This is a genomic window from Haloarcula sp. S1AR25-4 (genome assembly GCF_031624555.1).
GTDB lineage: Archaea > Halobacteriota > Halobacteria > Halobacteriales > Haloarculaceae > Haloarcula > Haloarcula pellucida.
In genome coordinates this window covers 551866-661973 of sequence record NZ_JAMQOR010000003.1, presented here as the reverse complement: position 1 = coordinate 661973, position 110108 = coordinate 551866, and the positions used below count along the sequence as shown (strand labels likewise).

The 110108-nt window shown below is 62.9% G+C and carries 121 protein-coding genes, 5 tRNA genes and 1 pseudogene (2 of these 127 only partly in view); 68 read left to right on the top strand and 59 right to left on the bottom strand.

The window, feature by feature from the left end; all coding sequences use genetic code 11:
- The 3 genes from NDI85_RS16830 to NDI85_RS16820 form a co-directional block, all read left to right on the top strand.
- On the top strand, positions 1–591 hold the end of the coding sequence (locus tag NDI85_RS16830; protein WP_396275539.1) for a DUF3488 and DUF4129 domain-containing transglutaminase family protein. 1632 nt of this gene lie to the left of the window's left edge; 591 of the gene's 2223 nt are visible here — the last part of the coding sequence; the start codon falls outside the window, past its left edge; it ends in the stop codon at positions 589–591.
- Between the two features lie 54 nt (positions 592–645).
- Entirely contained in the window at positions 646–939 is a 294-nt protein-coding gene (gene yciH, locus NDI85_RS16825) for a stress response translation initiation inhibitor YciH (protein ID WP_004516073.1), read from the top strand.
- 137 nt (positions 940–1076) lie between these two features.
- Positions 1077–2429 carry an ATP-binding protein gene (locus NDI85_RS16820; RefSeq protein WP_310916409.1) on the top strand — a complete coding sequence of 451 codons (1353 nt, stop codon included), beginning with the start codon at positions 1077–1079 and terminating at the stop codon, positions 2427–2429.
- 154 nt (positions 2430–2583) lie between these two features.
- Here NDI85_RS16820 and engB read toward each other — a convergent pair whose 3' ends face one another.
- Positions 2584–3201 (bottom strand): GTP-binding protein EngB, encoded by a 618-nt coding sequence (gene engB / locus NDI85_RS16815; protein WP_188999307.1) that lies wholly within the window; start codon positions 3199–3201, stop codon positions 2584–2586.
- Positions 3202–3316: 115 nt separating this feature from the next.
- Here engB and NDI85_RS16810 point away from each other — a divergent pair, with 115 nt between their 5' ends.
- The 3 genes from NDI85_RS16810 to NDI85_RS16800 all read left to right on the top strand — a co-directional run bounded on the left by NDI85_RS16810 (position 3317) and on the right by NDI85_RS16800 (position 6433).
- Complete coding sequence (locus NDI85_RS16810) at positions 3317–4597, top strand: TIGR00341 family protein (RefSeq protein WP_188999311.1); 1281 nt, start codon at positions 3317–3319, stop codon at positions 4595–4597.
- Between the two features lie 61 nt (positions 4598–4658).
- Positions 4659–5372: an SIMPL domain-containing protein gene (locus tag NDI85_RS16805; RefSeq protein ID WP_188999314.1), complete on the top strand. Its 714-nt coding sequence runs from the start codon at positions 4659–4661 to the stop codon at positions 5370–5372.
- 77 nt (positions 5373–5449) lie between these two features.
- Complete coding sequence (locus NDI85_RS16800; protein WP_188999317.1) at positions 5450–6433, top strand: calcium/sodium antiporter; 984 nt, start codon at positions 5450–5452, stop codon at positions 6431–6433.
- Positions 6434–6439: 6 nt separating this feature from the next.
- Here NDI85_RS16800 and NDI85_RS16795 read toward each other — a convergent pair whose 3' ends face one another.
- Complete coding sequence (locus NDI85_RS16795) at positions 6440–7438, bottom strand: GTPase (protein WP_188999322.1); 999 nt, start codon at positions 7436–7438, stop codon at positions 6440–6442.
- Positions 7439–7564: 126 nt separating this feature from the next.
- Here NDI85_RS16795 and NDI85_RS16790 point away from each other — a divergent pair, with 126 nt between their 5' ends.
- Entirely contained in the window at positions 7565–7882 is a 318-nt protein-coding gene (locus NDI85_RS16790; protein ID WP_166968153.1) for an ASCH domain-containing protein, read from the top strand.
- Between the two features lie 65 nt (positions 7883–7947).
- Here NDI85_RS16790 and NDI85_RS16785 read toward each other — a convergent pair whose 3' ends face one another.
- The 4 genes from NDI85_RS16785 to pdxT form a co-directional block, all read right to left on the bottom strand.
- On the bottom strand, positions 7948–8664 hold the full coding sequence (locus tag NDI85_RS16785; RefSeq protein WP_189000405.1) for a hypothetical protein: 717 nt from the start codon (positions 8662–8664) through the stop codon (positions 7948–7950).
- Positions 8665–8787: 123 nt separating this feature from the next.
- Positions 8788–10710, bottom strand: a complete 1923-nt coding sequence (locus NDI85_RS16780; protein ID WP_310916408.1) for an ATP-binding protein — start codon at positions 10708–10710, stop codon at positions 8788–8790.
- A gap of 131 nt (positions 10711–10841) precedes the next feature.
- Positions 10842–11135 carry a phosphoribosyl-ATP diphosphatase gene (hisE, locus tag NDI85_RS16775; protein ID WP_188999330.1) on the bottom strand — a complete coding sequence of 98 codons (294 nt, stop codon included), beginning with the start codon at positions 11133–11135 and terminating at the stop codon, positions 10842–10844.
- A 42-nt stretch (positions 11136–11177) separates the two neighbouring features.
- Positions 11178–11771, bottom strand: a complete 594-nt coding sequence (gene pdxT, locus NDI85_RS16770; protein ID WP_188999335.1) for a pyridoxal 5'-phosphate synthase glutaminase subunit PdxT — start codon at positions 11769–11771, stop codon at positions 11178–11180.
- 128 nt (positions 11772–11899) lie between these two features.
- Between pdxT and NDI85_RS16765 the strand changes: the two genes are divergently transcribed.
- Positions 11900–12934, top strand: a complete 1035-nt coding sequence (locus tag NDI85_RS16765) for a PrsW family intramembrane metalloprotease (protein ID WP_188999339.1) — start codon at positions 11900–11902, stop codon at positions 12932–12934.
- Here the strand turns inward: NDI85_RS16765 and NDI85_RS16760 are convergent.
- On the bottom strand, positions 12931–13509 hold the full coding sequence (locus NDI85_RS16760; RefSeq protein ID WP_188999342.1) for a riboflavin synthase: 579 nt from the start codon (positions 13507–13509) through the stop codon (positions 12931–12933). The genes NDI85_RS16765 and NDI85_RS16760 overlap by 4 nt on opposite strands.
- A 154-nt stretch (positions 13510–13663) precedes the next feature.
- On the opposite strand from NDI85_RS16760, the gene NDI85_RS16755 reads away from it, so the two are divergent.
- Entirely contained in the window at positions 13664–13807 is a 144-nt protein-coding gene (locus NDI85_RS16755) for a hypothetical protein (protein ID WP_189000450.1), read from the top strand.
- On the opposite strand, the gene NDI85_RS16750 is transcribed toward NDI85_RS16755, so the two are convergent.
- Positions 13804–15006 (bottom strand): phosphoglycerate kinase, encoded by a 1203-nt coding sequence (locus NDI85_RS16750; protein WP_188999345.1) that lies wholly within the window; start codon positions 15004–15006, stop codon positions 13804–13806. The two genes, NDI85_RS16755 and NDI85_RS16750, sit on opposite strands and share 4 nt — an antisense overlap.
- Positions 15007–15167: 161 nt before the next feature.
- Positions 15168–16175, bottom strand: coding sequence for a type I glyceraldehyde-3-phosphate dehydrogenase (gene gap / locus NDI85_RS16745; RefSeq protein WP_188999350.1), 1008 nt, complete (start codon positions 16173–16175; stop codon positions 15168–15170).
- 198 nt (positions 16176–16373) lie between these two features.
- On the opposite strand from gap, the gene NDI85_RS16740 reads away from it, so the two are divergent.
- Complete coding sequence (locus tag NDI85_RS16740; protein WP_188999354.1) at positions 16374–16760, top strand: Hsp20/alpha crystallin family protein; 387 nt, start codon at positions 16374–16376, stop codon at positions 16758–16760.
- 63 nt (positions 16761–16823) lie between these two features.
- Here the strand turns inward: NDI85_RS16740 and NDI85_RS16735 are convergent, their stop codons facing one another.
- Entirely contained in the window at positions 16824–17687 is an 864-nt protein-coding gene (locus NDI85_RS16735) for a RimK family alpha-L-glutamate ligase (RefSeq protein WP_310916407.1), read from the bottom strand.
- Between the two features lie 120 nt (positions 17688–17807).
- On the opposite strand from NDI85_RS16735, the gene NDI85_RS16730 reads away from it, so the two are divergent.
- From NDI85_RS16730 to NDI85_RS16720, 3 genes are all read left to right on the top strand, one after another.
- On the top strand, positions 17808–19076 hold the full coding sequence (locus tag NDI85_RS16730; RefSeq protein ID WP_188999360.1) for a hypothetical protein: 1269 nt from the start codon (positions 17808–17810) through the stop codon (positions 19074–19076).
- A gap of 106 nt (positions 19077–19182) precedes the next feature.
- A complete protein-coding gene (locus tag NDI85_RS16725) occupies positions 19183–19542 on the top strand; it encodes a helix-turn-helix domain-containing protein (protein WP_188999363.1) in 360 nt (119 codons plus the stop codon).
- A gap of 1 nt (position 19543) precedes the next feature.
- Entirely contained in the window at positions 19544–19876 is a 333-nt protein-coding gene (locus NDI85_RS16720; RefSeq protein ID WP_188999367.1) for a hypothetical protein, read from the top strand.
- A 68-nt stretch (positions 19877–19944) separates the two neighbouring features.
- Here NDI85_RS16720 and NDI85_RS16715 read toward each other — a convergent pair whose 3' ends face one another.
- A complete protein-coding gene (locus NDI85_RS16715) occupies positions 19945–20166 on the bottom strand; it encodes a hypothetical protein (protein ID WP_188999370.1) in 222 nt (73 codons plus the stop codon).
- Between the two features lie 162 nt (positions 20167–20328).
- Positions 20329–20862: a 50S ribosomal protein L16 gene (locus NDI85_RS16710; RefSeq protein ID WP_166968141.1), complete on the bottom strand. Its 534-nt coding sequence runs from the start codon at positions 20860–20862 to the stop codon at positions 20329–20331.
- 172 nt (positions 20863–21034) lie between these two features.
- Between NDI85_RS16710 and NDI85_RS16705 the strand changes: the two genes are divergently transcribed.
- Both NDI85_RS16705 and NDI85_RS16700 read left to right on the top strand, forming a co-directional pair.
- On the top strand, positions 21035–22033 hold the full coding sequence (locus tag NDI85_RS16705; RefSeq protein WP_310916406.1) for a glutathione S-transferase family protein: 999 nt from the start codon (positions 21035–21037) through the stop codon (positions 22031–22033).
- A 78-nt stretch (positions 22034–22111) separates the two neighbouring features.
- Complete coding sequence (locus NDI85_RS16700; protein ID WP_310916405.1) at positions 22112–22612, top strand: type IV pilin; 501 nt, start codon at positions 22112–22114, stop codon at positions 22610–22612.
- On the opposite strand, the gene NDI85_RS16695 is transcribed toward NDI85_RS16700, so the two are convergent.
- Complete coding sequence (locus NDI85_RS16695) at positions 22609–23658, bottom strand: TrmB family transcriptional regulator (RefSeq protein WP_188999380.1); 1050 nt, start codon at positions 23656–23658, stop codon at positions 22609–22611. The two genes, NDI85_RS16700 and NDI85_RS16695, sit on opposite strands and share 4 nt — an antisense overlap.
- A gap of 135 nt (positions 23659–23793) precedes the next feature.
- On the opposite strand from NDI85_RS16695, the gene NDI85_RS16690 reads away from it, so the two are divergent.
- On the top strand, positions 23794–26193 hold the full coding sequence (locus NDI85_RS16690; protein WP_188999382.1) for a glycoside hydrolase family 15 protein: 2400 nt from the start codon (positions 23794–23796) through the stop codon (positions 26191–26193).
- A gap of 79 nt (positions 26194–26272) precedes the next feature.
- Positions 26273–28282, top strand: coding sequence for a glycoside hydrolase family 15 protein (locus tag NDI85_RS16685; protein WP_310916404.1), 2010 nt, complete (start codon positions 26273–26275; stop codon positions 28280–28282).
- Between the two features lie 221 nt (positions 28283–28503).
- On the opposite strand, the gene NDI85_RS16680 is transcribed toward NDI85_RS16685, so the two are convergent.
- Positions 28504–29670, bottom strand: coding sequence for an ABC transporter ATP-binding protein (locus NDI85_RS16680; RefSeq protein WP_310916403.1), 1167 nt, complete (start codon positions 29668–29670; stop codon positions 28504–28506).
- A gap of 171 nt (positions 29671–29841) precedes the next feature.
- On the bottom strand, positions 29842–31911 hold the full coding sequence (locus tag NDI85_RS16675; RefSeq protein ID WP_310916402.1) for an alpha-amylase family glycosyl hydrolase: 2070 nt from the start codon (positions 31909–31911) through the stop codon (positions 29842–29844).
- 294 nt (positions 31912–32205) lie between these two features.
- Between NDI85_RS16675 and NDI85_RS16670 the strand changes: the two genes are divergently transcribed.
- The 3 genes from NDI85_RS16670 to NDI85_RS16660 are packed head-to-tail and all read left to right on the top strand — an operon-like array spanning position 32206 to position 35528.
- Positions 32206–33471: an extracellular solute-binding protein gene (locus NDI85_RS16670; RefSeq protein ID WP_310916401.1), complete on the top strand. Its 1266-nt coding sequence runs from the start codon at positions 32206–32208 to the stop codon at positions 33469–33471.
- Between the two features lie 12 nt (positions 33472–33483).
- Complete coding sequence (locus tag NDI85_RS16665) at positions 33484–34446, top strand: carbohydrate ABC transporter permease (protein WP_188999397.1); 963 nt, start codon at positions 33484–33486, stop codon at positions 34444–34446.
- Positions 34446–35528 (top strand): sugar ABC transporter permease, encoded by a 1083-nt coding sequence (locus NDI85_RS16660; protein ID WP_188999399.1) that lies wholly within the window; start codon positions 34446–34448, stop codon positions 35526–35528. The genes NDI85_RS16665 and NDI85_RS16660 overlap by 1 nt, the downstream gene beginning before the upstream one ends.
- Positions 35529–35575: 47 nt before the next feature.
- On the opposite strand, the gene NDI85_RS16655 is transcribed toward NDI85_RS16660, so the two are convergent.
- Positions 35576–36283, bottom strand: coding sequence for a nucleotidyltransferase family protein (locus NDI85_RS16655; RefSeq protein ID WP_188999402.1), 708 nt, complete (start codon positions 36281–36283; stop codon positions 35576–35578).
- 75 nt (positions 36284–36358) lie between these two features.
- Between NDI85_RS16655 and NDI85_RS16650 the strand changes: the two genes are divergently transcribed.
- Entirely contained in the window at positions 36359–36520 is a 162-nt protein-coding gene (locus tag NDI85_RS16650) for a hypothetical protein (protein ID WP_310916400.1), read from the top strand.
- 54 nt (positions 36521–36574) lie between these two features.
- A complete protein-coding gene (locus tag NDI85_RS16645) occupies positions 36575–37318 on the top strand; it encodes a DUF429 domain-containing protein (RefSeq protein ID WP_310916399.1) in 744 nt (247 codons plus the stop codon).
- A 70-nt stretch (positions 37319–37388) separates the two neighbouring features.
- Here NDI85_RS16645 and NDI85_RS16640 read toward each other — a convergent pair whose 3' ends face one another.
- Genes NDI85_RS16640 through NDI85_RS16630 form a run of 3 tightly spaced genes read right to left on the bottom strand, consistent with a single transcriptional unit; the run spans position 37389 to position 37977 of the window.
- Positions 37389–37583 carry a cold-shock protein gene (locus NDI85_RS16640; RefSeq protein WP_166968126.1) on the bottom strand — a complete coding sequence of 65 codons (195 nt, stop codon included), beginning with the start codon at positions 37581–37583 and terminating at the stop codon, positions 37389–37391.
- Positions 37584–37585: 2 nt separating this feature from the next.
- Positions 37586–37780, bottom strand: a complete 195-nt coding sequence (locus NDI85_RS16635; protein ID WP_166968124.1) for a cold-shock protein — start codon at positions 37778–37780, stop codon at positions 37586–37588.
- Between the two features lie 2 nt (positions 37781–37782).
- Positions 37783–37977, bottom strand: coding sequence for a cold-shock protein (locus tag NDI85_RS16630; RefSeq protein ID WP_166968122.1), 195 nt, complete (start codon positions 37975–37977; stop codon positions 37783–37785).
- A 155-nt stretch (positions 37978–38132) separates the two neighbouring features.
- Here NDI85_RS16630 and NDI85_RS16625 point away from each other — a divergent pair, with 155 nt between their 5' ends.
- Both NDI85_RS16625 and NDI85_RS16620 read left to right on the top strand, forming a co-directional pair.
- Entirely contained in the window at positions 38133–39191 is a 1059-nt protein-coding gene (locus tag NDI85_RS16625; protein ID WP_310916398.1) for an ATP-binding protein, read from the top strand.
- A 37-nt stretch (positions 39192–39228) separates the two neighbouring features.
- Positions 39229–39738 (top strand): hypothetical protein, encoded by a 510-nt coding sequence (locus tag NDI85_RS16620; protein WP_188999413.1) that lies wholly within the window; start codon positions 39229–39231, stop codon positions 39736–39738.
- On the opposite strand, the gene NDI85_RS16615 is transcribed toward NDI85_RS16620, so the two are convergent.
- Positions 39732–40757 (bottom strand): NADP-dependent oxidoreductase, encoded by a 1026-nt coding sequence (locus tag NDI85_RS16615; protein ID WP_310916397.1) that lies wholly within the window; start codon positions 40755–40757, stop codon positions 39732–39734. The genes NDI85_RS16620 and NDI85_RS16615 overlap by 7 nt on opposite strands.
- A 117-nt stretch (positions 40758–40874) precedes the next feature.
- Between NDI85_RS16615 and NDI85_RS16610 the strand changes: the two genes are divergently transcribed.
- A complete protein-coding gene (locus NDI85_RS16610; protein WP_166968114.1) occupies positions 40875–41216 on the top strand; it encodes a hypothetical protein in 342 nt (113 codons plus the stop codon).
- A 242-nt stretch (positions 41217–41458) separates the two neighbouring features.
- On the opposite strand, the gene NDI85_RS16605 is transcribed toward NDI85_RS16610, so the two are convergent.
- Together NDI85_RS16605 and NDI85_RS16600 are read right to left on the bottom strand one after the other, a co-directional pair.
- Positions 41459–41938: a hypothetical protein gene (locus NDI85_RS16605; protein ID WP_188999418.1), complete on the bottom strand. Its 480-nt coding sequence runs from the start codon at positions 41936–41938 to the stop codon at positions 41459–41461.
- Positions 41939–42184: 246 nt separating this feature from the next.
- Positions 42185–42988 carry an aldolase/citrate lyase family protein gene (locus NDI85_RS16600; RefSeq protein WP_310916396.1) on the bottom strand — a complete coding sequence of 268 codons (804 nt, stop codon included), beginning with the start codon at positions 42986–42988 and terminating at the stop codon, positions 42185–42187.
- A 298-nt stretch (positions 42989–43286) separates the two neighbouring features.
- Between NDI85_RS16600 and NDI85_RS16595 the strand changes: the two genes are divergently transcribed.
- Positions 43287–44300: a tyrosine-type recombinase/integrase gene (locus NDI85_RS16595; protein ID WP_310916395.1), complete on the top strand. Its 1014-nt coding sequence runs from the start codon at positions 43287–43289 to the stop codon at positions 44298–44300.
- A 160-nt stretch (positions 44301–44460) separates the two neighbouring features.
- On the opposite strand, the gene NDI85_RS16590 is transcribed toward NDI85_RS16595, so the two are convergent.
- Together NDI85_RS16590 and NDI85_RS16585 are read right to left on the bottom strand one after the other, a co-directional pair.
- Positions 44461–47019 carry a phage/plasmid primase, P4 family gene (locus NDI85_RS16590; RefSeq protein ID WP_310916394.1) on the bottom strand — a complete coding sequence of 853 codons (2559 nt, stop codon included), beginning with the start codon at positions 47017–47019 and terminating at the stop codon, positions 44461–44463.
- A gap of 254 nt (positions 47020–47273) precedes the next feature.
- Entirely contained in the window at positions 47274–47501 is a 228-nt protein-coding gene (locus tag NDI85_RS16585) for a hypothetical protein (RefSeq protein ID WP_310916393.1), read from the bottom strand.
- 494 nt (positions 47502–47995) lie between these two features.
- On the opposite strand from NDI85_RS16585, the gene NDI85_RS16580 reads away from it, so the two are divergent.
- Entirely contained in the window at positions 47996–51100 is a 3105-nt protein-coding gene (locus NDI85_RS16580; protein ID WP_310916392.1) for an SIR2 family protein, read from the top strand.
- Between the two features lie 623 nt (positions 51101–51723).
- Here the strand turns inward: NDI85_RS16580 and NDI85_RS16575 are convergent.
- Together NDI85_RS16575 and NDI85_RS16570 are read right to left on the bottom strand one after the other, a co-directional pair.
- Positions 51724–51797, bottom strand: a tRNA-Phe gene (locus NDI85_RS16575).
- A 447-nt stretch (positions 51798–52244) separates the two neighbouring features.
- A tRNA-Val gene (locus tag NDI85_RS16570) sits at positions 52245–52318 on the bottom strand.
- Between the two features lie 85 nt (positions 52319–52403).
- Between NDI85_RS16570 and NDI85_RS16565 the strand changes: the two genes are divergently transcribed.
- The 5 genes from NDI85_RS16565 to NDI85_RS16545 all read left to right on the top strand — a co-directional run bounded on the left by NDI85_RS16565 (position 52404) and on the right by NDI85_RS16545 (position 57700).
- Positions 52404–52988 (top strand): DUF192 domain-containing protein, encoded by a 585-nt coding sequence (locus tag NDI85_RS16565; RefSeq protein WP_310916391.1) that lies wholly within the window; start codon positions 52404–52406, stop codon positions 52986–52988.
- Positions 52989–53028: 40 nt separating this feature from the next.
- On the top strand, positions 53029–54945 hold the full coding sequence (locus NDI85_RS16560) for an ABC transporter ATP-binding protein (protein WP_310916390.1): 1917 nt from the start codon (positions 53029–53031) through the stop codon (positions 54943–54945).
- A 136-nt stretch (positions 54946–55081) separates the two neighbouring features.
- The gene (locus NDI85_RS16555) at positions 55082–55990 is read left to right on the top strand and encodes an NAD(P)H-binding protein (protein WP_188999481.1); all 909 of its coding nucleotides are present in this window, start codon (positions 55082–55084) and stop codon (positions 55988–55990) included.
- Positions 55991–56315: 325 nt separating this feature from the next.
- Complete coding sequence (locus NDI85_RS16550) at positions 56316–56759, top strand: hypothetical protein (protein WP_229783156.1); 444 nt, start codon at positions 56316–56318, stop codon at positions 56757–56759.
- Positions 56760–56830: 71 nt separating this feature from the next.
- Positions 56831–57700 carry a hypothetical protein gene (locus NDI85_RS16545; protein WP_310916389.1) on the top strand — a complete coding sequence of 290 codons (870 nt, stop codon included), beginning with the start codon at positions 56831–56833 and terminating at the stop codon, positions 57698–57700.
- 26 nt (positions 57701–57726) lie between these two features.
- On the opposite strand, the gene NDI85_RS16540 is transcribed toward NDI85_RS16545, so the two are convergent.
- From NDI85_RS16540 to coxB, 3 genes are read right to left on the bottom strand one after another with little or no spacing between them, the layout of a single operon-like run.
- On the bottom strand, positions 57727–57993 hold the full coding sequence (locus NDI85_RS16540) for a cytochrome C oxidase subunit IV family protein (protein ID WP_166968061.1): 267 nt from the start codon (positions 57991–57993) through the stop codon (positions 57727–57729).
- A gap of 9 nt (positions 57994–58002) precedes the next feature.
- Complete coding sequence (locus NDI85_RS16535; RefSeq protein ID WP_310916388.1) at positions 58003–60561, bottom strand: cbb3-type cytochrome c oxidase subunit I; 2559 nt, start codon at positions 60559–60561, stop codon at positions 58003–58005.
- On the bottom strand, positions 60558–61304 hold the full coding sequence (gene coxB, locus NDI85_RS16530) for a cytochrome c oxidase subunit II (protein ID WP_310916387.1): 747 nt from the start codon (positions 61302–61304) through the stop codon (positions 60558–60560). Before coxB ends, NDI85_RS16535 begins: the two co-directional genes overlap by 4 nt.
- Positions 61305–61433: 129 nt before the next feature.
- Here coxB and NDI85_RS16525 point away from each other — a divergent pair, with 129 nt between their 5' ends.
- The gene (locus tag NDI85_RS16525) at positions 61434–61955 is read left to right on the top strand and encodes a DUF6789 family protein (protein ID WP_188999494.1); all 522 of its coding nucleotides are present in this window, start codon (positions 61434–61436) and stop codon (positions 61953–61955) included.
- Between the two features lie 167 nt (positions 61956–62122).
- Here NDI85_RS16525 and NDI85_RS16520 read toward each other — a convergent pair whose 3' ends face one another.
- The 3 genes from NDI85_RS16520 to NDI85_RS16510 form a co-directional block, all read right to left on the bottom strand.
- The gene (locus NDI85_RS16520; protein WP_310916386.1) at positions 62123–62587 is read right to left on the bottom strand and encodes a DUF5790 family protein; all 465 of its coding nucleotides are present in this window, start codon (positions 62585–62587) and stop codon (positions 62123–62125) included.
- Positions 62588–62770: 183 nt separating this feature from the next.
- The gene (locus tag NDI85_RS16515) at positions 62771–63880 is read right to left on the bottom strand and encodes a hypothetical protein (protein ID WP_310916385.1); all 1110 of its coding nucleotides are present in this window, start codon (positions 63878–63880) and stop codon (positions 62771–62773) included.
- Between the two features lie 73 nt (positions 63881–63953).
- The gene (locus NDI85_RS16510) at positions 63954–64301 is read right to left on the bottom strand and encodes a dihydroneopterin aldolase family protein (RefSeq protein ID WP_188999503.1); all 348 of its coding nucleotides are present in this window, start codon (positions 64299–64301) and stop codon (positions 63954–63956) included.
- A 75-nt stretch (positions 64302–64376) separates the two neighbouring features.
- On the opposite strand from NDI85_RS16510, the gene azf reads away from it, so the two are divergent.
- Positions 64377–65150 (top strand): NAD-dependent glucose-6-phosphate dehydrogenase Azf, encoded by a 774-nt coding sequence (gene azf / locus NDI85_RS16505; RefSeq protein ID WP_310916384.1) that lies wholly within the window; start codon positions 64377–64379, stop codon positions 65148–65150.
- Positions 65151–65214: 64 nt separating this feature from the next.
- Here the strand turns inward: azf and NDI85_RS16500 are convergent, their stop codons facing one another.
- Together NDI85_RS16500 and NDI85_RS16495 are read right to left on the bottom strand one after the other, a co-directional pair.
- Positions 65215–65838, bottom strand: coding sequence for a DUF309 domain-containing protein (locus tag NDI85_RS16500; RefSeq protein ID WP_188999509.1), 624 nt, complete (start codon positions 65836–65838; stop codon positions 65215–65217).
- Between the two features lie 222 nt (positions 65839–66060).
- Positions 66061–66133, bottom strand: a tRNA-Arg gene (locus NDI85_RS16495).
- Between the two features lie 134 nt (positions 66134–66267).
- Between NDI85_RS16495 and NDI85_RS16490 the strand changes: the two genes are divergently transcribed.
- A complete protein-coding gene (locus NDI85_RS16490; protein WP_188999512.1) occupies positions 66268–66750 on the top strand; it encodes a hypothetical protein in 483 nt (160 codons plus the stop codon).
- A 113-nt stretch (positions 66751–66863) separates the two neighbouring features.
- On the opposite strand, the gene NDI85_RS16485 is transcribed toward NDI85_RS16490, so the two are convergent.
- Positions 66864–67937, bottom strand: a complete 1074-nt coding sequence (locus tag NDI85_RS16485) for a site-specific integrase (protein WP_310916383.1) — start codon at positions 67935–67937, stop codon at positions 66864–66866.
- Positions 67938–68228: 291 nt separating this feature from the next.
- Between NDI85_RS16485 and NDI85_RS16480 the strand changes: the two genes are divergently transcribed.
- The 3 genes from NDI85_RS16480 to NDI85_RS16470 are packed head-to-tail and all read left to right on the top strand — an operon-like array spanning position 68229 to position 71157.
- On the top strand, positions 68229–69656 hold the full coding sequence (locus tag NDI85_RS16480; protein WP_310916382.1) for a single-stranded DNA binding protein: 1428 nt from the start codon (positions 68229–68231) through the stop codon (positions 69654–69656).
- A 55-nt stretch (positions 69657–69711) separates the two neighbouring features.
- Positions 69712–70149, top strand: coding sequence for a histone family protein (locus NDI85_RS16475; protein ID WP_166968042.1), 438 nt, complete (start codon positions 69712–69714; stop codon positions 70147–70149).
- Positions 70150–71157 carry a histone deacetylase gene (locus NDI85_RS16470; protein WP_220639410.1) on the top strand — a complete coding sequence of 336 codons (1008 nt, stop codon included), beginning with the start codon at positions 70150–70152 and terminating at the stop codon, positions 71155–71157.
- Here the strand turns inward: NDI85_RS16470 and cca are convergent.
- Positions 71136–72539 (bottom strand): CCA tRNA nucleotidyltransferase, encoded by a 1404-nt coding sequence (gene cca / locus NDI85_RS16465; protein WP_310916381.1) that lies wholly within the window; start codon positions 72537–72539, stop codon positions 71136–71138. The two genes, NDI85_RS16470 and cca, sit on opposite strands and share 22 nt — an antisense overlap.
- A gap of 96 nt (positions 72540–72635) precedes the next feature.
- Between cca and NDI85_RS16460 the strand changes: the two genes are divergently transcribed.
- The 7 genes from NDI85_RS16460 (at position 72636) to NDI85_RS16430 (ending at position 76462) form a co-directional block, all read left to right on the top strand.
- Positions 72636–72708 (top strand) — tRNA-Asn (locus NDI85_RS16460).
- A gap of 129 nt (positions 72709–72837) precedes the next feature.
- Positions 72838–72912 (top strand) — tRNA-Ile (locus tag NDI85_RS16455).
- 172 nt (positions 72913–73084) lie between these two features.
- Positions 73085–73336 (top strand): hypothetical protein, encoded by a 252-nt coding sequence (locus tag NDI85_RS16450; protein WP_310916380.1) that lies wholly within the window; start codon positions 73085–73087, stop codon positions 73334–73336.
- A complete protein-coding gene (locus NDI85_RS16445; RefSeq protein WP_310916379.1) occupies positions 73333–74184 on the top strand; it encodes a DNA adenine methylase in 852 nt (283 codons plus the stop codon). The genes NDI85_RS16450 and NDI85_RS16445 overlap by 4 nt, the downstream gene beginning before the upstream one ends.
- Complete coding sequence (locus tag NDI85_RS16440; RefSeq protein ID WP_310916378.1) at positions 74181–74378, top strand: sigma factor-like helix-turn-helix DNA-binding protein; 198 nt, start codon at positions 74181–74183, stop codon at positions 74376–74378. The genes NDI85_RS16445 and NDI85_RS16440 overlap by 4 nt, the downstream gene beginning before the upstream one ends.
- Positions 74379–74552: 174 nt before the next feature.
- Positions 74553–74696: a hypothetical protein gene (locus tag NDI85_RS16435; RefSeq protein ID WP_310916377.1), complete on the top strand. Its 144-nt coding sequence runs from the start codon at positions 74553–74555 to the stop codon at positions 74694–74696.
- Between the two features lie 2 nt (positions 74697–74698).
- The gene (locus NDI85_RS16430) at positions 74699–76462 is read left to right on the top strand and encodes a MarR family transcriptional regulator (protein WP_310916376.1); all 1764 of its coding nucleotides are present in this window, start codon (positions 74699–74701) and stop codon (positions 76460–76462) included.
- Positions 76463–76679: 217 nt separating this feature from the next.
- Here the strand turns inward: NDI85_RS16430 and NDI85_RS16425 are convergent, their stop codons facing one another.
- The 8 genes from NDI85_RS16425 to NDI85_RS16390 all read right to left on the bottom strand — a co-directional run bounded on the left by NDI85_RS16425 (position 76680) and on the right by NDI85_RS16390 (position 82911).
- The gene (locus NDI85_RS16425) at positions 76680–77348 is read right to left on the bottom strand and encodes a hypothetical protein (RefSeq protein ID WP_310916375.1); all 669 of its coding nucleotides are present in this window, start codon (positions 77346–77348) and stop codon (positions 76680–76682) included.
- A gap of 43 nt (positions 77349–77391) precedes the next feature.
- Positions 77392–77772: a hypothetical protein gene (locus NDI85_RS16420; protein ID WP_310916374.1), complete on the bottom strand. Its 381-nt coding sequence runs from the start codon at positions 77770–77772 to the stop codon at positions 77392–77394.
- A gap of 160 nt (positions 77773–77932) precedes the next feature.
- Positions 77933–79108 (bottom strand): hypothetical protein, encoded by a 1176-nt coding sequence (locus tag NDI85_RS16415; RefSeq protein ID WP_310916373.1) that lies wholly within the window; start codon positions 79106–79108, stop codon positions 77933–77935.
- Complete coding sequence (locus tag NDI85_RS16410) at positions 79101–79895, bottom strand: hypothetical protein (protein WP_310916372.1); 795 nt, start codon at positions 79893–79895, stop codon at positions 79101–79103. Before NDI85_RS16410 ends, NDI85_RS16415 begins: the two co-directional genes overlap by 8 nt.
- Positions 79895–80455 (bottom strand): hypothetical protein, encoded by a 561-nt coding sequence (locus NDI85_RS16405; protein WP_310916371.1) that lies wholly within the window; start codon positions 80453–80455, stop codon positions 79895–79897. Before NDI85_RS16405 ends, NDI85_RS16410 begins: the two co-directional genes overlap by 1 nt.
- 6 nt (positions 80456–80461) lie before the next feature.
- Positions 80462–82276, bottom strand: coding sequence for a hypothetical protein (locus tag NDI85_RS16400; RefSeq protein ID WP_310916370.1), 1815 nt, complete (start codon positions 82274–82276; stop codon positions 80462–80464).
- Positions 82273–82473 carry a hypothetical protein gene (locus tag NDI85_RS16395; protein ID WP_188996499.1) on the bottom strand — a complete coding sequence of 67 codons (201 nt, stop codon included), beginning with the start codon at positions 82471–82473 and terminating at the stop codon, positions 82273–82275. Before NDI85_RS16395 ends, NDI85_RS16400 begins: the two co-directional genes overlap by 4 nt.
- Before the next feature lie 6 nt (positions 82474–82479).
- Positions 82480–82911: a hypothetical protein gene (locus NDI85_RS16390; RefSeq protein WP_188996501.1), complete on the bottom strand. Its 432-nt coding sequence runs from the start codon at positions 82909–82911 to the stop codon at positions 82480–82482.
- Between the two features lie 125 nt (positions 82912–83036).
- Between NDI85_RS16390 and NDI85_RS16385 the strand changes: the two genes are divergently transcribed.
- Both NDI85_RS16385 and NDI85_RS16380 read left to right on the top strand, forming a co-directional pair.
- Entirely contained in the window at positions 83037–83219 is a 183-nt protein-coding gene (locus NDI85_RS16385) for a hypothetical protein (protein ID WP_188996503.1), read from the top strand.
- A 223-nt stretch (positions 83220–83442) separates the two neighbouring features.
- Entirely contained in the window at positions 83443–83700 is a 258-nt protein-coding gene (locus NDI85_RS16380) for a hypothetical protein (protein ID WP_310916369.1), read from the top strand.
- A 48-nt stretch (positions 83701–83748) separates the two neighbouring features.
- On the opposite strand, the gene NDI85_RS16375 is transcribed toward NDI85_RS16380, so the two are convergent.
- The 3 genes from NDI85_RS16375 to NDI85_RS16365 all read right to left on the bottom strand — a co-directional run bounded on the left by NDI85_RS16375 (position 83749) and on the right by NDI85_RS16365 (position 86189).
- On the bottom strand, positions 83749–84381 hold the full coding sequence (locus NDI85_RS16375) for a hypothetical protein (RefSeq protein ID WP_310916368.1): 633 nt from the start codon (positions 84379–84381) through the stop codon (positions 83749–83751).
- A gap of 6 nt (positions 84382–84387) precedes the next feature.
- On the bottom strand, positions 84388–85053 hold the full coding sequence (locus tag NDI85_RS16370) for a hypothetical protein (protein ID WP_310916367.1): 666 nt from the start codon (positions 85051–85053) through the stop codon (positions 84388–84390).
- 98 nt (positions 85054–85151) lie between these two features.
- Positions 85152–86189, bottom strand: coding sequence for a hypothetical protein (locus NDI85_RS16365; protein WP_310916366.1), 1038 nt, complete (start codon positions 86187–86189; stop codon positions 85152–85154).
- A 125-nt stretch (positions 86190–86314) separates the two neighbouring features.
- Here NDI85_RS16365 and NDI85_RS16360 point away from each other — a divergent pair, with 125 nt between their 5' ends.
- Positions 86315–87385, top strand: coding sequence for an AAA family ATPase (locus tag NDI85_RS16360; protein ID WP_310916365.1), 1071 nt, complete (start codon positions 86315–86317; stop codon positions 87383–87385).
- Positions 87386–87426: 41 nt separating this feature from the next.
- On the opposite strand, the gene NDI85_RS16355 is transcribed toward NDI85_RS16360, so the two are convergent.
- Positions 87427–88374 carry a hypothetical protein gene (locus NDI85_RS16355; protein ID WP_310916364.1) on the bottom strand — a complete coding sequence of 316 codons (948 nt, stop codon included), beginning with the start codon at positions 88372–88374 and terminating at the stop codon, positions 87427–87429.
- Positions 88375–88741: 367 nt separating this feature from the next.
- Here NDI85_RS16355 and NDI85_RS16350 point away from each other — a divergent pair, with 367 nt between their 5' ends.
- Positions 88742–88978 carry a hypothetical protein gene (locus tag NDI85_RS16350; protein ID WP_310916363.1) on the top strand — a complete coding sequence of 79 codons (237 nt, stop codon included), beginning with the start codon at positions 88742–88744 and terminating at the stop codon, positions 88976–88978.
- 8 nt (positions 88979–88986) lie between these two features.
- On the opposite strand, the gene NDI85_RS16345 is transcribed toward NDI85_RS16350, so the two are convergent.
- Positions 88987–89235 carry a type IV toxin-antitoxin system AbiEi family antitoxin domain-containing protein gene (locus NDI85_RS16345; RefSeq protein ID WP_310916430.1) on the bottom strand — a complete coding sequence of 83 codons (249 nt, stop codon included), beginning with the start codon at positions 89233–89235 and terminating at the stop codon, positions 88987–88989.
- A gap of 347 nt (positions 89236–89582) precedes the next feature.
- Here NDI85_RS16345 and NDI85_RS16340 point away from each other — a divergent pair, with 347 nt between their 5' ends.
- The gene (locus tag NDI85_RS16340) at positions 89583–89843 is read left to right on the top strand and encodes a hypothetical protein (protein ID WP_310916362.1); all 261 of its coding nucleotides are present in this window, start codon (positions 89583–89585) and stop codon (positions 89841–89843) included.
- Positions 89844–89851: 8 nt separating this feature from the next.
- Here the strand turns inward: NDI85_RS16340 and NDI85_RS16335 are convergent, their stop codons facing one another.
- Positions 89852–90133: a hypothetical protein gene (locus tag NDI85_RS16335; protein WP_310916361.1), complete on the bottom strand. Its 282-nt coding sequence runs from the start codon at positions 90131–90133 to the stop codon at positions 89852–89854.
- 65 nt (positions 90134–90198) lie between these two features.
- Between NDI85_RS16335 and NDI85_RS16330 the strand changes: the two genes are divergently transcribed.
- The 3 genes from NDI85_RS16330 (at position 90199) to NDI85_RS16320 (ending at position 92796) form a co-directional block, all read left to right on the top strand.
- Positions 90199–90321, top strand: coding sequence for a hypothetical protein (locus NDI85_RS16330; RefSeq protein ID WP_310916360.1), 123 nt, complete (start codon positions 90199–90201; stop codon positions 90319–90321).
- Positions 90318–91370: a site-specific integrase gene (locus tag NDI85_RS16325; RefSeq protein ID WP_310916359.1), complete on the top strand. Its 1053-nt coding sequence runs from the start codon at positions 90318–90320 to the stop codon at positions 91368–91370. Before NDI85_RS16330 ends, NDI85_RS16325 begins: the two co-directional genes overlap by 4 nt.
- Positions 91371–91851: 481 nt before the next feature.
- Positions 91852–92796: a hypothetical protein gene (locus NDI85_RS16320; RefSeq protein ID WP_188999526.1), complete on the top strand. Its 945-nt coding sequence runs from the start codon at positions 91852–91854 to the stop codon at positions 92794–92796.
- A 3-nt stretch (positions 92797–92799) separates the two neighbouring features.
- Here NDI85_RS16320 and NDI85_RS22320 read toward each other — a convergent pair whose 3' ends face one another.
- Positions 92800–92931 carry a hypothetical protein gene (locus NDI85_RS22320; RefSeq protein WP_396275537.1) on the bottom strand — a complete coding sequence of 44 codons (132 nt, stop codon included), beginning with the start codon at positions 92929–92931 and terminating at the stop codon, positions 92800–92802.
- A gap of 24 nt (positions 92932–92955) precedes the next feature.
- On the opposite strand from NDI85_RS22320, the gene NDI85_RS22315 reads away from it, so the two are divergent.
- On the top strand, positions 92956–93249 hold the full coding sequence (locus NDI85_RS22315; protein WP_396275536.1) for an SAVED domain-containing protein: 294 nt from the start codon (positions 92956–92958) through the stop codon (positions 93247–93249).
- Between the two features lie 88 nt (positions 93250–93337).
- Here NDI85_RS22315 and NDI85_RS16310 read toward each other — a convergent pair.
- Positions 93338–94341, bottom strand: a pseudogene (locus tag NDI85_RS16310) (tyrosine-type recombinase/integrase).
- A gap of 655 nt (positions 94342–94996) precedes the next feature.
- Between NDI85_RS16310 and NDI85_RS16305 the strand changes: the two are divergent.
- Complete coding sequence (locus tag NDI85_RS16305) at positions 94997–95176, top strand: HVO_0416 family zinc finger protein (protein WP_166968036.1); 180 nt, start codon at positions 94997–94999, stop codon at positions 95174–95176.
- A gap of 212 nt (positions 95177–95388) precedes the next feature.
- Here the strand turns inward: NDI85_RS16305 and NDI85_RS16300 are convergent, their stop codons facing one another.
- Positions 95389–95886, bottom strand: coding sequence for a PadR family transcriptional regulator (locus NDI85_RS16300; RefSeq protein ID WP_188999529.1), 498 nt, complete (start codon positions 95884–95886; stop codon positions 95389–95391).
- A 132-nt stretch (positions 95887–96018) separates the two neighbouring features.
- Here NDI85_RS16300 and NDI85_RS16295 point away from each other — a divergent pair, with 132 nt between their 5' ends.
- The 4 genes from NDI85_RS16295 to NDI85_RS16280 all read left to right on the top strand — a co-directional run bounded on the left by NDI85_RS16295 (position 96019) and on the right by NDI85_RS16280 (position 99218).
- Positions 96019–96369, top strand: a complete 351-nt coding sequence (locus NDI85_RS16295; protein ID WP_166968032.1) for a helix-turn-helix domain-containing protein — start codon at positions 96019–96021, stop codon at positions 96367–96369.
- A 26-nt stretch (positions 96370–96395) separates the two neighbouring features.
- Positions 96396–96695, top strand: coding sequence for a hypothetical protein (locus NDI85_RS16290; protein ID WP_166968030.1), 300 nt, complete (start codon positions 96396–96398; stop codon positions 96693–96695).
- 72 nt (positions 96696–96767) lie between these two features.
- Positions 96768–98609: a UvrD-helicase domain-containing protein gene (locus tag NDI85_RS16285; protein WP_188999532.1), complete on the top strand. Its 1842-nt coding sequence runs from the start codon at positions 96768–96770 to the stop codon at positions 98607–98609.
- Positions 98610–98741: 132 nt separating this feature from the next.
- Positions 98742–99218 (top strand): hypothetical protein, encoded by a 477-nt coding sequence (locus NDI85_RS16280; protein WP_310916358.1) that lies wholly within the window; start codon positions 98742–98744, stop codon positions 99216–99218.
- A gap of 10 nt (positions 99219–99228) precedes the next feature.
- Here the strand turns inward: NDI85_RS16280 and NDI85_RS16275 are convergent, their stop codons facing one another.
- A complete protein-coding gene (locus NDI85_RS16275) occupies positions 99229–100344 on the bottom strand; it encodes an RNA ligase (protein WP_188999538.1) in 1116 nt (371 codons plus the stop codon).
- 89 nt (positions 100345–100433) lie between these two features.
- Here NDI85_RS16275 and NDI85_RS16270 point away from each other — a divergent pair, with 89 nt between their 5' ends.
- On the top strand, positions 100434–101108 hold the full coding sequence (locus NDI85_RS16270; protein ID WP_310916357.1) for an RNA ligase partner protein: 675 nt from the start codon (positions 100434–100436) through the stop codon (positions 101106–101108).
- Here the strand turns inward: NDI85_RS16270 and NDI85_RS16265 are convergent.
- Positions 101105–101353: a hypothetical protein gene (locus NDI85_RS16265; protein ID WP_310916356.1), complete on the bottom strand. Its 249-nt coding sequence runs from the start codon at positions 101351–101353 to the stop codon at positions 101105–101107. The two genes, NDI85_RS16270 and NDI85_RS16265, sit on opposite strands and share 4 nt — an antisense overlap.
- An 82-nt stretch (positions 101354–101435) precedes the next feature.
- Here NDI85_RS16265 and NDI85_RS16260 point away from each other — a divergent pair, with 82 nt between their 5' ends.
- Positions 101436–101927, top strand: a complete 492-nt coding sequence (locus NDI85_RS16260; protein ID WP_310916355.1) for a metallophosphoesterase — start codon at positions 101436–101438, stop codon at positions 101925–101927.
- A gap of 15 nt (positions 101928–101942) precedes the next feature.
- Here the strand turns inward: NDI85_RS16260 and NDI85_RS16255 are convergent, their stop codons facing one another.
- A complete protein-coding gene (locus NDI85_RS16255; RefSeq protein WP_188999551.1) occupies positions 101943–103007 on the bottom strand; it encodes a type II glyceraldehyde-3-phosphate dehydrogenase in 1065 nt (354 codons plus the stop codon).
- Positions 103008–103178: 171 nt separating this feature from the next.
- Here NDI85_RS16255 and NDI85_RS16250 point away from each other — a divergent pair, with 171 nt between their 5' ends.
- The 4 genes from NDI85_RS16250 to NDI85_RS16235 all read left to right on the top strand — a co-directional run bounded on the left by NDI85_RS16250 (position 103179) and on the right by NDI85_RS16235 (position 106420).
- Positions 103179–104135, top strand: a complete 957-nt coding sequence (locus NDI85_RS16250) for an aminopeptidase (RefSeq protein WP_310916354.1) — start codon at positions 103179–103181, stop codon at positions 104133–104135.
- A 206-nt stretch (positions 104136–104341) separates the two neighbouring features.
- Positions 104342–104995, top strand: a complete 654-nt coding sequence (locus NDI85_RS16245) for an HVO_0476 family zinc finger protein (protein WP_310916353.1) — start codon at positions 104342–104344, stop codon at positions 104993–104995.
- 1 nt (position 104996) lies between these two features.
- Positions 104997–105626, top strand: coding sequence for a protein-L-isoaspartate(D-aspartate) O-methyltransferase (locus tag NDI85_RS16240; protein ID WP_310916352.1), 630 nt, complete (start codon positions 104997–104999; stop codon positions 105624–105626).
- Positions 105627–105691: 65 nt separating this feature from the next.
- Positions 105692–106420 (top strand): protein-L-isoaspartate O-methyltransferase, encoded by a 729-nt coding sequence (locus NDI85_RS16235; protein WP_188999566.1) that lies wholly within the window; start codon positions 105692–105694, stop codon positions 106418–106420.
- Here the strand turns inward: NDI85_RS16235 and NDI85_RS16230 are convergent.
- On the bottom strand, positions 106417–106860 hold the full coding sequence (locus NDI85_RS16230; RefSeq protein ID WP_188999569.1) for a carboxypeptidase-like regulatory domain-containing protein: 444 nt from the start codon (positions 106858–106860) through the stop codon (positions 106417–106419). The two genes, NDI85_RS16235 and NDI85_RS16230, sit on opposite strands and share 4 nt — an antisense overlap.
- Positions 106861–106935: 75 nt before the next feature.
- Here NDI85_RS16230 and NDI85_RS16225 point away from each other — a divergent pair, with 75 nt between their 5' ends.
- From NDI85_RS16225 to NDI85_RS16215, 3 genes are read left to right on the top strand one after another with little or no spacing between them, the layout of a single operon-like run.
- Complete coding sequence (locus tag NDI85_RS16225; protein WP_310916351.1) at positions 106936–107994, top strand: helicase HerA domain-containing protein; 1059 nt, start codon at positions 106936–106938, stop codon at positions 107992–107994.
- A gap of 28 nt (positions 107995–108022) precedes the next feature.
- Positions 108023–108418, top strand: a complete 396-nt coding sequence (locus NDI85_RS16220; protein WP_310916350.1) for a CrcB family protein — start codon at positions 108023–108025, stop codon at positions 108416–108418.
- Complete coding sequence (locus NDI85_RS16215; RefSeq protein WP_229783159.1) at positions 108415–108762, top strand: CrcB family protein; 348 nt, start codon at positions 108415–108417, stop codon at positions 108760–108762. Before NDI85_RS16220 ends, NDI85_RS16215 begins: the two co-directional genes overlap by 4 nt.
- Positions 108763–108789: 27 nt before the next feature.
- Here the strand turns inward: NDI85_RS16215 and NDI85_RS16210 are convergent, their stop codons facing one another.
- Both NDI85_RS16210 and NDI85_RS16205 read right to left on the bottom strand, forming a co-directional pair.
- Positions 108790–109797 carry a metal ABC transporter permease gene (locus NDI85_RS16210; protein ID WP_188999582.1) on the bottom strand — a complete coding sequence of 336 codons (1008 nt, stop codon included), beginning with the start codon at positions 109795–109797 and terminating at the stop codon, positions 108790–108792.
- Positions 109797–110108, bottom strand: partial view of a metal ABC transporter ATP-binding protein gene (locus tag NDI85_RS16205; protein ID WP_166967993.1) — the final stretch only. The gene runs 432 nt beyond the window's last position; 312 of the gene's 744 nt are visible here — the last part of the coding sequence; its start codon lies off the right edge, out of view — the gene reads right to left on this strand; its stop codon occupies positions 109797–109799. The genes NDI85_RS16210 and NDI85_RS16205 overlap by 1 nt, the downstream gene beginning before the upstream one ends.

Sequence of the window (110108 nt, the reverse complement as noted above, 5' to 3'; positions counted from 1 at the left end):
ATCGAGGAGGCCCGCTCCGAGGGAGACGGTGCGGTCGACACGGGTGAGACGGGCAACGACTCCAATTTCACCGAGACTGAGACGCCGACTCCGCCGCCGCTGACCGAGACGAACGAGACGACGGAGACGTCGACGCCAGCCAACACCAGCAACGAGACGGCGACCCCGTTCGACGAGGGTAGCGAGAACAGCAGTACCGAGGGGCCGGCGGGCCCGACCCTCCCGGACCTGCCGTCCCGCGAGGAGACGGCGCTGGGACTGGTCGCGCTGCTGGGGACGGCCGCCGGCCTCCGTCGGTCGGGCGTCACGAAGCGCGTCTCACGGGCCATCTGGCTCCGATACCAGCGCCGCGAGGACCCCGAGGCGGACGTCGAGCAGGCGTTCCAACGGGCGATGTACGTCCTCGACGACGAGTACCGGCCTCGCGAGAGCGGCGAGACGGTCCGGGACTATCTGGACGACGTCGACGCTGGCGAGGACGTCCGTCGCCTCGCAATCCTCCGCGAGCGACTCCGGTACGGTGGGACTGTCTCGGAAGAAGCAGCCGATGAGGCCGTCGAAATCGCCGATAGCATCGTCTCGAATCGGTAAGTTCCGCTTTCCCCCGACAGTGTTTAATACGAAGGTTTCGTACGCCCCGATGTAATGTCGGAAGTCTGCTCGACGTGCGGGCTGCCTGAGGAGCTCTGCGTCTGCGAGGACGTCGCCAAAGAGTCCCAGGAGATTAACATCCGCATCGACGAGCGCCGCTACGGTAAGGAGGTAACGATCATCGAGGGGTTCGACCCGAAAGACGTCGACATGGACTCGCTGTCCTCGGACTTGAAGAGCAAGTTCGCCTGCGGCGGGACCGTCGAAGACGGGCAAATCGAGCTCCAGGGCAACCACACTGGTCGCGTCGAGGACTTCCTCCGCGACAAAGGCTTCAACGTCGCCTGACCTCCTGACCGTCAGAACGGTTCTGTGGTAGCTACGATACGAGTGCCGACAGTCGCGCGGGTGGCCCGACTCCGAGCAACCATCGGAACGACCAGCCGAAACAGTAACGTTCGAACATATCTTTGTACTGGCCATAGATGGGGGGAGACCCGAAGTCGGTACTCGTCGTCGCCGACGACGAGGCAGCCGAACTCGAGTCGGGATTCGACGAGGAGGCCGTTGCAGTCACCGTACTGACCGACCGTCGGAACGTCTTCGACGAACTGACACACGGCGTCTATCAGTGTCTCGTCCTCACGGCGACCGTCGGTGGCCAGTCAGGGACAGACATCGCCTACGGCGTCACGAAACTGTTTCCCGACCTCCCCGTCGTCGTCGTGGGCGTCGACCCGGCGGTAGTGCCGGACGACCTCGACGTCCGCGCCGTCGCGTCGCCGGACCTCGGTTCGCAGGCCGTCGTTGACGCGATAGGGACCAGCCTCGACGGTGACGCGCCGTCCGTCGCCGGGCGGTCGCCCTCGCCCATGGAGACGCTGTTGCTCTCGCTGTTCAACGAGATGCCGGACCACCTGTACGCGAAAGACGACCAGGCGCGACACGTCCTGATGGGACGTGGGTTCAACGAGCCGACCGACCGAGTGGGACTCACAGACCGAGAGGTATCGGAGCTGGCGGACGAACACGGCGAGGCGGCCTACCGCGACGAGATGGACATCCTCGAAGGGGAGGTGGACCGAATCGACGTCGAGGAGTTTCTCGACCTCGCGGCGCCGTACGTGCGAACCCGCAAGGTCCCGTGGTACGACGCCGACGGCGAGATTCAGGGACTCGTCGGGCTCACACAGGACATCACCGCGCGCAAGACCCGCGAACACGACCTGCGCCGCCAACACGAGCGGATGGTGAAAGTGGCGCTCGTATCGGCCCACGAGTTGCGGAACGAACTGCAAATCGCACACGGACGCCTCGAACGACTGGACGACGACACACAGACCGCACCCATCGAGGAGTCGCTGTCGCGCATCTCCTCGCTGGTCGATACGGTCGTGCAACTCTCGACGAGAGAGTCGGATCGACAGGAACAGACGCCGGTGTGGCTCTCGCGACTCAGTCGGGAGGTGTGGGAGACGGTCGCCGACGCGCACGCGGCCCTCGAAATCGACGGCGACGCTCGCTTCCTCGCGGACCAGGAGTCCGCGAGCCTGCTCCTGCAGTTCCTGTTTCAGAACGCGCTGGAACACGGGGCGTCGACCGTCACCGTCGGCACGACGTCCACCGGGTTCTACGTCGCGAACGACGGCCCCGAAATCGAGGTCAGTCCGCCCGAGCGAGTGTTCGACGCCGGGTACACGACGGTCGAAGGCAACACCGGGTTCGGCCTCTACATCGCGAAATCGGTCGCGGAGGACCAGGGCTGGACGCTCTCGCTCACCGACGCCACCGCCGGGTCGGTCAGATTCGACGTCGAGAACGTCGATCTCCACGGGTAGGTGCAGCGTCCAGTCGAAGCGTACGGCGCGAGCGACGCGAGCGCCGTTTCACGCGAAGCGCCGCTGGCGCTTCGCGCCTTTTTCATCGACGTTTTTGGCCCGGGGTTGAGCGCTCGCCGTCAGCGAGCGCGATGCCCCGGGTGAAAAAGGTCGTTCAGAAGAACTGGAACAGGTCGTCGCGCTTGGCCTCGTGGAGGTGGTGTCGGACCGCCTCGTTCAGCGCCGAGACGTTGCCCCGTTTCGCCGAGATGGGGGCGATGGTCTCCTGCCACTGCTTCCACGGGGGATAGAGACCGAGGCGGTCACACAGGTCGTTCAGGCGTTCGTCCTCGTCGTCGACCTTGTCCATCTTGTTGACGGCGACGACGGGTTCGACGCCGACCTCCCGGAGGAAGTGGAACATCTCGACGTCGTGAGGGATCTCGTCGGGGCCGGAGTGGCGGTCGATGATGTCGACGACGGACTTCCCGTCGACGACGAGGATGCCGACCAGAATCTTCTCGGCGTTTTCCTCGACGTAGCGGACGACGTCGGTCTTTATCTCCTCGCGGACTTCCTCGGGGACGCCCTTCATGAACCCGAACCCGGGGAGGTCGGTGATCATGAAGTCTGGACCGGTCCAGTCGTAGTGGTTTGGGCTCCGGGTGACACCGGGTCGCTGTCCGGTGTCGAAGGTGTGGCCGGTCACCTCCCGCATCAGCGTCGACTTGCCGACGTTCGACCGGCCGACGAGCACCACTTCGGCGTCGCGGTCCGGGCGTGACTCGAACATATCCCCGATACAGCGCCGACGGGGAAAAGCGCGTCAGTTTCCGGCGGCGGAGCAGGGCGGGTCGCGGGACCGGCCATCACCCGGGTTTTTGTCCGCCGCCGTCGCACGGATAGCCGTGCGGTTGGTACATCTCTCGGTCCCGACGGGCAAGCGCGAGGCGGCGCTCGGCGTGCTGGACGACGAGGGCATCGACTACGTCGTCAGCGACGAGACGAGCAACCGCGACATCGCCGCCGTCGTCTCCTTTCCGCTGCCGACGAACGCCTTAGAACCCGTCCTCGAAGCGCTGCGCGAGGTGGGTATCGACGACGACGCATACACCGTCGTCGTGGACGCTAACACGGTCATCTCACGGCAGTTCGAGGCACTCGAAGACCGCTTCGCCGAGGAGGAAGACGAGGACCGCATCGCCCGCGAGGAACTGACCTCGAAGGCCAACGACCTCGCCCCGTCGCTCCCGACGTATGCCATCATGACCGTCATCAGCGCGGTCATCGCCACCGCCGGCCTCCTGCTCGACTCGCCGGCCGTCGTCGTCGGGTCGATGGTCATCGCGCCGCTCATCGGCCCGGCGATGACCGCCAACGTCGGCACCGTCGTCGACGACCAAGAACTGTTCGTCCGCGGGGTCAAGTTGCAGGCGGTCGGGTTGCTACTGGCTATCGTCAGCGCCACCGTCTTCGCCGTGTTCGTCCGGACGGCCAACGTCATCCCGCCGCTCGCAGAGGTGACGTCCGTCGGGCAGATACGCGAGCGAGTCGCGCCCGACTTCCTCTCGCTGGTGGTGGCACTGGGCGCGGGCGCGGCCGGCGTCATCAGCCTCACGTCGGGCGTCTCGACGGCGCTCGTGGGGGTGATGATAGCCGTCGCGCTCATCCCCCCGGCGGCGACGGTGGGTATCGGCATCGCGTGGGGCGAACCGCTGGTCAGCCTCGGGTCGGGCGTCCTCCTCCTCGTGAACGTCCTCTCTATCAACCTCGCCGTCCTCGTCGGCCTCTGGTATCAGGGCTACCGCCCGGAACACTGGTTTCGGGAGGGGAACGCCCGGTCGGCGACGGTCAAGCGAATCGGCGTCCTCGTGGCGTCCATCCTCGTGTTGTCGGCGTTTCTGGGCGGCGTCACGCTGGACTCGTTCCAGCGAGCGACGACCGAGGCGGCGATACAGGACCAGATCGAAGGGGCCGTCGACGCGCCCGCCCGCGTCCTCTCCGTCGAAGTCGAGCGGACGAACACGGTCATCTTCCAGGAACCGCGCCGCGTCGTAATCACGGTGGGCATCCCGCCGGGCACCGACCCGCCCGGACTGGCCGCGGAACTGGACGAGGTCGCCGACGCGGCCGCCGGCCGAGACGTCGAGACGTCGGTCCACTACGTCGTCGTCGAGACGGCCGCCTGACGGTCAAATTCGGGTTTGAGCGTCCGACGGGCTAAATACGTCGGCAGGCGTTCGCGTGGGTATGGTCTCCAAACCACTCGCGATCGCAGGCGTCGTGGCGGTCCTCCTGGCCGGCGGTGCCGGCTTCGCACTCGCAGACAGCGGCGGGACGCCGACGGCAGAGAACGCGACAGTCAGCGTCAGCGCGGACGCGACGGTCGAGCGCGCACCCGACAGGGCGACGGTCACCGTCGCCGCCGTCGGTCGGGGTGAGACGGCCGCGGCCGCCCGGGACAACCTGACCGGTGACGCCGGCGCCGTCCAGCAAGCCCTCGAAGACGAGGGGGCAAACGTCACGTCTTCACGGTTCAGCATCCATCCCGAGTACGAACGCACCGAGACGGGCCGTGAACAGGTCGGCTACGTCGCGGTCCACACCGTCGAAGCCGAGACGAGCGACGTGGACTCAGTCGGGACACTCATCGATACCGCCGTCGACGCGGGCGCGGACCGCGTGGAGGGCATCCGCTACGAACTGAGCGAGGCGACCCGGCAGGACGCGCGTGAGGACGCCCTGACGACGGCGATGGAGCGGGCCCGTGCCGACGCCGAGACGGTCGCCGCCGCCGAAGGTCGGAACGTCGACGGCGTCGCCACCATCCAGACGAGCGACAGCGGCCGATACGTCGTTCGGACGGAAGCCGCGTTCGCCGCCGACTCCGGCGGGAGTACGACCATCTCGCCCGGCCCGGTCACCGTCGACGCTGCGGTGCAGGTGACCTACGAACTCGAATAGCGAACGGAGCGCAGTCGTCCCCGGACTAAGTGAGGACGAACTTTCATTTCCCCGCCGCCGGTGATACCACCCACAGTATGGTCAGCGGAGGCCCCCTCGTTCAAGTCGGCGTCGTCGTCCTGTCTGTCCTCGGATTGTGGGTCGGGGCCCGGTTCCTCGTCGACGCCGTCGTGCGACTCGCCCGACGGTTCGGCCTCTCTGACCTCACGATTGGACTGACTATCGTGGCGATGGGAACGTCGACGCCGGAGTTGGCCGTCTCCGTCGACGCCGCGTTGAAGGGCTTGGGCGACATCGCCATCGCGAACGTCCTCGGGTCGAACGTCTACAACCTCGCGTTCATCCTCGGCGTCGTCTCGCTGATTCGAGTGCTCCCGATCACCGAGGCGCTGGTCCACCGAGACGGACTGGCGCTGCTCGCGAGCACGCTCCTCGCCGGCCTCGTCCTACTCGACGGGACGGTGACGCGGACAGAAGGGGCCATCTTGGTCGGGGTGTTCGTCGCCTACACCGCGTACCTGCTCCGCGCGGAACAGTCCACGACCGAGACGGCTCCGGAGTCGCCACCGGAAGGCGCTGTGACGCGAGCAGTCACCGAACGAGTGGCCTTTCGTGGCCGGGACGCTCTGCTGTTGGTCGGTGGCCTGGCGCTCGTCCTCGTGAGCGGGGACTTCATGGTGCTCGCGGCGTCGGCACTGGCCCGAGGCGCAGGCATCTCAGAGTGGGTCGTCGGCGGGACCATCGTCGCCGCCGGCACGTCGACGCCGGAGTTCGCCGTCTCGCTCGTGGCGATTCGCCGCGGGAGCCTCGGCGTCTCCGTCGGCAACGTCGTCGGGAGCAACGTCTACAACGTCACGGGGATCGTGGGCGTCGCGGCGCTCGTCCGGCCGCTCACGGTGGCCGGGGCGGCGATGGAGACGGTACTGTGGCTGGCGGGTATCTCGCTCCTGATGGTCGCGGCGCTGTGGACCGGCCGAGTGTTGTCGCGCGTCGAAGGGGCGCTGTTCGCGGCCTCGGAGATGGTCCGGTGGGCGCTCGGACTGCTCGGCGTCCTCGGCTGAGGTTCCCTACTCGTCGTCGAACGGCAACTCTATCTCGTAGCCGACGGCGTCGATGGCCGCCTGCAACACGGCGTCGACGTTGTCGTTCTCGGTGACGCTCATGTAGTGGTCGGCCTCGACGTCGGTCGAGCGGTCGCTCTTGTTGGCGATGGTCAGCACCGGCGCGTCGAAGCGGGACTCGATGTCGTCTCGCAGTTCGAGTTGCTGGTCGAGGGGGTAGCCACACTCCTCGCTCGGGTCGACGAGGACGAGGACGGCGTCGGCGACGTGTTCCAACGCACTCACCGCTTGTGACTCGATTTCGTTGCGCTCCTCCGGCGGGCGGTCGAGCAGACCCGGCGTGTCGACGAGTTGGTAGCGGATGCGGCCGTCCTCGAAGTGACCGACGCGAATCTGGGTCGTCGTGAAAGGGTAGGAGGCAATCTTGTTGTCGGCCCGAGTGACGCGGTTGACGAACGAGGACTTCCCGACGTTCGGGTAGCCGGCGACGACGACGGTCGGTTCGTCCGGACGGATGTCCGGGATGCCTTTCAACGCGTCACGGGCCTTCGAGACGGCCGCGAGGTCGTCTTCGACCTCCTCGACGACGTCGGCCATGCGGGCGAACGCCTGCTTGCGGAGTTTCCGGGCGGTGTCCTTGTCCCCGCGGACGAGACGGCCCTCGTACTCTTGGCGAATCTCCTTTGCTTTTCGGCCAGCCCACGACACCTCCGAGAGGTGCTGTTTCAGGGCGTCGATGCCCGGGTCGTCGTCGGCGGGGTAGGCGTCGCCGACGATGGCGTCGGCCAGTTCCACGTAGAAAGGGTCCAAATCGTCGATAGTCGGCCACGACTGGGCGACGTTCTGGAGGTTGTCCGAGACGATGTTCGAGGCCGTCATCAGCATCGACTGCTGGGCCTCGATACCGTCCTTGCTGCCGCCGGCCCGCGTCGCACGCGAGAAGGCCTTATCGATGACCTCCTCGCCGGTCGGCGTCGTCGGTAGATTCTCGAAAGGATTGCTCATTACGGCGTCGTAGACGGTCGGCGCGTAAAAGCGCGTCCAATCGGTGACAGCCGTGTGAGACGTATGCGTGGGCGGACCCAAACAACTGCGACCCACGCTTTTCACCGTCGGCCTCGTACCGCCGCTATGGCACACATCGACGCCGGTGAGATTCTGCCCAACGAGCACGTCCAGCAGATGGCCGCCGCGGGCGAGGTGACACAGATGCACCGCGGCCACCAGTACGCCGAGGAGGGCGACACCTTCGACATCGACGGCCGGCGGTTCGAGGTGACGGACGTGACCCACCGGACGCTGGGCGACCTGTCCGACGAGGACGCACAACGCGAGGGGTCCGAAGACCTAGCGGCGTACCGCGAACGACTGAACCGGGTCCACGACGAGTTCGAGTGGGACGACGACAGCGAGGTCGTCCGGCACCGGTTCGAAGTCGTAAGCGAGTAGCGAACGACTTCGAGCCCTCGCAGACGAAGTCTGGTTCTGGTTCGACCCGGTCGAGGAGTCGCAATTCAGAACCCGCCGTACCGGAGGTACACCATGTCCGCGATGAGCAGGAGTTGGACGAGTCCCTGCACGCCGCCGAGCATGGCGTTCTGCTGCCCGATAGCCGAGATGACGCTGGCGTCGGGCGCAGGTGAGGTCATCTCCTTGTAGATGCGGATTTCCCCCGGCATCAGGAAGCCAAAGCCCTGCACCGATAGAACCGTGACGAGAGCGAGGGCGACGACGATAGCCGGTTCGGTCATCTGGAACTGGCCGATGGTCGTCGCGACCCACGCAAGCGACCCGAGGGTGGCGACGGCGAAGGGGAGTTGCCACCGCCAGTCCGACCACGCGTTCAGCCGCCACCCCAGCAGGAGGAACACCGGAATCAGGTTCGCCGCCGTGAACAGCGCGAGCCACGGGCCCGGGTTCGTGAAGAGGTCCAGTCGGAGCGCTAGAGCGAGGCCCGACGCGATGGTGAGAAACGCCATCGACGGCAGGAAAAAGGACGTCTTCGGCGTCAGCTTCTCGAAGACGGCTGCGCTCTGTTCCTCGCCGAGACTCCCGATGACGGGGCCGAGGATGGCGCCGATAAAGATGTCCGTCCCCGTCCAGAGGACCCCCGCCATGACGTGGACGTAGGTGTGGTGCTGGATCGACGCCCCCGTCGTCGCGTAGGCCAGTGCCGCGACTGCGACGACGACCACGCCGGCGGCGAACGCCGGATTTGCCCGTTCCCCCATCCCCGCGACCGTCCCGCGAACTGTCGACGTACTCATACGGCATGTCGGTGCTTTGGGGACGGGATAAATGTCACGCACGTTTCGGGCGTCGAAACGGCCGCTCGGTAGCCGAGGCCGACCGCCTCACGTCTCGGGAGTGTCCACGCCGGTTATCTCGAATCTGGCCCCACCGTCGGTACTCTCGGTGACCCGCACGTCCCAGCCGTGGGCCTCGGCTATCTGTCTGACGATGGCTAGCCCGAACCCGGTGCCGTCGGTCCGCGTCGAGTAGCCGCTCTCGAACACTTTCTCTCGGTCGGTCTCGGGGATGCCGGGGCCGTCGTCGGCGACGTAGAACCCGCCGGGACAGTCGCCGACGGTGACGGTCACACCCTCGCTACCGTCTCCGACGGCGTCGTCGGACTGGACCGGACTAGACGCAGCGCTGTGCTCTACGGCGTTCCGGACGAGGTTCTCCAGTAGCTGTTTGAGCCGCGTCACGTCGGTCAGAATCCGCGTGTCCGTCTCCACCACCAGCGTCGCCGCGCCCGTCTCCACGGTCGCCCAGCACGCCTCGACGACGGCGCCGACGTCGACCGGTTCGAGGTCGGACACCGCCTCGCCCGTTTTCGCGATCAGCAGCAGGTCTTCGATGAGCGCCTCCATCCGGTGAAACATCCGGTCGATAGCGTTGATGTGTTCGCTCTCACACTCCTCACGGACCAATTCGAGGCGCCCGGACGCGACGTTCAGCGGGTTCCGAAGGTCGTGGCACACCGCGCTGGCGAACCGCTCCAGATGGGCGTTCTGGGCCGCCAATTCCCGTTCGCGCTCGCGCAACTCGTTGTCGCGGACCACCGCGTCGAGCGCCGCTTCCATGTTGGCGGCGAGCACCTGTCCGAGCGCCACGTCCTGTTCGTCGAACGCGTCGGCGACGGGGGACGCGGCGATGAGAATGCCGTGCTCACCCAGTGGCAGGTATAGTTCGCTCCGAATCGGCGTGTCGGGGTTGTGAACGTCGGGGTCGTCCCGAACGTCCGAGAGCGCCGCCACCTCGTCGCTCTCGTAGACGCGCCACGCGATGCTGTCGCTCCCGGTGAACGAGGGGAGGTCGCCGACGAGGTCGCACAGTGCGTCGGTCGCGACGACCGGTTCGAGGTGGCCGTCGTCGTCGACCAGATGGACCGAGTTCGCGTCGAGACCGAGTATCTCGGAGGCCGCCGTGACGCCGATGCCGGCCACCGCTTCCCGCTGTTTACAGCCCATGAGGTTCCGCGTCGCCTCGTGGAGGGCTTCGAGACGGCGTTCGCGGGTGTCCGCTTCGGTCGCGTGCTGGAAGATACCGACGACGGCCGCCGCCCCGTCCCACGTGACGGTACAGGCGGTCACCGTCGCGAGGACCGTCGACCCGTCGCCACGCCGGACCGTCGTCTCGACGGTGTGGGCCGTCTGTCCGGTCGCTTGCGCCACCTCGAACACTCCGCTCCCGCCAGCGAGGATGTCGTCGACCGACCGTCCGACGAGGGCGTCACGCCCCCTGACCTCGAAGAAGTCACCTGCGGCGGGGTTGGCGTACACGACCCTCCCGTCGACGGCGGCGAGAATCACGTCGGGCGCGACGTCTAAGATCGTCTCGGCACTGGCCCTGTCCTCGGCGGCCGTCCGCATCGCTCGGTGTCGTTCGACGATGGTACGCACGCGTCGTGCGAGCAACCGATACTGACCGTCGTCGCCGTCCCGCGGTATGTACTCGGAGACGCCGGCGGCGATGGCGTCGCTCGCAAGCGACCAGTCGCCCTGTGCGGTAAAGAGGACGAACGGGAACTCCGGGTTCTCGGCTCGAACCGCTTGCAGGAAGGCGAGGCCGTCGATGTCGGCCATGGCGGCCTCGCTGACGATACAGTCGAACGCCGCGTGGTCGAACGCGTTCAGTGCGTCCGCCGCTCCCGTCGCCGTCGTGACCGCGAAGTCGCCGTCGACGCGTTCCAGCCCCGCGGCGAGGGCGTCGAGCGCCTCCGTGTCGTCGTCGACACAGAGTAGTTCGACGGGGGGGCCGGCGGCGTCCATACGTCGTGTCGATGGGAGATCATGTTAAATAGTTTACCCCACGCAGTCTCGGCGAGGGACTTCGCTACCGCTCACGGGTCACTCCGTTCCTCGTTCGCGCTTCGAGACCCCTCGCTTCGTTCGGGCGCTCGCTACCGCCGCTCAGCCAACTCCGCGCGCAAGTCATCGACGTCCATGTCCTTCATCGCCAGCAAGACGAGCAGGTGGTAGACGATGTCGGCCGACTCGTGGGCCAACTCCTCGTGGTCGTCGTCTTTCGCGGCCAGAATCAGTTCGGTCGTCTCCTCGCCGAGTTTCTCTAACACGGCGTTTTCGCCTTTCTCGTGGGTGAACAGCGAAGCGGTGTAAGAGCCCTCCGGGAGGGTCTCCTTGCGGTTCTCGATGACCGCAAACAGGTCGTCGATGACGTCGTCGGCGTCGTCCATACGCCGAGAATCGGCGGGGTGTGCCTTCAGGCCGTCGAACCCCTACGACTCCACGCTGTCGAAGAACGCGAGGTCGTGGATGCGGGGGTCCTCGGTCAGTTCGGGGTGGAAGGAGGTCCCGACGACGGGGCCGTCACGCACCGCGACGGGGTGGCCGTCCCACGAGGCCAGCACCTCCGCGCCGTCGCCGACGTAGTCGATGACCGGCGCGCGGATGAACACGGCCGGGAACGGGTCGTCGAGACCCGCGACGTCGAGTGGTGCCTCGAAGCTATCCTTCTGCCGGCCGAAGGCGTTTCGCTCGACGGTGACGTCCAGCACGTTCAGCGTGTCCACCCGGTCGTCGTGGGCGTCGGTGGCAGCGACGATAAGTCCTGCACACGTCGCCAGTACCGGTTTACCGGCCTCGACGTGGGCCGTGATTTCGCTGTCGATGCCCTCGCGCTGGACGAGTCGGGAGATGGTCGTCGACTCGCCACCCGGCAACAGGAGGACATCACAGTCGGGGATCAGCCCCGCTTCGCGTATCTCGACGACCTCCGCCGTCTCGCCGTGGGCCGCCGCGGCACGCTCGATGGCGTCAGCGTGCTCGGAAACGTCGCCTTGAACGGCGAGGACGCCTGCCCGTAGAGTCATAGCAGACGATAAGCCGGGCACCGTCAAAACACTCTCGTCTCGATGGAGACCTGTCACGGCCAGCGGTCGGGGTCCGACGCCCTACCGCGAGCCAAACCGTTACGTGGCGCGCTGCCGACCGTTCGTGCATGGGAAAGCGACGGCGAGACCCGGTCGCGTCGAACGCCGACCGGTCGACGGACCTCTACGAGATAGCCGACTGGGAGGTCCGCTCACGGTTGGACCGGTTCGCACACTGGCTCTATCACACCGGTCTGTGGGCGCTCCGAGGGCTCGTCATCCTCGCCGCCGTCGGGATTCTGGTGTTACAGGTCGCCTTCGGCAGTCTGGGCGCGCTGGGCGTCCAGCCACTGTTCGCCGGACTCGCCGCGCTCTCGGCCGTGCCGGCGCTGTTGCTCGCGGCCTACATCTGGTACGCCGACGTGACCACCGCCGAACCGCTGACGCTACTGGTCGGAACGTTCCTGCTCGGCGTGTTGTTTGCCGGGTTCGCTGGGTTGCTGAACGTCGTCCTCGGCGGCCCAGTACAGGCCATCGGCTCCGGGTTCGGCCTGTTTCAGCCGGCCGGGACGTTCTTCTTTTTCTTCCTCGTCGTCGGCCCCGTCGAGGAGAGCGTGAAACTGCTCGCCGTTCGGCTGTACGCCTACCGCGACGACCGGTTCGACGCGGTCATCGACGGTGCGGTGTACGGCGCGGCGGCGGGACTGGGCTTCGCCACTATCGAGAACGCGTTGTACATCGTCCAGAACACCGACGTCGTCACCGGGACGCTGGCGGCGTTCGACGCGGGGAGCGACATCGCGGCGGTGCGGGCGCTGGCCGGCCCCGGCCACGTCATCTACTCCGCGTTCGCGGGCTACTACCTCGGACTGGCGAAGTTCAACCCGGAGGACGCCGGCCCCATCGTTCTGAAGGGGTTACTCATCGCGACGGTCATCCACGCCACCTACAACTCCCTCTCGGGCGTGGCGACCGGCGTCCTCTCGCTGGTGTTCGGCGTCGACCAGTTGGTCGCTTTCTTCGCGTTCGTGCTGGTGTACGACGGCGTCTTCGGCCTGCTCCTCCTGCGGAAACTGGACGCCTATCGGCAGGCCTACCAGACGGCCAACGCGGCGCCGGGCGAAACGACGGACGACCCCGAACGGACCGACTTCGAGCCCTAACAGAGCTGTTCGACGTACTTCGCGACGACGTCGACTTCCAGATGTACGGGGTCGCCGACCGACTTCTCGGAGAGGGTCGTCTCCGCGTACGTCGTCGGGATGATGGCCACGTCGAAGGACTCCGCGCGCCGGTCGGCGACGGTCAGGCTGATGCCGTCGACCGTGATAGAGCCTTTCTCGACGAGGTAGTCTCGCTGGCTCTCCGGAAGCGAGAAGGTGAACGTCCAGTCATCCCCCTCCCGTTCGATGCCGACGATCTCGGCGGTGGCGTCGACGTGACCCTGCACGATGTGGCCGTCGAACCGGCCGTCGGCCGGCATCGCCCGTTCGAGGTTGACCGCGTCACCACCCGATAGGTCGTCGAAGTAGGTCCGAGCCAGCGTCTCGCGGGCGAGGAACACCTCGAACCACTCGCCGTCGGAAACGTTCTCGACAGTGAGGCACGTGCCGCTGACGCTTATCGACTGGCCGTGGTCGAGGCCCTCGAAGGGTGCGCCGATGCGAACCCGCCGCCCCCCTTCGTCGTCTACGACTGCCTGTACCGCACCCGTCGTCTCGACGATACCGGTGAACATACCGAACCGTGGGGCGCTGCCATCGAAAACACTTCGGCTCGGCGGCCCCCGAGGGGCGTCTTCGGCGACCGTCACCGCGACTTACTCGGGACCGAGTTGTATTTATACATTATTAATCACAAGGAATTTACTGCAGAGGGTCGTATCGGTTCGTATGCCTGCGATGGCTCCCCGAAAGCGCGACGACGGCGACTGGACGGCCAGACACGCGCGAACGCGCCCCCGAGAGAAGCGGCCAGTGGCGGTCTACGACCCCAAAGACGGCTGGAAGCGGCGACACGCCGAGACGGACCGCTAGCGCTTGAGCACTTCGACGCCCACCAGTTCTGCACCGGTCAGCGCGCGGATGTAGGCCCCGCCCGCGATAGAGACGTGACCGAACTCGTCCTCTGACATCCCGTACATCTCGATGGCCCGAGAGGTGTCGCCGCCGCCGACGACGGAGAAGCAGTCGGTGTCCGCGATGGCTTCGAGGACGCCGGCGGTGCCGACAGAGAAGCGCTCGTCCTCGAACATCCCGAGCGCACCCTTCACGAAGACGGCCTCGGAGTCGCGGATGACGGGCGAATACTCCATGACCGTCTCGCTGCCCACGTCGAGGTAGGAGACGGTCTTCTCGTCGATGTCGTCGACCGATTGCTCGGCGCGGGACCCGTCGTCCTCGTATGCCAGATCGACCGCGAGGGAAATCTGGTCGCGGTGCGCGTCGAGCATCGACTCTATCTTCTCGCTGTTTTTCTCCCACTGGTGGTCGTAGAGGTCGGCGTCGTCGATGTCGTAGCCGACGGGGTAGCCCGCCGCGCGCAGGAACAGTTCGCCGGCGATACCGCCAAGCAGGAAGTCGTCGACTTTCTCGTCTAAGTGGGTCATCACGTCGATGACGTCGGTGGCCTTGGTGCCGCCGACGACCATCGTGACGTTGCCCTCGAACTCCTTCTCGGCGATGGCGGTGTTGGCCTCGTACTCGGTCTCCATGACGCGACCCGCGTAGGCGTCCATCACCAACGGGAATCCGACGAGCGAAGCGTGCGAGCGGTGTGCCGCCGAGTAGGCGTCGTTGACGTAGGCGTCGAACTCGCCTTTCAGCGTCTGGACGAACTCCGTCTGGGCCTTGACCTCGGGGTCCTCCTCGGGGAGTTCCTCGTCGCACATCCGGGTGTTCTCCAGTACGAGGACGTCGCCGGCCTCCAGCCCCGCTATCTCGTGGATGGCGTCGGGCCCGAACGTGTCGGCGACGAACTCGACGTCGCTGTCGATGTGGTCCGCGAGGATGTCGGCGTGCTGTTCGAGCGAGACGAAGTCGTCCCGGCCGGGGCGGCCCTGATGGGCCATCACCGCGACTTCGAAGTCGCGGTCGACGAGTTCGCGAATCGTCTCGGCGTGGCGGTCGAACCGGCGGTTGTCCTGTACGTCGCCGTCCTCTACGGGCGAGTTGAGGTCGAGTCGGACGAGGACGCGCTGGCCGTCCTCGATGTCGTCGAGCGTCTGGAAAGTCATCACGCGAGACAACGCCGGCCCCGTGTATAGGCGTTTCCGAGTCGAGCGGTCGGCGTCGGCGCTCCGGGCGTCCAGCGGGGTCGAGACGGCCACGAACAGGCGGCGAGACCAGTCGGTCGAGGGACGACGGCGAAAGAAACACCGCGGGCGGAGACCGACGCTTACTGCTCGGTGATGTACTGAGCGACGTCCAGCATCCGGTTCGAGAAGCCGTACTCGTTGTCGTACCACGTCAGAATCTTCGTCATCCCGCTGACGACGTTCGTCGACTGGAGGTCGACCTGCGTGGAGTAGGGGTCGCCGAGGATGTCAGAGGAGACGACGTCCTCGCTCGTGACGCCCAGCACGCCTTCGAGTTCGCCGGCGGCGGCCTCCTCGAAGGCGGCGTTGACGTCGGCTTCGGTGACGTCGTCGTCGAGGTCGACGACGAACTCCGTGATGGAGCCGTTCGGGACCGGGACGCGGATTGCCATCCCGTCGAGTTTGCCTTCGAGTTCGGGCAGGACCTCGGTGGCGGCCTGTGCGGCGCCGGTCGAGGTGGGGATGATGTTCTCGGCGGCGGCGCGGCGACGGCGGGGCTTGCTGTTGGGGCCGTCCATCAGGTTCTGCGAGCCGGTGTAGGCGTGGACGGTCGTCAACTGACCGGCGTTGATGCCGAACTCCTCGTCGAGCACCTTCGCGACGGGGGTGATGGAGTTGGTCGTACAGGAGGCGTTCGAGACGATGTCCTCGCCGTCGTACTCGTCCTCGTTGACGCCGTAGACGATCTGTTTGACCGGTTCGTCACCCTTCGGCGGCGCGGAGATGACGACCTTATCGGCACCCGCTTCGAGGTGCTGGCTGGCGTCCTCTTTGGTGCGGAAGATGCCGGTCGCCTCGAAGGCGACGTCGACGTCTAAGTCGTCCCACGGGAGTTCTGTCGGGTCCGTCTCGTGGAAGACGCCCGCCTCGAAGTCGGTGCCGTCGACGGTCAGCACGCCGTCCTCGACGCCGGCACCCTCGAGGTTGCCCATGACGGTGTCGTACTGGGCGAAGTAGTCGATCTCCTCGTCGTCCATCACGTCGTTGACACCCACGATTTCGACGTCGTCGTTCTCCAGCGAAGCGCGGAACACGTTGCGGCCGATGCGGCCGAAGCCGTTGAGGCCAACACGAACTGGGTCGCTCATACCGCCTAGTAAACCTGCGCTACGGAGTAAAGTGTTTTCGGAGTTGTTTTCGCGGGTGATTGTTTATGAGCATTCCGTACCGAATCTACGACCTGCCGGACACGCCGTCTCGCACTCGGCTCGAACCGACGGCAGTGGAAGCAAAGAGTGAGCCCGTCAGAAGGCTTTTCAGACAGTGCGACGTACCGCCTCGTACTGATGAGACGGGACGACAACGACGACCCTTTCGACGAGTTCTTCCGCGAAATCGAGCGCATGATGGACGAGATGATGGGTTCCGAAGGGGACGTACATATCGACCGCGACGGCCCGAACGGCGGCGGTGACCTCCACGTCGACGTCCACGAGACCGACGACGAGATCCGCGTCGTCGCCGACATCCCCGGCGTCGAGAAGGAGGCTATCGACCTGAAGTGTGACGGCAGCGTCCTCACCATCGACGCCGACAGCCACCAGCGAGAGTACCACGAGCGACTCACCCTCCCCAGCGAGGTCGACGAACACTCCGCGTCGGCCACCTACAACAACGGCATCCTCGAAGTCACCTTCGACCGCGAGGAAGACTCCGCGGACATCGAACTGTAAGGTCGTCCCGTCTCCGTTCTCTCCGCTCTCACGTCGTGTTCGTTCGTGACCGGACAGCGGCGGCTACGCGTCTGCGGTCTCGCGAATCAATCCCGCTAAATCGTCCCAAAAGCCGTCCTCGTACTTCGTCGCGCTGTCGATAGTCGGACGGGCGTTCGTCTCGTTGACCACCGCGCGGTCCTCGGTCACCAGCAAGTCGACGCCGAGATACTGGACGTCGAGTACCGCGGCCGTCCGCTCTGCGAGAGTGCGTAACTCCTCTGGCAGCTCGACGCCCTCGGCGTCGGCACCGCGGTGGACGTTGTGCTTCCAGCGCCCGCGCTCGCGGGCCGCGGTCGGGAGGCGGCGCTCGACCGCCCCCACGCACTCCCCGTCGACGACCATCGCCCGGTAGTCCCGCGCGTCGGGGAGATACTCCTGTACCAGAAACGACCGGTCGCCAGTCGCACGGTAGTCGTGGACCAGATCGAGGTAGTCCGCGACGCCCAGAAACGAGTCGAGGTCGTGGGCCGTCGTCACGCCGACGCCGCGGGTCGTCGAGTTCGGTTTCACGACGACGGGCGACCGCACCTGCTCGAAGGCCGCAACGAGGGCAGCCTCATCGGCCGGGTTCGACACCATCACCGTCTCGGGCACCGGGACGTCGGCGCGGCCGAGTCGGGCCAGTACGTCGGCTTTGTTACGCGACCGCAGAATCGTCTCGCGGTCGTTGACCCACGGGACGTCGAGCATCGCGTCGGCGACGGCCCCTTCCATGATTCGTGGAGGGTAGACGAACCCCACGTCGTACTCCTCGAACGGGTCCGCAGTCAGCGGTACCGCTCGTTCGCTCGTATCGACGTGGCCGATGGCGATCCCCCGGGCGGCGAGCGGGTCCACCATCCGCTCGAACGTCTCGGACCGCGTAGTGACGGCGAGGTCCAGCATCGTCGTCGCTTAGGGGTATCGCTACAAAGATGTGTGTGCTGTCGAGTCGGGAGTGAGGTGGAAGTCCCTACAAAAACCTTCCGCTCGTTTGCAGCGCGTTGCGGGCCATCCGGTCGTATGATGTCCGAGGCGTGTCTCCAGACAGACACAGCGATGAGCGACGACACGACATCACCCTCCGACGAACGGACACGCCGTGGGTTTCTCCGGGCCGGTACCGCGACGCTCGCGGTCGGAGCCACAGCGAGCACCACGGGGTGTCTGTCCAGCCTCCCCCCGCTCGGCAGTTCGCTCTCTTACGGCCGCCTCGACGTTCCACCGGCGGACGAACCGGCGTACCGACGGTGGCTCCCCACCCCCGATGCGTTCGAGACGCGCTACGACGACGGCTACAGTTTCGGGTCCGTCGAACCCGGCCCGTACGTCGCCGACGCGCCCCGGAAGTTCCGGGCCCGACGCGCCTTGTTCAAGCTCGAACCGGATTACTTCGGCATCGGGTTCGAGAACTACGACCGCATGGTCACGTCGAACCTCGGCGTCGTCGTCGAAGCGTCGTTCGACCGCGACGCCGTGGCGTCGACACTCATCGGGAGCGGCTACGCTCCCGACGGGACCTACCGGGGGTACGACCTGTTCGCTCGCAGGGACACCGAGCGACGGGTCGCCGTCGGCGACGGCGTCGTCGTCTGGACCAACGCGGTGGAACATCCGGCGGCGAATCTGGAACTCCTGATCGACACCGGTGCCGGCGACCGAACGCGGTATCACGAGGCCAGCGACGCGTTCGCGGCGGTCAGTGCCGCCGTCGGCGCGAGCAGACAGGTCATCGCAGGGCCGTACAGCATGGACCCCCGCGGCGACTCGGAGTTCGGTGCCGACGCGTTTAGACTGGGCGACGACGCGACGTATCAGGTGCTCGCCATGCACTTCGCCGCGGGCCGGACGCCAACGCAGGAGTCACTCGAATCGGCCTTCCGCGAGAGCTACCGATTGACCGAGGAGAGTCAGGGAGCGGAGATCACGGTCGACGGCCGCCTCGCCACCGTCGAGGCGCGGGCGCCGCGCCGGGAAAGCGTCGACCCGACACCGGACGTGGACCCACCGCAGGTCACGTGGGGCGCATCGACCGACGCGGGCGTAGAGGCACTGACGCTCCGACACGAGGCCGGAGACGCCGTCCCGGCCGAGTGGCTCTGGCTCGATTTCGAGGACGGAGCAGGTCCCAACGAGGTGGAGAAGATCTCGCTGTGGCCGGACCGCGAGACGGTCGAACCGGGTGACACCACCACCGTCGACCTTCGCGACCACGGCGACCCCTCGGCGGTCAACGTCGTGCTGTCGAGCGGTGGGACCGATTTCAGGATGCTGTTCACCTACGAACTGGAGTGAGACCGTGACGCTGACCGACACCGGGCTCCCGCCCGTCGGACGAGCGAACGCATCGCGACGGAGTCCAGAGCGACGAACCCATGCGAACGACATTTATCACCCCGGTATGACGGATGAGTCTGTGACCGAGGACGCCGACCTCTCTACGGTCGTCGACCTGTTGGACGACGACCACGCCCGGACGATTCTCGTCGCGACGAGCGCCGAACCGCGGTCGGCCAGCGAACTCAGCGACCGCTGTGGCGTCTCCGTCTCGACCATCTATCGGCGCGTCGATCGGCTGACGGCGGCAGACCTCCTCGAAGAGCAGACCCGACCCAGAGCCGACGGCCACCACGACACCGTCTACGTCTCGACGCTGGAGCGGTTCGAACTCGCCATCCGCGACGGGGACCTGACGTGGCGCATCGAGCGGCGGGGTGAGGACGTGGCCGATCAGTTGAGCCGCCTGTGGGGGAACTTCTGAGATGGCTCCGTTCGCCGCTCCCGTCGGCCTCCTCGCCGGCGTCGCCGCCACCGGGTCGGCCGTCGTCGGCCTCTATATCGGCTATCACGCCTACCGCGGCCTCCGGCGGAACGACGACCCGTCGATGCGGTACCTCTCGGTCGGGATGTTACTGCTGTTCGGCCTCGCGTACGCGCTGGCGGTGGCCGGACAGGGACTCATCGCGTTTCGCGTCGTCTCCATCCAGTACCAACCAGTCATTCGACTGGTCGTCCGGATGGTACAGCTCGTCGGCCTCCTGAGCATCGCTTACTCGCTTCGTATCGCGACCACCCGCCGGTCGCCGACCGAGTGACGGGACCGACCAGTCCTCACGACCGTGTGCTGACAGCGTCGAAACGCCGAGGGACGACCGCGTTCGGGCTATGCGTCCGCTGTGTCCGCCTCACTGTGACCGCCACCCCGACCCCGGAGCAACACCCATAGCACGATGACGGCACCCTCGATCCGTGCCACGCTGTACACCCACGGTTTGAGTTCGACGTCGCCGTCTTCGGCCGCGAGGTCCATCCAGAAGTCGACCATCTTCCGAGGCGCGGCCAGTTCGAGCAGTCCGACCGCGAGCAGCAGGAGTCTGAGTACCATACCTCACGGTACGACATGTTGCCTCAATACTATTTCGGCGGTGCCGCCTGCCTCGTGTGACCCTCGGCGAGTCAGTGACAGTCAAACGACGTATCAGTGCGACCGCTAAGCGCAAAGCGCAGTCGTCCGGGTGGACGACCAGTGTGAGAAAGCCGTCGCGCGTTACGCGATGAGCAGTTCCTCGCCGCGCTCGACCTTGATGCGGCAGGAGGGCGTGATCTTGTTGTAGGCACGGCGGAACGCCTCTTTGACGTGTTCGGCGTCCTCGACGTTGCAGTAGGCCGTAAAGAGCTGTTCGCCGGCCTGTACGCGGGCGGCGGTGCCGACGATCTTCCCGAAGGCCTGTCGCATCCCGTCGGAGACACGGTCGGCCCCGGCACCGGTCGCCTGCTTGTTCTCGCGCAGGACCTGGTGGGGGAACTTCCGCAGCGTCATCCGGTAGTCACCCTCCTCACCGATTTCCTTGATGAGGTGGCGGTTGGCCGACAGGCGCGAGGCTTCGAGCGAGCCGTGACGGAGCTGAACCGACTCCTCGACGATGAGGCTAATCTGGACGGGGTAGTCGTCTTTCTCGGCCGTCTTGCGACCCATCTCGTGCTGTGCGATCTTCGAACCAGGGATGCCCGTGATGTACTCGCGTCGGGTGTACGAGGGCTTGTCGATGTCCCGGTACATCGAGGCAGGTTTGTCCGACATAGGTACTCTTGGCGAATACGTGGCCGAGCGACCTGATAAGGGCTTCGAAGGGCAGGCGGGCAAGTGGGTCAGACCCACACACTACACAGCGGCCCAGAGACGGTCGTCTGGGGTGACACGGATGTTACCTCGCTCGGGTGTTTATCCGGTTCGAGCGCTAACGAAGGATACCATGAACATGCTCGTCGACGGCGAGTGGCGAACAGACGCCTACCAGAGTACGAACGAGGACGGAGAGTTCGACCGGCAAGATACGACGTTTCGGGATCGAATCGAAGACGACCCGGACGCACGCTTCCAGCCGGAAGCGGGCCGCTATCACCTCTACGTCTCGCTCGCGTGCCCGTGGGCCCACCGCACGCTCCTCGTTCGCGCGCTCAAGGGGCTGACGGACGCCATCAGCGTCGACGTCGTGGACCCGTACCGCGGGGACGACGGCTGGCAGTTCACCCCCGAGAAGGAGGGCTGTACCGAGGACTCGCTGTACGGCGCCGACTACCTCCGCGAACTGTACGTGGAGGCCGACCCCGACGCCACCTGCCGCGTGACGGTCCCCGTCCTCTGGGACAAACAGGAGGAGACCATCGTCAACAACGAGTCCGAGGAGATACTCCGGATGCTCGACACGGCGTTCGACGGCGTCGCCGCGAGCGACGTGGATCTCTACCCCGACGGGTATCAGGACGAGGTGGACCGCATCATCGACGACATCTACGACCCCATCAACAACGGCGTCTACCGCGCCGGGTTCGCGAACACGCAGGACGCCTACGACGACGCCGTCGAGGAGTTGTTCGACGCGCTCGACCACTGGGACTCGGTGCTGGAAGACCAGCGCTACCTCGCCGGTGACCGCCTGACCGAGGCGGACATCTGCATGTTCACGACGCTGGTGCGTTTCGACGAGGTGTACCACACCCACTTCCAGTGCAACCACCAGTTCATCCGGGAGTACGACAACCTCTGGCCGTACCTTCGCGACCTGTATCAGACGCCCGGTGTGACCGAGACGGTGGACATGGACCACATCACGGAACACTACTACACCACCCACCCGGACGTCAGCCCGAAGCGCATCATTCCGGTGGGGCCCGACCCCGACTTCGAGGCGGCCCACGACCGGGACGAACTGCCCGGCGGCGTCCCCGAGGACCTGCTCGCGACCGTCTAATCGCGCGCTTGCGGTGGCCGGTATCGAGCGACGGAGCGATGCGAGCCCTTTTTCAGTCGAGTGAGAGAGGGTGTGGGTATGGAACGGGGGAAATCCCGGGGTGTCAGTCCGGTCATCGGCGTGGTCCTCGTGGTCGCCATCGTGGTCGTACTGGCGGCGACAGTCGGGGCCTACCTCGTCGCGTTCAGCGACGAGCAACCCACACGGGCACCCCAGACCGCTGTCGTCGCCGACTACAGCGAGCGGACGACGGGGAACGGACAGTACCTGAACCTGAGCTTCGAGAGCGGAGAGACGCTGACTCGTGACCGACTCTCGCTCGCGTTCTCGGGTGCGAGAGACTCGGACGGCAACGCCGCACCGCTGACCGGTGACCCGCTGGGAACACAGGCGCCGACGACCATCGGGTCGGGCGTCGAGATATCGATTCACGCCGACCACTTCGACGAAGTCGACACCGGGGCTGGGGAACACCTCGACCTGAACGAGGCGACGGTCCGATTGGTCTGGGACCCGAAACCGTCGACAGAGAGCGAGACGTACGTCGTCTACCGGTGGCCGGACCCGAGTCGGCGTTAGGGTTCCGAGAGCGTGACCTCGTCGGCCTCGTAGTCCTCGATGAACGACCCGGGGCCGCCGATGGTCACCGTCTTCTCACCGGTGTCGACGACGAGCGTGTGTTCGATGGGGTAGGCGTTGGTCTGTGGTTCGGCGAGCCCCTGTCGGGTGTCGACGACCGTTCCCTCGATAGTGCCAGGGTCGTCGGCGGCCTGCACCGGGTGGACGGTGGCGGTGACGTACACCGGTTCGTCCGCCCGAAGGCGGAGCGTCGCCTCCAGAACCGGCTGACGGAAGTTCCGATACGTGGCCGGGAGGGCGCGCGGTTCGGCGACGTATATCTCGCTCGACATCGGCCAGTAGTTCCCGAGGAACGACCCCGAGAGCACGGGAACGAGTTGCTCCTGGACGAAGGCGATAGCGCGCTGGTCGGAGTTCGACCGGATGATGATGTCCGCGGGCGCGACCAGTCCGAACTGGCCGTCGACGGTGAGCATGATGGGCATCTCCTGATCCCACGCCCGTGCGACCGAGGCCATCCCCGCCACGTCGTCGCCGTCGACGTCCGTCGCGCTGCTGACGACGAGAAGAACGAGGACCCCGCGGTCGACGGCCGCCTCCAGTTCGTCGGCTATCTCGGGGAGGTACTGCTGTGGTACCGACAGCATGACCTCGTTCTCGGCGTTGGCGAGGTACTCGGTGAGCCGTTTGACCACCGTGACGCGGGACTTGATGACGTCGAACTGCTGCGTGCGGCGTTCCGTATCGGAGAACCGCTCGTCGAGTGCCGTCTCCATCTCCTCTAGCTGGTCCGAGAGCGCCGCGATGACCTCCGAGGGCGGGCGGGCGCGTATCGTCGTCGGGACGACGTGGTCGTTGACCTCGACGAACCCACGCTTCTCGAGCGATTCGCTGATACTGTAGACGTACCGCTTCGAGACACCAGTGTCGTCGGCGATTTCGCTGGCCTTCGCCTCCCCGTTCTGGAGTATAGAGAGATACGTATCCACCTCCTTCTCCGAGAGCCCCAACTGTGTGAGCCTGTCCGCGAGCGTCGAATCGTCCATGCTAATTTATCATCGCCACTGTGGCAAGTAATTTGGTTCGGTCCCATCTGGGCCGTTGCTGCCCCGAAGATGATAGTTGTAATAATTCATTACAGCTTGAGAAACCATTAAGGTACTGGTCGTGCAGGGTCCCGTATGACACAGCGAGAGGTTCCGACTGCCACGGCGGACGCGACGTGGACGGTCGGTGAGAAGTACGGGTTCGGCACCGTCTGTGACCACGACGACGTCGACCCGTCCCGAGTCTGGTATACGTTGACCGAGGGCGCCGTCACCGAAGTTCGGTTCCCCCGCATCGACGTGATGAACGTCCGCGAACTCGACTTCCTGATCACCGACGGCGAGGGGTACGCCGTCCGGACCTTCCGGGAGCGGCGCGACCTGCCAGACACCGTCGAACGGTCGGCGGAAGCGGTCGGTGAGGACGCACTCCTCTTTCGACAGACCGCGCGACCGACCGACGACCACGACTGGACGCTGACCGTCGACCACGCGACACACCCCGGCGAGGACGCCCTCCTCCTCGACGTCGATTTCGAGGGCGAGGGGTACGACCTCCACGTCGTCGTCGACCCGGCGCTGTCCGCACACGCCGATCACGACGTCGCACGTGCCCGCGGGGACGCCCTGTTGGCCGCTCACGACCGACCCGCCGACGCCGACCCCGTCTTCCTGTACGAGAACGGCGATCCGATAGACGTGGGGATGGCGCTTTCGAGCGCCGACGGATTCGACTGGACCACCGCCGACGTCCGCGAGGGCGACGTCGAGACGGCGCTACTGGAGACCGGGTCGACCGACGCACGCCACGCCAAAGCCCGTGGCAACGTCGTCCTCGCCGGGACGCTGTCGAGTCACGACACCACGCTGGCGCTCGGGTTCGCCGAGGACAGCGACGACGAGGCCGCACTGGTGGCCGCCGATGCCGCCCTCGACGACGCGTTCGAAGACGTCCGTGCCGCCTACGCCGACTCGTGGGCGGCCTACCTCGACGAGGTGGCGGTGCCCGACAGCGTCGTCGGTGACGACGACCTGCTGGCTCAGTACAAGACCGCCGTGATGGTGATGAAAGCCGCCGACTCCAAGCAGTTCCCCGGTGCCGGCATCGCCTCCCCCTCGGTCCCGTGGGGCGACGCCGTCGACGCCAACGACCCCATCGACTACGGCTACAACTACGTCTGGCCGCGGGACCTCTATCAGGCGTACACCGCCTTCGACGCGATGGGCGACGTCCAGAGCGCCATCGACGCCACCGAGTACGTCTATGCGTACCAGCAGGACGACGACGGCTTCTTCCCGCAGAACACGTTCCTCGACGGCCGCACCCGCTGGGGCGGCGAGCAGATGGACGAAATCGCCTTCCCGCAGGTGATGGCCCAGCAACTGAAAGCGCGCCACGGCTACGGCCTCGACGAGGCGGGCTACGGCTACGAGAACGTCCGCCGCTCCAGCGACTACGTGGTCGCCACCGGCCCCCACACCCAACAGGAACGCTGGGAGGAGGAACCCGGCTACTCCCCGTCGACGACGGCCGCCGAGATAGCCGGCCTCGTCTGTGCCGCCGACCTCGCTCTCGACGCCGGCGAATCCGCCGACGCCATCGCCTATCTCGGCGTGGCCGACCACTGGGTCGACCGACTGGAGGACTGGCACGCGACGACGACGGGCACCGAGAAACACACGAACACGCCGTACTACGTGCGCATCACCGACGAAGGCAATCCCGACGACGGCGAACTCCGCACCCACAACAATGGCGGCGGAACCCTCGACGAACGCAACATCATGGACGGCGGGTTCCTCGAACTCGTCCGTCTGGGCGTCCTGCCCGCCGACGACGAGACCGTCCGGAACACCGTCACGGAGTACGACGGTGACATCATGGTCGAGACGCCTCACGGCCCCGCGTGGTACCGCTACACCGGCGACGGCTACGGCGAGAAGCGGGTCCAACCCGGCGCGCCGTGGATGCCGGACGAGACCGGCAAAGGTCGCCTCTGGCCGTTCTTCACCGGCGAGCGCGGCGAGTACGAACTCCTGCTGGACGACCCGACCTTCGACCCCGAGGGTCTGCTGGAGACGCTCGGCGCCTTCGCCAACGACGGACGGATGCTCCCCGAACAGGTGTGGGACGAGGCCGGCGAGAACGACTTCGATTGGGCGTTCGGGTCGGGCACGTCGAGTGCGACGCCGCTGTCGTGGACCAACGCCCAGTTCGTCCGCCTCGCGTGGAGTATCGACGCGGGCGAACCCGTCGAGACGCCCGCCGTCGTCCGCGAGCGGTACGGCGGGTCGACCCCTACCGACGGTCCTAACCTCGACGTGACCATCGACCGCGAGGGCGACAGCGCTCGCGTCACCGGCCACACCGACGGCGACGACCTCGTCGTGAAGACACAGACCGAGACGGTACACGTCTCGGGCGGCGACGTCGACGTCACCGCCGCGGCCGAGGCCGACGCGCGCGTCACCGTCGTCGCGGCGAGCGGGAGCCTCCCCGCCGCCGAGACAACTATCGCGTACGAGCGGGTCTGAACGGGCCGACGATCGTCGGTGTAAGTGCGAAAAATAATTACACCATATTTTATGGTGGAGGGCGTGTTGCTTAGTGGCAATGACGCTCCGGACATCGCTAGACGACTTCAAACGCCACCGGGACGCAGACCGGAAGTTTCCCGGAGAACTTCGTTCTACGACAGGCCTCTTCGCCGGGCAGGACGACCGCCTCGTGCACGTCGACGCCGACGGCTCACTGCAGGACTACTCCTATCCGCTCAGTGGTCTCTCGGGCATCGATGCATCTCGCTTCGGGGTAGGAGACACCTGGTTCGACGGCGACGCCGACCAGCGCTACCGCGGTGAGACGGGCGTCGTCGAGACGGTCCACGACGAGGGCGCGTGGCAGGTCGTCCAGCAGGACCTGACGCTCGGCCGCGCGCACGTCACGCGATTCGAACTCGAGGGCGACGCGCCGACGGACCTCGACCTCCGAGCGTACGTCCGGTTCGCCCCGGACGGCCGCGAGGGCCAGACGTGTCTGCTGGTCCACGACGACGCCGTCGAGGCCTACCACCGCCGCGAACACGACTACGTCGGCGTCTCGACCGACCTGTCGGCGGTCCACGGCCAGATTCCCGAACGGTTCGAGGAACTCGTCGACGACGACCCCGTGGAGTTCCCGCGGACGACCGACGAAGAGCGCTACGAGGACGAGGTGATGACGGCCGGTGCGCTCGTCACCGCGCCCTTCGAGGACGGCAGCGTCACCCTCGTCACCTTTCTCGCCGAACGCGGCGAGACCGACCGCGAGACCGTGCTGTCGAGGCTCGATAGCCTCACGGACGAGTACGCCGACGGCTCGGCGCTTGCCAGCGCGAACGCGGACCGGCGCGAGTGGGCCGTGCCACAGACGGCCGCTCACCGCGAGACGGTCGTCGACGACCTGCGCGTCGTCTCCATGCTGTCGGCCGAGAACGGCGCCCGCATCGCCGGCCCGGACTTCGACCCGTTCTACGTCACCTCCGGCGGGTACGGCTACACGTGGTTCCGCGACGACGCCGAAATCTCCCGGTTCCTGCTCGACGGAAGCGAGAGCCTCGGCGTCGACCTGACCCACTGGCACCAGCGCTCGGCCGAGTTCTACTGCCGGACCCAACTGGACGACGGGAGTTGGCCACACCGCGTCTGGCCCGGCGACGAGACGCTCGCGCCGGGGTGGGCCAACGCCCGCATCGAGAGCGGCGCGGACACGGACTATCAGGCCGACCAGAGCGGCAGCGTCGCGGGCTTTCTCGCGACGTTCCTGCGAACCGGCGAGCCAGACGACCCCGAACGTATCGAGGCCGCCATCGAACAGGCCGTCGAGAGCTTAGACGACACGCTGGAAGCCGACGGTCTCCCCATCGCCTGCCAGAACGCCTGGGAGAACATGCAGGGTCGGTTCGTCCACACAGCCGCTACCTTCCTCCACGCCTACGCCGCCGTCGCCCGGGCACCGGTGTCGACCGACCTCCGCGACCACGCGCGGGCACAGGCCGACACCGTCCTCGAGGGTCTCGACCGCCTGTGGACCGGCGAGCACTACGCCCTGCGGGAACACGAGGGCGAACTGGACGAGCGCCTCGACTCGGGGTCGTTGGCGCTGCCCGCCGCGATGCGCGAGTACGCCGAAGTCGCGCCGCTCTCCGACGAGACGGTCGACCGCCTCGTGACCCACGTCGAGGCGACGCTCTCCGGCCTCGAACGCGAAACGGACGCCATCCGTGGTCTCGTCCGCTTCGAGGAAGACGACTGGCGACAGCACGGACAGGGCGCCGAGAAGGTGTGGACCGTCTCGACGGCGTGGGGCGCGAACGCGGCCGCCGAACTCGGCAGCCTCCTCTGCGACCGCGACGACGACCGAGCGGCCGACGCCTTCGACCGGTCGCGTGACTTGCTCGGCGAGATTCTGCCCGGCGGGTCGCTCATCCGACAGGGCGGCTACCTCCCCGAGCAACTGTTCGACGACGGGACGCCCGACTCCGCGACGCCGCTGGGGTGGCCCCACGCGCTTCGGCTGGCGACCATCGCCCACCTCGACGAGGCGGACGAACTGCGGGTCGAAACGGCAGAAGTAGCGGAGTGAGCGAGGCCCCGAGCGCGAGAGACCTCGGGGGACGAACGACCCGTAGCGCAGGGACGAGGGGTGCGACTGAGCGGCCCGGCCCGCCGTCGCGGCGCGGTGAGCGTAGGGAACCACAGAACAGTAGCGCGATTCGCAGCGAAGTGCGGCGACTACAGGGGTCGCGGTAGCGACGCACTCGAACGACCGAACAGGTCGCGTACGGACGGCAGAGCCGCGAGTCGTTACTGGGTCGGCGTTACCGGTTCGGCGTCGGTCGCCGTGACGGCATCGCCCGTCTCGACGTCGAACAGATGGACGGAGTCCTCGTCGAAGGCGATCTGTATCACGTCGCCGACTTCGGGTTCGATGTCGGCCGGGACGCGGGCGATGAAGTCCGGGGCGTCTTCGGTATCGAACGACCGGGACTCCGTGCCGAGGTCGAGATAGAGGTAGTTGTCGCTACCGATGGGTTCGACGACGTCGACCGTCGACGGGATGGTGTCGGCCCCGGGAGCGTCGCTGACGGCGACGTGTTCGGGGCGGATGCCCAGTACGTACGAACCACCGGCGATGTCGCCGAAGGCGCTGGCCCGACCCGAGGTCAGGTCGTAGGAGAAGCTCCCGTCGGCCCCCTTGAGGCGGACGCCGCCGTCGAAGGGGTCGGCCTCGACGTCGACGAAGTTCATCGACGGCGAGCCGACGAACCCGGCGACGAACTGATTGGTGGGGTTCTGGTACACGTCCGTGGGTTTGCCAGTCTGCTGGAGTTCCCCGTCGTTGAGGATGACGATGCGGTCGCCCATCGTCATCGCTTCCTCCTGATCGTGGGTGACGTACACCGAGGTGATGTCCAGTTCCTCCTGGAGGCGCTGGATCTCGGTGCGCATCGTCGTCCGGAGTTTCGCGTCGAGGTTCGAGAGCGGTTCGTCGAAGAGGAACACGTCGGGTTCGCGGACGATGGCGCGACCCAGCGCGACGCGCTGTTTCTGCCCGCCGGAGAGTTCGCCGGGCGTGTCGTCCAGTAGGTCTTCGATGCCCATCATCTCGGCGGCGTCGTACACCTTCTCCTCGCGCTCTTGGGCGGACATGTCGGTGCTCATCCGGAGGCCGAAGGCCATGTTCTGCTGGATGGTCTTGTGCGGGTACAGCGCGTAGTTCTGGAACACCATCGCCACGTCACGGTGGCGCGCGTGGACGTCGGTGATGTCCGTGCCGCCGACGTGGATGCGACCGCTCGTGGGTCGTTCCAGTCCGGCTATCATCCGCAACGTCGTCGACTTCCCACACCCGGACGGTCCGACCACCGTCACGAACTCCCCGTCCTCGATTTCGAGGTTCAGGTCGTCGACCGCGACGATAGATCCGCCGTCGAACTCCTTGCGAAGCGATTTCAGTTCGAGACTCGCCATTACTCCCTGTGTACGTGTCCCGCATGATAAATGTTCCCCAAAACTTCGAATTTGTGATGGAAAATTTCGTAGACTTTTTCCGAGCGTCCGGCGGGAAGCCAGTAGCAGAAGACCGACAGGCAGTGACCGACACCGAAAACCGAGCAGACGACGGCAGAATCCGCTGTCTCGTTACCCCTCGACCCGCATCACGACGACGTCGGCCACCCGCAGACCGTCGTCGGTCGTGACGTCCGTCGCCGAGAGCAGGTCGTGGCCCGTCACGTCCGCGTCGAGCGCCACCGTCGCGTCCTCGACGGCGAAGTTCAGCACGACGGCCAGCGTCTCGTCACCGTCCGAGCGGGTGTAGGCGACCACCTTCTCGGCGTCGCCCTCTCTGACCGACCATCCGGCCGGGTCGACGCCGGGCGCACGGAGGGCGGCGTGGTCGTTCCGGAGGGCGACGAGGCGGCGGTGAAAGTCGGTCAGGGCGGCGTCGCCGTCGTGCCACCGCATGGTTCCGCGCTGGTCCTCGACGCCGCGTTCCTGCCCGTAGTAGATCATCGGCGCGCCGGGGACGGTAAACGTCGCGCCGACGGCGGCCCGCAGGGGCGTCTCGCCGCACTCGTCCCGGTAGCGGTCCTCGTCGTGGTTCTCGACGTAACGCATGTGGACCGAGCGGTCGGGGTACCCCCGCCGCGGCGACAGTTCGAGGGCGTCGAACAGCGCCGTCGCCGGTGCCTCGCCGTTCCCGATGTCTCTGAGGGTGAAATAAAAGTCCGTGTCGTAGTGGACGTCGAACTCGTTCTCGCGGAAACTCGGGTCCCGGGGGACCGTCTCATCGAGCAGGAGAAAGTCCGAGTTCTCGGCTTTCAACCGTTCGCGAACCTCTTTCCAGAAGCCGTGGGGGACGCCCCACGCCACGTCACAGCGGAAACCGTCGACTTCGCCGGCCCACTCGTCGACCACGTCGAGCATCCACCGACGGACGTCGAGCGAGTCGTAGTTCACGTTGGGGATTTTCGTCCAGTTGAAGTACAGGCCGGCGGCGTCGTCGCCGGCCCAGTCGACGCCGGTGACGTTCTGCGATTCGGGAATCCGCTCGTAGTGGTCGGCGTACTCGGGGACGCCCGAACGGTGGAACTGGAAGTACGGGTGGTCCCGCGAAGTGTGGTTGATGACCAAATCGAAGACGACGCGGATGCCGGCGTCGTGGAGCGCATCGACCAGCGACGCGAACGCCTCGCGCGTGCCGAGGTCGTTTGCGGTGTCGAACAGGTCCGTGATGTGGTAGCCGTGCCGGGTCGGACTCTGGACGACGGGGGTGAACCACACCACGTCGACGCCGAGCGACTCGATGTAAGGGACCCGTCGCTCTATCTCTTCGAAAGACGTCTCGGCGATGTCGCCGACGAACTCGCGGACGAATATCTCGTAGATCGTAGCGTCGCTCGCCCACTCGGGGGCGTCGGCGGGTCGCTCGAAGGCGACGTCGTCGCCCGCGTGGATGGTCAGCGTATCGGCGATACTGTGCTGTTCGGCGACGGCGACGGCGTGGATTCGTGAGAGGACGGGGAGCGACTCGACCGGGACTCGCAGTTCGTCGCCAGCGATGGTCACGTCCGCGTCGGCGAGTGCGTCCCGGTCGTCGAGGTGGAACTCCACGTCGGGGTCGCTGCCCTCGGGTGCCGCGCGTGCGTCCGCCGAGACGACGACGGTGTCGCCCTCGCGTCGGCCCTGCAGTTCGACGCGGGGCCGGCCCGCGCCGTCGACGGTCACCTCGTCGTCGGCGAACGGATCGAACTCACCGTCGAACGCGAAGATGACGCTGTGAGTCCCCGGCGGCAGGTCCGTCTCGAAGACCCACTCGCCCTCGCGCTCCTCGGTGGCCCAGTGGGACCCCATCGTGAAGTCGTTGAACCGCCCCATGACGACACACTCCTCGGCGTCCGCGACGTCGTCGGGATCACCTTCCACGACGTCGTCGGCGGTGACGCTGAACCGGACCGCCTCGCGTGCGGAGGCCGGAAACGCCCTGACGGTCTGAGTGTGTGTCCCGTCGGGGGCGACGAGTTCGGCGCGGTAGGTTCCGGGCACGTCGGGTTCGAGGTGGACGACCGGACCATCGCCGAGTGAGACAGAACTGTCGTCGGGCGCGTCCGCGAGTCGCCACGTGAACGTGGCGTCGACGTCTGGTCGGCGTGGTGCCAGTTCGACGGATTCGTCGACCGTACAGAAGCGTGGTGGACCGGGGTGGTGCATACGCCATGGCTTGCCACCCCAGTATTTGATTGTTACTCTTGATTTCGACGTCTAGTGAAAGAGTTGGGAAAACGCCTAATCGCCCGCTTATACATTTGGGGAACAATTTCGTAGTATTTTTGTGCATGGAGGATCACGATGGATGTGAGCCGCTGTCACATCGTCGGGCGCGGTGACCGATTCCCGTTCTCTCGGCCTCTCACAGAGCCACAGCAGTCGGCCAGTATGTGATTATCGTTCGTTATCATCCGAATGATTTAAGTTGTGAAAGACTATTTCATCCATTATCCATCCATGACAATGGACCGCAGAACACTCATCAAGCACATCGGCGGCGTCGGTGCCGCGGCGGCACTCGCCGGCTGTAGCGTGCAGGAAGACACTGGTGACGGCAGCGGCTCGTCCGACGGCGAGTCCGGCGGCAGCACCGACAGTCAGGGACCAGCCGGCACGGCGACGGCCTGGTACTCGCTCAGCGAGAGCGAACTGGCTGTCCGCGAAGAGGTCCTTAGCACGTTCAACGAGCAGAGCCAACACACCATCGACGGGGCGGACATCTCAGACCTCAAGAAGAAGACGTCGAGCGCCATCCCGGCCGGCGAGGGACCGCAGATATTCGACTGGGCCCACGACTGGGCCGGCAACTCCTACGAGCAGGGGTTCGTCGTCGACCAGAGTGACGAGGTGTCGGTCAGCCTCGACACGTTCACCGAGACGGCCCAAAGCGCCGTCCAGTACGAGGGGAACCTCGTCGGCCTCCCGTACGGCGCCGAAACCGTGACCCCCATCGCCAACACGGACATCGTCGACTCGGTCCCCGAGTCCGTCGACGAGATGGTCTCGATGATGGAAGAACACCACGACCCGGACAACGGGCAGTACGGGCTTGCTTACCCCTTCGATCCGTACTTCACGAGCGCCTGGCTCCAGGCCTTCGATGGCTACTACTTCGACCCGAGCGCCGAGGAACCACTCGGCATCAACAGCGAGGAGACCGTCCGTGGGCTGCAGTTCGCACTTGACAACCTTGCGCCGTACATGCCAAACGACCCCAACTACGAACCGCAGGCCGCCGCCTTCGCCGAGGGCAACGCCGCGTTCACCATCAACGGGCCGTGGTCGCTGTCGGGTCTCAACAGCAACGACATCAGCTACGAGGTCTTCAGCTTCCCCGAGATGAGCGACGGGACCCCCAGTCCGTATACGGGCATCTCGGTCTGGTACTTCGCCAAGCCGATGGCCGACGGCGGCGCCGCCGCGAAGGCCGGTCGACAGTTCACCGAGTGGTTCGTCACCAACGAGGACCACCTCCTCAGTCTGGCCAATGAACAGGGCGCGATTCCGGTGCTCTCCAGCCTCGTCGGCAGCAGCGACCTGCCCGTAGAGGTGCAGGCGTACTCCGAGTCCGCCGGGCAGGGCGTCCCGATGCCCAGCGACCCCCGTATGGGCGACGTCTGGGGTCCGGTCGAGAACGCACTCGTCTCGGCGTTCAACGGCGACGCCACTGCACAGAAGGCACTCGACAAAGCCGCAGAGCAGATCCGCAGCAACTGGGAGTAAGACCTGACCAACATGAGTACGGCAACACGCGTCGCGAACCGCGTCGAGAAGGTGCCGTTCCTCAGTCGTGGAGACGCATCGCTACTGCTGGTGCTCCCCGGCCTGTTCATCTTCTCTGCGTTCATGCTGTTTCCTGTCGTCTACCTCGTCGGGATATCCTTCACCAACGCCGAACCGGCGAACCTCTTTGCCGGCGAAGGCGTCGTCTCCATCCTGACGTTCGGTGACGCGACGTTCGTCGGCCTCAAGAACTACGCCAACATCCTAACCGACCCGCAGTTCTGGAACTCCTTCGGTATCACGTGGCTGTTCGTGGCGACGAGCGTGGTGCTGAAGATCCTCACCAGCCTCTCCATCGCGCTGGTGGTCACCAGCGACCTCGTTCGCGGGAAGCGGTTCCTGCGCTCGTTCATCATCTTCCCGATGGGGCTGCCCCCCATCTTCACCATCACGGTGTGGCGGGGCATCTTCAGTTCCGCGGAGTTCGGACTGATGAACCAGTTCCTCACCGGGTTCGGCTTCGAACCGGTCGCGTGGCTCTCGGGTCGCTGGACCGCGTTCATGGCGTACAACATCACGGAAGCGTGGCTCGCGTACCCGTTCATGGTCATCATCACCGTGAGCGCACTGCAGGACGTCTCCGAGGAACTCCACGAGGCCGCCGTCGTCGACGGCGCTGGCTTCGTCTCCCGGTTCCTCCACGTCACGCTCCCCTCTATCAAACGACCGGTACTGTTCGCGACCATCCTGACCTCGGCCGCGTCGTTCCAGCAGTTCCTCATCCCCTTCGTCTTCAACGAGGGAGGGCCCGCTCGGGCGAACGAACTGCTGATCGTCTACGGCTATCGGGAAGCGCTCCAGTTCCAGGAGTACGGTCGCGGGGCCGCCATCAGCATCGTCGCACTCGTCTTCATCGGTGCGTTCATGTGGCTCAACGTCAAGAAAGGACGGCTGGCTGACGGGGTGAACGACTGATGGGACTCCTCGCCAACATCGGGCGAAAGCTCTCGGAGGACGCGAAGAACGTCGCGACGACACCCGTCGACACGCTTCGGAACTGGAAGTACACCGTCGAGGCCGTCCAGCGCGGCGAAGTGCCGGCCTCGGAAGTCGTGAAAGTCGCCGTCTCGACGATACTCGCGACGGTGATGGTGCTCGTGCTCCTCTTTCCCATCTACTGGATCCTGATGGCTGCGCTGTCGGGCAGCGGGGCGTCGCTTTACACCTCAGAGAGTTTCAGGCTAGTTCCGGCCAACCCAACCCTGAAACCGTTCATCTGGGTGATCGGCGACCTCATCGTCCCGGGGTACGCCATCTCGCTCAGCATCCCGCTGACGGACCTCGCCGTCGTGTTCAACACGCCGGAAATCACGATACTCGACGCCGCCAACTACGGTATCGACCGGCCGTCGAGCTTCAAGAAGTTCCTCTGGAACAGCGTCACCGTCGCCATCCCGACGGTGCTCATCGCGATGTCGCTCATCATCCCGGCGGCGTACGCACTCTCCCGGCAGGAGTTCCTCCTGCGCCGGAAGGTGCTGTTCCTCTACGTGCTGATGACGCAGGTCGGTGGCGGCCTCGGCGTCGCCCTGCTCATCGGGATGTACGCCATCTACGTGCAGTTCGGTATCAACGACAGCAAACTGGCACTGGCGGTGTACTACGCCGCGACGGCCGTGCCGTTCAACACGTGGCTGCTGAAGACCTACATGGACGGCATCCCGGTCTCCTACGAGGAGGCCGCCGTCGTCGACGGCGCGCCGCCGTGGCGCGTGGTCACGGAGGTTATCCTCCCGATGTCCGCCGCCGGACTGGCGACGGTGTTCATCTTCATCTTCCTGACCGGGTGGACCGAGTTCGTCGTCGCCCAGACGCTGCTGGGCACGGAGAACTACACCCTGCCGGTCGGCCTGTACTCGCTGGTCGGCGAGTACTCCATCCCGTGGGCGCGCTTCTCCGCCTTCGCGCTCACCTTCGCGACGCCCATCATGCTCGTGTACCTCTTCGCACAGCGGTACATCGAAGGTGGTCTGTCGTTCAGCGGGATGGAAGGGTAACCCGGCCACACCACCCTCACTCTCCGTTCTCGCTCCCCGAGCGACTGCTACGGCAACCGTTCGGTCACTGCCGCGCGGTCCTCGGGGTCGTTGACGTTCCGACACCATCCCTCCAGTTCGACGGTCTCGACGCGGTGACCCGTCCGGACGAGGCGGTCGACGGCGTCGGCCAGTTCGTACTCGCCGCGGGCCGACGGCGCGACCTCGTCGATAGCGGGGCCGATGGCGTCGTCGAAGGCGTAGAACCCCCGCGTGACCAGCGTCGACGGCGGGTCGTCGGGTTTCTCGACGAGGCCGGTGACGCGGCCCTCGGCCCCCGTCTCGACGACGCCGGTCTGCCGGGCCTGCTCTCGCGAGACGGATTCGATCAGCAGCGTCGCGGCCGCGTCGGTCACACGGTGACGCCGGACCACCGCGTCGAGGTTCGCCCGGCAGACGTTGTCGCCGTTCATCACGACCAGTGGCGGATCGGCCACCGACAGCGCCTGTTGCAGCGCGTGAGCGGTGCCCAGTCGCTCGTCCTGCCGGACGTACACGATGGGCGTCCCGCGATAGCTGTCGCCGTAGTGGTCGACCACGTCCTCGCCACGGTAGCCGACGACGACCACCAGTCGATCCACGCCGACCGACACCAGCGCGTCGAAGGCGTACGAGACGAGCGGCTGTCCCGCGACGTCGACGAGTCCCTTCGGCCGGTCAGCCGTGAGCGGGCGCATCCGCGTCCCCTCGCCAGCAGCCAGTACGACGCCGTCCATGGGTGACTGCTCGGGTGCGACGGGAAAAAGCGTCCCGGCGGGTCGCTTTTCACCGGCGACGGCCTACTCCGACCGATGACCGACGCACGGTTCGACTGCGACACCTGCGGGCGAACGGTCGCCCGCGCCGAGGCCGACGTGTCGGGGACGTTCGGCGACTTGGACGGGTGGCAGACCCTGTGCTGTCCCCACTGTGGGGCGCGTCTGCGGACGGTGTTCGTCGGATCCGAGGAGTGAGCCACCCGACACAAGCGGGTCAGACCTTTGTGCCCCCATCACCGATACCCACCGATGGCTGGGCAACTGCACGTCGGCGTCCACTGGAGCGGCGAATCGTGGCTGGCAGTCGCGTTCGACGCCGACGGCTACGACCACACCGCAGTGTTCGAGGGCATCGGGGACTGCTGGAGCCGCTACGAGGAGACGGCCAGTCAGATACTGGTCGACGTCCCCGTCGGTCTCGTGGAGTCCGGCGACCCCGTCCGGCGCTGTGACGCCCTCGCGCGGTCGGTACTCGGGCCACGGCGAGCCGCCGTCTTCGACCCGCCGGTGCGAGAGGCGACACGGAAACGGCGGTACTCAACGGCAAATCGCGTCCACGAGCGCAAGAGCGATGCCCCCCTCTCGGAGGCGGCCTTCGAGGCCAGAGAGGGCATCGCGATGTGTGACGAACTCCTCCGAGAGGTGCCCGAGACCGCCGCCGTCGTCCGTGAGAGCCATCCCGAGGTCTGCTTCCGCGCGTTCGCCGGCGAGCCACTGGAATACGACCGGGAGACCGCCGGCGGGTACGCCGAACGGATGCGGACGCTGGCCCACTACGACCGCGATGCCCCACCGCTGGTCCAGAACGCCGCCGAGGCGACCGCTGGCCACGACGTGACAGTCGCCGACGTCCTCGACGCCGTGGTGCTTGCCTACACCGTCCGGCCGGGTGAGGGAAAGCTTCGGACCCTGCCGGCGGACCCACCGACAGACACGGCGGGACTGCCGATGGCACTCGTCTATCGGTCGGCAGCGCCGCTCACCGAGTCGTAGCCGGCGACGTTCGACCGCCGGAGCGGCCGCTCACGAACGAGCGTAGTGCTGACTGAAGACAGAACCCGTCTTACAGTCGTTCGAGGTTCGTCGCTCGCGGACCCTTGTCCGCTTGCTCGATGTCGAACTCGACTTCCTGCCCCTCTTCGAGGTCAGGACCGCCGACGTCTTCCATGTGGAAGAAAACGTCCTCGTCTGCGTCGTCCGTCTCGATGAAACCGTACCCGCCCGTGTCGTTGAAGAAATCGACTTTGCCTTTCGCCATCGTTAGAGCCTCGTGACGTTGGTCGCTCGCGGACCCTTGTCCGCTTGCTCGATGTCGAACTCGACTTCCTGTCCTTCTTCGAGGTCAGGACCGCCGACGTCTTCCATGTGGAAGAAAACGTCCTCGTCTGCGTCGTCCGTCTCGATGAAACCGTACCCGCCCGTGTCGTTGAAGAAATCGACTTTGCCTTTCGCCATTGTTAGAGCCGTGTAACGTTGGTCGCTCGCGGACCCTTGTCTGCTTCTTCGATGTCGAATTCGAGTTCCTGTCCTTCTTCGAGGTCCGGACCGCCAACGTCCTCCATGTGGAAGAAAACGTCCTCGTCCGCGTCCTCAGTTTCGATAAAACCGTAACCGCCAGTGTCGTTGAAGAAATCAACCGTTCCTTTCGCCATTGCACTCGAACTGTGACCGGGGCCACGGATAACAGTTCCGGTACGGCCACCGACGGCGCTAAACAGCGGGTCTACCCATCGAGGACGCGGGATTTCGACGCCGAGCGGCGCCGATCGTTCACAACAACTATAGGATTCCTGAGGTTACGTCGGGTATGGACCGGAGGGGGGTATACCAGACTGCGCCGTGGCTACTCGCTGGTCTGGGCGTCGTGCTGTACGGGGTCGCCGCAGTGTGGCATCTCGGCTTCGAGACGAGTTCCCTGAGCGTGTCGAGCGGGCCGGTCGTCTCGTTCGCGCTCGACGGACTCGTTCCGCTGACGCTCGTATACGGCAGTTACCGCCTCGTCCGGGCCGACCTCCCGATGGGGCGAATCTGGACGGTGTTCGTCTGGAGTCTGGCCGGCTGCCTGCTGTTTGCGGTCGTCATCGGCCTGAGCATCCTCATCCGCGAAACCGAGGGGCGAATCGTCGCCGAACCGGTGTTCATCATGTTGCTGGCCGCCGACACGGGCGCTGTCGCGGGCGCCATCGCCGGCTACTTCGCGAGTCAGGCACGCCAAGACGCAGACCGCGCGGCCAGAGCGATACACACCTTGACGTTCGTCAACGACCTCCTGCGTCACGACATCACGAACAGTCTGACCGTCATCGACGGCCGCGCGGGGCTGTTGGCGACCGACGCCGACGACGAATCGACGCGGGCGGCCGCACGCGCCATCCGCGAACAGGTCGCGGAGATAGCCCAACTGGTGGACAACGCCGGCGCGGTCGCGGCGACACTCTCGACCGACTCGGCGTTCGAACACATCGACCTCGTCGGCGTCGTTGCGGACGTCGTCGACGGCGCTCGGGCCACCTACGACGCGACGATTACCGTCGACTCGCCGGACAGCGCGGTCGTCTACGCGAACGAGGCGGTCCGCCCAGTCGTAAAGAACCTCGTAGAGAACGCCATCGAACACAACGGCGGCCACCCCACCGTCGAGGTCACTATCGAGCGGAGCGGCGAGACGGTCCGACTCCACGTCGTCGACGACGGACCCGGCATACCGCCGGCCCAGCGCGAGAACGTTTTCTCCCCCCGCGCGGGCGAGACACCTGGTGGGCTCTACCTCGTCGAGACGCTCGTCGAGCGGTTCGACGGCGACATCTGGTTGGCCGACGAGGACGGAGGTGCCCACTTCGTCGTCGAACTCGAGCGGGTCACGTAGGCATACCGTTCTTGTGGGTCGGCCCCGACCCTCGGATATGCTTCGTCGACTTCGGGAGAACGGGCCGGTGGTGCTGGTGCCGCTGGCGTGGACGTTCGCCACCGCGGCCCATCTGGACCTGCTGACACTCCGGACCGTCCTCATCGCACACCTCGTCATGGACGCGATCATCGCCGCGTTCACCGGCCTCTCGTGGCGCGAGATGACCGACGGCATCCTGCTGGCGTGGCGACGGGTCCTGCTGGTCGGCCTCGTCGTCACGCTCGTCGGAACCGCCGGCCTGCTGGCCGACCCGACGCTCGACCCGCTGTTGACGGCGACCGTCGTCGGGTGGATGCTCGTCCCCGCGGCCGGTCTCGCGTACACGGGCCTACACATCGACCGGCACCCGCGCGTCTACACCGTCGGCGCGGCCCTGAGCGCCGGGGGTGCCGTCGCGTACACCGCCGGCGTCCTCGCGCCGCTCTCGGCGTTCGTCCTCGCCGGACTCGCGCTGACGAACGTCGGACAGACGGCCGGTATCGCCGCCGCCGTCTACGACTACTGACCGCCGTCGCGCTCGGCGACCTGCACGAGTTGCTTCCCGATGTTCTCGCCCTCGAACAGGCCGAGGAAGGCGTCCGGGGCGTTCTCCAGTCCCTCGGTGACAGTCTCGCGGTAGGCGACGTCGCCCGCGCCGACCCAGCGCCCGAGCTGTTTGGCCGCCTGCTCGAATCGCGGCTCGAAGTCGCGTACGAGAAAGCCTTCGACGGTGGCTCGCGTCTGGATGAGTTGCCCGAGTTTCCGCGGTCCGGCGGGCGGTTCCTCGTCGTTGTACATCGAGATCTGCCCGCAGACGGCGACGGACGCGTCGACGTTCAGGCGCGTGAACACGGCGTCGGTTATCTCGCCGCCGACGTTGTCGAAGTAGGCGTCGACGCCGCCCGGCGCGGCCTCGTCGAGCGCCGCCCGGTAGTCGTCGGTCGTCTGGTAGTTGATGCAGGCGTCGAAGCCCAGTTCGTCCTCGACGAACGCGACTTTCTCGTCGGAGCCAGCGAAGCCGACGACGCGGGCGCCCTGCAGTTTGGCGAGTTGGCCGGCGACCGACCCGACGGCGCCCGCCGCGCCGGTGACGACGAACGTGTCGCCAGCCGACGGCTGGGCCACCTCGCGCGTGCCGAAGTACGCGGTCAGGCCGGGCATCCCGAGGACACCCAGTCGCGTCGAGAGCGGGGCGACGTCGGGGTCGATCTGCGTCAGTTCCGTCCCCGGAGCGGTGGCGTAGTCGGCCCATTCGAGTTCCCCGGTGACCACGTCGCCGACTTCGAACCCCGCACCGTTCGATTCGACGACTTCGCCGACGACGGCCCCGCGGAGCGCGTCGCCCACGTCCCACGGCTCGGCGTACGACTCGCCTGCGCGCATCCGGTCACGCATATAGGGGTCGACAGAGAGATACAGCGTCCGGACGAGTGCCTCGCCCGGGCCGGGGTCCGGGACGGACTCCTCGGAGCGGTCGAAGGCGTCGTGAGTCGGTGTTCCCTCGGGTCTGTGCGCCAACCGATAGACGCGGTTCGTCGCTGGCATCGCACGCCATACAGGGGGACACTGGAAGGGGGCTTCGAAAGGAGAAACAACCACCGGTTGAAAGTTTATTCGTCGTCAGGCACAGGACATAACCGATGTCGACCCCAAACCCGAGACATGGTCGACGACGACCTCGGTACGGCGACGATAGTGTACGAAACGCCCGAGGACGGCACCGTCGAACGGGTCGTCCAGAACGAACACGTCGCGTACTTTCAGGACCACTGGATACTCAAGACCGACGAGGACGCCGACCGTGACGTCGTCCGGCGGATTCCGCGAGAGCGGGTCCACTACGTCGAGCGGTCGGTCGAGGAGTTCGAACAGGAGGTCGGCACCCTCCGGAATCAGGTGGAATCGTTCGCCGACGACGTGCGAAAGAAACTGCTGGGCAGCGACGACCAGTCCGAACGAGAGGCCCACCACATCGACGTCGAGAGCGACGAAGACGCGTCGTAGCCGCTTTTCGTCACGCCACAGCCACGACCGTCACTCGGTGTGCTGACAGCTGAATCGACGACGCCGTTGCAATGGTGGAGACCAGACTCGGGTGCGTATTACCGACGGCAAGCCCGGTTGCTAGATGGTTGGATTCGATCGTCTATCGGATGGATAAATTCGAGCGAGACGATTAAAACGAAATTAACGGGGACCACAACACCGCCGGACCCGGTGCGCGTGGCCCCCTCGTGCGACAGTAGTCAGGCGACGTCGCGTCGCTCGCTGAACGTCGCCGATCCGCCGTCCCAGTGAACGACTGTCTCGATCCGTATCTTGCCGTCGTTCTGCTTTATCTTCGCCCCACCGACGAACCCGACGTCGATGCGCTTGGTTTTGGTCGACGACTCGTCCGGGCCGAGCGTCCCCACGGACTCCTCGCCCTCCCAGACCGAACTGTCCCCCGTGTAGATGGTCGTCGTGACCGAAATGTTCTCACGCGGGTTTCCGCCGTTGTTCGTTATCTTGACCGTGACGTCCCGGCACGTATTGCCGCACTTCTCGATGTTCCGAACGTCGATGGTGAACGGTCGGACGTGGTTCTCGCTCGGCGTGGCCCCGTTCGGTGTCGCGGTGGGCTGGGTCTGAGTGTCGTCCCCACCACCGAACGGACTGAAGCCGACGGCGACGATACCACCGGTCGCGAGGAGGAGGGCACCGACGACGAGTCCGACTATGACCACCGTCGCACTAGCCCTACGTGACGTCTCCACTCCCAATTTCGAGTCTGCCATGTCGCCCCTTACTCCGTGGTATGGGTTGCTTATTTGCCGACTAATCGGTACCCGACGCGCGTTGTGACCGTATCGAAAACGCCTTCAAGAGCGTATCGAGGGCCCAAAAATAACCGACACGGTCGCGAAAACAGTGTGCTCGCTGTTAGCGAGAGAATCCCATGGAACTGGCCACACCGAGCGGCGACGGGTCGGTCACGCCCGTCTCGGACGCTCCCCCTCGTACGCATCGAACCACCCGTCGACGGTCTGTTTGAGCGCACCGGTGGTGCTCCCGAGGTTCAGTAGCTGGTAGCCGTCGGCCACCTTCTCGTTGACGTCGTCCATCCCGAAGCCGAGACCGCCGACCGGGATCCCCGCGTCGATGGCAGCCGCACGGACCCTCTCGACGGCCTCCTGTACGTCCGGGTGGTCGAGTTCGCCGGGGTGCCCGAGTGACACGGAGAGGTCAAGCGGCCCGACGAAGACGAACCCCAGTTCGGGGACGGCGAGTATCTCCGAGAGGTCGTCGACGGCGGCCTCGGTCTCGACGGTCGTTCCGACGAGCGTCTCCGCGTCTTCGGTGGCGGCGTAGTCATCGGCGAGCCCCCAGCGACGGGCCCGCGGCGCGCCCAGCCCCCGCTTCCCCGGCCCGCCGTCGTATCGGAACCGCGCCGATTCGACGGCTTCGCGGACCTCCGCAGCCGTCTCGACGCGCGGTAAGAAGACGTTCCTGACGCCGAGGTCCAGCACCTTCCGGACCAGCGTCGGGTCCGTATCGGGCAACCGAACGAGGAGTTCGATACCCGTCCGTTCGGCCGCACGGAGCAGGTCCTCCATCGCGGCCGCGTCCCACGGATCCGGCCCGCCGTGTTCTAAGTCGAGCCAGACGAAATCGAGCCCGAGGTCGCCGCAGAACTCCACGAGCGTCGAGCTATACGTGTTGTCCAGCAGACCCAGCGCGGCGTCACCGCTCTCCAGCGTGTCGGCGAGGCCGTTCTGTGGTTGTGACGGAGCCATACACGATAGTGTCACCCAGACTCGATAAAGACCGGGTTCGCTGTGACACGCCCGGCGAGAGGCCGAGACTATCTGGGTCCACACACCGCACGAACTGCTCTCCGCTCGCGGAAACGGGGAGACAGCCCGGTCTTCAGTCGAGTACGGTAGCTTCTCGAATGAGAATCGAAGAAAACGGGTATGCCGCCTCCCGGATTTGGCCCTTGCGTCTCAGACGCCGACAGGCTGACCTCAAACGCCGGTCCGGCTTGAGCGCATTCCCCGAATGGCGTGGACACGTTCTGCGGAGAATCCAACAATGGCAGAACTCGAACACCTCAGTCCCGCCAAAGCCAAGGAGATGTTCCTTGCACAACGGGAAGACGAAGTCGCAGAAAAGACGCATCAAATCTATCACTACCGTCTCAAGCCGTTCGTGCAGTGGTGCGGTCAAGAGGAGATAACGAATCTCAACGACCTCACTGCTCGCTCATTGCACGAATACCGCCTCTGGAGGAAGAAGGACGGCAACCTGAAGACAGTGACTCTGAAGGGGCAACTCTCGACTCTCCGAGTCTTCATCAAGTTCTGCGAATCTATTGATGGAGTCGAGAAGGGATTGCACGACCAAATCCTCATTCCCTCTGTCGATGACGAAGAAGCCGTCAGTTCCAGCATCCTCGAAGCCGACAAGGCAGAGAAGGTCCTCGACTTCTTGGGCAAGTACGAGTATGCCTCGAAGCGCCACGCGCTCATCACGGTGCTCTGGCACACAGGCTGTAGAATGGGTGCCGCTCACTCCCTCGATGTCAGTGACTTCGACCCCGATGAACAGTCACTCGAAATCAGGCACCGACCGGAGACGGAAACGAACCTGAAGAACAAGCAGTCTGGTGAGCGTATCTGTGCTCTATCGGAAAAGGTCTGCTCGATTCTGCAAGACTACATCGAAGTGACGCGAGATGAAGTGACTGACGACCACGGGCGAGACCCACTGTTCACGACACAGTACGGTCGGATGCATCGCTCGAAAATTCGGCAGATGGTGTATGCCGCTACTCGCCCCTGTGCTTACGACCAACCCTGTCCTCACGACCGAGACCCGGACTCGTGTGAAGCGGGGAAGTACACACAGGCGAGCAAATGTCCCTCGAACGTCTCACCCCACGACATTCGGAGAGGTTCAATCACTCACCTACTCCGAAGCGACGTTCCCAAACAGGTTGTATCTGACCGGGTGAACTCCTCACCGGAGACACTGGAAAAGCACTACTCGCAACTGACCGAAGAGGAGAAGATGGAGCAACGGAGAGAGTATCTCGACAACCTCTGACGCACCACTCCAACAGAATACCGGTGGGGTATCACAGTCACGAGAATTATTTCTGCGGTTCACTAATCTATCTTAAGACAAGGCATTCCGTTCAACTCAATACGAGAAAATCTGTGACAGTTGTGACTCCCAACCGGTATTCACCGGGCGAGAGTGATACTTACGAATCCGTTAGAGAGAAGCCGGTATAGACACGCTTTCGCTCACCATCGAAGCGCCGTTGTTCGACCGAGGCACCTTTCTCCTTCAGAGTAGAGGTAAACTTGTGTTTCGTGACCACCTCCATGCTTTCTGACTTGGCGAATGCCTCATAAGCGGCATAGGCCTCATCCTTCAGAACAGAGGCGTCCGGTTCTCGGTCGAGGCGGCGACTGACGAACCGTTCTACTGAGTCTCCATACATCTCCCAGATGCGTCGATTGTCCGAAGGCGTCGGCTCATTGGTGAATCGGCCCTGTTCTTCGAGACGTTGGTAACCCTCAATCGCCCAATTCAGGACGCCTGCTAACTCGTCGTCGGTCGTCAACTTCTCCGATAGCTTGGGGTCCTGCTCCCGTCGCGGGATACGCTCGGGGAAGACCACAGTGAGCCACCGATTCCAGAACCCATCGTCTTCTGACGAGCGAGCAGGTGGCTGATTTGCCGCGAAGATGTGCTTCGTCCGAGGCTCGAATCGGAACGGGTCCTGATTCTTGCGCTCGGCTCGAACGGGATTCCCTGCGGTGAGTTCCTTGATTTTGCCTGCGTTCTTGATGTCAGTCGAGTCGAGGTCATGGCGGATGTTCACCATCCGACCGACCAACTCGGCCTCACCCCATCGCTGGTTGGCGAGATACTGTACCGAGAGATTGACTGTGCTATCAGCTCCGAATAGCGCCTGAAGCACGTCGAGGAATACGCTCTTGCCTGCGTCGGTCGGTCCGAGCAAGAGGAGCGCCTTCTTGTGGTTTGTCCGGGGTTGAAGACAGTACCCTACGAACTCCTGTAACTGCGGAATCTTGTCGTCCGGACAGACATCTTCGAGGAACTCACGGAACCGCGGGCAGTCCGCTTCAGGGTCATACTCGACGGGTAACCGTGACCGGAAATAGTAACCCGGACTGAGGTCTGACACTTCGCCTGTCTCGATGTCCACAACGCCATTAGCGACACAGACAGATGAACCGCTTTGACCGAAGTCTTCGCGGTCGATGTATCCACCGGCCTTGAGCCGCCCGACGATTTCCCGCGCCTCGTGACTACTGTAGTGGAGTTCCAACATCTCCTCTAACCGAGCCTTCACGACCTGCTCTGCGTTCGACTCGTAGACGCCGGTCTGGGGATTGTAGCAATACATCTGCTCGTTATCCGAGACCGTGACGAAGTCGAACTCCTGTCGGAGCAGACGGACAGCCAAGTCACGGGCAAAGTCCTTCTGTCCCTTCTCGGCGTACAGGTCTTTCACCTGCTTCCAACTGTGGTCTGGTCCCTCTATGCTGATAGACCACGCCTCTGGGGTCTGCCAGAACTCGCTGAATGCGTCGGAATACTCGTCATCCAATTCCGTCATCAACTCAACGACTTCGTCGGATTCCAGTGACTGCTCTTCAAGTCGGTCTTGCACTTCACGGGCGTCAACGTCTCCCACAGGTCGGGCGATAATGCTCTTCTCGCCGGGCCAAATCCAGTCAGACGGTGACTCGGTGATGGCCTCCACGATATTGCCTTGCATGGCAGTTTGCTGACGCTCGTGGGGATGGTCAGGAAGGCCGTAGCCTGCTTCCCGACCGGCGTCGAAGAGTTCGGCCCATTCTTGGTCCGTCAGGTCTCGGTTCTTCCAGTCGCCGCAGCTGATGACACCTGTCTCCATTCCGATGAGGAGGAGCGCGTTGCCAGTCACGTTATGCCGGAAGCAGTGCCACGTCTCCCCGTCCTCGAAGACCTTGAAGTTCGTGCCGGTGCCGGAATCGTGATAGGGGTGACTGACGCGCTCTCCTTCCGGATAGCTGGAACGGCGGAGGACATCATACACGTCGAGGTCAACGTCACTCTGACGACGCCCAGAAGGTGTCCGTTCATCTGAGGAACCTGAGAAATCAACCTCTGTGTGGCTCTGCAACCATTCCTCGAATTCGGACGGAGTGTTACAGGTCGTTGGAGTTACCGACAGATGGTCTCCCGTCACCGTGATATACTGGCCGGAATCGTAGACTTCGATACAGTCAGTATCAATCCACCAGTCCGGTTCCTGCACATCCTTCAACCAAATGTGAAGGCCCGTCGCGGATGGCGATACTTCGGCGTAGGAGTCGCACTCGCGTAGTGCATCAATCACCCACTCCTCTGGTTCACCGGTCTCCGGGTCGCACACATCGTCAAAATCGATGGCGAGGAATGGGTCGTCTTCAGTGAGGACGAAACCAACTTGAAGCCCGACCTGATTCGAGGAGGCTTCAACAGCTTCCTCAAAACTACCCCACGTTGTAGGGTCATTCGTTCGGGCCGGTTTGCCACTCCCGTCCGGTACCCGAGGCATCTTTCGCTTCCGGTCTCCATCTTCGACCCGCTCCCAACATACCCACTGGTCGAGGGCCTGCAACTCTTCAGGAACCGGGTATTCCGCTTCCTGTTCTTGCTCCGATGAATCACCTAAGCCCAGTTCTTCGTCCGTTATCGGGGCATCATTCTTCGTACCGCTATCGATACCACTTGCTTGTCGCTGGATAGAGTTGTTACTCATTGTACGGTTGCTCCATTGCTCTCAGAACTCGCCGGAACGGGCCTATCCCGCCGACCGGTGCCGTCCTAAGCGCAATTATAGATAGGGTGAATATCCCATATAAATCCTGTTGCACTATGGGGAAAGAAAAGTCTGAAACGCCAGAATTCGGGCGTTAGAGTGACTCTCAGATTTTCCAGTTACTCGGAGGTGGGTAATTGTAGGGTTCTTTTTAAGTCATCAGATTTTCTCAGTCTCGTTGATTTTCCAATCACTCACTCATCGTATTCGGGCCTCTCACCAATTGATGTACCCCGCCGCCGAATCCGACGAAGGCGACGGCGTTTTCGTTCTGCTACAGATAGCTCCTCATGGTCTATTTCATCCGCCGGTGGAGCCTCCTCTTCGGTAAGTGCCCTCAGAGTATCCATGATGGTCTCGCCGTCCACCTCTTTCAGTCGTGCGGCGAGTTCGTCATCGACATCAACGTAGTAGCGAGTCATCGTCCTTCTACCTCATCGAGCAATTGTCCGATGACGTATCCAAGAGGGATACTTTCGGCATACTCGTAGTTTCGATACTGCTTCAGTCGTGCGTGTTCCTCGTCGGAGACACGGACTCGTTTCTGTCGCATCAATTATATAATATATGCGTCGGGTTACTTAAAGGAAACAACAGGTACCTAATTGTTGGATGAAGGTGACAGACCTTCATGCGGATTTTCGGTAATTTCTGTGTTGCGCGCGTGGACAATAATAAGTTAAAAATTAGTGATACAATCGGATAACGCAGTATAGTGGTCTCAGTTGACTCTGATATTAGACCTGCAGGGGCACCGCTACCGGAACAAGTGGCGCAAATCAGTTTAAAAAACAACCCTATAGGTAAACCACTATACATTCCAGAGTGTTTACTGCTGGTCGGCGGTACTTATCACCGGAATCCGGTAATGACCACCAAAACAACCAAATGAATCGGGTGAGATGATTTGACATCAATGCGGGATAAGGACTTAAATCGATTAGCAGGGGAGATTGCTCGGGGCGATTGCGTTCTGTTTGCGGGTTCAGCTTTAACAATCAAAGACGGCGGCTTAACATGGGACCAATTAGTTTCTAGAACAAAAGAAGAATTCACGTATGAAAGTCCTTTAACAGACAATTATAGGATTCTAAATGATATAGTTGAAGAAAACAGGGAGGAGAAAGTCCATGCATATATTAAATCAGAATTAGAAGATATTGAACTGACAGAGCCGGTTTCCTATCTCTCAGAGCTTCCTTGGTTTACCTGTTTTACAACTAATTACGATACAGCACTAGAGGATGCATTAAAGGAAAATCAAGATACGAGGGTACGGACAATTATCGAAACCGGGAAATTTGAATTATCTAGTTCGCCAACACACCTCCTTTGTGTGAAACTAATGGGGAGCATTACACGAGAACCCCCTGAAAAAGGTTCAATGGTTCTAACGAGAGGGGATAGAGAATCAGCTAAAGATGAGCGCTCTAGAATGTTTGACATTCTCGGGTCAAACGCAGCACACAAGTCTTTCCTGTTTGTTGGCTATTCCTTTTCTGATGGGATTTTTGAAGAAATGCTAGAGCAGGTTAAATCCAAGACGGGTGCTCCAAAAGGAAAGTTCTATGCATTATTTAAATCCGAGCTGACCGAGGAACAAGAGTATCAGTTAGAAAAGATGGGTGTGACACCTATCATTGGGGACATCTCTGAGTTCTCAGGGGAACTTAAAGAACGGGTAGACGAACGAAATACCAGCGACTACCGAACTAAATCTGTCCCAATTGGTAACGAGGTTGTTAGAGTTGCAAATGAAGATATTGGCGAGTTTCTTGACGTCTACGACCCTGTACTAAACGTAGATTATCGGAATGAGGTGACACCGAGAGAGTTCTATCGCGGTAACTCTGAAAGTCTTGACCCGTTTAAAAAAGAATGGCATTATCGTAGGGAAATTGAAGAAACCATAATTGGGAAGATTGTTGATGATAATGTCTCCTCCATCAATGTTTATGGTCAGCCGGGGTCGGGTCGCTCATTTCTTATTTCGTCATTGGTTGAGAGATTAATTAGAGAGAACAAATCACTTGCAATTAATATTCCCTCACACACTTGGTCATCTATTCCATACCCCGACGAGCTTGAGGGATTCGTTAGCAGAATCGAACAGAGAGCTGAAGAAATTGGAGTTGAAGGACCTCAGTCTATAGTATTATTCAGTAAAGATACTATTGATGATAATGACCTAGCTCGATTTGAAAGACTAGTTAAGGAGATAGACCACCGGGTAATTTTACTAACAGAGTCGGTAGAACCGATTAATGAAGGGGACGTCCCATGTCTGCATGAAAGTGTATCAATTAATAGGGAAATCCCTCAAGAAGAGCGAGATGATTTCGTGCAATATCTAGTTGATATCACTAATGAGCACAACTTACTTGGCGTGGATAAAGAGACTGCAGAACAATATATCGAGATTGACCCTGAATTTTTGCCGGTTATGTACCGTTCGATTTTCCAGACTAAAAAATCAATACAAGCAATTATTACGGATGAGTATTCGGAGTTAGATGCGGGTAAACAACAAGAGTTAGTCAATCTTTGCGCAGTTTCTACTAGCTTAAATATTCATATTCCTGTGACTGTGTGTAGACGGTATTTGGAGGAAATTTCCAATGAGGATATTGATTGGGAGGAAGTATTCCGGATTAGAGAAAACTGCCAAAATTTAGTATCAGAATCACTTGATTCGAGAGAAACGCCAATTTTTGGCATCTATCACAATCTTGTAGCAGATATTTTGTGTAAACGGATGGGTATTTATAAAGCAAATGAGGTTCTGATGAACTTGGCTGAGTCAGTAGATTTAAAATCGGAGGTAGAATCTGAATTTGTTAGTAAATTCTTGATTCGAAAGGGCGTCGGCTCTGATACAGAAGCGGAACTTCCGTTCTCTTTCGAAGGACTTGAAGCAGCACTTGAGCGATTAGCTGAGCGACAACCAGCTCGACCTGTTCTCCACCACTTAGCCATTCTCAAACAAGAGATAGGAAGACCAAAAGAAGAATTCATTCCATTACTTGAAAAAGCGTTAGAAGATGAGGCTGAGAAGTATAAAAGCAATGAACGGATAGAAAATATCATGGTGACGCTTGCTGACTTAAAATGGCGTTCAATTACAGAGGACCCTGAACGCCAGATGCCAGACTATGAAAACGAAGAGGTCCAAGATATAATGGAGAATCTTATAGCCGCAAGGAATGTCAGATATAATCCAAATTCCTACCACGTTCAGGCTAAAATATTCCGAGACTTGGCTAAGGCTGAATCAGGAGAGAAGAAATTTTGGCTATTAAACCAAGGATTAGAACTTCTTGATGAAGCACTTGCTCGGTTTTATAAGCCCGAAAATAGACAGGCAGTTCATCGATTGAAAGTAAAGATACTAAAGGATATTGACAGGGAAGATGCTGAAAAGCATGCCAAAGAAGTCTTTCAAAGAGAAAATTCGGGGGAGGGGTATTACACGTTAGCAAGGATGGATTTGTTTGGCGAACAAAACAATACCCGAGCACTCGCTAACTTAGACAATGCGATGGATGCAGAGGACTATCCTGCAGGTGCTGTAGACCTTCGTGTTAAAATCTTACTGGAGGATAGATACGCCCAATATGAAAAAATGCTAAGGTTTGTCCGTGAGTTGGACCGTCGTCAGGACTTTGAATACACTTGGGAGCAGCTCTTTCGAAAAGCCGTTGTATTGACAATAAATGGCAAATATTCTGAATCTAAGGAGACGTTCTTCAAAGCAAACCAAGAATCACCTAGATGGAAAAACCCGACCCAGTATAAATGGATGGAAGACAGTGCAGATAAGAAATTTAGAGGAGAAATCAAAGATGTGAGCGATTCAGAGGGATTCATATATAATCACAATGTTGACAATTGGAAAGATGATATCTACTTTGAGCCGCATGACCAAGATGAATTTTCCGAAATGAAGAGCGGACTTGATGTTGAGTTTGAAGTTAGTTTCTCTCTCAAAGGTCCACAGGCAGTCGGTGTGACATTAATATAACCAAACTTTGGTTGTCTTCTCGAACTATACGCTGGCTCTATCACTCGCGCTCATCTTCCGCCAGATTATGAGCCCCGATTCTTCGCATGATTCCTAGGGGAACTAAGACAGCATATCTCATGTATACTGTCTCGAAATCGGAGAATCACGGCTTGCTCACTATAACGAGATAGTATGTTTACCTCGTCCTCAAACGACTGGATACCGGGTTGGTGGTTGCATCGGTGTCACGCTAGTTTTCAGTACCTACCCGTCTACGAATGATACCGAGAATTTCGTTCAAACTCATACTTTGAAAACCTGTGACAGTAGGTACACCCACCGGTAATCAGTGTCCGTCTCGTCCGCGGGTTACTTTGTACCGAGTAACCTACTTCTTCGGATGAATATTGAATCCTCCCTCAAACGAGAGGGAATCAGACTAATTAGCTAAACTCCAAATCACCCATACAGGGCGATTATACGCTCTCTACCTAGGAATTAAGTTGCCCCCGACCGTATCAAACATTGCAGAACGCAACACGCTGTCGGGTGCGCCCAGTGACCGGTTGAAATCGCACGAGGAATTTCGGAATCGCAGGACGGCGAAGCCTCTGTCGAACATGATTCAACCGAGAAGGGTATGCCGCCTCCCGGATTTGAACCGGGGACAGCTCGATCTTCAGTCGAGTGCTCTCCCAGTCTGAGCTAAGGCGGCGTGCACTCCATCCGAGGACGAGGGTAGAAAAAAGGATTTCGATACCCCGCCGCCATCCGCCGAATCGCGGGGCGGGTCACCATACCACGTTACGGCAGAAAGAGGTCGGCGCTGTCGAACTCTGCGCCACAGTCGTCACAGGTGTACTCCGTCCCGTTTTCCGTCGAGACGTGCCCGCTACACTTCGGGCACGTCGAGCCGTCTATCATGGTCTGCGGTACCACAGGTCGTGATAAATGGCTTTCGGCAGGTGTCGATTGGGCGACAGGCGTCGACGCACGGCGTGTCGACGGCCACACACGCGGCGCTCGTCGGTGAGCGCCGCGAGCAGTGCAGTGGATCCGTGCGGATTCGAACCACGCCGAGACGTACTCGCTTCGCTGTGCGCGTCTCGTCTACTTCGAATCCACATAGTCCATCCGCTCCTCACCGCCGTTCGTCGCAGGATGGGTCCGGGCGGATTCGAACCACCGGCCTCGGCCTTGTAAAGGCCACGTCATAACCAACTAGACCACGGACCCGTACTCCCAAATTTTCCACCGGCAGGAATAACACTTTCTCTCTCGGTCGGAACCCTTACCCCCGACCTGTCCGTCAGTATCGAACATGCAACGCGGTCCGCTGGCCGTCGTCCTCGGCCTCGTCGGCCTCCTCGTCGTCGGTATCCTCGTCCTGCAAAGCGGCCTGTGGGTCAGCGTCCTCGGCGTCGGCGAGTACGACGAGGGGACGGTGACGGTTCGTGAGGGGACGACCGGCACGGCGAGCGGGACGACCACCGAGACGGCCACCCAGTCGGAGAACGCCACCACGGTCGCCGTCCGCGACGACGCCGAGCGGTTGGCGACCGTCGAAGTTCGCATCGCCGATACCGGACCGAAGCGTTATCTCGGACTCAGCAACACGACGTCGCTGGAACCGAACGAGGGGATGCTGTTCGTCCACGACGAGGAAGGCGAGTACGGCTACGTCATGCGTGACATGGACTTCCCGCTGGACATCATCTTCGTCGACGCCAACGGCACCATCACCACCATCCACCACGCGCCGCTCCCGCCCGAGGGGACCAGCGAGTCCGAACTCAAGGAGTACAGCGGTCAGGGGAAGTACGTCCTCGAAGTGAACCGCGGGTGGGCCAACCGGACCGGCGTCACCGTCGGCGACCGGGTGGAACTGCCGGCGGGCGTCGCGTAGCCCGACGGCCTTTTGCGCGTCGGCCCCGTGAGAACGGACCATGGACATCGACGCGGCGTCCGACGAGGACGCCTTCGAGGACGCCCGCGAGCGCGTCGAGCGCCCGATGTGGCGACTGTTCACCGAGTACGGGCGCGGACAGCGAAGCGCCTTCCTCGTCGGCCTCGTCAGTTCCGTCTTCGCGCGGATGTTGGACCTGCTCCCGCCGCTGTTGCTCGCGCTGGCCATCGACGCCGTCATCGAGGGCGAGTCCGGGTACAGCCTGCTGTTCGTCCCACAGGAGTTGATCCCCGACGGGACGACCGGCCAACTGTGGCTGACGGCGGGCCTCATCGCAGCCTCCTTTGCCGGCGGCGCCATCTTTCACTGGAGTCGAAACTGGGGGTGGAACAAGTTCGCCCAGCACGTCCAGCACGCGGTGCGAACCGACACCTACGGGACGATGCAGCGGCTGAACATGGACTTCTTCGCCGACAAGCAGACCGGCGAGATGATGTCGGTGCTCTCGAACGACGTGAACCGGTTGGAGAAGTTCCTCAACGACGGGCTGAACTCCACGTCGCGACTGGTCATCATGGTCGTCGGCATCGCCACCTACCTCTTCTACATGAACTGGCAACTGGCGCTGGTCGCCCTGTTGCCCGTCCCGATAATCGCCGTCTTCACCAAGCGGTTCATCGAGACCATCCAACCGAAGTACGCCGACGTGCGCTCGTCGGTCGGGAGACTCAACTCGCGGCTGGAGAACAACCTGAGCGGCATCCAGATAATCAAGACGGCCAACACCGAGACCTACGAGTCCGACCGCGTCGAGGACAGTTCACAGGAGTACCTCGACGCCAACTGGGACGCCATCGAGACGCGCATCACGTTCTTTCCCGGCCTGCGACTCGTCTCCGGACTGGGCTTCGTCGTCACCTTCGTCGTCGGCGGCCTGATGGTCATCGGGGAGGCCCCGGCGGCGCTGTCGGTGGCGCTCTCGCCCGGCGAGTTCGTCGCGTTCATCATCTACACCCAGCGGTTCGTCTGGCCGATGGCCCAGTTCGGGCAGATCATCAACATGTACCAGCGGGCCTACGCCTCCGCCGAACGGGTCTTCGGCCTGATGGAGACGCCCGGTCGTCTCGCCGAAGCCGACGACGCACCGCCGCTCTCGGTCACCGAGGGCGCCGTCGAGTACGACGACGTGACCTTCGGCTACGACGGCGACCCCGTCGTCTCCGACATCGACTTCGAAGTGGACGGCGGGGATACCGTCGCGCTGGTCGGTCCGACCGGTGCGGGCAAGTCGACGGTGCTGAAACTCCTCCTCCGGATGTACGACGTCGACGAGGGCGCGGTCCGCATCGACGGCCAGGACCTCCGCGACGTGCAGATCCCCTCCGTCCGGCAGGCCATCGGCTACGTCAGTCAGGAGACGTTCCTCTTTTATGGCACCGTGAAGGAGAACATCGCCTACGGCACCTTCGACGCCACCGACGAGGAGATTCGCGCGGCCGCGGAGGCCGCCGAGGCCCACCAGTTCGTGACGAACCTCCCCGACGGCTACGACACGATGGTCGGTGAACGCGGCGTGAAACTCTCGGGCGGCCAGCGCCAGCGTATCGCCATCGCTCGCGCGATGCTGAAAGACCCCGAGATTCTCGTCTTAGACGAGGCGACCAGCGACGTCGACACGGAGACCGAGATGCTCATCCAGCGCTCGCTGGACGAGTTGACGGCCGACCGGACCACGTTCGCTATCGCCCACCGCCTCTCGACGGTCAAAGACGCCGACACCATCCTCGTCCTCGAAGACGGCCGCATCGTCGAGCGCGGAACGCACGAGGAACTGCTCGCCTCGGAGGGGCTGTACGCCAACCTCTGGGCGGTGCAGGCCGGCGAGATAGACGAACTCCCCGAGGAGTTCGTCCAGCGGGCGATTCAACGTCGGGCCCGAACCGACGCCGACGACTGATACTGGTGGCTGTAACAAACTGAAGTACTTCGCCACCCCGGGGTGGCGAATATCTGTACGAACTTACAGCCACCAGTATGAGGCTGGGGTCGTTGTGCGGGGTCGCCATTAAGCCACTGGAGCGACACCTAGCGGTATGCGCGTCCTCGTCACCGGCGCTACCGGCTTCGTCGGCAGCCACCTCGTGCCCGAACTGTTAGCCCGGGGCCACGACGTGGTTGCACTCACGCGCGACGCCGGCAGCTACGACGCACCGGCAGGCGTCGACGTCGTCGAGGGGGACGTCCTCGACCCGGATCTGACGCTCCCGCCGGTCGACGCCGCCTACTACCTCGTCCACTCGATGCAGGCCGGCGATGACTTCGAGGAACGGGACCGGCGGGCCGCCCGGAACTTCCGCGACGCCGTCGACGCCGCCGGCATCGAGCGAATCGTCTACCTCGGGGGCCTCGGCAACGAGGACGAGGGTCTCTCGGAGCACCTCCGGTCCCGCCGGGAGGTCGAACGTCTCCTCGGGACCGGTGAGGCAGAACTGACGGCGCTCCGGGCAGCCATCGTCATCGGCGGGGGGTCGGCGAGTTTCCAGATTATCCGCCAGCTAGCGGCCCGCCTGCCAGTGATGGTGACACCGTCGTGGGTCCGCACGGAGTGCCAGCCCATCTACGTCGACGACGTGGTCGCGTACCTCGTCGGCGTACTGGAACATCCGGAGACGGCGGGCCAGACGTACGAAGTCGGCGGCCCCGACGTGCTCACGTATCAAGAGATACTGACGACGACGGCGCGTCTCATGCTGGGTCGCCAGCCGCTTATCGTCCCCGTACCGGTACTCTCACCGGGGTTGTCGGCCCGATGGCTCGGCCTCGTGACCGACGTGCCGGTCAGCGTCGCCGTGCCGCTGGTCGACGGGCTTCGCAACCGCGTCGTCGTCAGCGACGACAGCATCACGTCGGTCGTCGACGTGGAACTGACCCCCTTCGAGGAGAGCGTCCGTCGGGCACTGGGCGAAACGGTGACAGTCGAAGAGCGAGCCGTCGAGGCCTAACCACACAGCAGGCACAGCACGTCGTCGGCCTGTTCGAGCACGTCCGGGTTCGAGGCGTCGCCCTCGATGACCGCGCGGCGTAGGCGTCCGTCAGCGTCCCACGCCGGACCGGGTCGCGTTCGACGATGCTGACGTCGTGGCCTCGGTCGTCGGGAATCGAAGCTGTCTGGAACCCGACGCGTCCGCCGCCGACGGTGTCGAGTGTGCCAGACATCAGTCGTCTCCGCGGGTACTGTAGACTCCTCGACACCGGTGCTCGGTGTCTGTTCTCCACCGGTCGAGTCGGCACAAACAGTTATGGCGGAGTGTCATGTACCGACATACCATGACGACCGCGTTCCTCGCGAGCACGGCGGTCATGGGGCTGTTCGTGGTCGCGGTACTGGGCTGGGTGGCACGGAGTCGCGGTTGGTATCACTACTCGCCGAACGCCGAGCACCTCGCGCTTGCACATACCGGGGACGGAGAGACGCGGCTCGGGACCATGTCCGACGACCCGCGCGTGCTGGCGGTGGCCTTTACACTGCTCGTCGTCGGGTTCGTCGGGGGCGTCACCCTCTTCGTCTCGGGGCCGGTGGAGATGCAGGCCACGGCCGGATTGGCCGTCGCCGCCGCCGGCGGCCTCGTCCTCGTCGGCTATCTCCTGCTCGGCGTCTACCTCTCCGCGACGCGACGGGGGCACCCGCGCTCGCTGGCCGTCGCCGAATCCGCGACGGTGGCCGGCGTCCTCTTTCTGGTCGCCGTGACCGCCCAACTGCTGATGGGATAAGCGCCGGTCGACGGGGCGTCGTCTCTCGGTCCGGCCGAACGTTCAAATACGCGTCCTGTACATGACTCGTCATGTCGCTACTCGCACTGCCCGAGTGGCTCGTCGCCGTTCTGGAGGAGGTGGCACTCGGTGGCGGCGCCCTACTGCTCGTCTGTGGCGGTCTGATGTGTTACGTCGGCTGGGACCAGCGCCAGACGGCGGCGTTGCTCGCCGACGCCGACCACGTCACCCCGGCCGAGGCGGAACCGGATACGCTCGTCCGACTTCGTGGCACGGTGGCGACGACGGCTGACGGGACGTTCGCCTCGCCAATCGCCGACCGGGAGTGCGTGCTGGCCGGCTACGAGATCGACGAGCAGTACGACACGCCGACCGACAGCACGTGGGAGCAGGCCGCGTGGGGCGTCACGAGCGTCCCGTTCGCCATCGAGGCCGACGGCGACCGCCTGCTGGTCGACGTCGAGGACACCGTGGTCGGCAACGGGACTGACGACGTCTTCACGCCGGAGAGCGTGCTGGTGTCCGACGGCGTCTCCCTGCCGGCGGTCCGCTGTCGGTTCGAGCGGTTCGACACGCACGTCGAGACCGACAGCGGGGAGACGCCGCCCCCACGACTCGCGCAGTTTCTCGATTCGACCGACGGCCTCTCGACGGAGCCTCTGGCGTCGACGCCGACCGTCGACGAGAGCAAGCGCCGCTATCGGGAGGGGTGGCTCCGCCCGGGCGACGAGGTGAGCGTCCTCGGGACCGTCTCCCGACGGGCCGACGCTGGCACCGTCACCGGGCACCCGGACGAACTGGTCCTCACGGACGACGAGGAGACGCCGCTCCGCCTGTCGGCCGACCCGCTGGACGGGGGCGACGGGACCGCCGCCCTACTGACCGGCCTCGGTACCGGGGCCGTCGGCCTCGCATCGCTGGCGGCTGTCGTCGTCTGGTGACTTCGGGCGGAAGGCGGGTCGACCGCTCAGACGATGGAGTACGCCGCGGCGGCGGTCAGTGCGAGTGCGGCCACAGTGCCACCCAGCACGAGGTACGTCACCGCCCGCGGCTCCCAGCGCAGGTGCTGGTAGTAGGCGGCGACGCCGACGGCCTTGACGACGGACAGCACCATGATGATGCCGAAGGCCAGCCAGTAGGCGCTGTCGACGATGCCGACGAACTCGACGACGGCCTGTGCGGTCGCGAAGACGAACAACACGACGTATATGACGGTGTATCCTTTCCAGTCCATAGTATCACCTCAGAGGATGTAGAACAGCGGGAACAGGAACAGCCAGACGATGTCCACGAAGTGCCAGTACAACCCGAAGTACTCGATGGCCCTGTCGTCGCCCTGATAGGCCCCGGTCCACGCCCGGTAGGTCATGTACGCACAGATGAGCAGCCCGATAGTGACGTGAGCGCCGTGGAGTCCGGTCGTGAGGTAAAACGTCGACGAGGCGATGTTCGTCGAGAGGTTCCACCCGTTGGGGAACATCTCCGTGCTGATGTGGAACAGGTGGTTCCACTCGATGCCCTTGTTTATCAGGAATCCGACGCCGAGTGCGAACGTCCCCGCGAGCGCCGCCGTCGTCCCCTTCTTGCTCTCGCGCTCGGCGGCGACCATCGCCAGCACGACGAGGAAACTCGACGTGAGCAGGAGGTAGGTGTTGATCAGGCCCGGCATCGTCACGTGTTCGGCCGGGATGAGGTCGTGGTGCCACTCGGACCACCCGTAGGCGACCCGGACGAAGGCGTACGACCCGATGAACGCGCCGAACAGGACGATGTCGCTGGCGAGGAACGTCCACATCCCGAGTTTCATCTTCTCGACGCTGGCGAAGGGCCACCGCTCGGCGATAGGCATCTCCGGCGCGTGGAACGGTTCGCGGGTCATCCCGAACAGCGACCCGACGGTGACGAGACCACCCACCGCCGCCATCGAGACGTAGACGACACTCCCCGTGCGCACGCCCGAGAGACCGAGGAACGCGACGAACCCGCCGAGGCTGACGAGGAACGGCCAGAAACTGGCGTGGCTCGCGTGTTCCTCGCCGGCCGCCTCGTGGGCGGGCGTCGCCGGCGTCGCGGTGGCCGCCGTCGTCACGGAGGCGGTGCCGCCGTCGGCCGCGGTCCCGCCGTCCGCGGCCACGCCGCTCCCGCCGGGCCCGCTGGTCCGCCGGGCGACTTCCTCGTCGTCCATGAACGAGAGCGATCCGTCGGCGTACGTCGGGACGCCGGGGAAGTTCTCCAGCGGCGGCGGCGAGGAGACGGCCCATTCGGCCGTCGTCGCGTAGGCCCACGGGTTGTCGCCGACGTCCTCGCCGCGCCACAGCGAGACGAACAGGTTGTAGAACATGATGAGCATGCTCGCACCGAGGATGAACCCGCCGACGGTGGCCATCGAGTGCCAAATCTGGAGGTCCTGAGAGTACTCGAACACCCGTCGGGGCGTCTCCCACGCGACGAACATCGGGAAGTACAGCAGGTTGAACCCGACGAAGTACGTGGCGAAGTGGATCTTCCCCAGCGTCTCGTCGTACATCTTCCCGGTTATCTTCGGGTACCAGTAGTAGAGGCCGCCGAACAGGGCCGTCGCCCCGGAGACCATCACGTAGTGAAAGTGCGCGACGACCCAGTAGGTCCCGCGGAACTGGTAGTCGAGCACGATAGCGCCGAGGAAGACGCCGGTGATGCCGCCGACGATGAACAGTATCAGGGCACCCAGCGAGAAGAGGAACGGCGTCGTGAACCGGACCCGCCCTTTCGCCATCGTGTAGATGAGCGAGAAGACCATCAGGTCGAACGGCAGGGAGATGCCGATGGTCGTCGCCATGAAGATGGTCTTGATTGGGAGGTTGATACCGGTGAGGAACATGTGGTGCATCCAGACGGCGAAGCTCTGGATGGCGACCAGCACCATCGAGATGATGAACCACTTGCGACCGACCAGCCGTCGCCCGGTGAACGTCTGGAAGCACTCGGCCATCACGCCCAGCGCCGGGAAGAAGACGATGTACACCTCCGGATGGCCGAAGAACCAGAACAGGTGCGCCCACAGCAGCGACGCCCCCGGATTGTCGGCGTCGGTAGCGAGCGTCGACCCGTCGTTGGCGAACTGGAAGTACGTCGTCCCGAGGATGTGGTCCGAGGTCAGTATCATCAGCGCGGCAAGCAGCGCCGCGAACGCGAACAGCATCATCCAGACCGTGAGGTTGATAGACAGCGAGAAGATGGGGATGTCCCGCATCCGGAGGCCCTCGGCGCGCATCCGGTACATCGTCGTCAGGAAGTTCACCGACCCCAGCGTGACGGCGGCGGTGAACATGATGAGTGCCAGCACCACCGACGTCGCACCGAGTCCCTCGCCGGGGATGTACGCCGGCGTGTTCAGCGGCGCGTACATGGTCCACCCGCCCGCGAACGTCGACCCCTGGAAGAAGGAGACGCCCATCAGGACCCCCGAGAAGAGGTAGAGCCAGTACGACAGCGCGTTCAGGCGCGGGAACGCGAGGTCGTCGGCCCCGATCTGCAGGGGGACGACGTAGTTGGCGAAGCCGAAGGCAAAGGGCGAGATGAACCAGAACACCATCAACAGGCCGTGCGTCGAGACGGCCTGATTGTACCCGAGCGACCCCAGTAGGTCCGCGCCGGGCGTGATGAGTTCCAGACGGAAGAGGAGTGCCAGCAAGCCGCCGAAGACGAGGAAGAACAGCGCCGTGATGAGATAGAGGACGCCGATGTCCTTGTGGTTGGTCGTGAGGAACCACCGACTGACCGAGGATTTGGGCGGCAGACCGTGGTCGTGGGCCTCGCTCATGCCGGGGCACCTCCAACGCTGGCGGCAGTCTGGTTCGACGACCCGTTCTGGGTCCCGTTAGTCCCCGCGTACCACGACTGGTACTCGTCCTGTGGCATCACTTCGACGGGGGCGACCATCACGGAGTGACCGCTCCCACAGAGTTCGTAGCATTTGGCCTGATAGGTCCCCGTCTCGCTCGCGGTGAACCACGCGTCGGTGGTCTGTCCCGGGATGGCGTCGGCCTTGACCCGCAACTCGGGGATGCCGAAGTTGTGGAACACGTCCCGAGAGGTCACCTCTAACCTGACCACCCTGTTCCGTGGCACCTTGAGCGTCGATGCCTCGTGGCCGTTGGGGTAGATGAACGCCCACCCGAAGCGGAACCCCTCGACCTGAACGGTGATGTCCTCCTCGCCCGCTATCTGTGGGCCGTCCTCGACGTACGCGAGCGAACTGTACGTCCACGCGATGAGCGAGACGACGATGATGGCGCTGATGCCGAAAGAGTAGAACACCTTCCGACCGCCGGACCCCCCGGTAGGCATCTCGCCCATCGACGGGCGTTCGACCTTGTCGGCGTAGGGGTCTTCGCCCGCCGTCTCGCGATACTTGATGGCGTGATACAGCGTGTACGTCACCACGAGGACGCCGACGGCCGTCCCGAGGACGAGAAACACCTCGAAGATACTGTTGAACACGTCCGCCGGTGCCCTGACGTCGCCGCCGTGGAGTGGGACGCCGATCGCGGAGTGTGGTACCATGTGACCCATCGTTTCCTCATGGTTTTTTGTACCATCTATTAGGCATTGTGGACAGCTGTCTTACATATGCGGTTGCTGACCCGAACGTGTGCGCGAACTTTTTTATTCATTGGTATGGTACAACACCGCATGGTAGATACGTCATCAGGGGTCGAAGACCCGGTGAACGACGAGACAGTCGCGGAGAGCGAGGAGTTCGACAATCTACGCGGCATCCTCGCCGACGGCGTCGTCGGTGCGGCCGGTGGGTTAGTGGGTACGGCGATGATGAGCGTCGTCTTCCTCATCGCACAGTCGCTGGGCGCGTTCAACCTCTCGGATTTCGCCATCCTGACCGAACTCGTGGGGCTGACCGGCTACGTCCCCGAGGTGCTGTTCGGGTACATCATCTTCCTCGGCGGCGGGATGTTCCCGTGGCCGCTGCTGTTCGCCTCGCTGAAAGAGTACCTGCCGGGCAAGTCAGACCCCGTCTCCGGGGCCTTCTTCGGCGCGGCGATGTGGACCGGGTTCGTCCTCGCGTTCTACACCGGCCAGTCGGGCCTGACGCTGGCGCTGTACGCCGTGTTGACGCTAGCGGCCCACGTCGTCTACGGCATCGGTCTGGGCGCCGTCTTCAACTACTTCGCGACGCGACCGGACTCCATCGTCTGAACCGGGCGTCAGGTTCGACACTCAGTACTGGAGCGCGCGACGGTGACCGCCGTCGGGCAGGTAGTGTCGACGTCGTCGACGGCCCCTGAAAAACTCGAAAACGAGGTCTGGACGGGACGAGCGAAGCGCTTCTCGGAACGCACCCGCTGGCGCGGACCACCGCGCGTTCAGGCCTCGGCTTCCTCGGCGTCTGCGTCGGTGTCGGCGTCCGCGTCGGCGTCCGCTCCGTCGTCTTCTTCGCTCTCCTCGAACTCCTCGAGGGTACTGCGAAGTTGTGGAATCGTCGCGGTGAGGTCGCCGACCTGTTCGCGGGCGTCCTCGACGTCGCCGATGAGGTCCTCGACGGTCTCGATGTCCTCGGCGAGGTCCTCGGCGTCCTCGAAGGCGTCGGCGCGTTCGCCCATCGTGTACCACTTCTTCGCATCGCGCAGGTGGTCCTCGGCGTCACCGACGTCGAGTGCGGTCTTCAGGGCGTTGAGCACGCCCAGCGTGTTGTCGGCCTCGACGTCCCACACCGCGTCTGCCTCGGGAAGGGCCGTACGGGCCTCGGCGAGTGAGGCCTCGACGTCGCTTCGCATCTCGTTTGCGGCCTCGCCGAACAGTTCGTCGTCGTCCAGACTGGTCTGACTCATGGTTGCCAGTTGACGTGGTGTGGGGTTAAAAGCCCGCCTGAAAGTGAAAGTGAAACCGACAGACGCGAGCGGACGGGAGAACCGAAAACCGAAAGTCCTCATACTGGTGGCTGTAAGTTCGTACAGATATTCGCCATCCCGGGGTGGCGAAGTACTTCAGTTTGTTACAGCCACCAGTATCACTCAGCCTTCGACGTCGGCGCGGACGTCCGGAATCGGGTCCATGTCGGCGTCGATGTCGCCGAGCACCAACATCGCGTAGTAGCGCAGGAAAGAGACGAGCGGTACCTTGACCAACATGGCAACGACGAAAAGCGTCAGTACGAACAGGACGACGACGATGCCAGCGAGGATACCGGCGGCGAGTCCCTCGCCGAGCGCGAACCACAGGGCGACAGCGACGAGGCCGAACGGTATCGCCAGCAACCCGCCGCCGATGAGGAGAGCGAACCCGGAGACGATATTGACGCCGATGCCGAGGACGACCGAGAAAAAGAGGTAGGCGAGGTACTGCTTCGGTTGCTCGCGGAGCGATGAGAAGAGGCGTTGCCACCCGGTGATGATTCCGTGGTCGCCCTGTAGCATCAACGGGACGACGAACACGGTGGTGAAGCCGTTGATAGTCCCGGTGACGAGGGCGAACCCGAGGAACCCGACGATCAAGAGCGTCGACGACGCCGCTAGCAACTGCGGGCCGAGGTCGGCCATCTCGCCACCAGCAGCGACGAGGAAGAACAGCAGGAACAGACCGACCGAGGCGGCGCCAGCGAGGAGACCGAAGACGAACCGAAACGCGAGCAACTGGACGCCGTTGCCGACGTTGTCGCCGAAGTACCGTCGGACGTGGACCTCCTGTTCGGCGAGCGACTGGACGAAGACGAACTCCATGAAGTTGCTCAGTACGCCGACGACCAGTGCGAAGAGGACGATAGCGACGATAGCGACGATGACGAGTACGCCGAGGCCCGCCAGCGCCTCGGCACCGCCCGACGGGAGGTCCGGTCCGGGCTGAGTGACCTGTGAAACCGTCCCACCGACGAGCGACGGGAAGACGTCGAGCGTGCCCGTGAGTGCGAACTCGCTCCCGGTGCCAGTCGGGCCGGTCGGCGACGCCCCCTGATCGAAGTTGTTGAAACTGTTCATGCTCCGGACCAGATTCAGGGCACCACCGCCACCGGCGACGAAGAAGGCGACGAACGCGAGTTTGAGCCACGTGCGCAGGTCGAACGGGAACAGGAACGCCTGCGTGGCGTCGATAGCGTCGTCGATGTTGTCTATCGCGTGGAGGGACATCACCGGATCTGCACGACCAGCGTGGGTAAAATTTTCGGAGGGAAAGTGTGACGACACCGACCGAACGGCAGCGTCACTCGCTGACCGAATCGACCTGCATCAGCGGGTAGCCGTCCTCCATCGCCATGCTCGTCTCGACGACACAGCCCTCGTAGTCGATGACCATCGAGACGTCGAGGAACCGCCCGGTCAGTTCCGTGTAGTCGGCGCCGGCCGCCGCGATGGCTTCGCGAAGCGGGGCCTCGCGGACCTCGACGGTGACCGACTCGCAGTGTGGTTGGTTCTCGATGGCCTCTTCGATCGCCGCCGCCAGCGAGTCGGCGCTATCGGGGCTCACAGGCGTGCCGGCGAACTGGTGATACAGCGAGCCGAACTTGATGCCGGCCTCGAAACAGGCGACCTGCGGCGTTGTCGGGTCCATACCCATTGGTCGGTCTACCGGCACATAACGGAACCGCAAGCTACCTATTGTGCGCTGTCTATCCCTCGTATACGAATGGACGACCCGGTTCTACTCACAGGCGCGGGCGGCGCGGTCGGGGAGGCCATCCTCGAAGGCATCGGGGACGCCTACGAGTGGAAACTCATGTTCCACAGTCCGCCGGCCGAGGAGCCATCCCACGAGTTCCTCGTCGGCGACGTCGCCGACGACGAGGACGTCGCGGCCGCCGTCGACGGCGTCGGGGCCATCATCCACCTCGCCGGCGACCCCCGCCCCGAAGCCCCGTGGGATTCGGTCTTAGCGAACAACATCGACGGCACCCAGAAGATGTACGAGGCCGCCGTCGACGAGGGCGTCGAGAAGTTCGTCTACGCCTCCTCGAACCACGCCGTCGGCGCGTTCGAGACCGACCGCCGCACCCCCGAGATGTACCGCGAGGAGGCCGACTTCCTGCTCGACGGGACGGAGTTCCCCCGCCCGGGCAACCTCTACGGCGTCTCGAAGGCCACCGGCGAGATACTCGGCCGCTACTACCACGACGAACACGGCATCGACGTGTGTAACATCCGCATCGGCAACCTGACCCGAGGCCACCCGCCCATCGACTACGAGCGCGGACAGGCGATGTGGCTCTCCTACCCCGACTGCGCCCACATCCACGAGTGCGCGCTCGAAGCCGACTACGAGTTCGAAATCGTCTACGGCATCTCCGACAACGACCGGAAGTACTACTCCCTCGAACGCGCCAAAGAGGCGCTGGGCTACACCCCGCGGGACAACTCCGCCCACTTCGAAGGGGACGAGCGGGTCGTCGAACCGGACGTCTGAGCGGCGTTATTGCTGGTTCTGTGATCGACCGGGTCCAGCCGTGTGGCGACGGCAATCGACCTGCTCACCCCGATCGCTCGTCGAACAGTCCCCGCACGTCGTCGTCTTTCTGCCGTTCGCGTTCGACGTGGTCGCGCAGGCGGTGGTACACCACCGGCCGATGCTCGCCCTCTCTGACGAACGAGAACAGGAGGCCGACGAACCGCCCTTCTCCTCTGTCGTCCAGTTCGTCCCGGGCGTAGTCGACGGCGTCGGCGACGACGCCGTCGTCGTACCCCTCGGCCTCGGCCAGCACACCGGCGGCGACGGCCGTCGCCTCGAAGTCCAGCGCCTCGTAGTCCAGCGTCTCGCCGTGGTGGCGAAGCGCGGGCGGGTGGTCCCAGTCGACTGCCTCGATGTCCTCGGCCGCACGCGCGAGGAACGGCCGCACGTCGTCGAGGTTCACGCCGCGGTAGTCCGCGGGCAGGCCTGCGAGGTACTCGCCGGCGCTCTCCGCGAGGCCCTGTGCGCCCGACCAGTTCTCGGTCCGGCCGTGGTGGACGACGGCGGTGAACTGAATGAGGCCGTGGAGGAACCGCTCGTCGCGCCCCGCGTCCAGTTCGAGCCAGTAGTCCTCCCACGCGTCGTGGGCGGCGTGGAACCGACCGGCGTCGTAGACGGCGATGCCGGCCCGGAGATGAGCGTCCATGCGCGGTGATATGCGACGGGTCGGGAAAAACGGCGTGACGACACTGTCGCTCGCCGGTCGTGAACGAAGTGAACGTCCGGACGGAGATTTGAACAGGTGACAGACGGTCGCTCGCTCCACTCGCGCTGCGACTGTCGTGTTCAAATCTCCGCAGTCCGCATAACCGCTCACGGGTGCGAGCGACAGGGCCGTCGCTCGCAGAGTTGGTTCGCGGAAAGGTAACGTCCGGACGGAGATTTGAACTCCGGTCCCTGGCTCCGCAAGCCAAGAGGATAGTCCACTACCCTATCCGGACTCATCTTGACGGAGGGTGGTCGGTATGAAAAGGGTGACGGTTCGACGGCCCCGCGCGACGGGAGAGCACACCACGGTCAAAGCCGGGTTTGAACCACCACAAGGACCTTCCTGTTACCGGGTAGTTGTCCGGGTATGCACCGCAGAGCCCTCCTTCGGCGACTCGGCGCGGCCGGTGCGGTTGCGCTGGCCGGCTGTGCGTCCAGTGGCGACCCCGGAACCGGCGACGGCGGCGGAACAGACAACGGGACCGGAGACGAAGACCCGCGCGTGACCGGGACCGAGTTCACCGTCACCCGACGCGAGTCTGGCACGCAGGTGAGCGAGGCCAGCGTCACCTTCGGGACGGACGCGGTGACCGTCGACGGGACCATCTGGGGCGCCAACGGCTGTAAGACCGCCGCGCTGGCGGGGGCAGACTACGACGCCGCGGCCGACGAACTGACCGTCGCCGTCGAGACGGGTGCCCGCGACGACGCCGGCGACGCGTGTACGCAGGCCATCGTCGAAATCGACTACGAGGCGATGGTGCAGTTCGAGGGCGGCCTGCCCGGTCGCGTCGTCGTCACCCACGACCACGGCGACGGCCCGACCGAGGTGACGACGGCCGAGCGATGAGAGAGCCCGTGTCGGGCGGAGGTTTATATCGGGTGCCGAAGCCACTCCGGAATATGCCAGCCACGACGACGGAATCGACGGACGCAACCGACGCAGTCGCGTAATCGACCCTCCTATTCAGTGTCGGCCAATTGCTCAAGTACTTCAGCGGCAAGGTCGGGGTTGTCGTCCAACGCTTGTTTCAGGGCGTCAACTGCTTCACTTTCTTCCTCGTCGTCTGCTTCTCGTTGACCCTCATAGAACATGTCTTCCATATTGTCGCTCACCTCTCTTGCATCAGGAGTGAACATAATCCCACATCGGGGACAAGCCTTCGCGGCGTCGGGGAGTGGTTCATCACACGTAGGGCAAAAGTCGGGGGACAACGGACTCTCGTTATCTGGTTCACGGATTCCCGTCGCTTCTTGTGCGGCACGAACGTGGTCGTCGTCTTTGAGATGTGAGTAGACTTCTTCCATAACTCGGGACTCAAGCCGATGACCGATGAGTCCTTTAATCGTTGAGTCGTCCATTCCATACTGTCGCTTAGCAATTGTGACGAAGGAGTGGCGGAAGTTATGGGGATTAGACGGCTTGTCGACACCCGCGTCGTCTGCTATTCTGTCGAGAATCCGACGTATGGATTTCTGTGTCAACGGTTCACTTCCATCCGCATCTGCTCGATAGTCAGGACGCTGTGTGATGAGATAGGCGTCTGATTCGGGGTTTGGATGATAATCAAGCCATTCACGGACTCCCGCTTCTGCACCGAGCAATGGTCTTTTTCCATCTGCACCTTTCAGTCCACCAGCGTCTTTGTTGAGATAGAAAGTGCCGTCGTCCAAATCGACATCCTTGATGCGGAGTGTTTGGACAGCACGTAACCGCTGTCCCGTGTAGACGAGTAGATCGAACAAACAGCGGTCCCGTGGGTGGTCGATACTGTCCCGCATTGCGTCTATCTCGTCACCTGTGTAGACATCCCGTTCATCCACGTTGTTCTTTTCAGGAGCAATGACAGACAGCTCATCGGGTTCTACGGCAAGTTGGTCGTGATACTCGAAGAACACCCTAACTGTCGACTGCTGTCCCGTGACAGTATTAGGAGACAGTCCATCGTCTTTCACATCAGGGTGTTCGCCACTCAGTATGTCGTCCCAAAATTGATCGACGTCGTCTGCAGTCGCGTCGGTGAGGTCGACCTCCATCCGTTCCGCAACTAACCGTAATCGGTTGCACCACGCTTTCAACGTCGTCCCACTCCGATGTGATTCTCCATCGGGAAGTGGTGTAGATGGTCGGTCCTCGTCATATGCGTTGACTATTTGGGCTATGACGCCAAACTCATTTTCAGAAATGCGTCCTTCATCACGAGCAGTCTCAAGACTCGCCCGAGCCTGTCGTAACAGGTTTTGGGGCGAGTCGCGGTCGGGTAGGTCAGTCATGGGTTCGTGTATCGGCCAATCGTATTTAGAATTGACCGACATGGAGTTGTAGCAATGGGTGCGATAGAGGACATTTACGCGGACTTAGAGACGGACGTCTCCGAGGAGGAGTTCCGCGAGGCCGTCGAGGAGAAGGTCGAACAGATGGGCGGCCTCGCGGACGAGGAGACGGCCGCGATGTTGCTGGCCCACGAACTCAACGAAGGCGAAGTCGAGACCATCGCGGACGTCGAACCGGGGATGGACGAGGTGAAGTTCCTCGCGAAGGTGATGGCAGTCGGCGACCTGAAGACGTTCGAACGCGACGGCGAGGACGAGGACGGCCGAGTCATCAACGTCGAAGCCGCAGACGAGACGGCCAGTATCCGCCTCGCCTTCTGGGACGGACAGGCCGTCGACATCGACGAGGGCGCACTCGACGTGGGCGACGTTCTCCGGGTCAAAGGTCGCCCCAAAGAGGGGTACAACGGCCTCGAAGTCTCCGTCGACAAGGCCGAACCCGACGAGGACGCCACCATCGACGTCGAACCCGGCGACGGATCCAGCGTCGAGTCGCTGACGATGGGTCAGTCCGACGTGAGCCTGCGTGGCCTCGTGCTGGACACCGACAGCATCCGCACGTTCGACCGCGACGACGGCAGCGAAGGACGCGTCTCGAACCTCACGCTGGGCGACGAGACCGGCCGCGTCCGCGTGACGATGTGGGACGACCGGGCCGACCGCGCCGAGGAACTGGCCCCCGGCACTGCCGTCGAAGTCGTCGACGGCTACGTCCGTGAACGTGACGGGGCGCTCGAACTGCACGTCGGCGACGAGGGCGCCATCGACGAGATAGACGAGGCGGTCGACTTCGAACCCGACGCCGACCCCATCGAGCGCGTCGAAATCGGCGACACCGTCGACATCGCCGGCGTCGTCCGCTCGACGGACCCGGTCCGCACGTTCGACCGCGACGACGGCAGCGAGGGACAGGTCCGGAACGTCCGGGTTCAAGACGCCACCGGCGACATCCGGGTGGCCCTGTGGGGCGATAAGGCCGACAAGGACATCGCGCCGGGCGACGAGATACTGGTCGCCGACGTAGAGATCCAGGACGGCTGGCAGGACGACAAGGAAGCCTCCGCCAACTGGGCCTCGACGGTCGTGGTCTTAGACGACGGGACGAACGTCGGGAGCGCACCCGCCCAGTCCGGGGACGACGAACACGCCGGCCTCGCTTCGTTCGCCGGCGACGGCGACAGCGGGGGCGCGTCGAGTGGGGCCGGCAGCAGTGCCAGCGGTACCGATGACAGCGGGGGGGTACAGGCCGCCGAACAGGTCGAGTTCACCGGCACCGTCGTCCAGACCGGCGACCCGGTCGTCTTAGACGACGGCGAGGAGACGATGAGCGTCGAGACGAACGAACGCGTCCAACTGGGACAGGAGATCACGGTACGCGGTGTCATGGACGACGGTCGTCTCGACGCCGACGACGTGTTCTGAGCGGGGGAGCGCCGCTACGGAAACTCTTAAGGCCGCAACACTCTCGCTTGTGGGTATGAGCGTCGAGCTACCGTTCGCGCCGGTGGACGCCGTCATCCGGCGGAACGCGGACGGGTTGCGGGTCAGTGCCGACGCGGCAGAGGAACTGGCTCGTCGGATTCAGAAACGAGGAGCGTCGCTTGCGGTCGCCGCCGCAGAGGAGGCGACTGCTGACGGCCGGAAGACGCTGATGCCCGCTGACTTCGGGGTGAACCACGTTCCGGACAAGGACAGTCTGGAACTCCCGGTTGCCCCGGTCGACCGCATCGCGCGCCTCGACATCGCCGACGACTACCGCGTCGCGATGGACGCACGCGTCGCCCTCGCGAACATCCTCGAAGCGTTCGCCGACGACGTGGCCGCCGCCGCGGCGACGCTGGCCCGTCACGCAGACCGCCGTACAGTCAAGGCGGCAGACATCGAGACCTACTTCGAACTCGGCCAGTACTACTGAATGAACTTCGGCTACCGCGAGGTCTGTCTAGACCACGACACCGGCCCGCGCCATCCCGAGAGTCCCGACCGACTCCGGGCGGTCAGACGCGCACTCAAGGAACGCCACGGCGTCGAGTACGTCGCCGCCGGCGACGTCGACCTGGAGTTGGTCCACGGCGTCCACGACCCCGACTACATAGCGGAGTTCCGCGAGTTCTGCGACGACGGCGGGGGGAACTGGGACGCCGACACCGTCGCCGTCGAGGCGACGTGGGACGCCGCGGTAGCCTCCGCGGGACTCGCGGTCTGGGCCGCCGAGACGGCGATGGACGGCGTCTCGGCCCGCGACACCCCCTTCGCGCTCGGCCGGCCGCCGGGCCACCACGCCGTCTACGACGACGCGATGGGCTTTTGTTTCATCAACAACGCCGCCGTCGCCGCACAGGCCGCCCTCGAACGCGACGCCGACCGCGTCGCCATCTTCGATTGGGACGTCCACCACGGCAACGGCACGCAGGACATCTTCTACGACCGTGGCGACGTGTTCTATGCCTCCATTCACGAGGACGGCCTCTACCCCGGGACCGGGGCCATCGACGAGACCGGTGAGGACGACGGTGCCGATACCAATCTCAACGTCAAGTACCAGCCCGGCGCGGACACCGCCGACTACCTCGCGGCCATCGACGAGGCCATCGCGCCGGCCATCGCCGACTACGACCCGGACCTGCTCGTCGTCTCCGCCGGCTTCGACGCCCACGAGCACGACCCCATCTCACGGATGCGCGTGACGACGGAGGGGTACGGCGCTATGACACAGCGGATGCGAACGCTCGCCGAGGACTGTAACGCCGGCCTGAGCTTCGTCCTCGAAGGCGGCTACGGCCTCGATACGCTCTCCGACTCGGTGACGACTGTCCACGAGGTGTTCGACGGCTACCGGCCGATGGAACCCGACGACGACGTGAGCGAGGACGCCCGCGACGTCCTCGACGAGGTCGCCGCTCAGGGCTTCGGGTCGAAGTAGTCGGCCAGTTCCACGCCGAAAGCGTCGGCTAGTTCGGTAATCTCCTCGCCGACCAGCACGTCGTAGCCCGCGTCGAGCGCCGACTCGACGTGCGGCCCGAGTCGCACGTCCAACAGCGCGTCGCTGTGGAGGAATTCCGCCGCCGTCGTCACCGCCCGCGGTCGCTCTACCACGTAGCGCTCGCCGTCGACGAATGGGCCGGCCACCTCGGGGTCGTCTTCGTACGCCTCGTAGAACCCCGTCGCGTGCTCGCGGACGTGGACCGGCGGCCCGTCGTGGCGCTCGATAGCCGGGCGTTCGGCGACGGCGAGTTCCGCCAGCAGGACGGCGTCACCGGTCGCGTCCGACGGCATGTCCGCGCTTGCCCTGGCGTCCACACCGTCCGTGGCGAAGGCCGCCGAGCGAAGCACGTCGAACCCCCGCCGGTCGAGTTCGTCCGTGAGGCCGCCGAGTGACTTCCGTAGCTGTGGCCAGAGTTGGTCCTCGACCACGTCGGGCGCGTCGAACCGAAGCGCCACCGGCGTCGTCCCGCGGCGTTCGATGGCTACAGCCACCGCGCCGGCGTCGTACGGGTCGGGCTCGCTGGCCTCGAACAGGCCGATTCGGGGGTTCGCGAGGAGGTCCCGCGCGTAGTGCTGGAACCGCGCCACGTTCGTCGCCGAACAGACCGCGGCGACGTTGCGCTCGGGGTCCGTCGGGTCGACGACGACGAGCGGGTCGTCGAACGAGACGGTGCCGTGGTCCTCCGGATCGAACGTGACCGGCGGGTGCCAGTCCGCGGCCGCCTCGACGAACTCGCGGAAGCCGCCGTACTCCAGCACCAGCAGTTCGGTCAGATAGCCCGAGAATCCACGGGTACGGAGGTCGCTCCCGTAGACGCCGATTCCCTTCAGGAACTGCTTGGTGATCCGTACGTCCCCGGCGAGGGCGTCGTCCAGTCGCGAGTCGAGGTACCGGGTGTGAAACGGCGTCCGATCGACCGCGGACTGGATGGCCGTGGCGTCCTCGACGGCGTAACACGGGACGAGGTCGACGTCGTAGCCGTCACACTCGCCGACGACGTAGGGGTGTTCGGCGTACTCCTCCCGGCCCTCGGGGAGGACGGCGTGGCCCACTTCCAGTCCGTACTCCTCCAGCGTCTCCCGTGGCAGGTCCGGCGGGAACGCGACGAACACGTCGACGTCGCGGTCCCCGGCGGTCCACGTCCCTCTGGCCGTCGATCCGACCTGTATCACCTCGGCCGAGACGGGGAGGTCGGCGATAGCGTCTCTCGCCCGCTCCATCACCGTCTCGGCGGCCTGCTGTAACCGCTCGCGCTCCTCGGCGTCGGGCGAGACCCGCTCGTGGACCCGCTCGACGACGGCGTCGAACTCGTCGCTCATGCCCACCGGTACTCACAGAGTGCGTGAAAGCGTGTCGATGGCGCTCGGAAACGAAAGCCCTATTTAACAACTCCGTCAATCGATGCATGCGAACAAGCCGCCGTAGCTCAGTTGGTAGAGCACCTGGTTGTTACCCAGGTTGTCCCAGGTTCGAGCCCTGGCGGTGGCGTCCCCTTCTTCAGTGTTACCAGGTGAAACGCGTCGCAAGCCACGCGTGTCGCGCCGACGTCGACGAGCCACGAACCGACCGACACGGACCCGACAGGCTAAAGACGCGGAACCGAGAAACGACCCACGAGGGCCCTTAGCTTAGTCTGGTTAAAGCGATCGGCTCATAACCGATTGAGCGCTGGTTCAAATCCGGCAGGGCCCATCTCAAACCTTAGCGGTTCTCAGCCGTTCGGAGAATGGTGTTTCAACGCCCGAGACGCGTGCTTATCGCATTCTGGCGATTTTTGGGTAGGGGGTCGAAATCATGAGTTCAACAAAGAAGTTGTTGGACACCCACCTCGTCCGGGACTCTCATTAGCCGAGGGGTGGTCCGCATGATACTGGACCGCCAGACGAACCCACAAGAGTGCCAACACTGCGGCGCTCACGTTTCGCGGGACTTCCGGCGGACCTTCGGAGACGGCGACAACATCGCCCACCGCTGTCCGGCGTGCGATTGCATGCCCCGGATTTCGCGTGGAACCGCCGCCGGGAAGGAACTCGACTACCCTGATCCCGCGGACCAGCCCCAGCGTAACCAGGGCGGGCGCGTCGACGCGCGGACCGACGGGGGTGAGAGTCTGTGAGCCTGTCGGCGTTCCCGTATCCGGGCGGGAAGACGTTCCACGTCGGCGAGATCCTGCCGTACTTCCCGGATCACGAACTGTACGCCGAACCGTTCGGTGGCTCGGCGTCGCTCCTGCTGAACAAACAACAGAGTCACATCGAGGTCCTGAACGATCTCGATAGCGACGTGGTCCACTTCTACCGAGTCCTCCGCCAGCAGCGCGAGGAGCTACAGGAGTGGCTTCGTACGGTTCCGTTCTCTCGGGAACTGCACGGTCGGTGGGCGCGAGCGTTCTACAACGGACACCGACCGAGTGACGATGTCGTTCGGGCCGGTCGGTGGTTCTATCTCCGGTACACGCAGTACAGCGGCAAGATCGACGGAATATCCGGTTTCAAAGCCAGTTCGGTCCGGAGCGAACCACGACGTCTGCGAAACGCCACCGACGCACTTGACGAGGTGGCCGACCGACTCCGTGATGTCGCACTCGAATGTCTTCACTATCAGTCACTCTGTGAGAAGTACGACTGTAAGAACGCGCTGTTCTACTTCGATCCGCCGTACGTCGGACCGGGTGACGACCTCTATACCCATGAGGGGAAGTTCGATCACACAGCACTGACCGAACTGCTCGCCGGACTCGAGGGAGATTGGATCTGCTCCTACGGTGATCTCCCCGAAGAACTGGAAGAGGCGATCGTCGAGCACGACTGGAACCGACGCCAGTACAAGATTCACTACAGCATCAACGGCGACGAGCGCGAGAAGGCCACCGAGCGGCTGGTGATGAACTTCGATCCGGACGAAGCCACTTCGTTCCGGCCAGCGCTGCAGACCGGACTCGAGTCGTTTGGAGGTGAACGATGACGCCGCAGTCCTCGCTGTACGACTTCGAACCCGACCTATCGCCGCTCACCGATGCCGAGCGCGAAGTCTTCGAAGCCGTGGGCATGGGCCGGTACGGCCCGCGTGAGTACGCCCGCGAAACGGAGCGATCACCCGGGACAGTCGGGAATCTACTCCGTCGTGCCCGCGAGAAACTGGAGGTGACCAGCGCGTGAGAGACGCTGAGTGCGCCCGCTGTGGACGGACCTTTGCGCCCGATATTCGACATATCCGGGTTGAACACAGCTGGTATCCGCCGGAGAGTCGACAGGACGAACTCGGCCACCTCGCGGACTTCTGTCCCGAGTGTTCGCGGGACTTCGAGGAGTGGCTTCGTGGAGGTGAGGCCAGTGAGTGAGTTCGTCCGGGCGTCGCGACTGTACGACGTGGCGGCGAGTGAACCCCGTCACTTCGACTGGGGAAAGATGCAGCCGGTGACGGAGAGTCAGGCCGAAGTCGAGCGCGCCGTCGCGGAGATCGAGGAGCGGAGGTAGGGATGTCGCGGCACCTCAAGTGCGCCCCTCATGAGGGTGACGTGCGCTTTACGATTGGCGTGCATCCCGATCCCGGCGTTCCTGACTACGGCCTGAAGCCCTACTACGCGATGGACTCACTCATCAAAGAGTGGGGTGACCGCTGGGAAACCGACGGGAAGCCGACCAGAGACATCGAGTTCAACGGCGAGACGTGGGCCACCTGCTTCGACTACTCCGAGAGTGGCCTCGACCCGTGGGATAGCCCCGAGTTCCAGATTGAGAACGTTCGCGAGTTTCAGTTCTACTTCGTCGCGAAGGATTCCCCGACCTACGAAGGGAAGCGAGCAGACCGAGACAAGCGCGTGAAAGGCGGCACCATTACTGTCCGCCCGCGGTGGCCGAACCTCACCTCGAACGGAAAACCCGTCTCGGTGCCGGACTACGGTGCGCCCTACGTCGATGTCCAAGTACAGGCATCGAACCTTCCCCACGAGGAGTACCTGACGCTCGTGAAGCGGATGATGGATGCCTACGGCATCGCTGCCCGATACTTCGACCAGCCCCATCCCGACAGCCACATCGACGACCTCGCCTACTACGTCCGACTCTACCGAGAGAGCAGTGGGCCGCTGCACGCCGCTGACGGTCCGATAGCCCGCGCCCACACACTCATCCAAGGCGACCGGACGGGCTACCGGAAGCACGTCGAAGACAACACGAAACTGCCGGGCTACTACGTCACGGCCACCGTCGAGGACGAGAAGGCCGGCGAGCTGGTTCGAGGCCACTCACTCGGAAAGGAACTGAAACACTACTACCCGAACGAACCCCAGAAGTACACGCCCGACGAAGCGCCGTATCACCCGAAGTTCGAAGTCTCCTACCAGACAAGCCGGACCGACCACACGGTTCGCTGGGACGACCTCGACGACGCCCGACGCGAGTTAGAGGCGACGGTGTTGAACTGTCTGGACTGGTGTGGGCTGGCGACGAGTGCCGAGAGTAGTATCTTCGTCGACTTCGACCCGTTCTGGAACGTCCGAGATACGACGGAAGCGCGGAAGTTCGTGAAGTGCCCGCTGCCGGAGATCGAGGACGAACAGGAACACCGCGTGATGAAACTGTGGAGCGACATGACCGACGCCGACCGGGACGTGACGGAGATGCTGTTGACCGACGGCGGGAAGGTCTCACCGAAGGAGGCCGCCGAGAAGACGGGCTACACGTACCGAACGATTCGGACCGTCGTCGACCGCCTCGAGGGACTGATTCGGCACACCTACGGCGAGTTAGAGTTGGAGTCGAAGAAGGTCCAGCAGGAACTCTTGAAGCGGGTTCGGGCCGCAGGTGACCGCTTCCAGCAGGACATCGGCAGCGCCGCGATGGAGTTGGCCGACGCCGCCGAGGAACGCGGGCGGTCGCGATGGGCGCGGGTCCGTCGCGAGTACGCGATCACGGAGATCGACGCCGCCGACTGTCGGTCGCTGCTGGAGGTGGGCTACACGGCCGACGACCTCGACGAGGCGAAGGCTATCGTCCGCGAGATTCGGACGGCCTACACCGAGTGTGTCGAAGCGAACACCTACGGCATTCACGTCGTCGTAGAGACGGCTGAGAGCGGCCGTGAGCGATTCCGCGACCTCTCTAGCGTGTTCACCAGCGCGTACCGCAGCGGCGACTACATACGCGAGACGCGGGCCGCAGAGAACGCCCGCGATGGGTTCGACTTCGAGGCCTGGAAGGAGGCTGGCTACCCGGTCGGTGAGAACTGGGACGGCGGGTAGCGCCGCCCCCTGAGTAGAGGCATCACTATCCAACACACCGTTTTAGCGGCAATTTCCTCCGGCTACCCCCGAAAATCGCGCGTCGCGCGGCTGGGTTCGTTCCCTTCGGTCACGTCACCCAGCCGCGCGACCATGGGGAACCCGGAAAGCAAGCTTCCGGGTTCCCCTTAGTCGTGTGGCTAAGGCCACCTATCCAAAATACACCGCACAGCGTCCGCTAACCATTGAATTCAGCCAACTTCTGTTCATCGAACTCGACTATGAACCGGATCAAGGTCAGTAATCCGAAAAAAGTCGCGAGGCCCACACCAATATCGAACGCGTACCCGATCACTGAGGAAACAACGAAGTCAACGAGCAGAATTACTGTGAGCGAATTAATGTCTCGGCGACTGTATATCTCGGTGAGTGTCTCTCTGATACCCTTCGTTTCAACTGGTTCAAGATATCTCAAGAGACCTTTCTCTGTGATTCTCAGTTTGCCATGAAGCCATCCACCGACAAACAAGGAGCTGGCTAAGCCAATCGTGAATAGAGCGACAATGACTGTAGCCAGATTGTCTCCCTGTTCAATTCCCGTAAGAACACCGATTCCTTGAGAAATCAGCGCCATCGCAAGAAACACTACCAGAATTACGAATATCGGGAGGTAGTCGCTTCTGTCTATAGAGGGTTGTGCGAAAGACAGGGCACCGCTGAATGTGATTGCGTAAATTGAGGCCAATAATACAAAAAACAAGAATGTGGGTACTGAAGCAGGTACAAATATCCCCATCAGGAGGAGGCTAGCTACGAATAGCGAGCCAACAAATAGGGTCGCGAATATCGCTGCAAGAAAGTACCCAAAATATCTACTCCGAACAGAGGTTGGCAGTTTAGGAAACATTCAATTCTGTAACTGTCTCTGCTGAGATAGATTCATAACGAAATTAAAACAATTCGTCTATATGAATTTTAGCCTGTTCTGCATCCCGATGCCGTCCTCCACCATGCCAGTCGAGACTCGGTAAGCGTGAAGAGTGCTGCGTCTCCCACTCCAGAACCTCGACACCGCGCCCACGAATCCGATACACGCCGAAGACGTACCACCCGTTCGCTGCACGTAGCCGTTCGTGGTACTGATCGTAGAGTTTGAACGTGCCGGGCTGGCCGTCCGAATGCCGATGCATCGCGGACTTGATTTCGACCGGCGTTCCGTCCGGCCGACGAGCGTCGTGCCAACTGGCGCGGTCGAGATCGAGGCCGTACCGGTCGGCGGCTTGACGCTCGACGAGCGTCCCGTAGTGGTTCGCTCGATGGCTCCGACTCATCCGCGCACCTCGCGTGCGTCATATATAGATACTCCTCCGGGTTGTTGCTGGTCGTTGCCCATGGCTACAGAAGCGAGCGCACGCGAGCGACGGTTATGGGCCAACAGTAGGGGTACGCCGGGGGGTTGGTTGTTGTTGGTTTGGCCGAATCGTACTGCCGTCATGCGGTTAGCTCCGTCACCTCGCCAACCACTGAACGATGGTCGCCGTCGTGTTCGTACTCGTTCCAGCGCTGTCGGACCCATTCAGTGCTGTAGGGCACGAATTCGGCGATTTCGTGGTTTGGTTTGTCCGGGTCGGCCTCCTTCGCCGTGATGACTGTGTAGATCGCGAGCTTCCGCGAGAGGTCAGCCGGGTCTACCTCGTCGCCGTCGTCGCCGTTGCTCGACCAGGACCACGTGGTCGGTTCCTTGTCGTCGTAGCGCCAGTCCGTCTCGGGAATACCGGAGACGGAGAAGATCGGATTCACACCCTTGCGGTTCCGCACGTCCTCGTAGAAGGTCGCTTCTTTCAGTCCCTCCTTGTGGACACAGACACCGAGTTCGCGGACCAGCGGATGCACGTCGCGGCCGTCGTGACCGATGATGATGAGCGACCCGCCGTACTTCCGGAGTTTGTACGTGAGCGGCCCAAGTTTGGTCTTCGTGTCGTAGCCGTCCTTTCCGCCGCCGCCCGCGTTCGAAGATGCCTCGTCGAAGAGGAACAGCTTCGGGCGTTGCTCGTTGTGCATGGGGTCGCCGTCCTGTTTCAGCCACTCGTTGAGTTCGCCGTAGTTCGCCAGCCACCCGTCGCGACGGTCGCCGTCCGAATCGGTCCACTCGTCGGTTTCTTCGAGCGTGCGGATGTTCGAGGCGACGAGTGCGTCCGACGAGTGTTGCTCTTTCCAGAGTTGACCGAGGAGACACGCGAAGTTCGACTTTCCCGTGCCGGGTTCGGCCCACTCGTAGAACATCGGCGCGGGGCCAGTCATCTGTGCGCGGAGTTGGTCGATGGCCTTGATGCCGGAGATATCGGCCCGCTGGCCGGCGTCACCCGTGAAGTGCTTCAACGACTGCATATCGCCGTTCGCCATGGCTTTGCGGGCCGTCTCGGTCCCTTCGATACGGACGATGTCGCGGACGTGCTGGAGGTCTTTGGCCTGTCCGGGCATCTTGTCCGGCCGGTCGCACTGTGTCGGGTCGTAGTGTGTCTCCAGTATCGAGAGGTAGCGCGACAGTTTCTCGTCGCGGACGATACCGGCGTGGGGATGGACTTCCTCGGCGTCGCGCTGACCGTGACCGTCCTGATACTCGCGGAACTGTGCGGGCGTGTAGAGGTCGTTAGCGTCGTCAGTCATCGTTCACCTGCGGGTCTTGGGTGGTGTCGGTCGGGACTGCCGGCCCATCGCCCACGGCAGCGGCGGCGGTGGGATCGGGCCGATCGTCGAGATCGTGGATACTCGGTGCGTTTTCGAAGTCCTCGCCGTCCTCGATGAGGTCGCCGAAGGTGTCCTTCGCGGCGGTCTTCTGGATCATCTGGCCGCGTTCGTTCGCCTCGGCGTCGGCCGTGACGAGTTTCTGCTGGAGTTCCACGGCGCCGCGAGACCACCGGCCGCGGATGGCGGCGAGTTCTTCGGCGCGGTCGATGAGCCAGCCGTGGATGTCCTGCATCTGCTTTTTGCTGGTCATGAGTTCCGTGTCCTGACAGCCTTCGAGCCAGACGCCTTTCACGCGGAGTTGGTCGACGTCTTCGAGATACTCGTACTCGCGCACCGCCCACGCGCGGCCACCGTTGATGGGGTATGGGTCAGGAGCGTCGTCGGGGATCTCCTTCTCCTGCCAGACCGCGGGCGGGACGTAGTACTTCTCCACGGTGTCGTCGACGGCGTTGACGTGGTGGACTTCGACCCAGTTCCGTTGTCGGAGCCACCGGGCGATCTTCGCGCCGACGAGATAGCACGGGATGGCGAAGATGAGCCAGCCGACCAGCACGGCCGGAATCCACGTCGGCAGTGTCGGTGCCTGTGGCTGGTAGTAGGCGACGAGACCGACCAAGCCGACGAACATCCCGCCGACCAGTAGCTTGTACTCGGCGAGGAGGTAGGTGAGTCGGTCGCGATTGTTCTGGAACGTGGGCGCGGGCATCAGGCCACCTCCGGGCGGCTGTCTTCCCCGCGAAGGACGTTCCAGCCGGCGACGATCATCCAGACGAACGCGACGGTGAGGCCCGCGATCCACGCCTGGAGTGACCCGAGCGCGCGGAGGATGTCGAGCCCGCCACCACTGGGTTGCTGGACGATCTCGGCGTACAGCGGCGTGTTCTCCGTGGAGATGGCGACGCCGACGTAGCCGTCTTGTTCGGTCACCGGAATCTCGACGGTCGCCGTCTCGCCCGACCGAAGCGCGATAGCGCGAACGGGGATCTTCCCGCCCTCCTGGAAGCGCCCGGCGTCGGAGAGGGTGACCGTCTGAACGGATTCGGAGCGAAGCGTGATGAGGGCGACGCTGGCGTTCTCGACGTAGCGGGACTCGACGATGACGGTCTGGCCGTCGATGCGCTCGGTCGCAGTGGCGTCGGTGGCGTTCGTCGCCGTGGGCTGTGGGCCGGTCGGAACGGTCTGATTAGCAGTCTGTGCGACGGCCGGAGCGCTCCCGGCGAGCGCGAGGCTCACGACCAGCAGCGCGGCGAAAAATGGAACTCTCATAGTGGGTTAGTTGTCGAGGAGGACGACCAGCAGGAGCGTCCCGATGACAGAGATTGCGATGATGGGACTGACCGACCCACCACCGAAGAGGCCACCGCCGCCGGCCTCTTTCAACGCCTGTTCGCGGGCTTCGATCTGCGCCCGGCGATAGGCGAGGTCCTCGTACTGCTGTTTCAGCTCCGTGAGGTTGCTGGTCTTGTAGACGGTCTTCTCGATGGTGACGTTCTGGACACGTTCGCCGTCCGTGGTGGTGATGTTCTGGACGGTGAAGTTCTCGTTCAGTTCCCGAATGCGGTCGCTGGTGACGATGTACTGCGTGCCACCGATTGCGGACGGGTCGTAGGTTTGGTTCGCGGCGAACTGGCCGCTGGCCGGGTTTTCCGGGGAGAACAGAATGCCGCGGTAGCTGTCGCCGGTTTTCGTGGTGACGTTGAAGCTCCCCATCTGGTCGTAGTTCTCGGGGGAGTTCTGGCCGAGCAGGGTGAGTTGAGTCGCGGCCCAGCCCTGGAAGTCGTCACCGGCCGAGCGTTCCGACGCCAGCACGTACGGGTCGACGAGGTCAGAATTGTCGATCTCACCTGCTTGGTAGGCGTCGTAGGTGTTGTTGATGAGCGTCTCCATCTCCCCGGTCGTGGCCTGATACTGGTTTTCGATGTCGGTCCAGCGAGTGCTGTACTCGGTGGGGTCCATGTAGACGTACTGTGCGCCGGTGGAGGTGTTCTCGACGACGAGCCGACCTCCGGCACTGGCCTCCCCAGTCGGATTGATACGGCCGGTCGTCACGTTCACCTGACCGCTGCCGATCGTCCCGCCGGACCCCTCTTTTCGCAGGATGCGATAGCTGTTGTACGAGACGGTGGTTCCGTTGAGCAGCGTCGTACTGGTATCGCCCTGATAGTCGTTCCAGGCGTAGTATTCGTTGGTGCCGTTCTGGAGGTACTCGGCGTGGAGGAATCGCCCGCTGGCGCTGCCGGTGTCGTGGTGATCCTGTGAGATGCCGGACTCGCTTTTCGCGACCGAGACCATGTACTCGTAGTGGAGAACCGAGCGTTCCCACTCGTTGATGAGTTGGAGCTGTTTCACCGCGTAGAAGTTAGCGATTGCTTGATTCGCCTCGTTGGTCGCGGCAGCCTTGCTACTGCCGTTGTTGAGCGCGCGGATGTAGGCGTTCTTGCCGATGATGAGCGCCTGCGTTTCGGAGTGCTGAAGCGTGTTGTCGACGGTGGTCTGGTAGTTCTCGGCAGAGGCCTGCTGATTGAGGCCACTCTGATAGAGGTCCTGTTTGACCTGCTGAGCGTCCAGTCCGGTGGTGTTGACCGTCGTACTGGAGGGAAGCCCAGTCCGGTCCAGTTGGACGATCTGGGGCATCACGGACTCGCCGATTCGCTCGCTGAGGTCGTACGTGAAGTCGGAGTCGCCGCCAGTGTCGCCGAGGAAGACGCCGTCACTGCCGGGTGTCCACGCTGAGGTCACGCCGCCCTTCGAGAATTCCACTTTGGCGTCAGCACCGGAGACTTCGATAGTGAACTCTTGGTACGCGCCAGCGTTGCGGAAGTGCGCGGACGGTTGGGCGCCGCCGACGGTCTTTTCGAGAATCGCGGTGTTGTCACCCGCGGGCGACTCGTCGGTGATGACGGTGATGGTGGTCTCGGTGGAGACGTTCGAGAGGTCGATAGCGACCTTGTGCGGGCCAGTCGTGAACTGTTGGGTGTACGTGTCGGTCTGTGCCTCGGCGGGGCCGACCAACGTCGGCCCAACGCCCACGAGGACGGCCGACCAGATGATGAGGGCCGAGAGCGCGAGCGAGCGATAGCGGGTCACGCCGATCCCTCCTCGGTGAAGATCTCCGTCTGGTCGCTGGTCTGCTGGCGGTGGCGAACGTGATGGCCGGCGATGACCGCCCCACCCACGAGGGCCGGGACGACGACGGGGAACGGGTCACCGACGACGGCGGAGGCGATGGTCGATGCCGACACACCGATGGTGCCGACGAGACCGTAACTGAGAGTGCGTTCCATCCTCGATCACCCGAGGTAGCTGATGACGTAGTAGCCGGCAGCCTCGACGGCGACGACGACCAGGCCGAAGGCGGCGGTGCCGGCGACGGCGTCGCCGATACCGAGGATGTTCAGGCCGGTCAGCAGGACGATGAGAAGCGTCCCGCCCGCGAGGTACGTTTCGACCGTGGCCGAACCACGGACGATCTCGTAGAGGTCCGTTTCCACTTCGTAGGTCTTGCTCTTCGTCTCGTTGACGCGGTTGGTCGCGTAGGCGGCGACGAGCGCGCCGAGCGAGAGAAGGAACGCGAACGTGATGTCCGTGTTCTGGACGGTGACGACGGCGGCGCTGAGGTCGTACCCGAGCATAGTGATCGAGGCGATTCCGTTGGTGACGAACGCGCTGGCGGTGAAGATAACCCCTGCCAGTGCGTCTTCGATGTCGATTTTCCCGAACATGGTTCGAACCGGCCGCGAGTGCGACCGTATCCCGGCCGTGCAGTCTGCTGGCTAGAAAGCACCGATTCCCGGGACTCACGGGACTCACCCGTAGATTTTAGTAACGGGACTGCACCGCCGGTGCCATGGAGATGCGAAAACTCTCCCCGGCCGGCGGCTGTGTGACCGTCTCGATACCGATAGACGACCTGCGCGAGCGCGGGCTCGTCGACGAGGACGGCGACCTCGTGGGCGATCACTGGGCGAAAGTCGAGAGTCTCGACGAGGACGACGAAGGCGACTACCGATTAGAGCTGGTCAGTCCATGATGCGAACCCGACCCCGTGGGGTCAGACTCAGATGTAACGCCAATCCTCGATGTATGCACCTGTGGGCTGTGGGCCGTGGGCCGAGGTGCATAGAATCGAGGCGGTTGGGTTGGCGGTTCGGCGTGATCACGTCGACGGCCCGACCCCCGTTTATGAAGAACCACCCAGTCGCTCACTCCCGAACGACGCGAACCAACCCCCCGTGCATACACCAGTTTAAACCATGACCCGACGCACCAGCCTGAAGATTACCGACGAGCGGCAGCGACTACTCGACAAGGCGAGTGCGATTGTCGCGAGTGATCAGCACGACGACCCGCCGATGTCCGATGTACTGGATGCGGCGCTCACTCATCTGGTAGAGAGCGAGGAGAACATTCAGAACGCACGCGGCGAGATGAACCCTGAGACGATACAGCAGTTCAATACTAGCGTTCTGGGGTTACGGTATCGGACGAGTGTGGAGAGTCGGTGGCGGTAAGCTCACTACCGGTATTTCTGACGAATGGATAAAGAGTCAGTCGAAAAATCACTCGTGCAGTGCCACTGAAAGCACTTCTTTCCCAGAATTGAGGTCAACAATCTCACAATAATTGTCACAATGGCTGTTTAGCCCCAAATTCTCCAAGTAAATTGCTACAGCCCATTGCTCGTCACCTACATCTTGGGCAGTATACACACAACTATCGTAATCAAACTCGTCCCAAGAACCGCATTCATCTACAAAATCTATGGGAGCCTCATCAGGTGTATTAATCTGCAGATCTACATTGTTGATCCGTTCTTTTGTCCCAATTTCTATATCAATCTCAAATCCATCTCCTGAGGGAGTGGCTATTTCGTTTGACTCTTCTCCAACAGCAGGTTTCTGAGAACCATGGTCAATTGACCGGTATGTACAGAATAGCCCAAAGGGCTGATTTTTCCAATAATATCCTATAGAGGGCAGGATGAAAACAGCAACTACAACGATGGTGCTGATTGGTCTCCAACTTGGCTGTGAAAGAACACCAAATAATCCACCTGCAAAAGAGCTTGACCAATATATCCAAGAATTCTTATATTCGTCTATAAAAGAAGGAAACGCTCTGGATCGATATCGGATCTGATGCTTTAGTTTACTTAGAATAGTCTTTACGGGCTCTAAGGCCTTTTTGAGCATCGATAGTTAGATCAAATACGATTCGATCAGATGAATAAGAAAGTCGAACTCACCTAACTCTGATTGAGGATGTTTTACGGCAATTTTCCCTTTCTCATATTTCAGGGACACAAACTGATCTCCCTCTCTAAATATTCCTTCAATACTGCGAACCGGGCTGTTCTTAAGATCGAGAGCATGACTAAAGTCTCCAGACACTGCCTCAAATGACTGCCCAGATTCTCCTATTGTCTCTGCTGATTTGAGTTGGATTTCTGAGAGTGTTGAATCACCCGTCTCTTTTGAGAAGGTTACTGATTTGATCTGATGTGCGTTCTCAAATAGTTGCATAACTGACTGGCGATTTGCGGAGCGGATTCTGGTAATTCTGTTTGAGTTGTGTAAACCTTCATTCATTTCGGATATTACGTCTTCCAGCTCAGGGGGAGTAGAATTAGAAGACAGTACGAAAAGATTGGACTCACACCTGTACTCAAACTGAAGATCCCGTGAGGGGGAATATCCTTTACGTCCCTTGAAATGGTACCTGAATTCACCTACAATTTTCTCTTGTTGATTGAAAGGACAGGAGCTATTCAGATCAGATACTTCTCTTCTTGTTGAATGTACTTCAATTGAATCGCCCGAGGTCAGAAACCCTTCAGAAAGAACTTGTGCTAATCCGTCAGCCACTCGGACGATACTTCTACTCATAGGGAGATGGACTTATCCTTATAAGCTATTGTACTCGCATAGGTGAGTAGTTTATGGTAGGAGCCAAAGTGTCGCCGTCAGTCGAATTTATTTAAGCGGGAGTTGCTCATTGGTCCTTCAACTTCACCCGCTCGTTTGGCTTCATAGTCGTCATACAACTCCTGTGGTTCTCTCTTTGCGACATAGCCTTCATCATCACAAATAGACAGTAATGTCTCAAAGAAGGCTTTAGGTGGATATCTATCTTCGGGATCTAGTTTTACCCATTCTTCGTATAACCTCATCATCTCAATAAGGAACTGCACAGAGCGGCCCATCTGTTTTAACTCGTTCAGTTCTAGCATATCTTCCCGTGAAGACTTGACATGAATCACTCCCTCTGATTCAATTTTAGCAACAATATGTGTTCCATCAATTATGAACTCACCTTCGATCTCGTCAATTTTGTTACCCTCAAGTATCGCAGATATGAACGGGACTGAGCGAGTTATATCTGTCTCACCGCCGATCTCCACTTCACGATCTCGGTTGGTTCGACCTACAGTTTTACAATCAGAAACAGCATGAAGTCGTAAATTTGCTCTTAGCCTATTATTTTGACGCCATTGATACAGTAACCAAAGTAAGAAGTCAAAATCAAAATTGACTTGGTCAAGAAGAAGATTATCAGATAGACCATCAAGTAAATCTCCTTTTACCTCATTCAACACAGTCTTTTGTGCCCGAATAATCATAATATCGTCATATGCCCAGAAAATATTCATCTCCTTATGGCTGGCACCATATCGAGTCTCTTTCACTGCATCTTTATTGTATACTTCCCTCTCTGGCCACTTCTCCTCAACATATTCGTAGGTATATAAATCGTCAGCGAGGTTCGAAAGAGAACCGGATAACTCGGTAGCCTGAGCCAGCCAGTCTGACAAGTCAGTTTGACGGTAACCTTCATCAGGATTCACCGGACTCCCACCAGAATATTCTTCTACATACTCTGTAAGGTGGTCTGGGTCAACTAGTTCGTCTATCTCTTCAGTAAAATACAATCCGTTAAACTTGAGCCAGTAAGAAAAAGAGAAGAAATCTTCAGGATGCTGATCGTCATTATTACCGTTCATTTTGTTCAGTTAACTAGAAGCGAGACACATAGTCCTAGGGAAAGCGGAGATTCACCACAAATGATATATTCTCCCGGAAGTGTCGCACCAGTTTATATCCCCACCTGCTGTCACTCTCACCCATCATGATTGCCGACTCCGTTGTCTTCGACGACGAGCATCTCCCGCGTCGTCTCCTCCATCGCGAAGCCGCCGTCGACCACCTGTCCCGTGCGTGGGAACCGGCACTCGGCGGCGAGCAAGCCCACGACGTACTGATTCACGGCCCGCCGGGTGTCGGCAAGACGGCACTTACGAGACACTCCCTCCAGAAGCTCACCGGACACGTCGACGTCCAAACGGCCCACGTGCGCTGCCTCGGAAAGACGACGGCGGGCGTCGTCCGCTCAGTCCTCCACGACCTCCCCGGCAGTGATCCGTCGGTGAACGTCCCCCGCGAGGACCTCTGCATCAAGCTACAGGAGCGCGTCGACGACCCGGTGATCGTCGTCCTCGACGAGGCCGACGGCCTCCCCGCTACCGATGCACTTGACCGGCTGGTGGATGTCGAGAAGCTGTCCGTCGTCGTCATCTGCCACAACCCGGATAAGTGGCTCTCCCGACTCGATGGGCGTCTCCGTCGACGGCTGACGTTCGCGGAGTTCGGACTAGAGCGCTACGGCGTCGACGAACTGGCGGACATCCTCGAAGCGCGGGCGAATCTCGGCCTTCCGTCGGGGAAGGTCACCCGCGAGCAGTTGGAGGAGATCGCCGACGAGGTGGCTGGCGTCGCGCGGAACGGGATACAGGCGCTTCGACAGGCCGCGCTTCGGGCGGAGGAACTGCAACACGACCGGATCACCGACGAGGACGTGAGCGAGTCGTTCGAACGGGCGCGACGGCACATCCGCGAGTTGAATCTGGAGACGCTGCCGTTCCATCATCAACTGCTATACGAGCTGATCCGTGTGGGCGATGGGCTGGAGGCAGGGGAACTACACGACCAGTACGACGCCGTCGCCGACCGCGCGTACCGTGGGCGTGGACAGACGCCGATTTCGGAGCGAGCGCGGCGAACGAAGCTGTCGAAGCTGGAAGAGTACGATTTGATCGAAGTGGAAGGAGAGAACCGGCATCGGGTGTATCGGGTTTGTGACGGAGAGATAGTACCAGCGATTGGCCTACACCAAATCGTTGGATCCAGAGAGAGTTATTAGTAGAGCTTCCAAGTGTGAAAATGTGGGATGTTTTATATTCGTTACAGCACCACGCCAACAGCTATCAAAATCCCACCAGAGACAATCACTCCGAAAATTCGGGAATCGATGTCCGCTCTGCCATTGGTTGGCAAGAGGAATCCGAACCCACCGAAGGCAAACAGAAGTCCACCTATCAAAACGAGAATTACACGAATCGCTGCAGCCGTAGACTCTAGCGAGATTGCAACTTGCGCTGAGATAATTACGATTCCTATTAACCCGGTAAAGAAGCCAAGGAACTGTAGTATTTGAGTTTGGAACCTTTGTGAAGTCTGCTTATAATCCTCCCTGATCTCTTCGAGTTGTTCAACAGCCTGTGTGGTTTCATCTCTTAGAGAATGTTCCTGTTCTTGTATGTCGATATTAGAGAGTTGGATTCTATACTGTGTGAGGACTCGATCATATGTAGGTCGGTTTGGGTTTAGGTGTTTTATTGCGCGACGGATTGTTTTCCGACCTTCATCAAAGCGGGAATCTAATACTTGTATTCGGCCTTCAATTAGAAGAAATTCTGGATGATCTGGTATCTTATTCAGTGCTTTGCCAATGGATTCCTTTGCTTTCTGTAGCAATGAATCCGAGTCAGCAGGGATCTCCGAATTATACCCTTGGTATTCGAAGTCCTGTTCAAGTGCATCTGTAATTACACCAGCTGTCCCTTTCTGAACCTCTCCCCAATCAAGATGGTCTTGTCGTGCCTTCCATATCGACTCAAATGCATCATCGATATCCTCTTGAGTTCCTTGTTGAACTACGACTTCGCCCCTGAGAACACCGTATAGTGGATAGTCTTGGAATTCATCACGATAGTCATTCAATATTTCTACGGCGTTCCCGACTTCTCCAAGTTCGACATGAACTTTCGAAAGTACATATACTAATGAAAAGCGATATCGCTCCAATTCAAATTCCTCAGCAATGTCCTCTGTGAGATCAGTATCGAACAACTCGCTCCGAGGATCCGTTTTCTCTAACCGAGTTGTAAGAGACTCTATTGAATCAGGGCCGATTTGTGATCGGGCTGAGTTAGAAGCCGCTTCAGACAGCCATGTTAAATAAAATGGATACCGAGGATCACTCTCCGGCAGAGTTGAATGGACACGTCTCAAGAAAGACCAGATTTCTCTGTACCCCGCGGCCCTATTGATAATTGCAGGGGCGCGCTCAATTCGAGGTATTCTTTTCACTAATTGCTAGCTATACTTCTCCAGTAATCATAATTCCGGTCAGAGTACTATGAAAGCGGTAGTAGTCTGATTTCTCCCGGAAGTATAGCACCTTTTTAACCCGTTTTCTCCCCTCGGACCGAAGTGTATGGAAGGGACAATCGAAGTCTACACCGGAGAGGAGGTGACCGTTGAACACGTCAAAGCCCTCGGCGACGGCGGCGCACGGTTCGACATCAGCGTCGACGACGGCCGGGAGTGGCGCGTCAACGTAAGCCGCGAGGGGGACACGGAGATCGTGACGAGCTGGCGCGATGGAACGCTGGCTGATCTTGACGTTCCTGAGTGGATGGGCGACGTAACCGCGCGACTCGCACGGGTTTGAGAAGGATGTCAGGCAGAGTCTTCGACCGGTTCGAGTTCGCTGGCGTCGAGTTCTTCTTCAAGGAACGCACGCCCGGCGTCTGTCAATCGGTAAAGACCACGGCCAATTTTCTCTACGAGACCGTATCGCGTCAACTTGGAAAGCCGGTCACGGGCATAGTTGGCAGCGGCTATATCGAACGTATCGTGGAGAGCTTGAGGGGTCATATTCCCCTCGTCTCGCATCGTCTCCAAGATGGCTTCATCAGTCTGAGTCATCCACTCAGCGCGCTGCCTAGACACATCAGGCGGTGTGGCTGTGGAACTCATAGATGTATCGGTGCATTAGACTTTGATTCGCAATCACTTGTATCTCAGTGTGATAGCACAGTAGAATCTGTGTAATTCACAGAAAATTATTTGTAGAGTGCGTCTCTACAGAGGAAGTGACCCGCCCATTGGACCAGAAAGGTCCGGCGTGCTGGTACACGCCGGGTGGGTCGATTCCCGCCTAAGGGATCTCCACGACCCATGAAAACCGACGATTACCGGGCTATTGAAAGTAGCCCTACGAACAGCAGTATAGCTAGCCGGAACCGCCGCGCGACCTGTGGAGGTGCGTGTGCGTGAACCGAGAAGAGCGATTCGAGCAGGCCCGAGATGCGATCCATGCGCTCGACAAGGTAGACGAAGCCAACGTTCGCCGCGATGCGAACGACGTGCCTGCGTTTATCAGAGTCCACTTGAAAACCGACGTGGCACAGACGACGATTGGAATAACGAAGACGCTGAAGGAGCATGATTTGAAGCTCTGTCTCGCGGACGCAATTCGAGAGCACATGATTATCGGCGTCGCGCCGGTCGACGAGGAGGAGTTTGGAGAATGATGACCGAGCTACGGCATCGCGTCGTCGATGAGCGCGTCAAGGTCGAGAGAGTCGAGGAAGTCCTCGCTATCGGCCTCAATAACCTCTCCCGCCTCTCCCGTCGCCTGACTGATGTAGCTCAGCCTCGTGTGCTCGGCTTTGTGGTAACAATCGCCGCAGAGCGGAATCCAAACCGAGCCGATTGGCGGGCCGAAGTCGCGTTCTTCGCGAAGGTACTCGGTCCAATCGAACGGCGGATTCAGTCGTCGGGGCGCAGGGCTATCACCGCATTCCGCGCACGTCTCACTCATCTGTCGAGTAGCACCAGTTTGTGCATCCCAGCCTCGTGTAATGAAGGTGAGGGAGGTGTGTCCGCGTGAGCGACCGCGTCATCGAGGACGTGGACCAGTGTGAGACGGAAGGTTGTACGAACTTCCGCTACCCCGGCGAGTCCCGTTGTCTGGGCTGCTATCGGAAGCGAACCCGGAGGTCGGCATGAGCGACGACCTCGACCCGATCACGCCCGAGGCCGCGCTGGACTACTACCTCGACGCCCGGCAGTACGACCTTGCGGACGCCACGCTGTCCGGTCACAAGTACCGGCTGAAGTCGTTCGTTCGCTGGTTGACGAGCGAGGACTACGGCGACGGCGAGATCGTGAACATGAACGACGTGGACCTGCGGGCGATTCACGCCTACAGGGTGTTCAAGCGCGAGGAGAACTTTCCCGAGGAGGACCCCTGTAACGCGGTTTCGATGCAGGGACAGGTGTCGACGCTGAGGGTGTTCTTCCAGCACTTGGCCGACATCAAGGGAGTTCCGTCGGACTTCCACGAGCGCATTCGTCTCCCGAAGTTGCAGGAGGGGGAAGACGTAGACGAGCGAGTTCTGGACGCAGAGCGCGCGAACGCGATACTCGACCACCTTCGGAGTTGGGAGTACGCGACGCCGCACCACATCGCGTTCCTCATATTTTGGCGCACCTCGTGCCGGACCGGAGGACTCCGCGCCCTCGACGTTGAGGACTTCGACCCGGACGAGGGCGCGCTAGCGTTCCGTCACCGGCCGAAGGAGGGGACGCCGCTCAAGAACAATATGGGAGGTGAGCGGGATGTCTCCCTGAAACCGCACGTCGCCGGAGTCATCGAGGACTACATCTCGGGGCCGCACCGGGACGACGTGACGGACGAGTACGGGCGGAACCCGCTTATCACGACGAGAGAGGGCCGTGCATCGGCGGGAACGATTCGGAACTGGATGTACTTCTGGACCCAGCCGTGCCGGTTGGGAGAGAAGTGTCCCGAGGGGCGTGATCCAGACGAGTGCGAGGCTACGGACCTGCACGAACTGAGCAAGTGTCCGGTAGCGTTCTCTCCTCACCCGATCCGTTCGGGGAGTATCACCGCCCATCGAGACGCAGGAACTCCCCGGACGGTCGTCAGCGGCCGGGGCGATGTCTCCGAGAAGACGCTCGAAAAGCACTACGACCGAGCATCGAAGCGCGAGCGGATGCGTCGACGCCGCGACCACATACCAGACGACATATAATTATGAGTGAAACCGACAGCCAGCAGTTCGGTCAGTCAAGTATCGATATTGAGAAGAATCTATCTACCCCGGCAGGGCCCATCCAGAGTCTGCATGGTTTTGAGCCAATGGTTTTTGGACATAGCGGGCCTGGATCGGCTAATTTCCAATATCACTGAGAATCGATTGGTTATTATCGGCCAGGAACTTAGTGTACCAAAAGATGTCAGATCCCCCCTCACGCCGTAAATTCCTGGGTAGCGTTGGAGCCATTACTACAACTGTAGTCGCTGGTTGCAACAATTTTCAACCGCCTGCGGGGGACCCAAACAGCGAACTGACAGAGGGCCAGAATAAATCTTCAATAGCATCTACCGAAGCATCTTCTCAAACGGAATCCGACACGTCGACGGAGACACCGACAGAGACGGAAACACCGGACGGTAACGCACCGACTCATCTCGTTCGGACGAAGGATCTGTCTGACCGCGAGGGGAGTCAATTGACAGGTGTCTTCTCGGATGTCGTCGTGACTGATGGTGGGATTCTGTGTGCCGGCTCTTTAGACGAGGCTCTCTGGCTCGTCGCGTTCGATACCGATCTAGACGTCGAATGGTCTCGAATCTTCTCGGACTGGGTGGCCGGTCGGGGTGGAGTCACCGTGAACGTGGCGTCGGATGGAGGATATCTCTTTGGCGGCATTCCACAGGCCGACACCTCTGATGTCGGCGTCGTCAAAACGGATTCTCGGGGGGAACTCGAATGGAAACGTGGATTCGACGCACCAACGCAAGGTGCCCACAACGTATGGTTTCTGGAGCTTGCCGATGGGAACCACTTGTGCGCGTGGACTATCCAACACCCCGAAGGCGCCGAAACGTACATCAGAGCGTTCGAAGGCTCCGGGGGTCCGGTGCAGTGGAAGAAAGACTACGAATCCCTCTCAACCAAATCTGTCCGACGGACACACGACGGCAGCTGGTTCCTCTACGGGTCCGAAATCAGGGGTGGATACGTAATGCAGCAGTTCGGACCTGACGGAGCGAAGGAATGGCGAGTGAATCCCGAAACGTTCAGCCGTGCTTTACCGACGCCGGCGGGGTACGTGTTGTGGGGTACGCGGAAAAACGAAGTTCGTGTGCGCGCTCTCGACCATAATCGGCAAGAGCAGTGGACGAGGACGTACGAGGAGCCAGGTATAGAACTCGACGTTCTGGAACCAAACGGCAGTAGTGGGTATCTTCTTGCCAGCGAAGGTGACGAAGGGATCTGGATAACTGCTATCGGACCAGATGGTGGGGTACAGTCGAGCACCAAATACGGTATAGCTCCTGACCGCGAAATCGAACCGGTTGGCCTCGCGAGTGAGGACGGCCACTACGTCGCAATCGGTGAGTACGGCGACCGCGACGACGGGTGGGTGATGTCGGTAGTAAACGCGACCTGAGTGTCAGTCGGGCGTCTCGATGGCGTTGTCGTCGGCCTCCATCCGCTCGGGTGCGGCGGCGTCGGGCTCTTCTTCGTCGACCACGTCCTCGTCGCTCTCCTCGTCAGCTTCCAGTTCCTCGGCGGCCTCGGCCATCGCTTCGGCCGTCTCGTCGGGTCGATGACCTCGTCGGTGTGCATCATCATCTCGCCGCGGGCATGGATGGTCCCGCCGACGGTGGTGTTCTCGTGGAGTTCGACGGCGACTCAAGCGACAACTATGTTTCAGCAGGGACTCCGAGATTCCCTAAACGAACTCTCCAACACATCAACAATACATCTGTTCATGGCAGGGCCAGTCGGCCTCGCGTTCCTGTTCGGCCAACAGACAAATTCGTTACCCATGATCCAAACCCCCGTTCTGGATACGACTGACAGGGCCAAAAACTATCGGCCTGCAATTAAATTGCAGTAGCTAACCCTCTTAGGTGAGTCGAGGTTCCAATTCTGCGGAAACAGATTATTTTCCGTATCCCCCTTGAATATACTTCCAAAACAACAGTTTACGGTAGGTATTGACGTCGCTGTCGGAGCTTCTCCTTTGCCGACCGCTGATCATAGTGGCGTTCCAGCACGTCCATCCCAACATCCATCCGATCACTTACGACCTTTTCCGGCGTGTCCTGCTGGAGGTGGTACGTTATCGCGCCGCGTCGGAACGGATGAGGACTAAGTGCCGACGGACAAGCGTAGGCCCGCTCGGTCGGCCTAGCCTCGCAAGTCTCTTCGACGCGGTCATGAGGACACTCGTTCGCGTATACGCAGGGGGGGTGTACTGGTACGCGATCGAGCGCGCACGATTCTTGCTAAGTCTGTCACGTCGTGTGGCGAACAGCGGCGATCGCCCGTGATTGTCGATGAGGCCTGGATGGTTCACTGTGAGCCAATCGTCCAGAATACGACAGACTCGCTCAGACAGAGCCACGAAGCGCTCGCTGTTCCCCTTATTCTTCAACGTTGTTCCAGTGTCCGGCCTATGAACCAGGTTCAGACACTGTTCGTCGGGATCATAGTCCTCAACGTCAAGGCCGGTGGCGGCGCCGATCCGCAGGCCGGTGTGCCAGAGGACTGAAAGCAGTGCGTGTTCCAGGGTGGCGTATCGGTACCGGTCTAAGTGTTCGAGGATCTCCTGTGCGCGGTCGGCGCTGACGAGCTCGTCGCGGGCATCCTCCGCCGTCGTCCGCGGAAGGATGATCTTTTCGTCTAGTCCGGGCTCGACGCCGTCTATACTCACGCAAAAGCGAAGGAAGATCCGCAAGGTCGCGAGTTGGCCTTTCATCGTCGCCCTCGCGAGATCATCTTCGTTACGCCGATCGACGCGAAAGCGGTGGATGTCGCGACCAGAGAGTTCGTTTAGGTTCTCGATTCCGTCCAGTTCACACCAGTCGACGAACTGCGTGAGGCGGTAGCCGTGAGACTGTATCGTTGCATCGGCGAGCTCATTCCGCCGATCGTCGAGGTACATCTGCTTGGCCGTTGCCGGGTCGAGTGGGTCAAGATCTGACATGGTCAATTGGCGAAGGCAGAAACGGTCCCGATCAAATCGCCTGCGTTAGCTCTGCACCTTGCTACAAACGGTTGGCTGACAGCCCGGTACATTCTGGATACTCCCCGGCAGGGCCCATGCAGCGTTTGGACGGTTTTGAGCCGACACAGCTTCTACAAGCGAGGCCAGAACGTCATCGGCCGAATCGATTTGGTGTGTCGTCGTTATCACGAACTCGTTACGGCGTCGCGACTGAGATCACCGCTAAGAGAGTCAAGTCGTTCGCGACGGTCGAGGGCGTCGAAGATTCGGAGTGGGATGTCGTACGACACGACGATTGCAGCGACTATCGAGGGGTATCGGGTGGCAGTCGCCAGCGAGGAGTCGGAGACCGCCGAGCGACGAGAGACGGCAAACTAACCCAGGTGTCGCGTTCGACGAGTACGGCACTGCGTCGGTGTGCGAGCGACGAACTGCCTGTGGCCGGTCGGTGTCAGCGACCTGCAATCGCCAGGACCGCGGGACACTGCTGTTCTCGACGTCGAGTCGGTCGTCGGCGGCGGAAATCGAGGGGCCGCAGTTCGATACGACAGAGTGGGCTACACATATCGTGTTGTGCGGCAACGTTTCTCAATATCGGTAGCTCTAAATACTGATGTGCTATACCATAGCATGTATGGCGACCGCACCGAGTGGAGACGACATGTTCGACGAATTCCTCTCCCAGCGAGGCCACGACGTCGAGGAGACGGGCTGGGAGGAAAACTACAACAAGAAGCAGTGTCCGGACTGTGGCGGCCTTCACGAGTCGGCCGCGAGCGAGTGCTCGGTGTGTGGCTGGACACCAGTAAACTGAGGGCGGTTCCGCGGCGGTTCGTTTTTTCGCGTTCGTGACGACAGAGCGGATGCGCTGTCGGTGGTGAGTCAGGCAGCAAGAGAGCGAGAAATGGCCACCGGCCGACGGGGGTCAGTCGTCGACCGGCGGCGTTCGTCGCCCGAGCGTCGAGGACGGCCGACGGGGGTCAGTCGTCAGCCTCGTCGACGCCAAAGAGGGGTAGACGAGAGCGATTACAGCGCGTCCAGCGACGCGTGCAGGAACATCCCGATGAGGAGATGCCTGTACGCCGCGGCCTCGATCTGCGATTCCGCTGCGGCGGTGTCGTTTATCGAGTACTGCTTGGTCTGTACGAGCTCGTGTACCGTGAGCGTGTCATCGGCTTCGAGGTCGTGCAGACGCGGGTACACGGTGCCCGGACTCAACTGCGCGTCGAACAGACGTGACAGTTCCTCCATGAGACCGGTCCCGTGCGTCTCGTCGTCGGACAACGCTATCAGCGCGAGCAGAATCTCGTCCAGGCTCTGGGTCACCATGCCGTCGTCGACGGCGAGGTCTCCATCAGTAACGTCGTCGATGACCGAAGTCAACAGCGACTCCGGGATGGCGTCACGACTGGCGGTGTCGTTCGCTCGTGGGTCACCCGATCCTCCGAGGGGGGTCAGTCGCTCGTCTGGTCGGTCACCCATCGTCTTGCCCGTCGCCACGCGACGGAGGTTGTCTCCGGACATCGTTTTACCTGAACGCGATCCGCATCAGTGCGTAGTGCCTCTGTGGCCATATAAACCCATCAGCGTTTTCCGATTCTGAAACAACCCCCGGTCTCGAAAACGCTTATATGACCGGATGAGAACTCATTCATAGTGGCAGAGGACAAGAGCATCGAGGAGGTTCTGGACACAATCGGTGACCAGCACGCACGACGGGTGTTGGCCGCTATCAGCCGCGAACCGCATTCGGCCAAGGAACTCGCCGAAGAGTGCGACCTCTCGTTGCCGACGGTGTACCGCCGCATCGAACTGTTAGACGAGTACGACCTCGTCACGGACCACACGCTGGTCGCCGAGGACGGGAACCACTACAAGGTGTACGAGTCCAACTTCGAGTCGACGGTCATCTCACTGGAAGACGAAGAGTACAAGGTGCGCATCTACCGCGAGGAGAACCTCCCCGACCGATTCAGCCAGTTGTGGGACGAACTGAACCCCGAGTGACGACATGAACGGACGGAACTGAAACGATGGCCGACGGCGTCGCAATCGCGCGTGGAGCGCTCGTGTTGATGCGGATGGTCGTGTTCGGCCTGACGCTCGGCATCACGCTCATCAGTTTTCAGGCCTACCGGAAGCGACCGTCCGAGCGCCTGCAGTACGCGTTCGTCGGGTTCGCGTTCATCAGCATGGGCGTCGCCATCTCCAGTGTCATCACCCAGTTGAGCGCCGGCGAGGTGGGGGCGCTCCTGCGGGTGTTCTTCCAGATGGCCGAGACCATCCCCTTCATCATCGGGTTCGCGATGCTGTACGTCTCGCTGTATCGGTAGTGCTTCGGGTCGACGACTCCCCGTTTCTCTAAAGCACGTCGTTTATTGGTGCGGGGAACTAGTATAGGTGCAATGACCGATTCGACCACCGAGGTTGTCCGCCTGTTCGGTGGGCCCGGTAGCGGGAAGACGACGGCACTGCTGGACCGCGTCGAGGAACTGCTGGAAGACGACGACGTGGACTTTCGTGACGTGCTGGTGGTCTCGTACACCCGGGCCGCGGCCGCAGAGATACGGGAGCGTCTCGCCGAGCGACTCGACCTGACGCCGCGGGCGCTACGCGGAAACGTCTGTACGATGCACGCGAAGGCGTACGAACTGCTGAACCTCTCGCGGGGCGACGTCGTCGGCGAGGACGACAAGGAAGACTTCTGCGAGCAGTTCGGTATCGAGTACGAGGACGAGTACGAGGGGTCGCGGCGGCGCTCGGCCCGGTCGACGACGCTCGGCAACAAGATTATCGCCACGAGTCAGTGGCTCCAGCGGACCCGCCGCGACGTGGCCGACTGGTACGACGTCCCCTTCAAGTGGGACGACGAGGAGGTCCGCCTCCCGCCCGAAATCGACGACAACGCCCAGACAGGGAACAAGTACACGCCGACGTGGCCCACCGACGACGACCGGGTGGACGTCCCCAGCGCCATCCGTGGCTGGCGGACGTTCAAGGGCGACAACGACCTCACCGGCTTCGCCGACATGCTCGAACGGGTCGCCCAGCGCTCCCTGCTCCCGAACGTCGACTACCTCATCATCGACGAGTTCCAGGACATCACGACCCTGCAGTACGACGTCTACGAGGAGTGGAAACCCCACATGAAGCGGGTGCTCATCGCCGGCGACGACGACCAGGTCGTCTACGCGTGGCAGGGCGCGGACCCGGACCTCCTGCTCGAAGAGGACGTCACGCAGGACGAGATTCTACCGAACTCCTATCGCCTCCCCTCGCGCATCCTCAACGTCGTCAACCGCGAGGTGCGCCACATCGAGAAGCGCCAGGAGAAGGACCTGAATCCGCGCAAAGAGGGCGGTCGCGTCGAGGCCGTCCAGAACCCATCGATGTACGACCTCGCGCGCAACGTCACCGGTACCGTCGATCAGTCCGACGAGACGGTGATGGTACTCTTTCGGGCGCGCTACCAGATGTTCCAGTTCATCGATGAGTTCATCGGCGACGGGATCCCCTTCTCGTGTCTGACCGACCAGCGGATGTGGACCGACCGCCTCAGCCAGTACGTCAGCGCCGTCGAGGCCGTCGAGAACGAGGAGACGCTCTCCGTACTGGAGGCCCGTCGATTGGCCGACATGCTCGTCGACTCCGCCTTCGGCACCGGGGAGCGCGATGACTTCTTCGACGCCCTCGAAGACATCGAGGAGGACAGCGACTCCGAGGACATCGCCGAGATCGAAATCGACCACACGGTCGTCACCGACCACGTCCCGTTCGTCCCCGACGCCGCCTCGGCGGGCGACATGCTCCGGAAGGTCACGAACTTCCAGGAGCGTACCGTCAACGCCTACTTCAATGGCGAGTACCGCGGGATGGACCCCGACCGCGTGCGTCTGGGCACCATCCACTCCGCGAAGGGTCGTGAGGCCGACCACGTGTTCGTCGCGACGGACCTGACCGAGAAAGTGGTCGAGCAGATGGCCGCGACAGTCGACCAGAAGGGCATCGAAGTGCCCGGCGTCGAGGAGTTCACCAAGCACACGAGTCCGGTGCCGACGCTGACCGACAACGAACGGCGCGTGTTCTACGTCGGGATGTCCCGGGCCCGCGAACGACTGGTCCTGATGGAGAACCTCGTCGACGGCGCACCGACCCTCCCCATCGACGTCCTTCTGGAGAACGAACCGAGCGAGCGCTCCATCGACGAACTGCTGGACGAGGCCGGCGAGGCCATCGTCGCGGACTGACAGAGACAGGAGATTTCCCACAGTACCGGACGCGCCGGGCCGTCGCAGTCGGTCATTGTGGTACGCCCGTCGAACGTGTTCGTCCACCGTACCAGAATCCGTTTCCCGTCACTCTCGGTACCGGACGACTGCATGACGAACCCTCTGCCCGACCGACGAACCGTCCTCAGAGCGACTGCCGGTCTCGCCGCTGCGACCGCCGGACTCACAGCGGCGACCGGCGGTGCGCTGGCGCACTTCCCACGCGAACTCGACGTCGAGGTGAAACCCGACTCCGAGGAGAGTCCGATCAACCCCGAGAGCAACGGCGTCACCGCTGTCGTCGTCTACCAGACCGAGGAGTTCGACCCGACGAGCGAGGACGTTCGCTACCGTTTCGGTGCGCCCGAGGCGGTCGCAGACGGCGACGGTGCGACGCCCGTCCGGTCTCACACCGACGACGTGAACGAGGACGGGTCGATGGACCTCGTGTTACAGTTCCGAACGGCCGAGGCTGGGTTCGACGACGATAGCGAGACGGCAGAACTCCGCTGGGACCGCGACGCGGGCCGCGAACACGGACTTTCTGGACGCGACACGATACGGACCGTCGGCGACTGCCGGCGGTAACGCGCCCGAGTCACTCGTCAATCGTCCCGCCCGAGAGGTAGTACGCCGTCTTATCGCGGGTCGACCGCGCGACCTTCGTGAACGTGACCACGCGCTCGCCGTCCTCGGTCCGGTCGCGTTCGACGGCCAGTTCCAGTCCCTTATCGCGAAAGTACGACAGCAGTGCCTCGACTACCTCGGGGTCGGCTCTGACGGTGTGGGTCTCCCCGACCGGGTCGTCGGCGTCGACGGCCCGCACCGTCTCGACGGCCGGTAACAGGATTGCTTCGCCGAGTTTCCGGGCCCGCTCGCGGACTCGGTCCGGCGGGTCATCGAACTCGACGGCCTGAAACGCCTCCCGGATCACGCGGGTGAAGATGAAGTCTCGGCCGTAGTCGAACGGGAGCGCGAAGGCGTGTTCGAGGTCGGCGCGGTGGATGGCGCTGGTGGTGTACTTCAGCGCGCGCCGGCCGTCGGTGGACTTGAGGACGACGCCCTCCCGGCCGCGGGCGTCGAGGTCGCGGATGGTTTCTTTCGCCGTCGAGACGGCCGCCGCGGGCGTGAACGTCCCGTAGTGGCGAACCGGGTCGAGGTCGTAGTCGACGCAGCACTCTCGCCGGCGGGCGACGGGCATCGGGTCGCTCGTCTCCCGGTGGCGAATGCCGAAGACGTAGAAGGCCGCCTCGTCGACTTCCGGGTAGTCGTGTTCGGTGTAGGGGTTCTCCGGGCCGACGAGTTCGCCACACAGCATGTACTCCGGGTAGTCCTCGAAGAAGCCGTCGGCGTCGAGCGTCGTCGCTACCTTGCGGGTCGTGTACGGACAGACGAACCCGCTCCGGGTGAACGCCAGCAAGTCCCCGTCGACGCGGGCGACCCGGACGTTGTAACCGTTGAGTTTCTCCTCGACGGCGACCGGTCCGTCGAACACCTCGTGGACGGCCGGTTCGAGGACGAGCGCTCGCGGCATCGAGGGGTACCCCCTGACGACGACGTCGTCGAGGATGGCGGTCCCGCGTTCGACGCCGTGGCGCGCATCAGAGAGGTATCGGTACTCGTTCCCCTGAAACCACGCCCGGTCGAAGTGCTCCAGCAGGTCTTCGTGGTCGGTGTCGCCGAGGTCGAACACCGACGACCAGTCCCGGACCATGCATGGAAGTTGTTCACACAGCGACTAAACCTATCGGGCGAGGCGACCCTCGACAGCAGACATTAGTGTACAGGCGCCGTAGCGCCGCTATGGCCGACCGTCCGCTCAAGCAGCGGTTCGTACTGGACACCTCGCTGTTTCTCACCACGGAGATACGGGGACCGGACCAGGACGTCGAGGCGGCGTGTCGGGAGCTACTGGAACTCGTCGCGGCGGCGAAACAGATTCACAACATCTCCTGTTACATGCCGCCCTCCATCAAGGCGGAGTTGACGGGGATGCTGGAGAACCGCGACGTCAGCGGCGACGTACTGACGAAACTCGATACGTGGGTCATCACGAAGTCGCCGGCCCACCACGAAGTGATGATTCCGGCGGACCTCGTCTATAAGTTCATCGACGAGATGTCCGACCGGGTCGACCGTGGCCTGCGCGTCTCCGAGAAAGCCGTCCGGAAAGCCGAAGAGTCCCGCGCCGAGACGGTCGAAGAACACGACCACATGACGGAGGTGGACAAGGTCATCTCCGACCTCCGGGACGAGTACCGCGACACGCTCCGGCAGGGTGTGCTCGACTCCCGCGAGGACTTCGACCTCCTGATGCTTGCGAAAGAACTGGACGCGGGCGTCGTCACGGAGGACCAAGGCATCATCAACTGGGCGGAGGACTTCGGGCTACGATACCTCAAGGGCCGGAGTTTCCCCTCGCTGCTGACCGAATATCTCGCCGCAGACGACCCCGACCGCTGGCGGTCGGAGCGCTAGTCCTCGTCGGCCGGGTCCTCGGTCTTGACGACGGCACCGACCGTCTTCTCGGCGACCATGCCCGGGAGGTCCGTCGGCGTCGTGAGGTACTGCTCTATGACGACCATCCCGACGGCGATGCCGAGGTAGACGACGCCGGCGACCATCTCGCCCCGGACGAGGTGCTCGACGCCGAACAGGCCGACCGGAATCGCCAGCACGACGATGGCCATCAGTCCCAGCGTGTCGAGGATACCCTGTGCCATTGACTGGGGTTCGCTCCTGCGGGACAAAAGCCTCGCGGGACGAGAGGATACGTTCTTGTGGCCGCCCGCAGAACGGCCGGCCATGCAGGTCGGCATCGTCTCCGATACGCACGACAACACTGGACTGGTCGAGGCGGCCGTCGAGACGTTCACCGAAGCGGGCGTCGAGACGGTGATTCACTGCGGCGACTTCGTCGCGCCGTTCTCGGCGACGCCGTTCGACGGCGACTGGACGTTCTACGCCGTCCGCGGGAACAACGACGGCGAGTGGGCACTCGAATCGACCGTCGACGGCTTCGGCACCTACCTCGGGGAGATGGGCGAACTGACCCTCGACGGGGCGGAGTTCGCGGTGTATCACGGCACCAGCGGAGCCATCGTCGACGCCCTCGTCGAGTGTGGGACCTACGACTACGTCTGTCACGGCCACACGCACGAGGCCGGATCAGAGGAGTACGAGGGGACGGTACGAATCAACCCCGGCGGCATCGCCATCCCGCCAGCCTCGGACCCGTTCTCGGTGGCGACGTTGGATACAGAGAGCGGCGACCTGACGTTCCACGAACTGGGCTGACCGGCGACCGGTCGGTCAGTCGTCGGCGGTGCTTCGGGGGGCGTTCCCCTCGTGTTCGACGAGTCCGCGGCCGACGCCGAGTGCGTCGTTGGTCCGGTCGATGCTCTGTCGGGCGCTGGCGGTCCGTTCCGAGAGGGCGCGCACCGCGTCGATGTTCTCCGGGACCACGTCGGCCTCCTGGTGGATAGCCTGGAACAGGTAGAGGTCGTTGTCCTCGACGGTGACCGACTCGGCCCAGATGCAGTTCTCCCAGACGTCACCGCGCGGGCGGCCGGCGTCGCGAGTGTACTCTTTGAGTTTGCCGGCGCCGTCGATGCCCAGCGTCTCCGGGATGAGAAACAGGCGCGACTCCCGGCCCAGCAGGTCGCGGACCGCCTCGGCCGACGGCGTCGACTCCAGCGTGACGTTGACGCTGTGGGTGTGCATCTGTGTGGTCGGCACCTTCATTCCCATCGTATCGATGTCGAGGTCGGGGAACACCGTCTGGACGTCCGGGCCGTGGTGAGAGGGGATCTCGACGGGGTCTGGCAGTGTGTCGTTGATGGGGCCGCGGCTCGTCTGTCCGGGGTCACCACCCCGCCGGACGAGCGTGATTCGTGCCTTCTCGATGCCGTAGGACTCCTCTAGGGGAGCGAAGAGACGTGAGAGTCCCGTGGTGTTACAAGAGACCACGCGGGCGCTGTCGGCGCCGACCGCGTCGTCGTAGTTGGCACGAGCGACGAAACTCACGTCGGCGACGTCGGGGTCCTCCCCGCCCTGGAAGATGGCCGGCGTATCGTGTTCCTCGTAGAGACTGGCGTTCGTCGCGCCGACGCCGCCCGGCGTCGTATCGACGACGACGTCGCTGACCTCGACGAGGTCGTGAACCGTGCCGGCGGTGTCGAGACCGGCGGCGTCGAACGGCACTCTGCCGTCGTCACCGGCGGCATAGAGGTCGTATCCGCGGTCGTGTGCGATAGTTGCCTCGAAGTTCGGGGAGCGTTTGGAGACGCCCGCCACCGTCATGTCCGGCTGGACACGGACCGCGTCAGCGACCCGTTTGCCGATTGTGCCAAAGCCGTTGATGCCCACGTGGAGCATGGACGACCGTTCACGTGGCGAGAGGATATTCTTTGCGGTTAATGATGATAGAAATTAACTCGGATAGTTGTACTATCGCACCCTGTTACCACCACACATGGAGTCGTTTCGACGTTCGTCCACCCCCGGGTTTCCACCAAGAGTTAATCCCGGCCGGGCCGAGGCGTCTGTATGGACAACTCCTCCCTTCGCGCCCCGGCGGAGACGGCCGTCAAGCAGTGCATGAACCTCCAGTCCGACGAGTCGTGTGCCGTCGTCACCGACGACGGGTGCAAAGCCATCGGCGAGGCCCTGTATCGGGTCGCCGCCGAGATCACCGACGACACCGTCTTTTTGCGCTACCCACCGGGGAATCAGCACGGCGAGGAACCGCCCGAACCCGTCGCCGGTGCGATGGCGGCCGCCGACGTGGTGTTGGCGCCCACGACCAAGAGCCTGAGCCACACCGAGGCCCGAAGCGAGGCCAACGCCGCCGGCGCCCGCATCGCCACGCTCCCGGGCATCAGCGAGGGCGTGTTCTTGATGGGGTTAGACGCCGACTACGAGGCCATCCGGCAGCACTGCGAGGACGTCCTCGCACAGGTCGCCGACGCCGCCGAGGTTCGGGTCACCTCACCGCAGGGCACGGACATCACCTTCGGCGTCGGCTCTCGTGAGTGGAACCTCGACACGGGCATCGTCCACGAACCCGGCGAGATGTCGAACCTCCCGGCGGGCGAGGTGTTCCTCGCCCCGGAGACGGCCGACGGCACCTTCGTCGTCGACGGGACGATGCGCCCCCACGGCAAACTCGACGGGAGAGAACTCCGCTTCGAGGTCGAGGACGGCTACGTCACGGATATCGACGACCCCGACATCCGTGCGGAGGTCGAGACGGCCGCCGAGGAGGTGGGCCGGGACGCCTACAACCTCGCCGAACTGGGCATCGGCACCAACGTCGCCGTCACGGACCTCGTCGGATCCGTCCTGCTGGACGAGAAGGCAGGGGGAACCGTCCACATCGCCATCGGCGACGACCACGCCATCGGCGGCGACACCCACGCCCCTATCCATCTGGACGGCATCCTGACGGAACCGACCGTGTACGCGGACAGTGAGGTCGTAGACCTCCCACAGTCTGAGCGGTGAAAGCGAGGCGGCGAGCGTAGTGAGTCGCCTCGAATGTGAGCGGCGAGCGTAGCGACCCGTGAACGGAGTGAGCCGCGAGGACGGCGCGGCAGTGAACCTGCCGCGGGGCGAGTGAGCACTCGGACCGGCGGCCCGTCCGTGCGACGGAGAACCACGACGAGAGCCGTGGCGACGACCATTTAGGCCCGGGCCGTCAAGGCAGGCGTATGACCGAAGCGACACCCGGAGAGCGCGTCGCGCTCCCCTGTCCGGCCTGCTCGCCGGACTTAGAGACCGTCCACGAGGTACTCAAGCCCGGTGGTCACGTCACCGTCCGCTGTACCGACTGCGACCACGTCCACAAGGAACAGTTGCCCGAGGAGACCACGCTCCAGCGAGACGTCGTCGTCTCCCAAGACGGCGAATCGTTCACCGCACAGGTCGACGTCCCCGAGGACGCCGACCTCGCCGTCGGCGAGGAGTTCTTACTGGAGACCGAGGAAGCCGTCCTGACCGTCCGCATCACGAGTCTGGAAACCGACGAGGGTCGCAAAGAGGAAGCCTCGGTCGAGGCCGTCGAGACCATCTGGTCCCGCGCGGTGGGGAACGTCGCGGTCAACGTCACGATGCACCCGAAAGACGGGCGCCACGACGAGACCGAGAGCTTCAAACTGCAGGTGCCCGGCGACTTCGAGTTCGTCGTCGGCGAGACCGAGACGTTCGGCGACGAGGAGTTCACCGTCGAGGGCATCCACGTCCGGGACGACGCCCACGGCTACGACCACGAGAAAATGGACTTCGACGGCGACAGCGCAGTGGCGAAAGACATCAACCGGTTGTACGTTCGCGACGAGTCCTCGACGGCCTGGTCCGCCTGGTAGGATGCCCGACTGGGAGCGCGCCCGCACCGCGCTGGTCGACCGCCTCCGAGAGGGGCGAATCGACGACGAGCGGGTGCTCTCGGCGATGGAAGCGGTCCCGCGACACCGGTTCGTGCCCGAGGAGTACCGGACCGACGCCTACCGCGACCGGCCACTCCCGATAGGCCGAGACCAGACGATTTCTGCGCCCCACATGGTGGCCATCATGGCGGAACTGCTCGACCTCCAGCGAGGCGACCGCGTCCTCGAAATCGGGACCGGGTGTGGCTACCACGCCGCCGTCACCGCCGAACTCGTCGGTTCGGCCGACGTCTACACCGTCGAGTACCACGACGAACTGGCCGAGCGAGCGCAGGCGACGCTCGGAGCGACGGGGTACGGCGACGTCTCAGTCCGCGCGGGCGACGGGAAACGGGGCTGGCCCGACCACGCGCCCTACGACCGCGCGTACCTGACGTGTGCGGCCTCGGCGTTCCCGAGCGCCGTCGTCGAACAGGTCCGCCCCGGTGGGTTGTTGCTCGCACCGCTCGGTGGCCGGCGCCGACAGACGCTGGTCCGTGTCCGCCGGCGCCCCGACGGGTCGCTGGCCCGCGAGACACACGGTACCGTGCGGTTCGTCCGGTTGCAGTAAGCCGACGGTACCGCGACGGACTCGCGGGGCGCGTCATTCATATAGTTCCGGCCGGAATCTCGGATATGGACCCTGCGGTACTGCGCGGCGACATGGTCGACAGCCTGCAACACGACAGCAAGGGTGTCGTCCAGAGCGCGTGGCTGTCGGCAGCGATGCGTGCGGTCCCGCGCGAGGCGTTCGTCGGCGAGCAACAGGCCTACTCCGACCGACCGTTCGAGCGACTCGGGACCCGCGTGCTCTCGCCGAGTACCGTGGCTCGACTGCTCGAAGCGCTGGCCCCCGAAGAAGACGACGACGTCCTCGTCGTCGGCGCCGGCATCGGCTACACCGCCGCCGTCCTCGCCGAACGGGTCGGCGCCGCCAACGTACAGGCCATCGACATCACCCGGCGGCTCGTCATCGACGCCCGGCAGAACCTCGCGAAGGCGGGCTACGAGGAGGTCCTCGTCGACCGGCGGGACGGTGCCGACGGCCTCCCCGAGTACGCCCCCTACGACCGGATTCTGCTGGAAGCCGCCGCTATCGAACCGCCGCGTGCCCTGCTGGCACAACTGGCCGACGACGGCCGGATGGTGATGCCACTGGGCGCCAGCCAGCAGACGCTGGCCACCGTCGACGCCGACGGCGAGACGCAGCGTCTCGGCAGCGTCGCGTTCCGGCCGATGCTCGTCGAGGGCGAGCAGGCCGACACCGTCGAGCGCAACCGGACCCGCCGCGAGGACCAGGAACACGCCCGACGGAACGCCCAGTCCCGCACCGGATGGGAACAGGACTGGATAGACTGGGACTAACTGCCGACCACGAGCAGGTCCGTGTTCGACCGACTGTCCTGATAGCTGCTGCTCGCGGGCGGTTTCACGTCGAACACCACGGTTCCCTCCTGCTGGTTCGCCCCCAGCGACGGCGACAGGGAGAGGGTGGCGTTGCCCGCCGCCCCCGTCTCGGCCGTCGCCACGCTATCGAGCGTCGCCGTCCCGCTCTTGGCGACGACGGTGGCCCCGGAGACGGGCGCACCCTCCGGGTCGACGACGGTGACGGTCACCTCGCGCTCTCCGGGCGTCGTCACCTCCGGGTGAGGTTGCACGTCGACTTCCGTGACCTGCAACGTCTCGATGCCCGAGATAGTGCTCATCATCACGCTCAGGCAGGCGACGCCGACGACAAGCGCGATGACCAGTCGAATCGGCAGTCCTTCGATGGCCCGTTCGTCTCGCCACAGAGATTCGCTCATGAGGTGGCGTGGTCCCGGCTCCACACTTGAACCCTCGGACAGAGGTTCAAATGGGAGCGGGCGGCCAGCGACGGCATGGTCGTCATCGGACGCGAGCGAGAACAGGGCCCGACGGCGCGTCTCGGACACTACCGGGCGCGGGACGGGAGTCACGGTGCATCCGTCGACGTGGACCTAGACCGGCCACACGCCGGTCTGGTCGTCGGCAAGCGGGGGTCGGGGAAGACGTACACGCTGGGCGTCTTGCTGGAAGAACTGGCCGACACCGACGGCGTCTCGCCAGTCGTCGCGGACCCGATGGGCGCGTTCGCACCGCTCTCCGCGGCCGATATCGATGCGACGGTGGTCGACCCCCGAGTCAGGGCAACCGCGCTGGACCCGTCGCTGTGGTGTGCGCTGCTCGGTCTCGACCCCGAGAGCGGGGCCGGCGCGCTGGTCTGGCAGGCGGCGGCCCGTCGCGACACGTTGACGGAGATGTCGGCGTGGGTCGAAGACAGCGACGCCGATGGGGCCACGCGGCGGGCCGCGAGCAACCACCTCGCGCTCGCCGCCTCGTGGGACGTCTTCGACTCGGCGGGCCTGTCGTCCGAGCGCCTCTGTGGCGGGAGCGTGACGGTACTCGACCTCTCGGGCGTCGACCATGCGCCGGCGAACGCCGTCCTCGCGGCCGTCGCCAGTACGCTGTACGACACCCGAGTCGCGGGAGAGACGCGGCATCTCCCGTGGCTGCTCGTCGACGAGGCCCACGCCTTCACCGACGGCGTCGCGGGCCGGGCGCTCGAACGCCTGCTGACGCGAGGGCGCCACCCCGGCGTCAGTTGCTGGCTGGCGACACAGCGCCCGAGCGCCCTGCCGCCCGTCGCCGTCTCACAGGCCGACCTCCTGCTGGCGCACCGACTGACGAGCGAGGCCGACGTGGCCGCACTGACCGACGCGCGACCGACCTACCTCGACGGCGGTATCGAGCGGCGACTCCCGGCGGAGACGGGGGCGGCGCTGGTCGTCGACGACGTGACCGAGTCGGTCCACCACGTGCAGGTGCGCGAACGGCGGACGTCCCACGGCGGCGAGAGCCCGCGTGTCTCCGAGCGGGTGAGAGCGGGCCACGGAACCACCAGTCCACATCACAACTGACGAGTAGGGCCGTCGCGAGGGGCCGGTAATGACCGGACCCCACGCCCTCTCGCGGGCAGAACCGCTCCTGCTGGTCGCGCTGGGGGGGTTCGTCGGAGCGGTCATGCGCCACGCTATCTCGGTAGCGGCCCCGGGACTGGGGGCCGTCGGCGGTGCCGTCGTCGGCACCCTCCTCGTCAACGTCGTCGGCAGTTTCGCGCTCGGGGTGTTGCTGTACGAGGCCCACCTCGCGGACGCCCTCTCGGTGGAGACGCGTCTGGTCGTCGGCACCGGCTTTCTCTCCTCGTTTACGACCTACAGCACGTTCGCCGTCCAGACGAGCGGACTGCCACCGATGTTGGCCGTCGGGAACGTCGCGGCCAACTACGCGCTGGCCTTCCTCGGCGTCGTCCTCGGCCGTCTCGTCGCGAGGTGGGTGTCGTGAACCCACTGTTACTCGTCGGTCTGGGCGGGATGGCCGGTGCGCTGGGTCGGCACCTCGTCGGGACGCGCCTCGAACGGAACCGGGCGGACACGTTGACCGTCAACGTACTGGGGAGCGTCCTGCTGGGTGCCCTCGTGGCCGCCCCGGTCGGGGAGTCGGTCACACTGGCAGTCGGCACCGGCTTCTGCGGGGCGTTCACGACGTTCTCCTCGTTCGCCTTCGAGACGGTGCGACTGGCCGAACTGGGACACCCGCGCGAGGCGGCGCTGTACGCCGGTGGGACGCTGGCGGTGGCGCTCGTCGGCGTCGCGTTGGGCGGGGCCGTCGCGACGGCGCTTGCCTGAGGGCCCGTCGAGGAGAGGCAAAGCGAGTCAGTCAGCGGTCGAGTCGGTGTCGTCGGCGGATATTCGGTCGACGTCTGCTGCGGTGGTGTCCCCGAGGCGAGTCCGGAGTTTGCCCGCGAGGACGGTGACGACGTATATCGCGACCGCGACGAGGACGATGACGCCGCCGGCCGTCGCTTCGCCGTAGTAGGCGACGCCGATGCCGAGGACGACGGCGAGTTCGGCGAGGACGACGGACGTGAGCAGCGACGAGCGGAAACTGCGGGAGACCTGTGCCGCGCTTGCGACCGGCACGACGAGCATCGCGGCGACGAGGATGACGCCCATTATCTGCATCGCGCCCACGACGACGAGCGCGGTCAGCATCACCATCAGCCGGTTGTACCACCCGACCGAGAGGCCCGAGACGGCGGCGGCCGTCTCGTCGAAGGTGACGTAGAGCAGTTGGTTGCGCGTGACCGCGATAGTGGCGACGACGATACCGAACAGGACGAGCAGTATCGCGGCGTTCTCGGCGGATACCGTCGAGAGGTTGCCGAACAGATACTGGTTGATGCCGACGGCGAGGCCGCCCGCGTTGAGGCTGATGAGGACCGTCCCGAGCGCGAATCCAGTCGAGAGCACGATAGCCATCGAGACGTCGTTGTACGCGTCGGTCGCTTCGGAGATGAGTTCGATGAGCAACGCCGCCAGCATCGCGACGACGACGGCGGTGAGATACGGCGACACGCCGAGGTCGATGACCGCGTTGAGAAACAGGCCGACGGCGACGCCGGCAAAGGCCGTGTGTGCCAGCGCGTCGCCGATGAGTGCGAGTTGCCGGTGGACGAGGAAGGTCCCGATGAGCGGTGCCATCACCCCGATACAGAGACCGACGAGGACGGCGCGGTGCATGAACTGGTACTGGAACAGTTCGAGGCCGGTCACGCTCCCCAGCCACGACATGAACACCGACCAGAGGCTGAGCAGCCAGTACAGCGGCCAGAGGACGGCGTCGGTCGGAGTCGACTGAAAGAGGACCGCGAGGGCGTCCATCAGGCGTCACCCCCGACCGGCATCGCGGTCCCGAAGGCCCGGGCCAGCGCGTCGCTCTCGACGAACTCGTCGGTCGGGCCGTCGAAGTATATCTCGCGGTTGAGACAGACGACGCGGGCGGCGTGTTCCGTGACGGCCCGGAGGTCGTGTTCGATGAGCAGGACGGTGATACCGTCGGCGTGCAGCGATTCGAGGAGGCCGTAGAAGGCGTCGACCGACTCGGCGTCGACGCCGACGGTCGGTTCGTCCAGCACGAGGAGGTCGGCGTCGCTGGCGAGCGCACGGGCGATGAACGCGCGCTGTCGCTGGCC

Coding starts and splice junctions, on each gene's coding strand:
- NDI85_RS16720 (WP_188999367.1), top strand. CDS start 19,544: ATGGCTCCGTTCGCCGCTCCCGTCGGCCTCCTCGCCGGCGTCGCCGCC.
- NDI85_RS16625 (WP_310916398.1), top strand. CDS start 38,133: ATGGACCGGAGGGGGGTATACCAGACTGCGCCGTGGCTACTCGCTGGT.
- NDI85_RS16785 (WP_189000405.1), bottom strand. CDS start 8,664: ATGGGGGAACGGGCAAATCCGGCGTTCGCCGCCGGCGTGGTCGTCGTC.
- NDI85_RS16350 (WP_310916363.1), top strand. CDS start 88,742: ATGGAAGGGACAATCGAAGTCTACACCGGAGAGGAGGTGACCGTTGAA.
- hisE (WP_188999330.1), bottom strand. CDS start 11,135: ATGGACGACGCCGACGACGTCATCGACGACCTGTTTGCGGTCATCGAG.
- NDI85_RS16535 (WP_310916388.1), bottom strand. CDS start 60,561: ATGAGCGAGGCCCACGACCACGGTCTGCCGCCCAAATCCTCGGTCAGT.
- NDI85_RS16755 (WP_189000450.1), top strand. CDS start 13,664: ATGCCTGCGATGGCTCCCCGAAAGCGCGACGACGGCGACTGGACGGCC.
- NDI85_RS16395 (WP_188996499.1), bottom strand. CDS start 82,473: ATGGAACGCACTCTCAGTTACGGTCTCGTCGGCACCATCGGTGTGTCG.
- NDI85_RS16620 (WP_188999413.1), top strand. CDS start 39,229: ATGCTTCGTCGACTTCGGGAGAACGGGCCGGTGGTGCTGGTGCCGCTG.
- cca (WP_310916381.1), bottom strand. CDS start 72,539: ATGAGCGACGAGTTCGACGCCGTCGTCGAGCGGGTCCACGAGCGGGTC.
- NDI85_RS16705 (WP_310916406.1), top strand. CDS start 21,035: ATGAACATGCTCGTCGACGGCGAGTGGCGAACAGACGCCTACCAGAGT.
- NDI85_RS16440 (WP_310916378.1), top strand. CDS start 74,181: ATGACGCCGCAGTCCTCGCTGTACGACTTCGAACCCGACCTATCGCCG.
- NDI85_RS16730 (WP_188999360.1), top strand. CDS start 17,808: ATGTCCGAGGCGTGTCTCCAGACAGACACAGCGATGAGCGACGACACG.
- NDI85_RS16335 (WP_310916361.1), bottom strand. CDS start 90,133: ATGAGTGAGACGTGCGCGGAATGCGGTGATAGCCCTGCGCCCCGACGA.
- NDI85_RS16595 (WP_310916395.1), top strand. CDS start 43,287: ATGGCAGAACTCGAACACCTCAGTCCCGCCAAAGCCAAGGAGATGTTC.
- NDI85_RS16560 (WP_310916390.1), top strand. CDS start 53,029: ATGGACATCGACGCGGCGTCCGACGAGGACGCCTTCGAGGACGCCCGC.
- NDI85_RS16480 (WP_310916382.1), top strand. CDS start 68,229: ATGGGTGCGATAGAGGACATTTACGCGGACTTAGAGACGGACGTCTCC.
- NDI85_RS16430 (WP_310916376.1), top strand. CDS start 74,699: ATGTCGCGGCACCTCAAGTGCGCCCCTCATGAGGGTGACGTGCGCTTT.
- NDI85_RS16650 (WP_310916400.1), top strand. CDS start 36,359: ATGACCGACGCACGGTTCGACTGCGACACCTGCGGGCGAACGGTCGCC.
- NDI85_RS16450 (WP_310916380.1), top strand. CDS start 73,085: ATGATACTGGACCGCCAGACGAACCCACAAGAGTGCCAACACTGCGGC.
- NDI85_RS16390 (WP_188996501.1), bottom strand. CDS start 82,911: ATGTTCGGGAAAATCGACATCGAAGACGCACTGGCAGGGGTTATCTTC.
- NDI85_RS16565 (WP_310916391.1), top strand. CDS start 52,404: ATGCAACGCGGTCCGCTGGCCGTCGTCCTCGGCCTCGTCGGCCTCCTC.
- NDI85_RS16675 (WP_310916402.1), bottom strand. CDS start 31,911: ATGCACCACCCCGGTCCACCACGCTTCTGTACGGTCGACGAATCCGTC.
- NDI85_RS16685 (WP_310916404.1), top strand. CDS start 26,273: ATGACGCTCCGGACATCGCTAGACGACTTCAAACGCCACCGGGACGCA.
- NDI85_RS16780 (WP_310916408.1), bottom strand. CDS start 10,710: ATGGACGCCGCCGGCCCCCCCGTCGAACTACTCTGTGTCGACGACGAC.
- NDI85_RS16750 (WP_188999345.1), bottom strand. CDS start 15,006: ATGACTTTCCAGACGCTCGACGACATCGAGGACGGCCAGCGCGTCCTC.
- NDI85_RS16345 (WP_310916430.1), bottom strand. CDS start 89,235: ATGACTCAGACTGATGAAGCCATCTTGGAGACGATGCGAGACGAGGGG.
- NDI85_RS16640 (WP_166968126.1), bottom strand. CDS start 37,583: ATGGCGAAAGGCAAAGTCGATTTCTTCAACGACACGGGCGGGTACGGT.
- NDI85_RS16590 (WP_310916394.1), bottom strand. CDS start 47,019: ATGAGTAACAACTCTATCCAGCGACAAGCAAGTGGTATCGATAGCGGT.
- NDI85_RS22320 (WP_396275537.1), bottom strand. CDS start 92,931: ATGGCCGAGGCCGCCGAGGAACTGGAAGCTGACGAGGAGAGCGACGAG.
- NDI85_RS16405 (WP_310916371.1), bottom strand. CDS start 80,455: ATGAGAGTTCCATTTTTCGCCGCGCTGCTGGTCGTGAGCCTCGCGCTC.
- NDI85_RS16475 (WP_166968042.1), top strand. CDS start 69,712: ATGAGCGTCGAGCTACCGTTCGCGCCGGTGGACGCCGTCATCCGGCGG.
- NDI85_RS16760 (WP_188999342.1), bottom strand. CDS start 13,509: ATGTTCACCGGTATCGTCGAGACGACGGGTGCGGTACAGGCAGTCGTA.
- NDI85_RS16540 (WP_166968061.1), bottom strand. CDS start 57,993: ATGGACTGGAAAGGATACACCGTCATATACGTCGTGTTGTTCGTCTTC.
- NDI85_RS16545 (WP_310916389.1), top strand. CDS start 56,831: ATGTCGCTACTCGCACTGCCCGAGTGGCTCGTCGCCGTTCTGGAGGAG.
- NDI85_RS16265 (WP_310916356.1), bottom strand. CDS start 101,353: ATGGCACAGGGTATCCTCGACACGCTGGGACTGATGGCCATCGTCGTG.
- NDI85_RS16415 (WP_310916373.1), bottom strand. CDS start 79,108: ATGACTGACGACGCTAACGACCTCTACACGCCCGCACAGTTCCGCGAG.
- NDI85_RS16470 (WP_220639410.1), top strand. CDS start 70,150: ATGAACTTCGGCTACCGCGAGGTCTGTCTAGACCACGACACCGGCCCG.
- NDI85_RS16615 (WP_310916397.1), bottom strand. CDS start 40,757: ATGCCAGCGACGAACCGCGTCTATCGGTTGGCGCACAGACCCGAGGGA.
- NDI85_RS16710 (WP_166968141.1), bottom strand. CDS start 20,862: ATGTCGGACAAACCTGCCTCGATGTACCGGGACATCGACAAGCCCTCG.
- NDI85_RS16255 (WP_188999551.1), bottom strand. CDS start 103,007: ATGCTCCACGTGGGCATCAACGGCTTTGGCACAATCGGCAAACGGGTC.
- NDI85_RS16585 (WP_310916393.1), bottom strand. CDS start 47,501: ATGACTCGCTACTACGTTGATGTCGATGACGAACTCGCCGCACGACTG.
- NDI85_RS16270 (WP_310916357.1), top strand. CDS start 100,434: ATGGCCGACCGTCCGCTCAAGCAGCGGTTCGTACTGGACACCTCGCTG.
- gap (WP_188999350.1), bottom strand. CDS start 16,175: ATGAGCGACCCAGTTCGTGTTGGCCTCAACGGCTTCGGCCGCATCGGC.
- NDI85_RS16230 (WP_188999569.1), bottom strand. CDS start 106,860: ATGAGCGAATCTCTGTGGCGAGACGAACGGGCCATCGAAGGACTGCCG.
- NDI85_RS16275 (WP_188999538.1), bottom strand. CDS start 100,344: ATGGTCCGGGACTGGTCGTCGGTGTTCGACCTCGGCGACACCGACCAC.
- azf (WP_310916384.1), top strand. CDS start 64,377: ATGGACGACCCGGTTCTACTCACAGGCGCGGGCGGCGCGGTCGGGGAG.
- NDI85_RS16715 (WP_188999370.1), bottom strand. CDS start 20,166: ATGGTACTCAGACTCCTGCTGCTCGCGGTCGGACTGCTCGAACTGGCC.
- NDI85_RS16365 (WP_310916366.1), bottom strand. CDS start 86,189: ATGAACGGTAATAATGACGATCAGCATCCTGAAGATTTCTTCTCTTTT.
- NDI85_RS16240 (WP_310916352.1), top strand. CDS start 104,997: ATGCCCGACTGGGAGCGCGCCCGCACCGCGCTGGTCGACCGCCTCCGA.
- NDI85_RS16260 (WP_310916355.1), top strand. CDS start 101,436: ATGCAGGTCGGCATCGTCTCCGATACGCACGACAACACTGGACTGGTC.
- NDI85_RS16515 (WP_310916385.1), bottom strand. CDS start 63,880: ATGTCCCTCCACGCGATAGACAACATCGACGACGCTATCGACGCCACG.
- NDI85_RS16410 (WP_310916372.1), bottom strand. CDS start 79,895: ATGCCCGCGCCCACGTTCCAGAACAATCGCGACCGACTCACCTACCTC.
- NDI85_RS16735 (WP_310916407.1), bottom strand. CDS start 17,687: ATGCTGGACCTCGCCGTCACTACGCGGTCCGAGACGTTCGAGCGGATG.
- NDI85_RS16555 (WP_188999481.1), top strand. CDS start 55,082: ATGCGCGTCCTCGTCACCGGCGCTACCGGCTTCGTCGGCAGCCACCTC.
- NDI85_RS16245 (WP_310916353.1), top strand. CDS start 104,342: ATGACCGAAGCGACACCCGGAGAGCGCGTCGCGCTCCCCTGTCCGGCC.
- NDI85_RS16490 (WP_188999512.1), top strand. CDS start 66,268: ATGCACCGCAGAGCCCTCCTTCGGCGACTCGGCGCGGCCGGTGCGGTT.
- NDI85_RS16500 (WP_188999509.1), bottom strand. CDS start 65,838: ATGGACGCTCATCTCCGGGCCGGCATCGCCGTCTACGACGCCGGTCGG.
- NDI85_RS16805 (WP_188999314.1), top strand. CDS start 4,659: ATGGTCTCCAAACCACTCGCGATCGCAGGCGTCGTGGCGGTCCTCCTG.
- NDI85_RS16670 (WP_310916401.1), top strand. CDS start 32,206: ATGACAATGGACCGCAGAACACTCATCAAGCACATCGGCGGCGTCGGT.
- NDI85_RS16725 (WP_188999363.1), top strand. CDS start 19,183: ATGACGGATGAGTCTGTGACCGAGGACGCCGACCTCTCTACGGTCGTC.
- NDI85_RS16655 (WP_188999402.1), bottom strand. CDS start 36,283: ATGGACGGCGTCGTACTGGCTGCTGGCGAGGGGACGCGGATGCGCCCG.
- NDI85_RS16550 (WP_229783156.1), top strand. CDS start 56,316: ATGACGACCGCGTTCCTCGCGAGCACGGCGGTCATGGGGCTGTTCGTG.
- NDI85_RS16250 (WP_310916354.1), top strand. CDS start 103,179: ATGGACAACTCCTCCCTTCGCGCCCCGGCGGAGACGGCCGTCAAGCAG.
- NDI85_RS16235 (WP_188999566.1), top strand. CDS start 105,692: ATGGACCCTGCGGTACTGCGCGGCGACATGGTCGACAGCCTGCAACAC.
- NDI85_RS16740 (WP_188999354.1), top strand. CDS start 16,374: ATGAGACGGGACGACAACGACGACCCTTTCGACGAGTTCTTCCGCGAA.
- NDI85_RS16700 (WP_310916405.1), top strand. CDS start 22,112: ATGGAACGGGGGAAATCCCGGGGTGTCAGTCCGGTCATCGGCGTGGTC.
- NDI85_RS16485 (WP_310916383.1), bottom strand. CDS start 67,937: ATGGAGGTCGACCTCACCGACGCGACTGCAGACGACGTCGATCAATTT.
- NDI85_RS16680 (WP_310916403.1), bottom strand. CDS start 29,670: ATGGCGAGTCTCGAACTGAAATCGCTTCGCAAGGAGTTCGACGGCGGA.
- NDI85_RS16635 (WP_166968124.1), bottom strand. CDS start 37,780: ATGGCGAAAGGCAAAGTCGATTTCTTCAACGACACGGGCGGGTACGGT.
- NDI85_RS16385 (WP_188996503.1), top strand. CDS start 83,037: ATGGAGATGCGAAAACTCTCCCCGGCCGGCGGCTGTGTGACCGTCTCG.
- NDI85_RS16510 (WP_188999503.1), bottom strand. CDS start 64,301: ATGGACCCGACAACGCCGCAGGTCGCCTGTTTCGAGGCCGGCATCAAG.
- NDI85_RS16800 (WP_188999317.1), top strand. CDS start 5,450: ATGGTCAGCGGAGGCCCCCTCGTTCAAGTCGGCGTCGTCGTCCTGTCT.
- engB (WP_188999307.1), bottom strand. CDS start 3,201: ATGTTCGAGTCACGCCCGGACCGCGACGCCGAAGTGGTGCTCGTCGGC.
- NDI85_RS16360 (WP_310916365.1), top strand. CDS start 86,315: ATGATTGCCGACTCCGTTGTCTTCGACGACGAGCATCTCCCGCGTCGT.
- NDI85_RS16220 (WP_310916350.1), top strand. CDS start 108,023: ATGACCGGACCCCACGCCCTCTCGCGGGCAGAACCGCTCCTGCTGGTC.
- coxB (WP_310916387.1), bottom strand. CDS start 61,304: ATGGTACCACACTCCGCGATCGGCGTCCCACTCCACGGCGGCGACGTC.
- NDI85_RS16425 (WP_310916375.1), bottom strand. CDS start 77,348: ATGTTTCCTAAACTGCCAACCTCTGTTCGGAGTAGATATTTTGGGTAC.
- NDI85_RS16525 (WP_188999494.1), top strand. CDS start 61,434: ATGGTAGATACGTCATCAGGGGTCGAAGACCCGGTGAACGACGAGACA.
- NDI85_RS16375 (WP_310916368.1), bottom strand. CDS start 84,381: ATGCTCAAAAAGGCCTTAGAGCCCGTAAAGACTATTCTAAGTAAACTA.
- NDI85_RS16290 (WP_166968030.1), top strand. CDS start 96,396: ATGGCCGACGGCGTCGCAATCGCGCGTGGAGCGCTCGTGTTGATGCGG.
- NDI85_RS16765 (WP_188999339.1), top strand. CDS start 11,900: ATGGGAAAGCGACGGCGAGACCCGGTCGCGTCGAACGCCGACCGGTCG.
- NDI85_RS16645 (WP_310916399.1), top strand. CDS start 36,575: ATGGCTGGGCAACTGCACGTCGGCGTCCACTGGAGCGGCGAATCGTGG.
- NDI85_RS16285 (WP_188999532.1), top strand. CDS start 96,768: ATGACCGATTCGACCACCGAGGTTGTCCGCCTGTTCGGTGGGCCCGGT.
- NDI85_RS16600 (WP_310916396.1), bottom strand. CDS start 42,988: ATGGCTCCGTCACAACCACAGAACGGCCTCGCCGACACGCTGGAGAGC.
- NDI85_RS16300 (WP_188999529.1), bottom strand. CDS start 95,886: ATGTCCGGAGACAACCTCCGTCGCGTGGCGACGGGCAAGACGATGGGT.
- NDI85_RS16665 (WP_188999397.1), top strand. CDS start 33,484: ATGAGTACGGCAACACGCGTCGCGAACCGCGTCGAGAAGGTGCCGTTC.
- NDI85_RS16660 (WP_188999399.1), top strand. CDS start 34,446: ATGGGACTCCTCGCCAACATCGGGCGAAAGCTCTCGGAGGACGCGAAG.
- NDI85_RS16820 (WP_310916409.1), top strand. CDS start 1,077: ATGGGGGGAGACCCGAAGTCGGTACTCGTCGTCGCCGACGACGAGGCA.
- NDI85_RS16690 (WP_188999382.1), top strand. CDS start 23,794: ATGACACAGCGAGAGGTTCCGACTGCCACGGCGGACGCGACGTGGACG.
- NDI85_RS16210 (WP_188999582.1), bottom strand. CDS start 109,797: ATGGACGCCCTCGCGGTCCTCTTTCAGTCGACTCCGACCGACGCCGTC.
- NDI85_RS16795 (WP_188999322.1), bottom strand. CDS start 7,438: ATGAGCAATCCTTTCGAGAATCTACCGACGACGCCGACCGGCGAGGAG.
- NDI85_RS16280 (WP_310916358.1), top strand. CDS start 98,742: ATGACGAACCCTCTGCCCGACCGACGAACCGTCCTCAGAGCGACTGCC.
- NDI85_RS16520 (WP_310916386.1), bottom strand. CDS start 62,587: ATGAGTCAGACCAGTCTGGACGACGACGAACTGTTCGGCGAGGCCGCA.
- NDI85_RS16305 (WP_166968036.1), top strand. CDS start 94,997: ATGGCGACCGCACCGAGTGGAGACGACATGTTCGACGAATTCCTCTCC.
- yciH (WP_004516073.1), top strand. CDS start 646: ATGTCGGAAGTCTGCTCGACGTGCGGGCTGCCTGAGGAGCTCTGCGTC.
- NDI85_RS16420 (WP_310916374.1), bottom strand. CDS start 77,772: ATGAGTCGGAGCCATCGAGCGAACCACTACGGGACGCTCGTCGAGCGT.
- NDI85_RS16610 (WP_166968114.1), top strand. CDS start 40,875: ATGGTCGACGACGACCTCGGTACGGCGACGATAGTGTACGAAACGCCC.
- NDI85_RS16695 (WP_188999380.1), bottom strand. CDS start 23,658: ATGGACGATTCGACGCTCGCGGACAGGCTCACACAGTTGGGGCTCTCG.
- NDI85_RS16325 (WP_310916359.1), top strand. CDS start 90,318: ATGAGCGACGACCTCGACCCGATCACGCCCGAGGCCGCGCTGGACTAC.
- NDI85_RS16380 (WP_310916369.1), top strand. CDS start 83,443: ATGACCCGACGCACCAGCCTGAAGATTACCGACGAGCGGCAGCGACTA.
- NDI85_RS16580 (WP_310916392.1), top strand. CDS start 47,996: ATGCGGGATAAGGACTTAAATCGATTAGCAGGGGAGATTGCTCGGGGC.
- pdxT (WP_188999335.1), bottom strand. CDS start 11,771: ATGACTCTACGGGCAGGCGTCCTCGCCGTTCAAGGCGACGTTTCCGAG.
- NDI85_RS16790 (WP_166968153.1), top strand. CDS start 7,565: ATGGCACACATCGACGCCGGTGAGATTCTGCCCAACGAGCACGTCCAG.
- NDI85_RS16225 (WP_310916351.1), top strand. CDS start 106,936: ATGGTCGTCATCGGACGCGAGCGAGAACAGGGCCCGACGGCGCGTCTC.
- NDI85_RS22315 (WP_396275536.1), top strand. CDS start 92,956: ATGACCTCGTCGGTGTGCATCATCATCTCGCCGCGGGCATGGATGGTC.
- NDI85_RS16630 (WP_166968122.1), bottom strand. CDS start 37,977: ATGGCGAAAGGAACGGTTGATTTCTTCAACGACACTGGCGGTTACGGT.